The organism is uncultured Thiohalocapsa sp. (genome assembly GCF_913063425.1).
Taxonomy (GTDB): domain Bacteria; phylum Pseudomonadota; class Gammaproteobacteria; order Chromatiales; family Chromatiaceae; genus Thiohalocapsa.
In genome coordinates this window covers 1-99,306 of the sequence record NZ_CAJXYK010000018.1, presented here as the reverse complement: position 1 = coordinate 99,306, position 99,306 = coordinate 1, and the positions used below count along the sequence as shown (strand labels likewise).

Sequence of the window (99,306 nt, the reverse complement as noted above, 5' to 3'; positions counted from 1 at the left end):
CGCGGGCATGGCCGCGTCGACCAGGTCCGGCGGACCGCCCACCCCGGCGCGGCGCTGGTCCAAGGCTTTGCGCGCCTCGGCGCTGGCCCTGGCGCGGGCGATGGCGTCGTCGGCATCGTCGAAATAGTGGCGGGCGAAGGCCTGCTCGATACGCTGGTTGAGGCGGGCGCGGCGGGCCGAGCTGCGCTGCTGGCGGGTGATGCTGAGCAGCTCCCGGGTCAGCTCGTAGTGCAGCCGGTCCTCACCGCACAGCTCCCGGAGCAGGGCCATCTCCGCGGCGCCGAGGCTCAGGTTGTCGTCCAGCGGGGTGCCGGGGTAGGGCTCCCCGGTAACCTCTTCGTAGATCCCCGGCAGACGATCCTCCAGCTCATGCTTGTCGATGACCCAGATGCGGCGGATCTCTTGTAGCTCTTCGAGCTTAATCAGCTCCAAGTCACGCACTTCGTCCGGCCCATGCTTGCGAATGTGACACTGTGCTTTTAACAGCATTCGCAGCCAATTCTCCCTGGCCTCCTGCACATAGGGGCCTGGTATCGGTCGCCCTCCTTGCATGATCTGCACCGAACCATTCATACGACGAAAATCTCTCAGGTGGCGATCGGTGTCCGGATTCCCGAGGGCATCTTGCCGGCCACCGCGGAAATCGAGGGCATTGCGGAGATCCAGCAGCGGCAGCATCCATTCCTTCTCAACATCATTCTGGATCATCGCGGTCATCGAACGATCCTGTTCCACCATAGTGCATACCCAGCAGCCAAATCGAGAATCCCCGCAGCTCGGCGTTGAGTCGTCCACCACGAGAGGGCATTCTCCATCTTCTGACGCGCCGGCATACATCTGAAGCAGCTCGCGATTGTCGAAACCCCAAATGTTCGCCTCCTGCATTAAGAAGAACCAAACATCATCATTGGTCCAGCTTTCGATTGGCGTGTAGACCCATGAACCCGGCAACTTCGAGTTGGGGCTCAGGCGATCCCTGACCCGCCCGACTTCATGCTTTTGCATCACTGCCGAGCGCTGGGAACTCTCTGCCTTTCGAGTTCCAAGACAAAGGATAGCTTGTCCGTTCTTAGAAACGATCTTCGAGATAAACCTGTTCGACGGCAAAATCTTCAGCCGCTCTGTGCACCAACGGAACTTATGTCTCGGCGCCGGATACCCCCGCCCGATCAGATTCACCCAAAACCGATCTTGTAGCTCCGGCCACAGCATCCGCGGCTCGATGGGCACGCCTTGGACGTGGGCGGCCTCTTTCATGGTGCGAATGGAGCGCTCGACCCAGGCGGAGACGATGGGGTTTTCCACCAGGGTGTCGGTGCTGATGACGTGGATGGGCTTGCGGCGGCGCTCCGTCGGCAGCTCGGCGATGGCGGACCAGACCAGCTGCAGGGTCGCGGTCGAGTCCTTGCCGCCGGAATAGCCGACGATCCACGGGCTGTCATCGGCGCAGTACAGCTCGCGGACCTCCGCCTGGAGCTGCTCGACGGTAGCGCGAAAGCCCCGTTCGGCGAAGGCGGAGGCCCGCGGCTTGCGCGTCGCCGTCTCCGAGGACAGCAGGTCGAGCTGATTGGGCGTGTTGGGGGCGTTCATTGCTGTGGCGTGCTCCGGCTTGCCGGTGAACTGGATACGGTCATCGTTGCCGCGCCGCTGGCGAGTCCGGCCTTTAGGCCGTCGTCGCAGGCTCAGATTCCGACTTGGCTGGCTTTGCCGTGACGCTTGAAGGTCGGGGAGCAAACCGCACCAGCTTGCGGGTGGTCTCGCGCTGACGGCGCAGGATGTCTTGATAGATGGCAGCGGCATCGTGGTTCAGGGATGCGGCATACTCCTCGCGGAGCCTGTGAACCTCGGCCAGGATGGGGTCTTCGTTCATGCTTCACTCCTCCATCAGCTCGATGGGCGTGCAGATAACCGGCGGCTCGAAGCCGTGGTCGCGACAGACGCGCTCGATGTGCGGGCGCATGGCCGCGTTGGCGATATGGCGGCAATTCCAGGTCAGGATGTAGTTCATGCCATTGACCGCCGCCAGCGCGATATGGAAGGCGTCGACGCTCGCGCTCTCGGGCATAGCACCGTCGGCGATGAGGGCGGCTTGCAAAGATGCGGCCTGGGCATCCGTTCGGAGACTCGGCAGCCCGGCGATCAGGTCGAGTCGACGGCGGGCCGCGTCCGGATTGCCCCGCTCCGCCTCTGCGACGACAAACTCTGACACGACCAAGTCGAATGCGCCGCGTCTCTTGTCCCACCATTCGGCGCTGGCGGCCTGGTTCGCCGCTGCCATCAAGTCCCGCGACGGTCTGGCGGTCAGCACGCTGACGAATGATGTCTCGATGTAGACGGTGGGCCTCGCCATGTCGATTAGGCCTCCGCCTCGACAACACGCGCAGGTTTACGCTTCCGCCCGGAGGATTGGGTGGCGTGCTTGGGTGTGCTCCGCTCGCCACCGCGCAGATAGGCGTCCTCCACGCGCTGCTGGTCATCGTCCAGCGGCAGCCCCAGCGCCTGTTTGATGGCGTTGCACACCAAGACGACGTTGTTGTTGCCCTTGACGACGCGCCCGCTGCTGAGTGCACGGCCCTCCCACAGGGCAGCATTCTTGCGCGACCAGTCCATAGCCCCGACCGCCATTAGGTGCGTTCGCCAGGCGTCCGGCTCTGCCTTGATCAGGGCATTGCCGGCCTTCCCGAGGGCCTGCAAGGCGATGCCGTGGGAGTGGATGTAGTCTTCGCGGACCTCGCTGGCAGCCATTTGGCCAGCAATGACGCGGGTCCATTCCGGAATGATGTCCGCCAGCGCCTCCCAGTAGGCGCGCGCGCGGGCGGCGTCGGCGTCCAGGTCGCCGGTTGCGAGCCCGTCGACGAGGTCCGCGCAGGCGTTGTAAAACGCGGAGAGGGTGAACAGCTTGCGCGAGCGCTTGGCAAGCGACGAATGCTCCATGTCGACGACGTCGCGAAAGGCGGCGGAGTGGGCAACCACCAGCCGCGCCAGTCGCGCCTTGTCGTCGCGATGGTCGTAGAGCAGGCCGAGCGATCGGCTCGGCCGGATGGCGTAGCGGTTGAGGTCCGCGAACATCTGCTGGCAGCGCTCCAGACCGATGTCCAAGAAGAAGACGACGGCGATGGTCTCGGAGGCCAGCTCAGGGCGTTGGTTCAGGGCCTCGATGATGGCGGCACGGCGATGTTGGCCGTCGTTGATGACGAAGCGGGCATCCATCGGCACGTGCAGGATGCCCAGGCGGTCCTGCTCAGGGAGCGGCGCGAAGTGCACCTCGGAGTCGATGGAGACGGTGAGCGCGGAGAAGACGTAGTCGTCCGGGTTGTCCAAGATGTAGTCGCTGATTTCCGGGATGCGGGCGCGGTTCAGCACCCGCTGGGCGCGCAGCTCCGGCGGCAGGTCGTCTTCGTCGAACACCGCGATCTGCCGCAGCATCCGCAACGTCCACTGGGCGACGTAGTATTCCCTGCGTGCCTGCACGCCGCGGATGACGGGGAAGCTGAGGGTCGGTTCTGTGTCCATGGGCCTTGCTCAAGCCGCACTGTGCTCGTCGATGTGCCGTGTAGAGATTCGGTGCGCCTAGGGAGCGACGGGCTACCTAAGACAGCCTCTCAAAACAGGGTGTTACGTCTACTCCTGGCCGCTGTTTGTTAAACCCGAGCTCGCTGTTCGTTATTTTTGCATTTCAACGCTACAGTGTAAACGTAAACCCACACCTCAGCCGGAGTCCTCGGAGCCAAACCATGTCGGCCATCTACCTCGACTGCAACGCCACCACGCCGCTGGAGCCTGCGCTCAGCGAGCTGCTGCTGAACCTGACCGCGGAGGAGTACGGCAATGCCGGCAGCCGAACCCACGCCTTCGGGGCACGGGCGAAGCAGGTCGTTGAGCACGCTCGGGATCAGGTCGCCGCGGTGGTCGGCGCCCGCCGCGATGAGGTCATCTTCACCAGCGGCGCGACCGAGAGCAACAACCTCGCCCTGCTCGGGCTGCGCGAGGCGGCGGAGCAGCAGGGCAGGCGCCACCTCATCACCACCGCCATTGAGCACAAGGCGGTGCTGGAGCCGATGGAGCTGCTGGAGGCGGCGGGCTTCGAGGTGACCCGCCTGGCGGTGGATGCCTCAGGGGCGGTGGACCCGGCGGCGCTGCGCGACGCCTTGCGCCCGGACACCTGGCTGGTCTCCATCATGCAGGTCAACAACGAGACTGGTGTGCGCCAGCCGTTGGCGGAGCTGGCGCGGATCTTGGACGGGCACCCGGCCTACCTGCACACCGACGCCGCCCAAGGCTTCGGCAAGGACCTGGACACACTGCGCGACCCGCGGCTCGACCTGATCAGCATCAGCGGTCACAAGCTGTTCGCACCCAAGGGCGTCGGCGCCCTGGTGGTTCGCCGACGAGGTTACGAGCGCCCGCCCCTGCAACCGCTGATGGTCGGCGGCGGCCAGGAGCGCGGCCTACGCCCCGGCACACTCCCGGTGGCCCTGATCGCCGTACTCGGCGCCGCCGCCGAACTGGCCGTTCGCGATCATGCCGAGCGCATCGCCGTGTGCCGCCAGCAGCGCGAGCACGCGTTAGAGGCGCTGATGCCGCTCAACCCGACGCTGATCGGCGATCAGTCGCGGGTCATGGACCACGTGCTGAGCCTTGCCTTCACCGGCCTGGATTCCGAGGCCCTGATGGTCGCCCTGAAAGACCTGGTCGCGATCTCCAACGGCTCGGCCTGCACTTCGAGCAGCTACACACCGAGCCATGTGCTGCGCGCAATGGGCCTCAGCGACGAGGAGGCGAACCGCTGCGTACGCATCAGTTGGTGCCATCTCAGTCCGTCGGTGGACTGGAAGGCGGTGGCGGACCGCATCAAGACCTTGCTTTAGCCACTGATTCAGTCGAAGTCCGCACAAAATCCGAACATGAAATACATCATCTACTCGAACGCGCGCGGCATTGAATTCGAGGAGCAAGTGGATTCGCTCGAAGACCCTGATATTCTGGAATTTATTGAGGACCACCTTGACGACGAGGTTGCGGAAGCATTAGGCGGTGCGCATCATCCCGTTCTGCAAAAAGCTCAAGGCTTTTTCGAGAACACGGAGGAGATCGACGCCGAGTTGTACGCATATGCCAAGTCCTACTTGCAGCATCATCTCGGCGGCAAGGTCTTCGTCAAGAGGATTGAGGACGACGGCACTGTTGTCTCCAGCCAAGCGATCGATATCGCAAGCAAGGCCATCGATCATCGCCAAGATTGCGAGCAAAGCTGCATTGACGTAGGTGCTGCAATCATCGCAATGCTTCGCAACTTTCTGTGCGCGGGGTCGTGGCAATTTGGCTTGCGTCGCCAGGACGGAACCATTCTTACCGACCCGTCGCAGTGGCCGGTGCCGCTGGCAATGGCAGGCAGCGTCACCTGGCATGAGCGATCAGAACCCCTGGAGCCCATGATCTGGTTTGGTCTTCAGGATGAACAACCGATTGAATGCTGGACACTTGATCGGTCAACAGCGCAATTTGAGCAATCCGCCGTTTATGACCATCCTCAGGCCAAAGAAACCCGTCTTGTGGAGCGCTGGAAGCAGTTCTGGTTTTGCCGGTTCTGGGCGCTTGATTGGAACGCGTTGTTTGGGAACGGAGGTGATACGTACATCTTCTGGATGTTTTTCGAATGCGGCATGGAGGAACCGGTCGATGAATTTCTCGCGGTACGGAAGTCTTGCCCCATCGCGCTGCGGGAGGAAGACTCAAGCGAAGCATTGATCCGGAAAATTGAGACTTTCTTCGTCACAAAGCAGAACGACGTGCGTTGAGCAGTATCCTCCTGTCTTTCACTTTTGGGTACTTTGAACGCCATGTCCGCTTGCGCCCGATGAGGCATGCTGGCAGCGCACCGTCGTCGCCGGGTTGACGGCGCGCCTAGACGAGCTGAGCCTGGACGATCTTCTGGAACGGATCGAGCGGTTGTCGCCGGAGCTGCGCCGGCAACTCCTGAACCGATTGCAAGCGTTGGTCTGAAGGGTAGGTATCGGGTTGCGACACCGACACGTGTAAACGGATGGCCAGTGATCATCTGGTATCTAACACATACTTGGCATTCTCAACATAAGACACGGGGACTGGACCATGACCGTTGCAGAGTTGGCATACGAGCAGATCAAGACACTGACCGAGACCCAGGCTCGGGAGGTACTGGATTTCATCGGTTATCTCAAGGAAAAGACCGATCGAGCGGAATGGGATGATCTGATGGGCGCCCAAGCGGCATCGCTCGCCGCCGTCTGGGACAACCCGGAGGATGAGGTGTGGAATGATCTATAGGCGCGGCGACTTGGCCCTGGTGCCTTTTCCGTTCACCGACCTGTCGTCCGCAAAGCGACGGCCGGTATTGCTGTTGGCCGACCCGGATGGCTACGGCGACTTCCTCGCGGGCGCGGTGACCTCACGTCCGCACCACAGCAACGCCATCTCCATCGGCGATCAGGACATCAGTAGCGGTGCGCTCCCCGCGTCGAGTTGGGTGCGTACCGACGCGGATGACCCGCGTCGGGAGGTCCGGGCTGAGCTCACGGCGGCCTGGGAGTCGGTGGGGCGGTTCGATGGCCCGAGGCGCATCGGCGACAGGCGCCATTGGGAGCAACTGGTGCGCGATCGCCCGATGGTGCTCGGGCGGCAGGCCGGGAAAGCTCGGGCCGGTATTGCAAAGCAGGGCCGTGCCTTGGTGCAGGATCGGGGATTTATAGCTCCGATTCATCGATCGCCGCGAGCTTCATCAGGTGCCGGTGCAGACGGATCTTGAGTGCAGATTTGCCGTGAACGGGCACCGAGATCCGCGTGGGGTAGCCCGGCTTCGCATGGATGTGCTGACTGCTGGTTGTGCGCTTGAGTATCCAGCCATGTTCTTCCAGCAACTGGCAAAGGTGCTTGCCGCTGACGGCTTTCATACCGCGATCTCTAGCACTTGACCGTTCTCATTTACCGTTGCGTCGTCGACATCAACGGCGATACAGCCCTCGACGGTATCGTAGAGATTGGCCAGCAGCTCTTCAAAGCTATCGCCTTGCGTCGCGCAACCAGGAATGGCCGGTACCTCGGCCCAATAGCCGCCTTCTTCTGCCTCGTGGACAATGACCTTGAGTTTCATGGATTCACGCGCTGGTGATGGGTGACAACGATCATTGGGATGGGGCGGAATTCTAGTTTGTCCCGGAGCATCTGCGCAGTGCTGCGGGCATGGCTTAACCCCATCAACCGCAAAGGACACAGACTTCCGCAAGTGTACCCGAGGCCAACGAGTGCAGCTCAAACCCCCAACCCCTGGTGTGCCGGGCAAGTCCGTCGGCAACAAGCGCTATCTCCACGTCGATGCGTTGCCGGGGGCAGCGGACGGCCCGGAGGCGGAAGCGCTGCTCGCGGCGGTCGCCAGGGCCGAGGCCCTGGCCGGTGTGCGCCGGGGCGAGCACTTCAACCTGGTCCGCATCGATGCGGATGGCGCGGAGCTGGCGCTGCTGCATTATCCAGGCCTCGTCGGCGAGCCCTTCCCGGCGCTCGCGCAGAGCTGGCGGGTGGACCTGGCCGCCGGCACCCTGAGCCATCGCACCTACGCGGATTCGCTGAACCCGCCCATCCTGCACCGCAAGGAGCTGCTGCTGGCGGCGGATGACCCGCGGCGGGCCGCTTGGGCCGAGCTGACGGCGGCCTGCGAGTCGGTGGGGCTGTTCGACGACCCGCGGCGCATCGGCTATCGGCGCCAGTGGGAGCAACTGGTGCGTGAGCGCGGCTATCGGCTGGTGGACCATGCGCTGGTGCCCATCGGCAACGACGACGCCACTGACGAGGCCGCGGATCGGGAGCAAGAGCCTGCGACCGGTCCGGCCGGCTGGTCGGCGGCGCGGCATCGCACGGCGCTGAGCCGCTACGGCTTCTCGGCCCCGGTGCAAAGCCTGGCCCGCAACGGGCTCCTGGATGGCTCCCACAGCCTGTTCGACTACGGCTGCGGGCGCGGGGACGATCTGCGGGGCTTGCGGGAGAACGGCATCGAGGCGCAGGGCTGGGACCCGTACTTCGCGCCGGACGAGCCGGTGGTGGCCGCGGATATCGTGAATCTCGGCTTCGTCATCAACGTCATCGAGGACTTCGACGAGCGGCTGGAGGCGCTGACCCGCGCCTGGTCGCTGGCGCGCACCCTGATGGTGGTGTCGGTGATGCTGTCGAACCAGAACGATCCGCGCGGCGAGCGCTTTCGCGATGGCGTGATGACCCGGCGCGGCACCTTCCAGAAGTATTACACCCAGGCGGAGATCAAGGCGTTCCTGGAGGAGGTGCTGGACGAGGAGGCGATCCCCATCGCCCCCGGCGTGCATTACATCTTCCGCGACAAGGACGCCGAGCAGCGGCTGCTGGTGAACCGCTACCGCGGCCGGCGCAACCTGCTGCGACTGCCGCCGAGACCGGCTGCCGAGCGCCTGGAACGCCCGAGGCGCGACCGTACGCAGGAGAAGTACCAGGCACATCAGGAGATATTGGAGCGCCTATGGGCGCTACGCCTGGACGCGGGCCGCGACCCGGACAAGACCGAGACCCCGGACCAACTGGCGCTCACCGAGGCCTTCGGCTCCGTGCCGAAGGCGCTGCGCTTCATCGCCGCGCGCAAGGCCGACGAGCTGGGGCAGGGCGCAGTCAAGGCCGCCCTGGAGCGCTCCTTCGATGCGCGGCGCGATGACCTGCTGGTGTACTTCGCGCTGGACCAATTCGGCCGCCGCAAGCCCCACAAGCACCTGGAGCCGGGGCTGAAGCGCGACATCAAGGCCTTCTTCGGCGACTATGCCACCGCCCGCGCCCAGGGCTTGGCGCAGCTGATGCGGATCGCCGACGTCGACGCCATTGAACAGGCCTGCCTCAGGGCCGCGGAGCACGGCCTGGGCTGGCTTGATCAGCGCGATGCCGAGGCCGATGCGCCCGACCGACGGGAGGCACTCGATGGCGAACCTGGCGACGGCGCGCGAGGCGACTCGCGCCCGTACGCACGCTCGCTCACCCTGAGCGCCGCCCTGGTCGAGCGCCTGCCCGCGCTGCTGCGGACCTACATCGGCGCCGCCTCAGCCGCCTACGGCGACACCCAGAACGCCGACCTGCTCAAGATCCACATCACCAGCGGCAAGCTCACCCTCATGCGCTTCGACGACTTCCAGGGCCAGCCGCTGCCGCGGATGCTGGAGCGGGTGAAGATCAAGCTGCGCGAGCAGGATGTCGAGCTCTATGCCTACGGCGGCGACTACCCGGCGCCGTATCTGTACTGGAAGTCCCGCTTCCTCAACGAAGAAGACCCGAGCTACCCGGACCAGCTCGCTTTCGACGAGGCCCTGGACGGCCTTGGCCTGTTCGACCTGTCCGGATTCGGACCATCGCCGGAAGCGCTGGACGCGACCTTGCGCCGGCACCGCTGGACCATCGACGGCTTCAGCCTTCGGCGCGGGCGCTGGACGCCCGCCCTGGATGACCCCTGCGGGCGGTTCCTCAGCTATGGCGACCTGATTGCCTGCGGTGAGACCCAAGCGGCCACCGGCATCGCCAACCTGCCGGAGCAGATCGAGAGCTACGACGCCCTGCTGGCGCTGGCCGAGCAGGTGCTCGACCCCGTGATCGACTGGTTCGGCATGATCCGGCTCAGCTACGGCTTCTGCTCACCGGCGTTGGCCCGCGCCATCCGCGAGCGCCAGGGCGGCCCCATCGATCCGAAGCGGGATCAGCATGCCGCACACGAGCGCAATCGCCTGGGCAACCCCGTCTGCCCGCGCTTGGGGGCCGCGGTGGACTTCTTGATCGAGGACGAGGACATGCTGGAGGTCGCGCGCTGGGTGGCCGCCAACACGCCCTTCGACCGGCTCTATTGCTATGGTGCGGACCGGCCGATCCACGTCAGCCACGGACCAGAGCACAGCCGGCAGATCGTATTGATGCGCAATGGGCCGAACGGGCGGCTGGTGCCGAGGGTGATCGACCTGGAGGCGTTTTTGGCCGATTCGATTACTTTGAAGTGGTTCAAAAACAACTGAAACGGAGGAGCGGTAGCGCGGATAAGCGAAGCGCACCCACCGCAAGCCCGGACGCGGATGCGCTACGCCCAATTGCTGATCAAGGTCCGCCCTACCGTGTTCACTGAGGAGTCACCGGTAACCCAGCGGCGTCCTTCTCGGCTCACCGTCCTGCCGCGCACAATGTCGTGATGGGAGAAACCGTGTCGTGGCGTTGGGGCGAGGGGCCATAACCGATCCAGACTGAGGCATCCACAAGCGTCATCAATCAGTCCGCATGGCGCCCAGAGCGCCGTTCCATGGGGAGCGAGGAAGAAGCCGGCTCACCGCCGCGCCTGATGGTGTCCGCCAACCCGGGTCGCATACCGCCGCAGCCTTTGGCGGCTCCCGGCCGAACTCCGCGCGACGCCGAGTGAAACTCGGCGCCCCCAGGCGATGGCTCCCTGCCGCGAGGCCCTCACCCTTCGGCCCTGCGGGCGCCAGGCGCCCCTGCGCGTCTGCATCGTCTCAACCCCCCCAAGCGAGCGCGCCATTGCGCCCGTCACAGCACCCCCTGGGGGCGCCGAGCTCCACTCGGCGCGAGCTGGCGCGCTTTCTAAGGATAAGCCGCGCCTGAGCGACCGCGCCTGTTTGATACGTCGTAACCGCTCTAATTCGTGGCGTCGTTCGGACACGGTTCTCCTGACCATCCACGCATTCTTCTACGGTCGTAACCCCCTCTAATTCGGGGCGTCGTTCGGACGCAGCACTGCGACAAGGCTGCTTTCGGCAAGCAGTCGTAACCCCCTCTAATTCGGGGCGTCGTTCGGACCACTGACGGACGCACGGATGCGGGACGTGCCAGAGTCGTAACCCCCTCTAATTCGGGGCGTCGTTCGGACCCTGCAACAGTGATCTACCTCGCGTGGAATGAGCGTCGTAACCCCCTCTAATTCGGGGCGTCGTTCGGACCGGCGTTTCTTGACATGGTGTCATTCGAGGTTTGTCGTAACCCCCTCTAATTCGGGGCGTCGTTCGGACATCGTAATTGGGTACGACACGGACGGCAAGATGACGTCGTAACCCCCTCTAATTCGGGGCGTCGTTCGGACTCTGCATTGCGTACCTGTGTGCAGGTGAGGTGCGTCGTAACCCCCTCTAATTCGGGGCGTCGTTCGGACCCGAGCAGATGTTGCACGCGCTATTCTTCGCGAGTCGTAACCCCCTCTAATTCGGGGCGTCGTTCGGACAAATCGCCGAAGGTGAGGTATGGTGCGTAACAAGGTCGTAACCCCCTCTAATTCGGGGCGTCGTTCGGACAGGACCGCCGACCGAGATGAACCTCCTCGAGGTGTCGTAACCCCCTCTAATTCGGGGCGTCGTTCGGACGGAAGACGTGGCGATGGCCATCAATAACCGTCGTCGTAACCCCCTCTAATTCGGGGCGTCGTTCGGACGGCACCTCTGGCCGCGCTTCATATCACGGCGTGGTCGTAACCCCCTCTAATTCGGGGCGTCGTTCGGACTGGAGATCGGTGCTGCCTACGGGTTCCGATTCATGTCGTAACCCCCTCTAATTCGGGGCGTCGTTCGGACCCGGTGACACCGAGCAGATGCCGAAGAACTCCGGGTCGTAACCCCCTCTAATTCGGGGCGTCGTTCGGACACGACAACGCTACACAATAGCCGCCTGAGACTTGTCGTAACCCCCTCTAATTCGGGGCGTCGTTCGGACGCTGGTGATCTCGTGATGTTCGCCGGCCTTAGCGCGTCGTAACCCCCTCTAATTCGGGGCGTCGTTCGGACTGGAGCAGGAGAAAGATGTTCTTGCTCGCGAGGTCGTAACCCCCTCTAATTCGGGGCGTCGTTCGGACCAACCGGCCGACCAACTACCTCAAAATTCACTTGTCGTAACCCCCTCTAATTCGGGGCGTCGTTCGGACCAACCATTAGGACACTTGCACCATGACCAACGGGTCGTAACCCCCTCTAATTCGGGGCGTCGTTCGGACCAGTATTTACCGCAAAGGTCGTTCTACATGTGGAGTCGTAACCCCCTCTAATTCGGGGCGTCGTTCGGACGTGCGGAGACGTCAAGATACGTCTTCCGCGCCGTCGTAACCCCCTCTAATTCGGGGCGTCGTTCGGACGCTTCGATGTGTCTCGCTCCACCGCATGGTGGGGTCGTAACCCCCTCTAATTCGGGGCGTCGTTCGGACACTGTAAATTTTGCCAGAAGAATGCTCCTCACAAGTCGTAACCCCCTCTAATTCGGGGCGTCGTTCGGACTACGAAAGCCGTCAATCTGGTTCGGCACAGTCTTGTCGTAACCCCCTCTAATTCGGGGCGTCGTTCGGACACGCCGTCAGGATTTTTGAAGTATATTCTGCCCAAGTCGTAACCCCCTCTAATTCGGGGCGTCGTTCGGACCCAACTGCGCCAAACACAAGCTGCGATTGCGCGTGTCGTAACCCCCTCTAATTCGGGGCGTCGTTCGGACCACGGGAGACCCGTCATGCCCATCCACGACCACATGTCGTAACCCCCTCTAATTCGGGGCGTCGTTCGGACAAAACACCCTGATCATGTACATCGGAATTCCTGGGTCGTAACCCCCTCTAATTCGGGGCGTCGTTCGGACCTGGAGGGTGGAGCAAAATCATCGTCATGCAAGAGTCGTAACCCCCTCTAATTCGGGGCGTCGTTCGGACGTTATTTCATAAAAAGGAAAAAGTTGTGCTGAAGTCGTAACCCCCTCTAATTCGGGGCGTCGTTCGGACCCTGTTCCTTCGGGATTCGTCTCGCCGATCAATGGCTTGGGGTGTCTCATTTTCGACACGGTTTGGGTGCCGCAGAGTTAGCTTGCAGGGTGGCGATTTTGACTGCACAAATGGACAGTGGATCAGGCCCGCCGCGGGTGCTGTGTTGTCGGCGCCGGGCTTTGCCGTGCGGGGATGGCGCTGGGCGGTCGCTCACCGGTTGTTTCGGCGTCCGCGTCGGTAAAGATCAGCGCGTTTCTGCTGTTTCGGGCGGCGGTTGTTCGGCGCACGCGCATTGCGGTTGCCTGCGTCTTGCTGGGTTTGGGGGTGTTGGCGGTCGGTCTGGCCCTGCTTGCCGTTGCCGTCTTTATGGGGCGGTCCGGAGCCGGGTGTGCCGGCGCTGTCCGGCTCGTCTCCGGACGGCGCCGGTGCCCGCAGCGTCGGCAGGGGGCGGTCGGGCAAGACCGGATGCATGCACTGCGGCGCGCTGGCCTGGTCGTTGTGCACGAACCATTGGTAGGTCTTGTGCTCGGAGTATCTGAGGGATTGGTCATTCTTCGAGTTGGGCGCCGACACGTCATAGGCCGGGAGCTGCTGCGCAAGCAGCGGGTAGAGCACCCATGTGTCCGTGAGCAGGGCGCCTGGGTTGCCGATGTGGCGGAGCTGGCGCAGGGTTTCGGCGTCGATGAGGCGCCCGTGGGGGTCGGTCAGGGGGTCGGCGGGCAGGATGTCGGCGAGGGGGCGCCAGCCGCCCTGTTGCGGCGGCTGGAGGCCCGGATGCAGCCGCGCCGGCAAGTCGGGCGGGCGCGCCGGTTCCTCGCAGTACCAGCGGCGGCCGTCGCGGCAGGCATCAGTGCCATAGCGCTCGCCATGGTCGGTGAGCATGACGGCGGCGATGTCCACCGCGGCGGCGCCGAGCCCGAGGGGCTTGCCGAGCCCGAGGCCATGGCGGAAGCCCTGACCAGGGGCGAGCGCGGTGCAGAGCAGCGTCAGCTCGTCGTCGCGCAGGTTATCGAATTCCACCCGGAACCAGAGCTCAGCGCCCGCCTTCATGGGCCGGCAGATGATCTTTTGCTTGGCAGTAGTTTTCTTGTTCCCGGTGTCGCGGGAGCGCCAGAACTCGGCATGGGTCTGCGCCTTGGGGTGCGGCACGTAGCGCTTGCGCCCGTTGATGCGATGGTGCTGCGGATGCAGATCGCGCTTGTGCACGGGCTTGCCCGGCTTGTTCCTGGGGTGAAAGTAGAGCATGGGGCTCGGCGGCTTCGGCGTGGAGAGGATGCGCAGGACGTGATCCTCCTGATAGCAGGGCACGGCGCCAGGCGTGGGAGCCAGGGCGTCATAGAAGCGCACGCGGGAGGCCAAGGCCGCGGCCTGCTCGCCCTGCTTTTCCGCCTCGACAACGCCGAAGAGGGCTTCTGCGGGTGTGAGGCCGGTGCGCTCGGCATTGGGGCTGCCCCAGGGCAGCAGGTCCTGCCCCGCGCCCGGGGCATCCGCGTCGGTGCCGGGCGGGTCGGTGACGAAGTCGAACAGCGTGCCGGGGACCTCCTGTCGCCAGACCTTGGAGAAGCTGAGCTCGGCGACCTCCGCGCCGTCGGCGGTGGTGGCGAACCAGACGCTCCAGCCGTCGTTGCCGGGCGACGGCGGCCGCCAAGCGTTCGGCTTGGTGTGGTCCGCGTGCTTCTGTGCGTGCTCGCGCACCTGCCACGGCGCGCTCTGCTTGTGGACCTCCTTCTTGCGCACGCGCTCCACCCAAAGGCGCGAGAGGCGTTGCATGGCGGCGAGCTGAACCCGGGGGGCTTGGCCGTTGCCTGGATGCGGCGTGACCCGCCAGTCATCGCCGCACCCGTACAGCTTGCCCTTGTGCCAGCTTGGATCATCGCCCGCGGATTGAGCTTGCACCTCGTCGTAGTCCTTGCGCACCGAGTAATACCTGTCTTCCAGCACCCGCAGCGCGGACTGGCTGATGGCCTCGGCGATGCTGGCGATCATGCCGCGCAGGCTGTTGCCGGGGATGGCGCGCTCGCAGCCGCGCATGTAGGGCTCGGCGCGCTTGGACTCGTTCTTGCCGCCGTGCTGGCGGGCACCGACAAAGGCCGGCGTCTTCAGCTCAAGCCGGCAGTCGATGTGGCCGCTGTGGTGGCCCGTGAGCCAGAGGTCGTGCCGGGTGGGCACGGGGGCGCCGCCGTCGGTGTCTTGGCTGCGCGCGGCGTCCCAGGCCAGGGTCCGCACGGGTGCGCCGTTCACCAGGCCCGTCGCGGGCAGGAAGACGTAGGGTGGGTGGAAGAACTTGCCGCGTGGGGGTGTCTCAGCGGCCGGGAGCGACCCGGGGGTGATCGGCTCGAGGTCTGATACTGCGGCGGCCGGCGGCGCGTCTGTGCCCGGCGCTGTCTCGGTGTCGGACGTCGCTGGCGCAGGAGCCTTGGGTGCGGGCGCCGGGTCGGTCTGCGCGGCAGCGGCCGTGTCCAGTGCCGCCTGCGGCGGCAGGGCGTCCAGCGTCTCGTGCAGCGCCCGGCAGAGGGCGGCGAGCCAGTCTGTCGGGTCCGCAGGCGCTGCACCGGCCGCGACCCACAGTGCTTCGGGGGACTGCGCCAACCGCAGCGTGCCATAGCCCTTGGCCTTGCCCCAGCCGACGCGCAGCTCGCCGTCGGCGGCGTCCTGGGCCAGCAGCCAGAGCAGGCCCTTCCACCAGTCGCCGGCGGGCGGCGGGCCTTCCAGGTGGCGCAGCCGGTGCGTCTCCAGCAGCACCTCGGTGCTGTAGCTGCCGTCGCTGCGGGCCTTGGCGCGGAACAGCGCGCCCTCGCCGTGACTACCCTTGACGGCGCCGCTGAAGCGGTCAATGGCGATAAAGCGCTGGTCGTGCTCAGCGGTGTCACCGTTGTCCACGGCGTCCGCGAGCCAGAGGGCGCCGCGACGGCTCTCGCTGCCGAACAGGCGTTGCGCGAGGCGCTGCGCCGCCTGTCGCGCAGGACCCGGTGCGGCGTCGAAATGCCGGTGCGCCATCGTGGCAAGGATACGCTCAGCGCGGGCGCGCAGGGCGCCCACCAGGCTCTTGCCGGGGATAATGGCCGTGCCGTCCGGGCGGCGGCTGTGCTCCAGCTGCGGCGGATGCTCCTTGTCTTCGTCCTCAGCGGCAGCGGACTTGGCAGCGGCCCCGGCCTCCGCCGCGGCAGCCGGCTGTTGCGCATTGGTCTGCCGGTCGGGCTTGCGCCGGTAGCCGGGCTCGTTCACCAGCACGGGGCCATCGGCGAGGATCTGGAGCGACAGGCGCAGCGGACGCGGGTCCGTGTCCGGCGCGACGGCGGTGGCAGCGCCCGGGTCCAGGTCTGCAAGGCGGCGGAAGGGCAGCTCAGCGCCATCCGCCGTCAGCCAGTCGGCGAGGCCCGCGGGGGTGATCACTTGCACGTCCTCCGCGCCTTCGTCCCAGCGCACCCGCCCCCAGCCCTTGCCGGCCTTGCTGCCGATGGCGGCGGCGAGGGTGCCGTCCAGGCGTCGCAGCAGGCCGAGCAGTTTTTGCAGCTGCTCGCGGGTGAGGCCGTCCGCTTCCAGCTCCACGCGGAAGGCGCTGCCGGCGGGCACGATCTCGTGGCTGTAGAGCAAGCGGTGGCTCGCGGTGCCGGTGCGGGCGTCGATGGCGATGCCCTGGACGGCGGCGGTGTGGCGAGCCGCGCACCAGAAGGGCGGTGGCTCCGCCCCAGTGGACGCCGCCGGCAGGGTGCAGAGGGGGGCGTCGCAGCAGCGCAGCCTGCCGGCGAAGCCGCCGACATCCGGGTCGGCGCCCCTGGTGCCTGCGCCGGGCTCGGGAGCGGCCTCGACGTAGCCGAACAGGCACCGCACCAGCGGGTCCAGTGGCCGCGCGCCCGGCTGGTCCAGGTCGGGCAGGTCCAGCAGCCGGCGCAGGGCGCCGCGCAGGGTGCTGCCGGGGATGTAGGGCAGCTCCGCGGGGTCGGCGCCGTTGTCACGGCGCGCCCCAGCATCCCCTTCGTTGTCGTCATCGTTGTCATGACCGCACGCGCTGACGCAATCGCCCGCAGCAGCGTCGCGGCGATCATAGCCGCTGGCTGCGCCGTCGCCGCAGTCGCCGGCATCCTCCCTGCCGGAACCGTCCGCGTGCCCAGCAGAGCCATCGACGCTCCCAGCCAACTCCACGCCCTCATCGGTGCGGGCAGCATCCGCATTGGGGGGCGAGCCCAGGTAGCCACGGGCGACGCCGTGGTAGGTTGAGGGGCGGGACTCGGCGGCGTCTTCGCCGGCGGCCTTGGGCTGCTTCAGCGCCGGCGGCTCGCGATGCGCGGGCAGGCCGGCGTCGGTGCGCGCCTGCCAGGACTGGGGCTCACCGCCGTCGCCGATGTGCAGCTGGCTGACGCACAGCAGGCGCCCGCGGATGCGCACGCGGGGGTAGGCTTCGGCGGCGTCGCCGCACGGGCTCGCTTGCGCTGGAGGGACTTCGGTGGCGTCGGTCATGGCTGCTCCGTCTCTGCAAAGACACCAGTGGCCGGTGGCGGCGCGTCCAGGTGCAGGCTGCTGTTCAGGGCCACCTCGCCGCAGCCGTTCTCGCGCAGCCAGGGGTTCTGGCGCCACGCGGGCGGCGCCGCCTGCGCACCGCCGAGCAGCGGCAGCCCGCGGGGTGGAATGCCGCGGTCGAGCCACTCCGCCAGGCATTGCCGGGCCTGCGCGTGCCGGCCGGCGGCGGCCTGGAGCACGAACACGCTGCCGGGCTCGGTGAGGAGCACGGGCTGGTAGGGCTCGGCGCGGCGGCGCGCGTCGTGCCACCAGTAGTTGCCGCCGCCGAAGGCCTCGGTGGCGAAATGGTCCTGAAGCGCCAGGCTGCCGCCGGAGAGGTCATGAAAGGCTGCGGCATAGGCTTGGGCCAGGGCCGCCCCGCCGTTGACGCACGGGATGGCCAGCCCGCGCGGCAGCAGCAGGGCCCGGGATTGCAGGCTCAGCACGCAGCGGCCGTCGTCCAGCAGCAACCGGTCGTGCACGCCGGTGCCGCGCAGGCGCCAGGGCGCCGCCGCCGCCTCCACGGCGGCGAAGACCCTGGTCTTGCCGAGGGGGCCGAGGCCGGGCTTCAGCAGCGACTCCAGCAGGTCCAGCAGGGGCACGCGATCCGCGGCGGCGACATCGGGGATGCTCAGGTTGGCGAGCCAGAGGCAGCCGTCCGGCACCACGGTTTCCATAGAGAAGAGCAGGCCGCCGTCGGCGGCGCGGTTGAAGCGCACGGTGCCGCGCTCGGGGTCGATGGCGTTGCGCACCACCAGCGCCCGCTCGGGCGGTGGGTCCGGCCAGCCGCAGCGGCTCCGGGCACGGCGCCGCTCGGGCGCCTTCCAGTCGGGGGCGAAGCGCGGCGCCGGGTCCTGCTTCAGCGCGCTTGCCGGGTGCAGGGCGAAGTCCGCCAACTGTGCGTGGCTGGTCGCGCCCACCACGGCGAGGCTCGCCGGGACGGCCAGTGGGCGCTGCTCGCCTTGCGCGGGCAGGGCCTGGGTGATGCGCATGCTGTCGAAGTAGCGCGCGCGCAGCCGGCCCGCCGGCCACACCGCCGCCAGCGCGGCCTTGAGTGCGGCGCCGGGGATGGCGTCGGCGCTGCGGAAACGGTTGCCGAGGCTGCCCTTGGGCCCCGGCAGCGGAAAGCAGAACGGCGCCTCCGGCAGCAGCTTGAGGCCGACGGCAAAGGGGGCGCTGGCGGCCCCCTCCGGCACAGCGCGCAGCGCGGCCGGGAGGATGCTCGGTGCCGCCGGGCGGCCCGCGGCCGGGGCGGGTGTATGGGCGCAGGCGACCGCCACCTGCGCCCCGAGCACCCGGCCGAAGCCGACGCCCTTGTGCGCCCCCACCGCCGGCAGCCAGGCGAAGCCCTTCTCCAGCAGGCGGCGGAGCCGGCGGAGATGGTCGGCATCGACCTCCCGGTGGGCGTCCGTCGTTGCGCCGGCGGCGGCATCGGCATCGGCATCGGCGGGCAGGCGCAGCTCCACCCAGCCCGTAAAGCGCACGCGCTGCCCGGGGGCGAACAGGCTCTCGATGAGCACCAGCCCGCCGCCGGTGACGGCGCCGGTGTCCGGCTCCACACGGATGCGGTGGCGGAAGCCCGCGCGGGCGTCGGCGGGGTCGGCGATGAAGTGCTCCGCGAAGCGCAGTGGGGCGCGCGGCAGGCGATAGGCGTCCGGCTCCTTGTCGGGCTTCAGCGCGCTCTCGACGTCGCCGCCCAGGTACTGTTGCACCAGGCTCGGCGCCACGCCGATGTCGCCCCAGGCGTGGCGCAGCATGCCGCGCAGCAGCGTGCCCGGCAGGGCGGGCCGGCCGTGGCGGTCGCGCAGCGCCAGGGCGTCGATGCCGAGGCCGCCGGTGGCGACGGCGCGGCTCAGCACCGGCCCCTGCACGTCCAGTGTGACGGTGAAGCGGTGACGGGTCATGCGCCGCCTTCCGCGCGTGCGGGCCGGCGCGGGCCGAGGTAGTCCCAGAGCTCCGCCAGGTGCACCCAGCGCCAGGCATCCGTCTGCCGCTCCTGCGGGAAGAGCCGCTTGAGCGTGGCCGTGAGCTGTGTCAGGTCGCGCTCGGCGTCGTCGCCGGCGGCGGCGACGCGGCGCTCCAGGTCCGCCATCAGCGCTCCGGCGGCGTCGGCCGGCGCCGCGCAGTCGTCGCCGCGGGCGATGCGCAGGGCGCCCTCGTGCAGGGGGCCGTGGGGGATGCGACCGGCGTCGCGCAGCCGGGCCAGCTCGGCGATGCAGGCGGCGGCCTCGGGCAGCGGCGACAGGGGGCGGCGCTCGCTGCTCAGGTGGCGATAGCGGCGCCTGAAATAGGTCGCCGGCGGCTCGGCGGGGAAGTCGATGGACTCCAGGATCAGGTATTCGAACAGGTTGTGGTCACGGCCGCCGTGCGGGGCCGCCTTGACGCCCTGCTCGGCGAGGTCGCGGGCGAGCTGGGTCATGCGGTCGATGGGGGTCTTGCGGTCGCAGAAGATGAGCGCACCGGCATGGGTGAGGTGTTTGGGAGGCGGGGGCTTGCCGGAGGGCGCGCACGCCTGCGGGTCCTGCCAGGTCCAGTCGGCCATGGCGCGGTAGGTGCAGAACAGGGCGTCGAGCCCGAGCCAGGCGGGCACCACGAACAGCAGCTCGTCGCCGCCCCAGAGCAGCAGCTCGAAGCGCAGGCGCGGCTCCGTGTCGGGCTGGTCCGGGGGCCGGTAGAAGGCGTCGTCATTGCCGGCCAGGTGATTCAGCAGCCGGCGCAGCAGCAGTTTGCGTGCCGCGCGGAGCTGGTCGTCGAACGCCTTCAGCGACGCCCGGCTGTGGCAGCCGGCTTGCAGCTTGCCGAAATCATTGCCGTCGAAGTAGAGCACCGCGAGCTTGTGCTGGAGCCGACGGTCGTGGAAGCGACCGGCGAGGGTCTCGAAATCCTCGGTGTACTGGAGGTCGAGCCCGGTGGTGTCGTTGAGAAAGCCCTGTTTCTGCTCCCGACCATAGGCATAGCGGTGGTGCACGGAGGCGCTGAGCCAGGCCGAGCGCGCATCGCCGTCGGCGCCCGGCTTGCGCGGCTGCTCGACGGCGGCCGGGCGCAGGTCGTCCCAGGCGCAGGGGCATGGGCCGGGCTCGGCGACCAGCACCGGCGTCGGCTGGCGGAGCTGGCGCAGGCGCTGCCGGGCGATGAGCCGCTCCCGGGCCTTGCGGAAATCGGCGGGGTCGTCGCCCAAGGGCTCGCTGTCGACGACGCAGTTGTGGTGGGGGTAATGGCTGCCGAGCTGTTCGGCGACGCTGTCCACCACGCGTGCCGCGAGGGCCGCCCGGCCGGCGGGCAGCGCAAAGCGGTAAAGGCCGACGGAGGCGCCGAGGGAGATGGACTCCAGCGCCACGTCGAGGGGGCCGGCGTCGCTGTCGATGCGGACCGGGAGGGGCCGGGTGCCGGCGGGGTCGCGCAGTTGCACGGCGTGCAGCGCAAGCAGGCCGCCGCCGCGGATAACGCTCAGCTGGTCGGTGTCGGCCAGCACCTGGTCCAGGTTAATGGCCTCGATGCGCAGCAGATGTGCCGTCATGGGCAGGTCTCCTCAGCGGCGCCGGCGGCCGCGGTGACGGTCGGCGTGGCCGGGGCGCTTCACCAGCCAGACAATGACGGCAAAAGCGAGCACGCCGGCTGCGGCGACGAAGTTCCAGTTGGCCCGCAGGAAAGCCCCCAGCTCCAGGGCGCGGAGCTTGGTACGCACCAGGTGGTAGGTCTCGAGGGCGTTCAGGGTGTCCGCGGTGTGGGCTGGGATCTGAAGCAGGGCGAGCAGCAGCGCCGCGAGGGCGAGCGGTGGTCCCCAGCGGCCGAGCGCCGTGGCGAGCCGCGTCTGGTGGTGGGATTCGTCGTCCCGCACGCGGTCGCGGAGCTGGCCGATGCTGTCGTGGGAGCGCTCGATCTTGTCCTTTACCAGCTCGTATTTCGCGTCGAGCCCGAAGGCGCGGGTCATGAGCCGGTGGGTCTCCAGGCCCTGGGTCTGGGCCGTGACGGTGCGGAACCAGTGGTCGTTGGTGAAGCGGATGAAGCGCTGCTGGAAGCCGGCGAGCTGGGCCGCGACTGCGTCCAGCGGCTCGGGCTCGGTGACGGGCGCCGGCTCCAGCCCGCCCAGGTTGTGGGTGATGCGGGTGATGCAGCGGTCCAGCCAGGTGAGCGTCAGGTCGTGGCAGAGCACCAGCAGGAGCAGGCGGCCGTGGATGTCGGGTACGTGTAGCCGGGCCACGGGGCCTGCGAAGTAGTCGCCGACGCCGAGCGCCGCCTGTGAGTATTGGGTGGAGCCGTAGAGGCTGCCGAGCCCGGCCCAGCGCCGATTGACGCATGCGGCGAGCTGCGCGCGCGTGAAGTCGCGGTCGTAGGCATAGCCACCCTGGGAGGCGACGCCGTCCGCGGCTTGGTCCACGAACAACGCCAGGCTGAACAGCCGCTCCAGGGCGTCGCGTGCGGCAGGGTCTGCGGACGGCGGTGGTCCGGCAAGGGCGTAGGCGACGTTCACCACCATGCGGTCGTCGCGGATCTGAAGGAGGCGCCTGTGCTGCTCCGAGGACGGGGACGAGAAGTCCCAGCCCGTGAGCCGGGTCAGCAGGTGCAGCAGTACCGGCGACAGGGCCTCGCGATGGAATTCGGGGTCGGCGTCGCCGAGCCGCAGACGCACGCGCTGGATCTTCTTCTCCAGACCCTGCTGGGCGAAGGCTGGGCGCAGCAGGCGTGCGCCTTTGGTGAAGGTGAGCCAGCGCTCGGCCTGGAGCCGCTCCGGGTTCGGCGCGCGGCAGGTCTGGTGGTCCTGGTCGAGGGTGTCCCAGCCTTGCCCCGGCGCCGACACCGGCGCGGACCGCCAGCCGAGCAGCGGATGCCACCAGTCCGCACCGGTGCCGGCGAAGCAGCGGGCCTGCCGGGCCTCGGCATCCGCAAAGCCCACCCGCACGGCGAGCACATGCAGGCCGTTGGTGTAGCCGAACAGAGAGATGTCCTGCACGGCGGCGGTGATCTCGTCGATGCCGTGGTGCGGTGCTGCGCGCGGGTCGGCGTCGAACAAGACCTTCAGCTCGGCGCCCCGGACCGCATCCTGCGGCAGGCGCCAGTGGCGGATGCCGTCGTGGTGGGACTGGTCGCCGTGGTCGGCCTCCGCGCGGGCTTCGTCGGCGGTGTCGAAGACCCGGGCCTGAAGCGCCGGCAGAAAATAGAGGATGGCCTGGGCCTCGGCGAGCTGCTCGCCCGTGACGCCATCCGGCACGACCTTCTCGTGCGGTGCGAATTGCAGCCGCGACAGCCGGCACGCGAGCGCGCGGTGGTTATCGCTGTGGTCCGCCGCATCGATGACGTCCCGCAGCCGCATCGCCGCCTGCGCGCCGCCGGCGATGCGGTGCCGCTCGATCGGTGCCGGCGGTGTCAGGCTCGCCGGTGGGGACTGCTCGGGGCGCAGCAGCTCGTCGTCGAGATACAGGTCCAGCGGCAGGTAGAAGGTACAGCTGTACTCCCGCAGCGGGCGGCCGGTGACCAGCACCACCTGCAGCAGGCGCGAGATCAGGGCGTCCACCTGTGCGGCGTCGGTGCCGGCGGCGGGCTGCGCCCACAGCCGAACGCGGTGGCGGCCAGCGGTCAGGCAGAGGTCGAAGGCCGGGCTCAGCGCCGGGTCGGCGAGCAGCCGGGCGAGCCAAGGCAGATGCTCGCGACCGCCGAGATATTCGATGGCGCCGGTGTTGGCGGGGCCCGCCTCGCCGCCGCGCTGGTGCAGCAGCAGCACGGGCCGCAGTTGCACGGGCTGGTGGCGGCACTGCGCCCACGCATAGTCGCCCGGGTTCGCGGCGGCCGGGCAGTTGTCGGTGTGCTGTCCCGTGTCGCCGAGTGTATCCGTGGGGAGCTGGAGCAGGCGGATCAGCTCGGCAACGTCGGGCTTGCTCAATGGGGCCGGGGACGCGGCTTCGATGACCGCGAGGGTGAGGTCATCCAGCTCATGGCGTATGACGAGCGGGCCGTCGGCGGCGATGATTTGGCGGTGCGGCCGGGTCGGCGCGAGCCGCATCGCGGCATGCGGGGCGACACCCTTGGCCGAGAGCCCGGCCCAGCCATCGCGTTGCCAGGCCTCGATGTGGAGGGCGTCGGCGAGCTGATCGGCCTGCGGGTCTGCCCTGGCCCAGCCCACCAGCTGCTCCAGTAAGGTGTCACCGGGCAGGGCGGCGATCTCTTGCGCGCTCGCATCGCCGCCGTAGACCCGGTTGCCCGCGCGCTCGGCGGCATAGCCCGCGTCCCGCAGCCGGGCGAGGGCCGCGGTGCAGCGCAGTGCTGCGATCAGGATGCGTGCGGCCTTGGGGTGCTGCCCGGCGAGCGCCAGGGCTTGTTGCGGCGGCAGGGCGTCGCCGGGCTCCAGGTCCGGGTATCCGTCCCGGCTCAGGTCCGGGATTGTGAGGCCGGGCTCATGGAAAGCCTCGCCCACTGCGTCTCGGATTGCGTCCCGTGTCTCCCGCGGGGCCAGCAGCAACATGTGTCCCATGTGCGTCTCCCGTGTCTCCGTTCGGCGCACCGGCGGCGCCTTGGCGGCTCGCCCCGGCGTCTGCATCCGGGCACGACAGGGCTAGGTTACTCCGCCGCAATACGGTATGCACCAAGGCCGAAGCTGGTGTTCTTGCCGATGTGCAGGTACTGGCCGAGCCAGATGAGCGGCCACAGGTCCGCCAGTGCGCCATTCGGCAGCCGGAACCGGCCCATGAGGCCGCCGAGCTTCATGTGCTGCTGTTGGCGTGAGGACCAGCGGGTCCAGTCGTGCCAGGTGAGCGCGGTGGTTGCGGGCGGCAGGGCGCGGATTCGCTCACGCTGGGCGTCCCAGAGCCTGCCTGGCTGTCCCTGACCGAACTGGGCCTCCAAGCGCTCCAGACGCCGGCAGAGGTGATACAGAAATTCGGCGGCGGTGAAGTCCGCCGGCGTCACCCAGTCGCCCCGGCGCTTGATGCGCAGCGGTGTCAGCAGCGCGATGTCGGCGGCGGCGGGGGGCTCCGGGATGGGTACGGCGGCGGGCTCCAGCAGCGTGCAGTCGTCGGCACCGGGGTGCCAGATGGGCCGCCAGGCATCGGTGCCGAGCGCGGTCTCCTGCGCCACCTGCGTGAGCACGAAGCGCCCGCGCCCGCGGCCGATGCCAAGCGCGCCGGCGCGCTGGAAGGCATAGATCCAGTAGGGCAGCCAGTCGATGCTGTCGCCGATGATGGTGAGGCACAGTGCAAGGGGCTCTCCCGGCGCCAGGGTCCGGTCGCCCGGCGGCGGCGTCAGCACGAAGGGCGGGCTGTTGTCCGCGTAGCGCGGCTCGGCGGGGTCGGTACGCGCGCCCTGCTCGAAGAAGCGATAGAAGGCGCAGAAGCCGGTGATGAGACAGCCCTCGCAGGTGGGCTGTCGCGGCACGCAGACGCTTTGGCGCAGCGCCGTCGCCAGTACACCGCGCCACATGGAGCCGGTGTAGGGCGGCAGCTCGACGGCGGTGGTGGCGGTGACGCTGAAGCGAAACCGCGCCACGGGTGGAAAGTAGAGGTCGTCCATCCCTGCCTCGTGTTGGGGTCGTGCTGCTCAGGGGCCGGGACGCTATTGAACACGCCGCAAGGGCCGCTTGGCGAGCCCGATTCGACCCCTGTCTGCGCGCCTGACGGGACGGCGGACCTTCACACCGGCGCACAGAACGGCGGATCGGTCCATGTGGTGCCCGTGAACGATGGGAGTGATCTACGGTGTCGCCCTGTTCGTCGTGTGGATGCCCCGCGGCGCAGCGGGCGACCAGTCTCAACTCATTTCAGCTCGTAAGGCAGCAGCTCATGAGCAAAAAGCTTGGTCGCAGCGCTACCGAAAAGGGCGCTGACGGCAACACCGACTGGGACGGACTTCGCCCCCAGCCAGAGTCGGCCGTCCTGCTCACCGAAGACGCCCCGGAGACGTCTCCGGAAGACTGGGCGGACGCGCTGGCTCATCAGGGCTTGCCGGTGCCGACACCCAAGACACAGCTCGCGCTCGGCGTCGATGACGACGTTCTGGCCTTGATCGTAACTTCGACCACCCGGGCGGCTGACTGCGTAGTCAGGCCATCCTGGCCTGACACAATCAGGGCTGGAAGCCCTGACTACGCAGGTGCGCTCACGTTCGGATGGAATCCTGATCGAGGCCGACGTTCTGACGTGGCTCGAGGCCCAAGGCGCCGGGTACCAAACCCGGACGGACGCGGTGTTGCGGGCATTTCGCGATGCGCATGTGCGCAGCACCAGAAACCAACAACAGCGACATCTGCGCCGCCGGGCAGCCCGGCTGTTGGCAAGGCAATCGCCGCTTAAAGCCTTCGCTCAATGTCCAGCGTCAGCTGTAAATGGCAAACGGCTTGAGGGAGACCACCCAGATCTCCTGGGCGGCGTCTTCTTCGCCGATGCGCTGCTTCTGCCAGTTGAGGGGGGTGCCCATGACGTAGGCGGTCATGGCCGATTCCATGGCGTATTGGTCACGCCAGCTTTCTGCAATGCGCTCGGCGCGCAGGTTGACCTCGATGTGCAGGGCCTCGGGGAAGGCGGGGGTGGCGGGGCAGAACAGGGACAGGCGCACCATGCCGGGTGATGGGCGCTCAACGGTGAAGGTGGCGTGGATGACGGCGCGGCCGCCGCCGCGCAGCCGCTCCATCTGCTTGCCGGTCTCTTCGCGGGCGATGCGCTGGCGGGTGCGGCGGACGACGGGCTCCGCGGCCGGGGCCTTGGGGTGCTTGGCACGCAGCCAGCGCACCAATCCGCCCATTCCGGCTCGTTGACCACCTTGACGGCGACGCAGGTGTCGCCGTCCTTGACGTAGACCTCGCAGGGGAGCTGCTCCGGCTCCGGGATGCCGTTCTGCCGGGCGCCTGCTCGCGCTCAGCCGCTGCGGCCCTGGCCTGCCGGGTCCGACCCGAGCAGGTCCATCTCCGGGTGCTCCTGGCGGATGCGCTGCTCGACATCCCCGCGCCGGTCCTCGTCCACAGCCGCGGCGACCATCAGCTCGCCGCGGCGCATGGCCTGCCGTTGGGCGTTCATCGGCGATGCCTTGCGACGCTCGTGCAGCAGCGACCAGCCGCCGGCGATAACGGCGCCGATACCGGCCAGCAGCAGCACCTCGACCGTGCCCGGCGTCTTGAAGAGCACGGGCCACAGGAAGGGCAGCGCCACGGCGCCCACCACGGCGCCGGGCAGGAAGGCCATGAAGGCGTTGCGCCAGTGGGTCCCTTCCACCGGCAGGCCGCCCGGGAGCTGCTTGCCGTAGGCGTGCAGCTGCCCGGGCTCGAAGCCCTGGCCGAGGAGCTCGTCGATAAGCCGGCGGCCCGCGGTGGGCTCGCCGGCGCGGATGTACAGGGTTGTGGACATGTTGGTCTCCCGTGTGGGCTGTGGCTTGGGGTTGCGTGCGGACCCTTGGCGGATCCGCTCTGCCTGGCGATGAAGCAAAGGTCGCGCCGGACATGCGTCAGGCGCGGCGCGCGGCCGGCAGGGGCTCACTGCGCGGCGCCGGCCGTGGCGGGCGGGATGCGCAGGTCGGGCGCTGCGGCGGGCGGGGCCTGCCCGGTGTGCGCTGCCGCGGGGCCGTCGCGCTCGGCCTCACAGGGTTTCGCGGACCGCCTCGGCGACGCCGGTGAAGGGGAGCTTCCAGAGCGCCGCGGGCCGGGGCAGGTCCGCCGCGGCGCCGTTCGCGTCCGCCGGTGGCGTGCGCGCGTCCAGCAGTGGGCGCCAGCGCTCGGCCTCGTCCGGTGCGAGGATCAGCATGAGCATGGTCTCGCCCTGGGTCAGGCGCGTCTGCATGTCGTCGATGCAGGACTCGGGGATGCCCATGCGGTGAATGGCGACGGCGAGCTGCTGCCCGGCACCGGCGCCGGCCATCACCGCAGCGCCGGCGCCGGCACCCACGGCGGCGCCGGTGAGGGAGCCCACCAGGGGCCCCGCGGCCACCATCGGGCCCACGCCCGGCAGCACGAACATCCCCGCGGCGCCGCTCAGGAGCCCGAAGATGCCGCCCCAGAAGGCACCCAGCCCGCCCCAGCCGCGCATGCGCTCCCCGGTGCCGGCGTAGTAGATGCCGAGTGGGTCGTCGCCGCTGGCATCGGCGCGCCCGAGCACCGAGATGCGGTCCATGGGTGCCTCGTTGCGCATGAGCAGGTCCAGGCGGCGGTGGGCGGCCTCGGCGTCGGCGTAGAAGGCCACCAGTGCGACGCGGGTGGTGTCGGCGTCGGCTGCGGCGTCGGCGCAGGCCTGATCGTCTGCGGCGCTGGGCGCGGTGGTGGTGTCGTCGTTCATGGTGCTGCTGGGCCTCCGTGGACGCAGTTGCTCATTCGTTACTCCTCCCAAGCAAGGCTGACGCCAGGGCAGCTGGGGCGGACAGGCGCAGACCGACCCGGTGATGCGCTGCACGGGCGCGGCGCGTCAAGGGCGCCGTTGGAACGGCCGATCTAGGGCCGCGCAGAGCCATGGATCTGCGCCGCCGGCGGGTGGATTTGCCGCAGCCGCGGGGCAAAGCACCCGGCGTGGCCAAGCTTCCGGTGGCTGCGCTGAGGGCGGCTGCAGGTCAGACGCCCTTGCCGCCACCGCGTTGGCTCGGGCTGTGCACGCCACCCTGGAACTCATCCGGACTCAGCAGGCCGGAGCCATCGGCGTCCAGCGTGTCGAAGCGCCCGTCCAACCGGGGCAGGACCTGGGCTTCCTGTTGCGAGAGGCTGCCGTCGCCGTTGGTGTCCAGCGCGGCGTAACAGGCCATGGTGGCGGTGGCGCCCTGGGCCGCGGCGGCGTCGAAGCGGCAATCCTCTGGCACTGCGTTGGGCCCTGCGGCCAGCAGTGCGGCGGGCAGCAGTGCGGCGGCGGGCAGGCTCAACTTGGCTAAGGATGTCTTGCGCATGGGATGTCCCTGTGGCTGGTCGTGGGTGACTGGTGGTGGGTGGCGCCGCGAGGACCGGCGGGGTGCCCTCGGCTGTGCCCGTGGCTGCGGCTCGCCGGGAGTCTGCAAAGCGCGTGCAAGGCGTGTTTCTGCCGGGACTGCGGCGTGCCTCGGCGATCCTGCCGCGCGTTCAATGGCGCAGGCCGTTGCCGCACCCGCGCGGGCTGCGGCGGCTGCTCAGGCGCGGCTGGTCCGGCATTTGCTGGAAATGCCCATAACGATGACCACGAGCCACCAGCATGACCACGCAGCACGACCGCAGCCGCAAGGCCCACGACCAAGCGCCCGCCCAAGAGCACCCCGAGCAGGGTGCCGGGCCGGATGCGCCGCCGGACACTGAAGCAGCCGCTGACACGGCAGACGCGCCGCAAGCAGCCCCCGGCGCGCCCACTGCGCCGGCGGAGCAGCACCGGGAGGCGCTACCCGAGACCCTCGAGTGCGCCGAATGCCGGGTGCAGATCCCCGCGGACGAGGCCCTCGCCGCCGAGGGGCAGGACTACATCGTCTATTTCTGCTCGCCGGAATGCCACGCCGCCTGGGAGCAGGCGCATCGCACGGACGCGGCCGACCGCGGCAGCGCCGGTCCGTAAGCCTCGGCGCAGGCCAGATCCAGGCCCGGCCGATCACCACGCGGATGATGCAACCGGGCGGTGGCAGGCACGTGCCCTGCGCCAACACCGCCCGTCGGGCGCCGGGGCTGGCCTTGAGCCTCTCCCGCCTCAATTGCTGTGTCGGCGCGCGACTGTCGCGGCGCCGACCACGGCCGCCCGCGTGTCAACGCGTCGAGCTCGGCGTCAGGGTGCAGATGGCGGCAGGGTCGTCCAGCAGCAGCACCAGGCTCTCGGACACGAAGAGCTTGAGGTGCACGCCGTCGTTGGCTGAGAAGCCCACCCGCAGGTCCTGCCCGACGGTGAGCGTCCCCGCGCGGGTGTCCACGAGCACACCGCCGTCCACCGGGGCCTTGTACAGCCCCGCTTCGCAGAGGCGGCGCAGGTGGTCCACCTGCAGCATGTCGCTGCCCTCCAGACGCCGGAACAGCGCGTTGTAGCGCGCCGGGGCCAGCGCCAGGGCGTAGGGGCCGCCGAAGCCGTTGGCGTCCAGGCGGTTCACGGCTTCGAGCACATCGCCCAGCGCACGGGACAGGTCGCTCCAGTCGCCGCAGGGGGCCTCGGCGCGGCCTTCCACGGTGGTGAGTCCATCCAGGCCGAGCTGCGGCACGCCGTGGTAGATCATCCGCTCTTCGCGCCGGGCGACGGCCTCGGCGGCGTCTTCCACGGGCCGCAGGTCCAGCGGCAGGGAGAGCTGGCGGTGACCTTCCACACGCCGCACGCTGAGCGCGCAGGGCTGCTGCAGCATCGGCACCGGCAGCGCGCGACTGCCGACGGTGGCTGCCAGCTCCGCGTCGGCGGATGCCGCGTCGGGGTCGGCGATGCGCGCCTCCGGCCCGCTCTCCAGGCTGGTGAGGCCGAGTCCGTAGGGGCCGTCCACCTCCAGGAACCGGCGCGCAGTGAGCCGCTCGGCGGCGGCCTCCAGGGCAGCAGCGTCGATGCGTTCCCAAATACCGTCATCCAAACCGGCGGCATCACGATTCAAGTCCGACATCACGATGACCTCCTAACCGGCTTTCAGGCTGCCCAGCGTCAGGCCCGGCGGCGCCGGTGCTCTGGGCTTCGGTGCCGTCGGGGTTTCGCCGCCGGCATCGGTGGCCGCCTCCTCCGCCTCGGTGATGGGCACCTCGGTGAAGAGGTAGGTGCGCAGGTGCTCATCGAAGCTGTTGTCGTTGCGACGCAGCCATTCCAGCACCATGGCCGCGTGCTCGATCTCCTCGCGCATGTTGTGCAGCAGGACGTCCCGCAGAGCGGTGTCGTCGCAGGCGTCGGCGCGCTGGCGGTACCAGTCCACCGCTTCCAGCTCCTCCTGCAGGGACGTGAGCGCCCGGTGCAGGTCGAGCGTCTCACCGCTCAGGTCGGTGCGGGCCTCGTGCAGGGTCTTGGATGCGCCTGGCATGGACTTGCCTCCTCCGGGGTCGGGTGTACGACAGATTGCTTCCAGCCCTGGAGCAAAGGCGATGCCAGCGTGGGCGCATCAGGCGCATCGGTCGCTTGCGGCCTCGCACATGGGGCGCCTGCGGCCCCATCTGAGCTGCGGACGCCGAGGAGTGTGCGCCCATGCACTCGGACCAGGCCGCTCGCCCCGGGGCATATACCCCGGCGCGCGGGGCATTGGCACCGGGCTGTGCGCAAGCTCGGCGAGCAGCGGCGCACTGCGGCGCCGGCCGTCTCCCTGACCAGCAGCGCCGGGACGGGGCCGGAGGCAGTCGCCCCGGAGACAGATGCCCCGGAGACAGTCGCCCCGGTGTCGGGCGGCTTGGTCCGGGGCTTGCTGACGCTTGTTTGGAATTCACACGCGCTGCGGGTGCGCCGCTGGGGCTCGATCCCCTGCTGATCTGCGCTGGTCCCGCTCGCGCTGCACGCTACCCAACAGGAGGTCGCCACATGTCCACCAGCCCACTCGCCCGACTCCACAACCACGGCCAGTGCTTCTGGCTGGACAGCCTGTCGCGCCGGATGCTCGACGACGGCAGCCTGGCTCGCCGTATTCGCGAGCAGGGGCTCTCGGGGGTGACGTCCAACCCGGCCATCTTCGCCAAGGCCATGCTCGGCGACACCACCGCGGACCGCGCCGCCTATGACGAGCGCATCCGCGTCGCCCGCCAGACCACCAGCCCGGGCGATGCGGAGATCGATGCCGCCGCCATTTACGAGCGCCTGGCGGTGGATGACGTGCGTGACGCCTGCGACCTGTTCCTGCCGCGCTGGGAAGAGAGCATGACGGACGGCGTGGGCGTGGACGGCTGCGTGAGCCTGGAGGTCTCGCCGCACCTCGCGCACGATACCGCGGGCACCATCGCCGAGGCGCGCCGCCTGTGGGATGCTGTGGGCCGGCCGAACCTGCTCATCAAGGTGCCGGGCACGCCCCAGGGCATCCCGGCCATCGAGGCCCTGCTCGCCGACGGCATCAATGTGAACATCACCCTGTTGTTCGGCCTGGAGGCGTACGAGGCGACGGTACAGGCCCACCTGCGCGCGCTGGAGCGGCGCCTGCGCGACGGTCGGGACGTGCGCGGCGTGGGCTCGGTGGCGAGCTTCTTCCTGAGCCGCATCGACACGGCCGTGGACGCACGCCTGCGCCGCCGCGCCCATCCGGAGGTGGCCGAGGACATCCGCACCGAGGCCCAGGCGCTGCTGGGCCAGACCGCCGTCGCCGCGGCCCGCCTCGCCTACCGGCGCTTCCGCGAGGTGCTCGCCAGCGAGCGCTGGGCGCACCTCGCCGAGCACGGCGCCCAGCCGCAGCGCCTGCTCTGGGCCAGTACAGGCACCAAGGACCCGAGCCTGCCGGACGTGCACTATGTCGAGCCGCTCATCGGTCCCTACACCGTCTCCACCATGCCGGCGGCCACCGCCGATGCCTTCGACGATCACGGCCGCGTCGCCGCCACCCTGTCCGACACCGCGCCCGAGGCCCAGGCGATCCTGGAGCAGGCGGAGCGGGTGCTGGGTATCACCTTCGATTCCGTCGCCGACGAGCTGGTGGGCGAGGGCGTGCAGAAGTTCAACGCGCCCTACGAGCGCCTGCTGGCGGGCCTCGCCGAGCGCGCCCGCCAGCTCAAGGCCGTGGATGACGCCGCACCCCTCGCCGACATCGCCGCGCGGCTGCGCGCCCGGGTGCTGCGTATGACCACCGCCGCCGGCTCCGGTCACGCCACCTCCAGCCTGTCCTGCGCGGACCTGGTGGCGGCGCTTTTCTTCCACGAGATGCGCTGGGACCCACAGCGGCCCTGGGCCGGTCCGGAGCCGGCGCGGGACCAGGACCGGTTCCTGCTCTCCAAGGGGCATGCGGCGCCCATCCTGTGGGCGGTGCTGCACGAGGCCGGCGCCATCAGCGAAGACCCGCTGCACCTGCGTCGGCTCGACAGCGACCTGGAGGGCCATCCGACACCCGCCAACCCCTGGGTGCCGGTGGCGACGGGCTCCCTGGGCCAGGGCCTCGCCGCGGTGAACGGCATGGCGCTCGCGGATCGCCTGGACGGCATCGACGCCCGGCTGTTCTGCCTGCTCGGCGACGGTGAATGCTCCGAGGGCAGTGTCTGGGAGGCCGCCCAGTTCGCCGCCGACCATGCCCTGGAGCGGGTGGTGGCCATCGTGGACATGAACGGCCTGGAGCAGAGCGGCCCCGCGCCCTACGGGCATGACAGCGCCGTGCTGGCGGCGCGGTTCAGCGCCTTCGGCTGGCGCACCATGGAGATCGACGGCCATGATCCGGCGGACATCCTGGCGGCGCTCGCCGCCACCCGCGAGCCCGGGCCGACGGCCATCGTCGCACGCACCGTCAAGGGCAAAGGCGTCTCCTTCCTGGAGGGCGCGGAGGGCTGGCACGGCAAGGCGCTCGGCACGGATCAGCTCGCCGATGCGCTGAAGGAGATCGACCCGCCCGAGGGCCAGGCGGCGGTGGAGCCCCGCCGCGTGCCCGCCCGGGTGCCGCAGGCCGGGGAGACCATGCGCATCGGTGGTCAGTCCGAGGTGGGTGCAGAGGGGCCGCAGGCAGCGTTGCAGCTCGATCTACCCTGGTCCATCGGCGATGAGGTCGCCACCCGCAGCGCCTTCGGCGAGGCCCTGGCGCAGCTCGGCGTGGGGCACCCCGACCTGGTGGTGCTGGATGGCGATGTGAAGAACTCCACCAAGACCGAGGCCTTCGCCGAGCGCTTTCCGGCGCGCTTCGTGGAGGGGCAGATCGCCGAGCAGAACCTGTTCGGTGCGGCCCTCGGGCTCGCCGCCGGCGGCAAGTGGCCCTGTGTCGCCACCTTCGCCGCCTTCATCACCCGCGCCTACGACATGATCCGCATGGCCGTGCACTCCCACGGCCCGCGCATGCTCATCTGCGGCAGCCACGCCGGGGTGTCCATCGGCGAGGACGGCGCCTCGCAGATGGGGCTCGAGGACCTCGCCATGTTCCGCGCCCTGGATGCGGCCACTGTGGTCTATCCCTGCGATGCCGTGAGCGCCGCGCGCCTGACGGCAGCGGCGGCCGACCACGACGGCATCCTGTACATGCGCACCACCCGCGGCAAGACGCCTGTCATCTACCCGCCGGACGAGCCGTTCGCCATCGGCAGCAGCAAGACACTGCTGGCCTCGGACGAGGACGAGCTCACGCTGGTGGCCGCAGGCATCACGGTGCACACGGCGCTGGCGGCCGCCAGGCGGCTGCGTGAGCAGGGGCTCGCCACCCGCGTCATCGACGCCTACAGCGTGAAGCCCCTGGACGTGCCGGCGCTCAAGGCCGCCATCGAAGCCACGGGCACGCTGCTGGTGGTGGAGGACCACAACCGCGACGGCGGGCTCGGCGACGCCGTGGCCGCGCAGGTGGGCCGCCTCGGGCGGGTGTTCCGGCTCGGTGTGACCGGCGAGCCGCACTCCGGTACCCCGGACGAGCTCCTGGAGCGCCACCGCCTCTCCGGTGAGCAGATCGAGCGTGAGGCCCGGGCCATCGCGGCCTGAGACTGCGGGCCACCGCGGCGGTGGGCCGCGACTCCCGCGGCTCAGCTGCCTGCCTTTGGGCCAGCGGCTGCGGTCGCGACGGCGCTGCCCGCCCGGGCGCGGGCTGCGCCGATGGCCTGGGCGGCGTTGACGAGCCCGATATGGCTGAAGGCTTGCGGGAAATTGCCGAGCAGCTCGCCGCTGTCGGGGTCCAGCTGCTCGGACAAGAGGCCGAGATCGTTGGCGCAGCCGGCGGCGCGCTCGAACAGGCGCTCGGCGTGGTCGATTTGCCCGGACATGGCCCGTGCCTGGGCGAGCCAGAAGGTGCAGATCAGAAACGGGCCCTCGCCGCCGGGCAGGCCGTCGTCCATGCGGTAGCGGTAGACGAAGCCGGCGGCGTCCGTGAGCCGGTCCTCCACTGCATCGAGCGTCGCCAGCACGCGGCGGTCGTCCGCGGGCAGAAAGCCCACCACGGGCAGCAGCAGCGTGGCGGCGTCAAGCTCCGCATTGCCGAAGGCCTGGGTGAAGGCGCCCGCGTGCTCGCTCCAGCCGCGGGTCAGGATGGCCTGACGGATGGCGGCGCGTGTGTCCCGCCAGCGCGCCAGCCGCTGCTCGTCTGCGCCCTGCGGGAAGAGCACCGGTGCCAGGTCGAGGGCCCGGTCCAGCGCCGCCCAGCACATGAGCTTGGAGTGCAGGTAGTGCCGGGGCTCGGCGCGCATCTCCCAAATGCCCTGGTCCGGCTCCTGCCAGCGCGTGGCGGCGGCGTCGGCGATCTCGGCGAGGAAGCGCCGCGCGCTGGCGGAGAGCCGCGTGAGCTGGTCGCGCAGGCGGTGCGCTGCGAGCAGTACATTGCCGTAGCCGTCGAGCTGGCGCTGGGACCAGGCGGCGTTGCCGACCCGCACCGGCCGGCTCGCCCGCCAGCCGGCGAGCCAGGGCAGCTCGCGCTCGGCGAGGTCGTGCTCGCCTTCGATACCGAAGACGCACTGCAGCTCGCCGTGCTCGCGCACCTGAATCAGCGCGGTGGCGGCGAGAAAATCGAAGAAGCGATGGGCCTCCTCGGGGCAGGCCGCCACCCAGAGCGCATCCAGGGTGAGGCTCGCATCGCGCACCCAGCTATAGCGGTAGTCCCAGTTGCGGCTGCCGCCGATGCAGGTGGCAAGCGAGGTGGTGGGGGCGGCGACCATGGCGCCCGTGGGCTGATAGCCAAGGCCCTGCAGCACCCGGCCGCTGTGGCGCACCAGCTCGCGCCAGGGGCCCTCGTACTGCTGGTGTACGTCGGACCAGGCCTGCCAGGCGGTGAGGGTGCGCCGCAGGGCCTCGCCGATGGCCTCGGGCGCCAGGGGCGGCGGGCTGCCGGCGGTGAGCGGGCCGTGCTGCAGCGCGACGCGCAGCCGCTCGCCCGCCCGCAGCCGCACCCGGGCTGTTGCGGCGCAATCCGTCAGCGACCACTCCAGCGTGCCCGAGAGGCGCAGAATGCCGGCACCACCCCGGGTGACGAGTCCGCCCGGGGCCGGCTCCAGCAGTGGGCGGATCAGGCCGTATTCCGGCCGCGGCCGATAGTCCAGGTCCACCACCACCTCGCCGTTGGTACAGCGCAGCTCGCGCAGGAGCATGTGCGGTGCACCACGGCCCAGCGCTTCGGACTGCGGTGGCTGGTCTTCGGCAGCGTCGTTGCCGGTGGCCAGCGCGTCCCGCAGCACGGCGTCACCGCCGCTGCAGTGAAAATGCGTCTCCAGCACCAGGGATTGCGGGAGGTATTTGCGCTGGCTGGCGGCGATGTCCAGCGGGGTGACGGCGAAGTGGCCGCCGTCCGGGTCCAGCACCCGCGCCAGCTGGGCCGGTGCATCGAAGCGCGGCAGGCAGAGCCAGTCCACGCTGCCGTGCCTGTGCACCAGCGCGGCGCCGTGGCGGTCGGAGAGCAGTGCATAGTCGGCGATGGCGTGCTCGCTCATGTGCGGCTCCCCGGGGCTGTTGCGGTGGGTTTCTCGGCGGCAGCGATCTGCCCGCTGCGGCGGCATGGGTTGGGCGTGGGTGTCTGCATTGGTGAATGCCTACAGTAGGGGTGTGAGCAGGCGGGACGCGTGAATCTTGGCCCAGTCCACCCGGCCGTCCGGTTTCAGGTCCGCATGGGTGAGCTCGCGCGCGTGTTTGAGGTCATCGGCGAATTGGGCATCGAGGCATTGCGCGATGCTCTCGTCGCGGATGACCAGCGCCACCTCGTCGTTGAGCTTCATGGAGCGGTTGTCGAGATTAAAGGTGCCGACGGTGGCCCAGCAGCCGTCGGCGACGAAGGTCTTGGCATGCATCATCGCCGGCTGGTAGGCGTAGATATGCACCCCGGCGTCGATGAGCCGGCCATACAGGGCGCGGCCCGCGTGCCAGACCAGCGGCTGGTCGGTGTTGGCGCCGGGGATCAGGATGTGTACCTCCACACCGCGGTCTGCGGCGTTCATGAGCAGCCAGCGCATGTCCCGTGTAGGCGCGAAATAGGCGCTCGCGATGTGGATGCGCTCCCGGGCCGAGGTGATGGCCAGAAAGAAGAAGCGCTCGGCATTGGTGGTGCCGAGCGACGGCGAGCAGGTCATGATGCCCGCCGCCTGGGGCGTCTTCGGCGGCGGTGATTCCGAGTAGGGGGTGATGGCATCACCCACCAGCAGATCGCCGGTGGCTTCGGCCCAGTTGGTGGAGAAAGCCACCTGGAGCTGCATCGCGGCGACGCCCTCCACGCGCACATTGGTGTCGCGCCACTGCCCGGGGCTGTGACCGTCACCCTGCCATTCGTCGGCGATGCCGAAGCCGCCGGTGAAGCCGATGCGCCCGTCCACCACCACGGCACGCATGTGCATGCGCTGTTGGTACTTGTAGAGCTCCTTGAAGCGCAGGGGCCGATAGGTGGCCACATTGGCGCCGGCGGCGGTGAGCCGCTCGCGGTAATCGCGGGAGATGCGACTGCCGCCAACGGCGTCCAGCAGCAGCAGGACTTTGACACCCGCCTGGGCGCGCTCGCTCAGCACGCGCAGCAGCGCGTCCGCCACGGCGCCGGGGTGGAACTCGTAGACATGCACGCAGATGACGTGCTCGGCGCTCGCGAGTGCTCCCCAGAGCCGCGGGAAGGTCGCCTCGCCGTTGAACAGCACCTCGATGCGGTTGCCGCCGACGATCTGCGTGGTGGTCAGCAGCCCGAGGTAGATGTTGAAGCGCTCCCCACGGGCGTCCAGAGTGTGCTCCTCGATGCCAAGGGGGCGCACCCGCCGAATGGCGGTGGTGCGGGTCAGATAGGCGCCGAGCATGCCGAGCAAGGCCGCGAGCAGGGCGTAGCCAAGAAAATCGAGCATCAGATCTCCCCTGCGCTGTACGGGTTTGTGCTGAGGTCCGGATTCGGTGTAACTTCCACCCTCCGGCTGCCGGTTGCCGCGCGCATCGACCGGGCAATCCGCAGCCCGGCAATCTGCTGCCCAGCGATCTGCTGCCCAGCGATCTGCTGCCCAGCGATCCGCAGCCAGCGATCCGCAGCCAGCGATCCGCAGCCAGCGATCCGCAGCCAGCGATCCGCAGCCAGCGATCCGCAGCACACGCCACTTCCCCGACCACCGCTGACGCACGACCGCCCCGCCAGCATCATGCGACGCGCCGCCCTGTGCCTTGTTCCGGCCCTTTTTGCGGGCTTCTCCTCGTCGCCGCTGCGGCGTCCATTCCGATGCCGGCCCCGGTTGCGGCTGCGGCCCAGGCGGCTGTCGGCTCCCCTGGTGGCATGTCTGCTGTGCTGGCAAGTCGCCGCCGCGGCCGACACTGGTCTCGAAGACTTCGGGTTTCGTATCGCCATGCAGGAGAAGTCCGCCGCGACCTTCTACGTCAGCGGTGACATCCACGGCTACGGGCCGGTGGAGCTGATGGTGGACACCGGGTCCGGCTACATGACCATCAACGAGCACACCCTTGCGGCGCTGCGCCAGCGCGACGCTGCCCGGTATGTGAAACAACTGCGCGGGGTGCTTGCCGATGGGTCCGAGATCGAGGTTCCGGTCTACGCCATCGCCCGCCTGCGCATCGGCGCCCGCTGCTGGCTCACGGACGTGGAAGCGGCGGTGTTTCCGGGTGATTCCCGCCAGATTCTGGGCTTGAGTGCGCTCCGCCGTGCCGCGCCTTTCATCTTCTCGGTGGACCCGCCTGCGCTGATTTTGAGCCGCTGCGCGGACACGGACGAGGTGGCGGGGGACGGCCCCGCCGGCGACCTGCTGCACAGCGGGGACCAGCCGGGGTGATGGAGCCGATGCTCCCGGGGCCCACCGGCGGCGACTCGGCATCGCGAGCAAGCTCAGCGCCCCGCCCCGCTTCCCGTGGTATCACTGGATGTGGTGGCCCGCTCGCGCTGTCGCTCGGGGTCCTGCTGCTCCCCCGGTAGCCGGTCCGCCACCTCCGCGCCCCGCTCGCCCCGTGGTCGGGGCGCACCCACGGTGCTGTCGCGGGCGGTCTGGCGCTCGGTCTCGGCGTTGACCACCGCGCCGATGATCACCGCCGCCGCGGACAGGTAGAGCCAGAGCAACAGCACGATGACAGCGCCGAGAGAGCCGTAGGTGGCGTTATAGGCGCCGAAGTTGGCCACGTACACCGAGAACAGGGCGGAGGCGCCGAGCCACAGGATCCCCGCCAACAGGGACCCGACGGGCAGCCAGCGCCAGCGGGCGGCGCGCCGCGAGGGTCCGTAGCGATACAGCACCGCCAGCGCCGTCAGGCCCACCAGGGCCAGCAGGGGCCAGCGCAGCCAGGCCGCCAGCACCTCCGGCACGGTGCCGAGGCTCACCAGGTTGATGATGATGGGCACGGCGACGGTGGCGACGATGGCCGCTGCCACCACCAGCACCAGAAACAGCGTGAGCCCGAAGGCCATCAGATTCAGGCCGAAGAAGCTTCGGTCCTCCGGCTCGTCGTAGGCGATGTTGAGCGCGATGATCAGCGCCCGGGTGCCGCGGGTCGCACCCCAAAGCGACAGGAGCACCGCACCTGCAAGGCCGAAGCCGAGGGCCTCCGAGCCCGTATCCGACGCAGCCTCGATCCGCGTGGCGATGAGCTGGTGCACCGGAGCCGGCAGCACGCCCTGCAGCGCATCGAACTGCGCCTGGATCTGCGTAGGATCGAAGATCAGGTCATAGGTCGTCACCAGGGCGGCGATGGCCGGGAACAGCCCGAGCAGGCTGTAGAAGCCGACTCCGGCCGCCACCAGGCCCAGGTTCTCCTGCATGAAGCGGCGCAGCACACGCCGCAGGATCTGCCACCAGCCCCGGCCCGGCATGACCATGGGCGAGATGGCATCCCGGCCGGGCGCGAAGCCGCCGGCGGTGTCGCCAGTGTGGGCGGGAGTGCCTGCTTGCATGGGATCTCCTCCTCGCGGACGTTGTGGGCTTACGGCGCCATGACGCCGAGGGCCTGGCGGACGGCGAGCCGCCGTGCCGCCTTCAGCAGCGATTGGAGCGCCCGGTTGTGGGTGACGGGCCGGCGTGCTGCCGGCGCCGCGTCGCGGCGGCTCTGGGGAGCGAGCATGCCGAGGGTGAGGCCGGCGTCGAAGGTCAGGATGAGCGTCTCCTGGCTGGTCAGGCGATCATGGATCAGTGCCGCGGTGTGGCGGCGCTGGCGGACCGCATCGCGGCGACAGGCGGCGAGCCTCAGGACAGCGCGGCGCACGTCGCGGCGATGCGCGGCCAGGGAGGGGCGGAGTGCGCGCAGCAGCATGTTCGGACTCTCCTCCGGCGGGATGCTGGGATGGACGGCCGGGGCTCGCGTGGCGCGGCCTCAGGGGGCATCAGCACCCACTGACCTGCGTGGCGCCAAGGCCATGCGCAGCGCCGGGAAGGTCAGATGGCGGGTGAGCATGCCCGTCAATGCGATGCAGATGCCGGCGGCGAGCAGGTTGGCGGCGGCGAGAAGGCCCAAGGCCAGCGGCCAGCCCAGGGCGTTCGCCAGCAGCACGCCGGCGGCGAGCATCGCGAGCAGCCAGGCGCTGCCGACGGCAATCGCCGCCAGCGCCCCGAGCAAGGCGATGCGCAGCGCCGCGGCCAGCGCGAGGCGGGCCTCAGCGCTGGCGAGATCGGCGACGGCGGCGGTGGTGGCGCGCCAGCTGGCGGCGAGGTCCGTGATGGCGTCGCCGAGCCGGGCTGCGCGCACGGACTCATCGTCGCCGGTGGGCGGCGCTGCCTGTGCGGCATCATCGGCAGCATGATTGGCAGTCACCGACATGGCGTCAGCGCCGCAGCATCGAGGAAAGGATGATCCCTGCCCCGAAGGCGAGTCCCACCGCAGCCCAGGGGTGGTCGTCTACGTAGTCTTCCACCACGTTCGCGGCCTCATTGCCCTTGGCACGCACTTGCCGGCCGGTGCTGCGCACCCGCTCCTGCATGCCGGCGGCGCTTTCTCGCATGTTCTGCTCGGCACCGCCGGCCTGCTCGGCAACGCGGTCGAGTGCCTCGTGGAGGGCCTTGACCACACGCTCGGTCTCGGTGGTCTCGGTGTGATTGCTCTTGTCTGCCATGGCTGTGTCTCCTGCATCTTTGGCCGTTCTGCTGGCGCGGCGATGGCCGACGGCGGCATGGACCGGGGCTCGCCGACGCGCGTGACTCCATCCCTTGTGAAGCAAGAAGCGGTCCTGCCGGTACTGCCGCGGCTGCGGCGCGCTGCCGGCGCCTCAGCCGCGGCGCCCCCGGGCCGGGCACTGGTCGAAATGCGCCGCTCGGGGGGATTTGCCCCGCTGCACGCCGTCACTGCACCTGGAACGGCTTGCCACGGGCCACGTTCTCCGCCGCGAAGCGCCAGTTCACGAGCTTCCAGAAGGCGTCGACATAGGCCTGCTTGCGGTTGCGGTAGTCCACGTAATAGGCGTGCTCCCACATGTCGCAGGTGAGGATGGGCAGCAGGCCGTCGCGCAACGGGTTGCCGGCGTTGCTGCGGCTCTCGATGACGAGCTTGCCGCTCGGGTCCAACGCGAGCCACACCCAGCCGGACCCGAACAAGGTGGTCAGGGCCTTGGAGAACTGCTCGCGCAGCGCATCGGTGGTGCCGAAATCCCGGCCGATCCGGGTGGCCAGCTCGCCCTCCGGGTTGCCGCCGCCGTCGGGGCTCAGGCAGTGCCAGTAGAACGCGTGATTCCAGGCCTGGGCACCGTTGTTGAAGATGCCGCCGTCGGCTTCGACGATGATGTTGGTGAGGGGCTTGTCGGCGAAGTCGGTGCCCTCGATGAGGTTGTTCAGCTTGTCCACATAGGTGGCGTGGTGCTTGCCGTGATGGAGCCCGAGGGTCTCCGCGGAGATGTGCGGCGCGAGCGCGTCTTCCGCGTACGGGAGATCGGGTAGGCGGTGCTGGGACATGGGTCCTCCTGTCGATGGCGTGTGGTGGCGGTTGGTGGTGTGGTGCACCGGCACGGGCGGCATAGGACGTACCGGCGCGGCACCAGGGTGGTCTGGGGAGGCCGGGTCAGCGGGTCAGCGCTCATACACCAGCTGGTCCGGATCTATGCCGAGGCTCAGCAGCCCATCGTTGATGCTTTGGACGAACGGGTCCGGCCCGCAGACGTAGCAATGGCCCTCGCGGTCGGCGATGTTGGCGTCGAGGAAGGCGGTGTCGATGCGTCGGCCCTGCCGCCCGGCGTCGTCCTCGCGGGTGAAGGTGAGCACCAAGTCGTCGCCGAGATAGTGGGAAAGCTCCTTGGCGCAGATCACGTCCCGCTCGCCCTTGTTGGACAGCAACAACCGGTGGCCCGCCAGGGCCTCGTCCTTCGCCAGTCGCCGCAGCATGGCGAGGAAGGGGGTCAGGCCGGTGCCGGCGGCGATGAAGGTGCCCGGACCCTGATAGGTGATGGTGCCGAAGGGGTCGCTCAGCAGCAGCGCCGCGCCGGGCTCCAGCGCGTGCAGGGCCTCGGTGACGCCGTCCTCCTCCGGGTAGCGCTTGACGGTCAGCTCCAGGATGCGGTCCTCCAGCAGGGAGGTGGGCGTGAAGGGTCTCCCCTGGTCGCGCCATGCGTCCTGGTCGATGGCGAGCTCCAGGCCCTGTCCCGGCTGCCAGCTGAGACCGTCCGGACGCGTCAGCAGCAGGCGCTGCACGTCGTGGGTAACGAACTGGCGCATGAGCAGTGTGGCTTGGTGGGCCATGGGAACCTCCGGGGCGCTGCGGTGACGCGGGGCGGTGTATCCCCGCCCGGCGTTGCCGTCTGTTGTTGCTGCGTACCCCGCTGCGAGCAATGCGGGTGCCAGGTGCCGGTGGCTTGCGCAGACCGCGTCGCAGTCGGTGGTCCGGCGCAGGACAGGGTGAAGGGGGCGACGGTCGCGGCGGTGGAGTGCGCCGGCGCACCTGCTTCCCAAACAGCCTGCTTGCTGCAACGGCAAGGGGTCCTATGCCCCGAGCGCGGTGGAGATGCCCCGCAGCCGTCGGGTGGTCCGCTGCTGTGCTGTGCTGTGCTGTGCTGTGCTTGGCTTGGCTTGGCTTGGCTTGGCTTGGCTTGGCTGGGCGATGGGCCTTGCCTTCGGGTGGCAGCGCGCCGCGGTCAGATGGCGGTGTCGGTGGGCCGGTGGCGAGCTACTGGCGGGCCAGTGACGGGCCGCTGGTGTGACGGTTGCATGACGCAGTGCAAAGCCCTGTAGAGCCGACGGGGAGCAACGTCAATTGGAGTCACGCCATGATCCAGCGAGATGAAAAACGCCCGAACGCCCTGGACAGCAAGGGGTTCCTCACCGACCCGGCGCTCTGGGACGCACACCTCGCCCAGCGTACGGCCCGCAGCCTGGGCATCGGCGAGCTGGCCGTTGCGCACTGGCGGATTATCGAGCGCCTGCGCACGAACTGGCTGGAGGCGGGGGATCTGCCGTTGCAGCGACACCTGTGTCGGGAGCTCGACCTGACCGCGGGCTGCATCGACAAGCTCTTCGGCGGTCTCATCGAGGCCTGGAAGGTCGCGGGGCTGCCGGACCCCGGCGAGGAGGCGCGCGTTTACATGGAGAACATGGAAACCGACGACACGACGACGGAGTGAGCAATGACGGAACCCGACTATGCCCGCCGCCTGCGGCCCATTCCCGGCTGGCGGACACTGCCATGGTGGCGCAAGGCCCGCCTCTGCTGCGCCCAGCCCACCTTCGCTTACAGCCTGCTGTTCGGCCTGGTCGGGGCCGGCTTCCTGCTGGCGGCGCCGGTGCTCGATCCGGATCTCGCCGTGGTGGGAGGGATTCTCCTCGCCGTGGCCGTGCTCATGTTCGCCACCTTCTGGCTTCTCGCCTATCGTGCCTTTGGTCGCCATCGGCGGTCAGGCGGCGATGCAGGAGACGGGTCTCGATGATGTCTGCGGGTGGCTGTGGCCGGGAGATCGGCCGGCGCTGATGTGGACCTCTGGTGTGGACCTATGGGGCAGTCGCGCCGGCCGGCGGGAAGCGCTCCCGCGACAGCGCAGCGGGCTCAAGCGTCGCGCCGCGCTTCCCTGCGCGGCTGTTGGGGCTTGGCGGTGTCCGTACCCCGGGTGCGGGGCATTTTCAGCGGGATTGCGGTTCTGACGGCGGCAGGGTCGGTCCCTTGGCCTCGAAAGCGGAGAACTCGGCCCGATCGATGACGTTGTTGCGGTTCTGATCCGCTTGCCAGAACTCATCCAACAGCCCCTTGCGGCCGCCGGCCTCGCCCTTGGACAGGACGCCATCGCGGTTGATGTCCAGCTCATCGAAATCCGGTGCCCCGATCTCGGGTCCCAACGGCGGTGCCGTCGGGCCCGGCTCCGTCTGCGGCATCGCTGGGAGCACCTCGGGGGTCGCGCCCTCATAGACCTGGAATTCGTCGAACTCCTCGCGATCGATGCGGCCGTCGCCGTTCGTGTCGAAGCGATCCCACTGACCGGCCAGCGGCGAGCGGCCCTGCACCTCGCCTGGGGTCAGCGTGCCGCTGTTGTCGATATCCATATCCGGAAAGTCGGCGGGCTCGTAGTAGACGGCATCGCCTCGCTCGGCGTTCGCGGCCAGGGGCATTGCCAGCGCGGTCGCCACGGCGGCGGCCAGGGCTGCGCGGCGCATGGGGGTTTGCTTGGTGCGCGTTTGCATCGTCGGTTCCTCCGGTTGGAGGACCGGATCATCAGCCCCGCCTTCAAGGAACGGGCCTGAGTCCGGTCCGGTGGTCGGCTCGGTGGCTGGCCCGCCTGCGCACGGCGCCGGCCTGCCGGGGCTTTGCATCAGCGCTGCGTGGCCCGGCTGCCGGTGGTCCCGCGCACGCACCCGGCCACCGCTCTCTTACGACCTGAAGCAAGGCCCACGCCAGCCTCAGCGAAGCTTCGCCGTCCGCGCCGACGCTCGACAAGCATCACCTTCCCCTGTAGCGTTACCGCCACGACCTTCAAGCCGAGGGTGTCTGCACGCGCGCCGATGCCGAGCGGCTTCCGGCACTGGCCGCGCAAGCGCGTCCCGAGCCTCGCTGCCTGCCGCGCCGACGCCCGGGGCGCGCTCGGCAGACTTGGGTAGACTGCTCGCGAAGCCCCATCACCCATTGCTCCACAGCCCTTTCTGCCTGCGATCCAGCGTCGATGATCAGAGCCCACTCCCAGCGCATCCTGCAGCCGTACTCCGCGCAGGTACAGATCGCGGAATCCGAGCAGGCGCGCGCGTTGTCCATCGATGGTGACCTGTGGGAGTTCCAGTTCATCTATGCCAACGCGCGCAGCGCACGGGGCAACAGCGGTCCGCAGCAGGGCCGCTTCACCAGGGCGGCGCACATCAGGCACCGCGATCTCGCGCGCGTCATCGACAACCCGGTGACGGATGAAGGCCAGGTCGATCAGCGCATCCTCGACCTCGCGCGCTTCCTGCTTGGGGCGCGGCTCCCGTTCGAGGCCGCCGATCGCTACGAATACTGGCTGCTCGATCCCGCCGACGATTCGCCGCTGGCCCTGATTTTCTCCTGCGTCGATGCCTCAGAGATGGCGTCGTTCCCGAAGCTCACCGACTGGGCCGCGCTCCCCGCCGCCGTCATGCCCATCGACACGACGGAGGCCGAGCGCAGCAGAGCCTATGGCCCCGTGAACTATCGCCTGGAGCGCTGTGTCGCCGAGCGTGCCGGCGGCAAGCCGAGGGCGCAGTGGTTTACGCGGCGGTACCATGAGGCGGAGGAATTCCCGCCGTTCCTGGTGCGCGAGGACTGGGACAACGATGAGCACCGGGAGCTTTGTCAGCGCTATCTGCATCGCCAGGCCCCGCGTCTGCTGATGCTGCACGGCGTGGGTCTCGAAGACCGGCGGCGCATGGAGCTGGCGGCAAAGGCGAATGCGCTCGATGTCGCACGCTTTTATCCGCTGTACCCGGAGATCGCCGATCACGAGGTGGTGGACAAGATCCGGGTCGAGGCCCGGCTGCGCATGGCGGCTGGGGAGAGGGCGTATTCAATGGGTCGCCGGGATGGCGTTCTGTACCAGTGATGCAAGCCGCGCATGACCGTTCCGTCCAACGCCCGACGACCTGTCTGCAACCGCTGTCAAGCTTAACCCACAGTCGCAACGCCGTGATATGAGCGAGCCGGATCACAGCTTCGATCCGCCGAGCATCCAGGAATCCCTCGCGATGCTTGAGCGATACCTGCCACCCGAGGATATCCTTCCGGTGACAAGTGTGCTGCGGGAGTTATCGGAGCGGCCGGACGACGATGCCTTGCTGGCACGGCTGGCAGAGGCTGTGGACAGCCGCGGCATTCTACAGGGCGCAGTATTGACCTATGCGCCGGTGATTGCCGGCTTGCTGTCAGATGACCCCTTCGCCGACGACGCTTAGACCAAGCCGCACAGCCCAGCTGCCACACGCCTTGCTCGCGACGAGTTGAGAGTGGTGGGACGCGCAGTTTCCGCCCGCGCGCAGCAGGTTTGAGCTGGGCGCGCTTCAGAGCCCCGGGCGCTGGTCGCGCATCTGCGAAGCGTCTGGTCTGAGGGCGCGTCTCGCCGGACCCCATCCCGCTGGGCCGCTGCCGACCGTCGGCCACTTACCACCTCAAAGCACCTGAGTCAAGTCGGTTGCCCGGCGCATGCTGCCCCGTGGGAGGCCGCCGGGGACTCGCGCGGCCCCGGGGAAAACCCTTAGTCCGGCAACCGGTTATGCGGCGTCGGCAGGGTGGGGACGCCATTAGCAACGGTTATGATCCCCGAAAAATGTATAAGTCGCCGAATATCAGCTTCGGTGCATATACTGTGGGGCCGTTGTCGCCGGGAGGCGCCAAAGCACCGCCGATTTCTCAGTCGAACGGTTGGACACCCGTTCCATCGGCCCGGCCGATCGGCCCGACGCGAGGGCGGATCGGAACTCGTTTCCTTGAGATAGTCGAGGACAACATCGCAAAGTGGAGTCGTTAGCCAATGATCACAACTAACCCTTTCGAGGTTCTGTCCGCGAACCTTCCGCTTGAGCCGGGGGTCATGCAGGCGTACGTCGTCCTGATGGTCCTTCTGGTCATCGGCGGCACCCTGCTCGACGTCGTTCACAAGAAGAGCGCGAAGTACTTCTTCGAAAAGGGACAGTCGCTCAAGAAGCTCGCCAGGCGCGAAGTCGGCGGCGGCGAGAAGGTCGGCATCGCCGTGAGCACCCTGACGAACGAGGTGCTGACCTCGAGCGAGTTCGAGAACCGCGATCGTCGCATCTCGCACCTCTTCACGATGTACGGCTTCATCTTCTTCGTGGTCACCACGGCCATCCTGATCTTCGGTCTGCCGGCCGCTGAAGGCGGCAGCGGCGGCCTGTCGGCGCTGCTCTGGCACGCCGGCGCCCTGTCCATGTGCTTTGGGGGTTACTGGTTCTGGTTCAAGATCCGTGCCGATGTCCGCTCCGAGGGCAACGAGTGGTACAACGTCCATCAGTCCGACCTGTTCGTCGTGTCCCTGCTGCTGATGGCGACCTTCGCGCTGATCTGGTCGATCCTGCAGGCGGTCACGGGTGCCACCTCCATGCTGAGCATCCTCGCCTTCGTGGTGTTCATCGCCGCGGCCACTACGCTCTTCAGCACCATCCTGTGGTCGAAGTTCGCGCACATGTTCTTCAAGCCGGCGGCCGCCTTCCAGAAGAAGATCGCCGTGGCGGACGGCTCGCGCGACAAGCTGCCGGAGATTCCGGACCTCGCCAGTGCTGAGTGCAAGGAGCGTTACCCGGACATTCCGGAGTACATGGGCGACAATCCCCCTTACATGGGCCTGGGTATCAAGCGCGAAGCGCCGAATCACTATTGAGCCTGAGTCGTTGACGCAGGTCGGAAAGAGGAAACCAATATGCCAACATTCGTCTATATGACTCGCTGTGACGGTTGCGGCCAGTGTGTCGATATCTGCCCGTCGGATATCATGCACATCGACCCGAAGGTCCGCCGCGCGTACAACATCGAGCCGAACATGTGCTGGGAGTGCTACTCCTGCGTGAAGGCCTGTCCGCACAATGCCATCGACGTGCGCGGCTATGCCGATTTCGCTCCGCTGGGACATTCCGTGCGGGTGCGTCGCGACGAAGAGAAGGGTGTGGTCGCCTGGCGCATCATCTTCCGCAACGGCGAGAAGGACATGAACCTGCTGGCGCCCATCACGACCAAGCCGTGGGGCAAGCACATTCCGCAGCTCGCAGACGCGCCGCCGCCAAGCCAGGAAATGCGCGAGAGTCAGTACTTGTACAACGAGCCGAAATACATTCGCTTCGATGACGGCGGCCTGCACACGCTCGATGCGGCCGGGCTCACACTGAAAACAGGGGTGTACGAATAATGGGCTACAAGACAATCGTTGAGGACGGTATCGACATCCTGGTGTGCGGTGCAGGCCTGGGTGGAACAGGTGCGGCGTTCGAGGCCCGCTACTGGGGCAAGGACAAGAAAATCGTGGTCGCTGAGAAGGCGAACATCGACCGCTCGGGTGCTGTTGCCCAGGGTCTCTACGCCATCAACTGCTACATGGGCACCCGGTTCGGCGAAAACAACCCGGAGGACCATGTGCGTTATGCGCGCATCGATCTGATGGGAATGGTCCGCGAGGACCTGCTGTTCGATATGGCCCGGCATGTGGACTCCACCGTGCACCAGTTCGAGGAGTGGGGCCTGCCGTTGATGCGCAACCCGAAGACCGGCGCGTACCAGCGCGAGGGGCGCTGGCAGATCATGATTCACGGCGAGTCCTACAAGCCCATCGTGGCGGAGGCCGCCAAGAAGTCTGCCGACAAGGTCTTCAACCGTGTCTGCGTGACCCACCTGCTGATGGACGAATCCAAAGACAACCGCGTCGCCGGTGCCGTCGGGTTCAATGTCCGCACCGGCAACTATCACGTCTTCAAGTCGAAGGCGGTGGTCGTCGCCGCCGGTGGCGCGTCCAACATCTTCAAGCCCCGCTCCGTTGGTGAGGGTGCAGGGCGTGTGTGGTACGCCCCCTGGTCGTCCGGCTCCGCTTACGGCCTGCTGATCGGTGCCGGTGCCAAGATGACCCAGATGGAGAACCGCATCGTCCTCGCCCGATTCAAGGACGGCTATGGTCCCGTCGGTGCCTACTTCCTCCACCTGAAGACCTACACCCAGAACGGCCTGGGTGAAGAGTACGAGTCCAAGTGGTTCCCCGACCTGGAGAAGATGGTCGGCAAGCGCTATCTGGATGTGGAGGCGTCGCACCGCACGCATCGCCCGATCCCCACCTGCCTGCGTAACCATGCCTTTATCAATGAGGTGAACGCCGGTCGCGGCCCGATCCATATGGTGACCATGGAGGCGTTCCAGGATCCGCATCTCGAAGAGATCGGCTGGCACAACTTCCTGGGCATGACCGTGGGCCAGGCCGTGCTGTGGGCGGCGACCGACGTGAACCCCAAGTACGAGAACCCGGAGCTGACCACGTCCGAGCCCTATGTGATGGGCTCCCACGCCACCGGCTGCGGCGCCTGGTGCTCGGGGCCGGAAGACGTGTCTCCGCCCGACTACTTCTGGGGCTACAACCGTATGACCACGGTGGAAGGCCTGTTCGGTGCCGGCGACGCGGTGGGCGGCACGCCGCACGCGTTCTCGTCCGGCTCCTTCACCGAAGGCCGTCTCGCGGCCAAGGCCGCCTGCCAGTACATCGACGACGGTAAGGCCGAGGGGATTCGGGTCTCCGACGAGCAGATCAACCGCCGCAAGGAAGAGATCTACAAGCCGATGGAGCATTACAAGATCTATCGGAACGAGATCACCGCTGGCTCGGTCAACCCGAACTACATCAATCCGCGCCAGGGCCTGGACCGTCTGCAGAAGCTGATGGACGAGTATTGCGGCGGTGTGACGGTCAATTACATGACCAACGAGAAGCTCCTGCACATCGGCCTGAAGAAGCTCAAGCTGCTGGAGGAGGACCTCGAGAAGGTCGCGGCCGAGAACATCCACGAGCTGCTGCGGGCCTGGGAGCTGAAGCATCGTCACCTCACGTCCGAGGCGGTCATGCATCACACCCTGTTCCGCAAGGAGACGCGCTGGCCCGGTTACTACTACCGGGGTGATGCGATGAAGGTGGACGACGAGAACTGGCACGTGCTGACGGTGTCCCGCCGCGACCCCGAGACCGGCGAGTACACGATGGAGAAGGCGCCCTGCTACCATCTGGTGGAGGACAAGCCGGAGGCGGCCGCCGCCTAAGCGCTGCCTGAGGAAGGGGCCCCGAGCCGGGGCCCCAACAACCCTTCGCGGTAACTACGATGACGCAAGCGGGATGCGGCCCTGTGGAAATTTCGCTGGGCTGTCTGCAAGCCATGGGAAGACGTCTGTTGCGCGGATCTCGCGGCGCACCCCTGAGCGCTGCCGGGTGGGTCCGTGCGGACATGAGCTGAAGACGCTTGAAGATGGCGATGTAAAATGAATATCAATGACCTCTCAGACGAAGAAATACTCGAAATCGCACATCAGCTCTGGGACGAGCTGATCCAGTACTCCAATAAGGGCCAGTACGGTAAGTTTATTCGCAAATTCTCGTATGAGCTGCTGCTTGGCCTGAACGAAGTCGAGCTTGGTAAGCAGTTTGCGCACAGCGAACTGTCGCGGAACCTGGTGGAAGAGCGGGATTTCCTCGGACTCATTCGGCGCGGCGAGCACGTGACGGCGCTCTACCGCGTGCGCAGCAAGGCCAAAGAGGGGGAGTGGCTGGGGCGAATGGTGCTCGGCTACGAGAAGGGAGAAGTTCGTATCTTCGCGGCATCCATCTTCTAGCATCATGACAGACACGATCACGCACAATAAGTACGTCGAGCTCAAGTACAGAGTGGTCGATACGAAGTCCGGACAGGTCCTGACCGCCGTGGACTTCCCGTTGGGCTATGTCCACGGCGTCAACGACGTTCTCTCTTCCCAGGTCATGATGGAGCTGGAGGGTAAAGCGGCGGGCGAGACGATGTCCGTCGAGCTCGACTGCAACAAGCTGTTCGGACCCCGGGACGAATCCCTCGTGATTACGGACTATATCGAGAATGTTCCGGAGGAGTATCGCGAGGTCGGCACGACCATCGTGATGGAGAACGAGCAGGGCAAGACGCGAACCTTTCTGGTCACGCGCATGGACGAGAAGACGCTGACCATCGATGGTAACAATCCGTTGTGCGGTCGGCAGGTCGTATTCGAGCTGGAGGTGCTGACCGTCCGCGACGCAACAGAAGCGGAGATCGCGGCCGGTGGGCCGGTGGAGAAACGGCCCGATCTGAAGGGCGTCAAGCCGGTGCCGCTTTAACAGCTCACGAGTAGTGACGCGGGCACAGCTTCCAGCAAGGGTAGAGACTGATGCGGCTGAACCTGGATACCACGGTGTTCGAAGAGCAGCAGGCGCTGCTGGTGCGTGAGCTGGTACAGAGCATCAGAGTCAAGCTTCAGGAGGTTGGCTTGGCCGGCAGCCAGCTTGAAGACACGACGGCGGGCATCGCTTTCAGTGTTGCCAGCATGCTGGATGACACCGCCGCGATCGAAGTCGATGGCACGGAGGTGCACCCATACCTGACGTTCCGCACCGCGGACGATGCCTTGACGCACTGCGGCGAGAACTCGTACATGCATGAGTTCGTCTACGAGGTTCTCCGGCAGTTGGATCAGGAATCAAAGGAATGATGAGCCTCGCACCCTGCGCGGTTGCATCAGTGAGCCGGATGCGCCGTCTTGACATCGCGGAGCGGACATTCGGCATCCGCTGATTACATGGGGCGCATGTGTGAGTTGATGACCCTAGCGGAGCCGCCGGCCCTGACGGGCGTGCTCCATTCACCCGAGAATGGCTTGTGCAGAGAAGGTGACTTATGAGCCAGCAACCCAAGAGCAGACCGAAGGTGCCTGAAGGCAAGGCGCGGTTCTACAAGACCAAGCAGATGGAGCCCAACGAGAAGGGTTTCGTTGGATATCAAACCATTTGGGATACGCTCCAGAAAGAGGTCGAGTACAAAACGCCGAAGCGTCCGTGACACGCCTGGTGGCCCCGGGCTCGCGCCCCGGGCCGCCGCGCCGGTCCGCCCAGCTGCCGGCATCCTGCGGCATGCCCCTGCGCTGACCGGGGATGCGCTTTACGGGCTCTGTCAGATGCCCTCAGTGGGCAGGCAGCGCGGCGCGATCTCGAGCAGCGCACGTGGACCACAAAGTCCCACGGGGCTGACCGCACCGCCGACCCAGGCGGCGCTCGCACTCACTCTTCGGGTCGGTCCTCCACTCTGCCGCCGTACGCTTGCTCTTCAGGCGTGGCCTCGCGCACCAGCAGGATGCGAACCTGGTAGATCACCTCTCTGCCTGCGAGCGGGTTGTTGCCGTCGAAGGTGATGGTATCGCCCTCGATCTTGGTCACCAGGAAGCTCTTCATTTGACCGAGATTGTTCTCCATCAGGATCTGGCTGCCCAGCTGGCGGTACTCGCGCGGCACCACTGCGAGCTTTTCGGTGATGACGAGTGATTCGTCGCGGGGACCATAGACTTCGTTGCAGTCCACGAGCAGGTCGACGCGCTCGCCCTGCTGTTTGCCTTCCAGCTCCCGGGTGATCATCGGCGCCAGTATCTCGTTCACGCCGTGAACATAGTTGAGGGGGCGGGAGACTTCCGTCAGGACATCGCCGGTCTTGCTGTCGCGGACGAGGTAGGTGAGCTCGACATACTTGCCGTCTGCAATGGTGTTCGGATCGGTTGCGGTCATGGAGTCTCCGTCAGGAATGAGGATCAGGACTGGTATCAGCGCGTCGAGATGGCTCACTGCGCTGGTGGTCAGGGAGCAGTCGGGGGCCTTCATGCAGTCTGTGCCGCCCGCTCGCCCTCGGGGTGGGCGCCGCACGCGTCGGGCTGCGGGCGAACATCGGGCGCGCGCCGCACGGCTCAGCAGGTTCTCTCCCGTTGCGAGAGCGGTGCTTGTGCCCAATCTCCGCGGTCATATCCAACGGCAGTCGTCTGTGCCGGCGTGATGTCCAGGCCGTATGTGAGTCCAGTTTTACCAGTAGGTGATGCCCTGTGTCGACGCATGTACTCAAGATCGAAATCGATGCCATCTCCGACCTCGCGTTGGAGGTGACGCAGTCCGTCCTCGCGCAGAGCGAGGAAGCGGAGTCGATCATGGAGGACCCCTCCGGGCCTCTGGCCCTGGCACGGGCATTGTCCGACTGCTTTCAGATCGCGGGCGCTCTGGAGCAGGAAGCCGCCCGGTTGGAGCAGGATCAGCTCGACGAGTTCTGCGCCTACGGGCTGGACTTAATGGATCGCCTGGCGTTTCTGGTGCGTAAGCTGGAGATCATGGACAAGCAGGATGTGGTCGCTCGCATGTTTGCGTCCATGGGGGTCTGGGTCGCACGCCGGGGTGCGACCATCGACAATCTGGCGGGCACCGCTGACGGCTTCGGTCGGATCGTCAATGCCACCAGCGCGACGGAGGGTTTGCGGGACCTGTGTGAGCGCATGGACGAGGTGATCGAGGCGGCCTCGTTGCGATTGCAGCTCGACGAGGACCGCGGTGACGCCTGGCGGCCCTGGCGTGTCATCAACCTGAACGCAGGCGTGGCCGCGACCCGGTCGCTCGACCCAGAGCTGATGGAGCGGACGTTCGCCAAGATGGAGCGGCGGCTGCCCGCAGATATGCCGGGCTTCCTCGCCGACGGCATGCGGCAAGCCGCATTTCAGAACGTGCCGGAGGCGGTTCGGGATGTGTTGCGCAGGCACATGGAAAAGTGGCCCGCCGGCGCTCCGCACTGAGGTCCAGCGCCATGGCCAGGGAAACGCCGAGGTCGTCGGTATGTCCCGGGCGGGGCAGGACGCTCCGCCGTGTTCGGCAGCCTGAGGTGCTTAACATGAAGAAGCCCGGACAACCGCGTTGTCGGGCTCCGTTCGATTCTTGAGCAGGATGCCCGAGCAGTCGGCGTCTCTTCAGGGCGTTAGTGCCGCACCGGCAATGCCCATGTACAGCAGCACGGCCAGAATGACGGCGACGACCGGACCGTGGAACGTGAGGAGCGTGCCCCAAAGGGTTGCCCGTGCCCAATGCCCGAACGTCAATGCCTCCGTGCGCATGGAGAAGCGCGCCGGACGCGCCTCGCGTGGCACATCCGGGTCGATGAGTGCGTTGTACAGGTCGCGGAACAGCCGCTCCTGCGCAAGGAAATAACCATCGAGGCCCCAAAAGGTCAGCGCCGGCAACAGGCCGATGGCCACCATCAGGACATGGGCCTCCTTGACATTCAGCGCGAGCACCGCGGCGACCAGGGTCACCGACCATCCCTTCAGCACAAAGGAGTTGCCGGCGAGTCGGTTGATGACCCCCTGCACCAATTCCAGGTGGGTTTCGTCAATCGGGTGGCTTTGGCTCGTGACCTCGGGCATGTCGTTCGCTTCCGGTATGGCTCCATGACGCGCCGGTGCGGCTTGGCCGCCGTGAGGCCGTTCGTTTACTCAGCCGTGTCGGGCTGATGGTCGGTCACCACCAGCAGGATCTCGTTACGCCGCAGCGGGCCGGGTGTCAGCGGATCATTGTAGTAGGCGTAAATGGGCTCCGAGCCTGCGCCGAGGCCTTGTGCAGCAACCCAGTCCAGCAGGCGCTTGCGCTGTGCGGCGGTGTGGGCGTCGGTGGTGCGTCCGCTGAAGCGTACGGCGGCCACGCGCCGCGGCGGCAGCTCCGTGAGCCGAACCTCGGCATTGGCCGGCGCCGGCAGGCCGGCGGCGACGGCGTCTTTGGGCATGATGAACCCGACGCTCCATTCCCCGGCCCCGGCCCCGGCCGCGGACGCCGCGCTCGGGGTTGCTGCGTCCGACTGTTGGATGACCGGTGCCGTCATGGCGATCTTATCGCCGCTGCGCTCCTTGGCGAAGATGTAACGGGCGAGCGGTCCAAAGCCTGCGCCGAGCGCCTCTTTGCGGTCTCCGCGCCGGCGTACCTCGGCGACGGTGAGCTTTGGGTAGTCCCGCAGCTCGAAGTCCCCGTCCTGCCGCACCAGCGTGTAATCCGGCTGCTCGACGTTCTGCACGACGTAGACGAACACCAACAGCGCGGCCACCGCGAGCACGATGCCGGCGGCGATGATGACAGCAATGACTTTCAGCATCTGACTTGCCCTCGGTGGCAGACCCCGCCGCGGCGTTCGCGCCCGCCATCACGGCGCAGGCGCGGTGCCCGCATCCAGCAGCTCCAGCATCCGCTGAAGGTCCTGCCAGCCCTTCGCCTTCTGCTCGGGTGAGCGCAGGTAATAGGACGGGTGGTAGGTCACGAGCAGCGGGGTCCCGGTTGGCCCGTATCGATGCAGCCGACCACGCAGCCGGCCGAGGGACTCCGTGGTGTCCAGCAGGTTGCAGGACGGCACCCGCCCCAGACAGACGATGAGCCGCGGCTGCACCAGCGCGATCTGCCGCTGCAGATAGGCCCGGCAGGCGGCGGCTTCATCCGGGCTCGGATCGCGGTTGTTCGGCGGCCGGCACTTGACGACGTTGGCGATGTAGACCTGCTCGCGCCTGAAGCCCGCGGCGGCAAGCATCCGGTTCAGGAGCTGCCCGGCACGACCGACGAAGGGCTCGCCCTTGCGGTCTTCGTCGGCGCCTGGCCCCTCGCCGACGAACATCACCGTTGCATTGCGATCACCGACGCCGAAGACGGTGTTGGTGCGTCGCTCGCAGAGCCCGCAGGCACGGCAGCCCGCCACCGCCGCCTCCAACTCCGGCCAGTCCATGGCGGCGACGGCATCGTCCTGGGGAGCCTCCGGCGCCGGCGCGGCGCCGTCGTCATCGCTCGGTAGGCCGGCGAGGTCGGCGTCCGTCCAAGGCGGCGGCTCGTCGCCGGCGGGCTGTGGTGCCGTCTGCGGTGCCGTGGCCGCAGCCTGGCTTGCCGGCCCGGTGGTCTCGGGTGCAGCTGCCGGCGGCGTCGTTGCGGGCGCGCTTGCCGCCGATACGGGGTCTTCCGGCGCTGGGCCTGGCGCCGGCGCTGCATCGGCGCCCGTCGCCACCTCGCGCGTCGCCGATACCAGGTCGGACGCTGTGCGCCGCAGCCGCCAGACGTCGATGCCCATGGCATTCAGGTATGCAATTCGCCTGGCTTCGTTCATGGTATGCCAAAGGGCCTGGAGCTTCACCGAGCAGGCAGGTTAAGTATACCGTCCCCATTTTTATGGCGGTGATCATAGCGCACCGGCCGGGCGCCGCTCCCGCACCGCGTACGCCGGGCTAGACATCCCCCAGCTGTGGATGCGCCCGGGCGCGCGGCTCGGTGATCTTGTTGATGGCGTTGAGGTACGCCTTGGCGGAGGCGATAACGATATCCGTGTCGGCGCCGGCACCATTGACCACGCGCCCGCCCTGTTCCAGCCGGACCGTCACCTCGCCCTGGGCGTCCGTACCGCTGGTGATGGCATTCACCGAGTAGAGCTTCAAGGTGGTGCCGGAGGCGACGATGGACTCGATGGCGCGAAAGGTGGCGTCCACCGGGCCGCTGCCGAGGGCGCTGCCGCGGCGCTCGGCGCCGTCCACGCTCAGCACCACCTGTGCCTGGGGCGTCTCGCCGGTCTCCGAGCAGACGCGCAGCGAGAGCAGCTTGATGCGCTCGTTGGCAGCGTCCTGGGTGGCCACCGTCACCAGGGCCTGGAGGTCTTCGTCGAAGATCTCGTGCTTCTTGTCCGCGAGGTCTTTGAAGCGGCTGAAGGCGGCGTTCAGCTCTTCCTCGCTGTCGAAGCCGATGCCGAGCTCCTTCAGGCGCACACGGAACGCGTTGCGGCCCGAGTGCTTGCCGAGCACCATGCGGTTGTGGGTCCAGCCCACGTCCTGGGCGCGCATGATCTCGTAGGTCTCGCGGTGCTTGAGGACGCCGTCCTGGTGGATGCCGGACTCGTGCGCGAAGGCGTTGGCGCCGACGATGGCCTTGTTGGGCTGCACCGGAAAGCCGGTGATGCCGGACACCAGCCGCGAGCAGTTCATGATCTGCGTGCTGTCGAGCCGTGTGTCGCAACCGAACAGGTCCTGGCGGGTGCGCACGGCCATGACCACCTCTTCCAGCGCCGCGTTGCCGGCACGCTCCCCCAGGCCGTTGATGGTGCACTCCACCTGGCGGGCGCCGTTGCGCACGGCCGCCAGCGAGTTGGCCACCGCAAGCCCGAGGTCGTTGTGGCAGTGCACGGAGAACACCGCCTTGTCGGCGTTCGGAATGCGCTCGCGCAGCTGTGCGATCAGGCTGCCGAACTGGTGCGGCATGGCGTAGCCGACGGTGTCCGGGATGTTCAGGGTGCCGGCGCCGGCATCGATCACCGCCTCCAGCACCCGGCACAGGAAGTCGATGTCGGAGCGCCCGGCGTCTTCCGGCGAGAACTCCACGTCGTCGGTGTACTTGCGTGCCAGGCGCACGGCGCGCACCGCCTGCTCCACCACCTGATCCGGCGTCATGTGGAGCTTCTTCTCCATGTGGATGGGGCTGGTGGCGATGAAGGTGTGGATGCGCCCGCGTGCAGCCCCCGCCAGGGCCTCGCCGGCGCAGACGATATCCTTGTCCAGCGCCCGCGCAAGGCCGCAGACGGTGCTGTCCTGGATGTTCTCGGCGACGGCCTTGACGGCGTCGAAGTCGCCATGGCTTGCGATGGGAAAGCCGGCCTCGATCACATCCACCCGCAGCTTCTCCAGCGCCTTGGCGATGCGCAGCTTCTCATCCTTGGTCATGGACGCGCCCGGGCTCTGCTCGCCGTCGCGCAGCGTGGTGTCGAAGATGATGAGTTGATCGGTGGTGCTCATGCGTATCCTGCCTTCGGCTCAAGCAACGGCGTTGAGGGCGGCTGCGCGCCGTCCGGGATCAACGGGCATTCTGGCATGTTCGACGCCGTATGCCATCCTTGCCGGCCAGCGCCGCCACCGGCACCGGTTCGCTCAGCTCCGGGTGAGCGTTTGGCGCGCGCGGGCGTGCTGTACTGCGCTGCAGTGGGTGGGCATCCACACGGCGCCTGCTTTCGCAAGCAGGTCCGCGCAGGCAGGACGCCTGCGGCGCACGGGCGGGTGGCGCTGTTGCGGGTGGTGGCGGTGAGGGTGGAGATGGCGGGAGGCCGGGCTACTCCGGACTCTCTCCGAGGGTCTGGTAGTACTGCTTGATGTCCTCGCCGATGGTCGCGGTGATCTGGTAGAAGACCTCGTGCGGGATGCGCACCGGGTTGTCGTCCGCCCGGTCGGTCTGGGCGCAGGTCTCGGCGATCAGCCGGTACAGATAATTCAGCACGAAGCGCGGCTGGCGCAGCCGATCAAGCGCCGTGAGTATCTCCCGCGTCGGCATCGCCTCGTCGAACAGGTTGTTCAGCGGGTATGGCTGGCTCGGATCGGCCCGACAGATGCGCAGTCGATCCGACATCATGTCGTAGAGCTGTTTGTCACCCCAGCGAAACGGATAGATGATTTTCTGCTTGTCGAAGCGGGCCTCGTTCGCTTTCTCCGAGCCCGCCCTGCGCACCACTTCGTAGAGCTGGCGCGGCAGCAGCATCTTGAAGCTCAGATTCGGATGCAACTGCAGGATGCGGTTATTCCACAGCGGCCAGACGAAGGCCTCCATGCGCTCGCGGTCGCCATTGATCAGCGAGGGCTCATCGATCTTGTCCATCACCACCACGATCTGCTGATAGCCGAGGCTCAGCGCGACATCGATGAGCTTGGTGACGAACAAACGCCGAACGTCCTCGTTATCGCGCCAGCCGCGGCGCTTGATGTCCTGGTCATGCAGAAAATCGAGTGGAACCCGGCGCAGCGCCCGCTTCACATCTTTTGAATTGCGTGGTCGCACCACGATCTCCCGCGCGGCAGCGCGGGCGACCCCCGCGTAGAAGGACTGGCGCAACAGCGGGACGATGCCGAGCGTCAACAGGCCGACGACATTGGCCTTGACGCCACGTCCCATGCGCCCGAACATGCTTCGCGGCAGGAGTTGATCGCCGAGGTCATCCATGATGCGGTTGTACCGGTCCGGTGGCCCGCTGAGGTAGAAGGCCATCAGCAGCATCAGGTCATGTCGCTGATGGGTTTGCAGCTGCTCCAGGGTGATGTGTCCGGCGTCGAGCTCGGCCAGCAGCGCCTCCATACCGCAGACCAGAATGGCGTCGAGATGCTGGGCGAGACCGAACTCCTTGAGCGTAATCGCCGTCTCGCGCTTGCGGTCCTGATCGCCCCGGCGCTTGAAAGCATCCAGAAAGCTGTTGAAGTCGTCGTATTTGATGAGCAGGATGCGCTCGGCATGCTCGCGATTGAAGTGTGCGATGTTCTTCTCGAGCGCGAGACGCAGGGCGGACTTGCCGCTGCCCTTGACGCCGAAGATCATCGAGGTGCCGCGGCCCGGAGGCTCGCCGAAGAACTTGTCCCACGCCTGATGGTTGAAGGCGTAGCCTGCCTCGTTGACGAGATCCTCGAACACCTTGTCGTTCTGCGCCTCCTCCTCGATGAAAGGATTGCGCTGAAGCCCATGCGACTTCAGGAATTGCGACATCGTGATGGACATGGAAAGAATACCTGTTCGACGTCCAGGCCGATCATGGCTGCGGTGCAAACGAGGGTCAGCTCGCCCGTCACGGTCCAGCCCGCGGCAGTCACGCGAGCGCGCGCCGCGGACGGTTACCGGCAGTGCGGCGAGGACATGATCAGAGCTTTGCCGAATGCTCCATGATCACGAAAGACATGACGGCGAAGGAGATTATCAACACCAGCACGCGCGGCAACAGCGAGCGGGTCGCGAATCCGTGCAGCCTCTGCTTGAGCTCGCAGATGAAGCCGCCTTCGCGGGCTTCTCGCATCTGGCAAACCCGCAATGCAAAGCGCGCGAGGAGTCTACGCGTCAGCTCGAAGGCAGCATGCAGAAAAACAACAAGTGCCAGTAGGAAGACCAGGCCCCAAGCCCAGCTCTCAAGGTGCAACATGATACTCCGGAAGGCGTGAGGGGTTCGGTGGAAGGGGGGCTCAACCCTGAGGGTGCTGCGGCTATCGTGCCACAGTGTCGGCAGGCTGTCTTGCCGATTCCGTACCGCCGGGGGGGCACGGGTCGGAGGCGGCCTGCGTCCGGTTGGTCACCCATCCTGCCACCGAATCTCCACCAGGGGTACCTCCCAGGCGTCGCAGCGCAGGGTTGCGACATATGGGGGCTCGGTTTGGCTGCGCTCGCGGCGCAGCATGGCGACGATGCGGATGGCCTCGATGCGGTCGGTGTCGGGCAGCCAGCGGCTTGCGGCGCGTTTGGAGAGGCGGGCGACCGGGTGGCCTGCGGACGTCGTGAGCAGGACCTGGCCGGTGCCGGGCCGGCTTGCGTTGGCTGTCATCGAATGGCTCGCGGGGGGCGCGCCGGAGGCCGGCACCCCCAGGGCGTGCCAATGGAGTGCGTCGCCTGTGTGCAGGGCGGCGAGGTGGCGGTGGATGGGGGCGTCCGGCGGCTGGCGGCCGGCGTAGCCCAGGTCCAGGTCGGCGGGGGTGAGCTGGGTGCAGCGGCGGGCGATGACCTCGGGCGACGGCGGCTCCAGGGTCGGCGCTTCCCGCAGCAGCCAGTCGCCAACGGCGCGCTGCGGTTGCTCGGACGCCCCGCTGGCGGTCGCGTCCAGCAGCGGCAGATGGGGGTGGCCGGAGCCTGCGACCTCCAGCAGCGTCAGGGTCTCCCGGGCGCGGGTCATGCCGACGTAGAAGGTGCGGCGCTCGTCTTCCAGCTGTGCGCTGCTGCTGCCGCGATGCCAGCCACCGTCGGCGATCAGTACATGGGAAAACTCCAGGCCCTTGGCGGCGTGCAGGGTGCTGAGCAGCACGCCGTCGCCCCCATGCTGCTGCCCGCGCCGCTCGCGGCGCTGCTCGGCGAGGCTCTCCCAGCAAAACTCCGCGATGTCGGCGGCGGGGACGGCTGGGCCGCAAGCGTCCGGGGCTTCGCCCGTTGACGCCGGATCGGCGGCTTCGGCCCCGCTGTCTGCGGCATCGGTCTTGGTCGCCGCCGCAGCGCCGCCCAGCTCGGCACGCCAATCGGCAATCAGCCCAGTGAGCAGGTCGCGCCAGGGCCCCGGTCGTTCGGGCAGCAGCCCTTCCAGCTGTGCCGGCGTCAGCGGCGCCTGCCCGTGCGCCTGCCCGTGCGCCTGCCCGTGTGCCTGCCCGTGCGCCTTCAGGGCGGCCAGGAAGGCGTGGACCTCGCGGATGCGATGCAGGCCCGGCAGGTCGGCGCTGACGCGCACCGGGATGCCGGCGTGCTCGCAGAGCGCCCGCACCGGCGCCAGCACCTCGTGCCGGCGGGCGAGGATGGCGAAGTCCTGCCAGCTGCCGCCGCCGAGCCGGTGCAGCGCCTGCATGCGTGCGACGATGGCCGCGGCCTGCCGGCCCGGGTCAGGCACCCGCAGCACCAGCACCCGGCCGCGGGCGTGCCGGTCCAGCGCGGCCCAGCGCCCGCCGGCGGGGGCCTGCGCCCGGCCGCGGTCGATGCGGATGGGGTGGTCCAGCTTCATGCGCTCGCGGTTGTGGGCGATGAGCGCGTTGGCGGCTTGGACGATGTGCGCGCTGCTGCGGTAGTTCTCCACCAGATAGTGCAGCTCGGCGTCGTAGTCCTGCCGGAATCTGTGGATGTACTCCACGCTGGCGCCGCGGAAGGCGTAGATGTTCTGGTCGTCGTCGCCCACCGCGAGCAGCGTGAGGCGGGCGTCATCGCGGTCGCGGTCCAGCGTGCGGCCGGCGATGGCGCTCACCAGTCGGTACTGCAGGGCATCGATGTCCTGGTACTCGTCCACCAGGATGTGCCGATAGCCGGCGAGCAGGCGCTCCCGGGTCGTGTCGGAGGCGAGGCCCGGCAGCGCCGTGCGTCCCTCCAGCAGCTCCACCGCCTCTGTGAGTACCCCTTCGAAGTCCGGGGTATTGTCGGCACCGTCGGCGGCGCGCTCGCCCGGGGCAGGATGCCCCGGCATTTCCGGCGCCCCCAAGGCGCCGGAAATGGAGGCGCTCGGAAACCGCGTTGTCGGGCGCCGTGCCGCTGGCGGCCAGGACGGCCGATCAGCGGCCTCTGCGTAGCTGTGACCGGTCAGCCGCATCGCGAAGCCGTGGTAGGTCTGCACCGTGACGCGCCGGGCGTCGTCGCCCACCAGGTCCGTGAGCCGCCGGCGCAGCTCCAGCGCCGCCGCGCGGTTGAAGCAGAGCACCAGGATGCGGTGCGCCGGCACCCGCAGCGCCCGCAGCAGGTAGGCGCATCGGTGCACGATGACCCGGGTCTTGCCGGCGCCGGGGCCCGCCAGCACCAGGCGGTTGCGGTCCTCGGGTGCGGCGACGATCTCGGTCTGCGCCGGGTTGCGCAGGGCATCGACGATGCGCGCGAAGGACTCCGCGGTGGTGGCGCGGGTGAGCATCTCACGCTGGTCGCCGAAGAAGCGGCGCACGAAGGCCTCCTTGCCCAGCGAGAAGTAGCCCGCCACCAGGCCCAGCGCCTGGCGGATCTGCTCGGCGCCGAGCCGCGCGTAGCGGTCCATCACGTGGATCTGGAACACCCGCTCGCCGTAGTGCTGCGCCAGCGGCTGGTACTGGGCCTTGGTGTAGCGCCGGCCCTTGGCTTCCGGCAGCACACGCACGGTCATCGCGGAGCGGAACACCGCGAGCCCGCCGTGCAGGATGATGGCGCCGTGCTCGTGCAGGAACATGAGCCCGCGGTCCACGGCGGCGAGCGGGTCGCGCACCTCGCCGGCGAGCACCAGGTCGTTCGCGATGGCGCGGGTCAGCTCGTCGGTGCCGAAGCGCAGCAGCAGGTCGGCGCCTGCCGGGGCGTCCGCCGGCAGCCTGGCGAGCAGGGTGTTCAGGATCAGCTGCGCCACGGCGCGGCGGCGCTCGGCGGTGCGCGTCAGGGTCGGCCAGTCCCGGTGCAGGCGCACGCGGTAGTGGTCGCGGTCGAGCTGGCGCAGGTCCAGGCTGCCGCGGGCGCCGGCCAGGCCGCGCCCGTCCAGGGACAGGCCCTTGAGCAGGGCGCGCAGGGTCTCGGGGTTGCTGTCGCCTTGGCCCTGGTCCAGCAGATGCTGGTTCAGCCGGCGCAGGGACAGGTGCAGCCAGTCCCCGGGGTCCGTGTCCGGTTGCTGCTCGCGCAGGGCCTCCAGCATGGCGCGCTCCAGCGACACGATGCGCTGGAGGATGGCCTGGGAGCTGTCCCGGACCTTATGGCGGACGAAGGCCGTGAGCTGCGGCCCCGCGTCCACCAGCCCGGCGCGGGCCATGTCGTGCAGGGTGCGCAGCACCCGCTGCGCCGCCGTCTGGCCGCGGTCCCAGTCGGCGCCGGGCTCTTCCCGGCAGGCGGGCAGCAGCGCCAGCTCGTCCGTGGTGAAGCTGTCGTCCGGCTCGGCGTTCAGCAGCACCTCCAGGATGGCGAGCCAGCGCGTGCGCTGCGCCGCAGACAGGTGCAGCCCGGCGATCATCCGCTCCGCGGTGGCCAGGTCCGGGACCGCGGGGCGGCCCTGGAAGACGCCGGTGCGGTTCTCGTCGCGCTGCACCAGCCCGGCGCGCTCCAGCCAGGAGATGGCGATGCGCACGCGGGTGTCGGCGTCGCGCGCCTCGGGGTCGAAGCCCACGCGCAGCGCCTCGTCGCGCAGCAGCTCGCCGGCGGTGACCACCACGTCGCCGTCGCGGTTCGGCCTGGCGCGCCTGAGCCCCCGCAGGATCTCGGCAATGTCCCGTTGGGTGAGCTCCGACATGGCCTCCATGCCGAACTGGGCCTCGATGTCCTGTTGGTCGTACAGCAGCACGCAGAGCGCCGGCTCGCGGTCGCGCCCGGCGCGGCCGGCCTCCTGGATGTAGTTCTCCAGCGAGGCCGGGATGTCGGCGTGGATGACCAGGCGGACGTCCTCCTTGTCCACCCCCATGCCGAAGGCGTTGGTGGCGCAGATGACCGTCAGCTCGCCGCTGACGAAGGCGTCCTGGATGCGCTTCTTCTGCGGTGCGTCGAGGCCCGCGTGGAAGGCCTCCACCGCCCAGCCCTCGCGTTGCAGCCGCTCCGCCAGCTCTTCGGTGCGCCGGCGCCGGGACGCGTAGACGATGGCGGCGCCGCCCAGGTCGTCCGCTCGCGCTGTCGGCTTGCCCAGGTGCTCGGTGAGGATGGCATGGATGCGGGCGTCCTTCTCGTGCTTGCCGGCGAGCTGGACCTCGAAGGCCAGGTTGTCCCGCTCGACGCCGCCCTCGAACAGGGCCAGTTGCAGCCCCAGCTCGTCGCGAAAGTGCGCGAGGATCTCGTGGGTGACGTCCTGCTTGGCGGTGGCCGTGAAGCAGGCCACCGGCGGGGTGGGCAGCCGCTGGCGCTCCGCCAGGGTGCGGATGAAGCGGCTGGCGTAGAGATAATCCGGGCGGAAGTCGTGGCCCCACTTGGACAGGCAGTGCGCCTCGTCGAACACCCAGCAGCCGATCTCCCGGCTCGCCAGCATGTCCGCCACCGAGCGGTTGCGCAGCTGCTCCGGCGACAGGTACAGGATGGCGATGTCGCCCAGGCGCACCCGCTCCATCACGTCGCCGCGCTCGGGCGGGGTCAGCAGGCCGTGCAGGGCCGCGGCGTTGGTGGCGCCGGTCTTGCGGACCAGGTTGTCCACCTGATCCTTCATCAGCGCCTGAAGCGGCGAGATCACCACCGTCAGCGTGCCGCGGCGCGTATAGCGCACCAGCGCCGGCAGCTGGAAGCAGAGCGACTTGCCGCCACCGGTGGGCAGGATGGCGAGCAGCGGGTGCCCGGCGATGCCGTCCGTCACCACCGCCTGTTGCAGGCTCGCGCCGTCCACGCTGGCCGGCTGCGGACGGAAGGCGTCGAAAGCGAACCAGCGCCTCAGGCTCAGCTCGGGGTCGTGGGCCTCGCGGCACCAGGCGCAGTCCGGCTCGCCGCAGGGCACCTCGCGCAGCGCCGTCAGCAGGCTTGCGGTGGCCGGGAAGCGCTGCCGCACCCAGGGCGGCAGCACCGAGTTGCCGCCGGCCACGGTGAGCCAGGCGGCGGCATAGGCGAGCACCGGGCGCAGCCGGATGTCCGCGATGTGGTCCAGGATCAGCCGGGGTGCGGCCGTGGTGCAGGCGCGGCCGGCCCAGCGCGCGAGCAGGGTGTCGCGCACCTGCTGCACCGAGGCCAGCGGCGCCCCGAGCAGCCGGAACACGGCCGCGAGGCCGTCGCCCCCCGTGGGGTTGTCGTCCAGCAGCGTCGCGCCCTGGAAGCAGAAGCGGTAGACCGCCAGCAGGTCCGCCTCGCTCGCATCGGCCGCCAGGCGCCGGACGAATTCCCCGCCCTGCTCGCGCAGCACCTGTGCCGCCAGCCGGCAGTCCGCCACCGGGTCGGCGAGGCTGTCGCGCACCAGCTTGTAGTCCTTCACCAGCCGGTGATAAGGGTTTTGCGGGAAGGCCAGCGGCGAGAGGTAGAGCGTGTCGACGATGGGCCGCCGGAGCAGCGCCAGGGCCGGGGCCAGCGCCCGCAGCGTCGGCAGGTCGTGCCCCAGCAGGTTGTGCCCGATGACCGTCTCCGCGTCGCCGGCAAACGCCGTCAGCTCCGCCAGCGCGCGGCTGAGGTCGAACCGGCCCTCGCGCCGGAAGGCCCGCTCGCCGCCCTGTCCGTCCCGCCCGTCGGCGACGAGCGCGCCGATCTTGTGCACGGCGCCGTCCGCCCCGGTTTCCAGATCCAGCAGCAACGCCTGATCGACGAGGGCATCGATCGGCGCGAAGGTCCCGGCGGGTTCGCGCGCGTCTCCCATGGCTCAGGCCGCGGCAGAGGCGGCGGTGACACGCCGGCGATGGTGTTGGAGGATTTCCCGGGCCATAGGCGCACCATCCTAGCCCGCTTCTGGCTTTGTCTGCCGTATCGGGCAGTCTGCTGGCCTGGGGTTACACCAGCGACAGCAGCGTGCAGGCCCCTGGTGGTTGGGGCAGCGGCTTTGCGCAATCCGATACGACCATGCGGAGCACGAACGGCTTCGTGACAGCTGCCGCGCTGCGCTAGAGTATCGGGATAGATTCGTTACCGCATTGCTGTCAACAGCCGTTCTGTGGGATTGCCAGGATGTCCGTCGAAGAAATCAAGGCCAAGCTGCAAGCCGAGCTGCCCGAGCTGCTGCGGCAGGATGCGGGCTTTCGTGCGTGGCTGGAAGACCTCATTCGCAGCACGGCGGTCAGCGTCGAGAGCTTCGACGCCCGCTTCGACCGGGTCCTGAGGGAGTTTGCGGCCGAGCGGGAGGAACAGGCACGCAAGTGGGACGAGCAGAAGCGGGCCGACCAGGAACGCCAGGAAGCGCAGAACCGCAAGTGGGACGAGCAGAAGCGGGCCGACCAGGAACGCCAGGAAGCGCACAACCGCAAGTGGGACGAGCAGAAACGGGCCGACCAGGAACGCTGGGAAGAGCAGAACCGCAAGTGGCACGAGCAGCACCGCGCCGACCAGGAACGCTGGGAAGAGCAGAACCGCAAGTGGCACGAGCAGCACCGCGCCGACCAGGAACGCCAGGAAGAGCAGAACCGCAAGTGGCACGAGCAGCACCAACTCAACATGAAGACGCTGGAGGAGATCCGGAAAAGCCGCGTCCGCCAAGAGCAGGTGATCGGGGCGCTCGGCGCACGCTGGGGTCTCGCCTCAGAGGCCAGCTTCCGTGCTGCGCTGAAGGGCATTCTGGAGGAGTCCTTCGGTGTCGAGGTGATCAACGTCAACGAATTCGACGACGAGGGGACCGTCTTCGGCGTGCCGGATCAGGTCGAGATCGACATCATCGTGCGCAACGGCGAGCTGATCCTCTGCGAGCTGAAGTCGTCCATGTCGAAAGCGGACATCTACACCTTCGAGCGCAAGGTCCAGTACTACCAGCGTCGCCACGGCCGCACCGCCAGCCGCAAAATCGTCATCTCGCCGATGGTCCGGCCAGAGGCGCGGCCGGTGGCGGAGCGCCTGGGCATCGAGGTCTTCGGCTCCGCCGACGAGGTACCCGTGTCCTAGCCTCCGGGGGCGCACGCAGCCGTCGAGCCTTCACCCGCAAGGCCCGGCACCAGGCGCGTCACTCCAACGCCCCGCTCGTAGTCGTTGTCGGAGCCCAAGCCGCCGCGATTGCGCGGAAAACCAGGGACCTACCACGTTTTTTGATCGCCACGGCGCTCCAGCGTCGCGACGCATCCGGCGCCGCTCCAGCGGCGCGTGGCTGAGCGCGGGGTCGGCGGGGGTCGGGCGTCCTCGGCCACGGGCCGCTGGAGCGTGTAGAGCGGCGCCGCGGTTCTCGCGGTGGGGCTTGGCCAGCTGGTTCTGCACGTGCTTGCGCACCGTCGACGGGTGCTGCATCGCAGTGCGGGGATCATCCCAAAGAAAAGCGAGCCGACGCGGGACGCCAGCCCGGGTTAGCATCGCCGCCTGCAAGCTGATCGAAACAACCGCCCCGCGCACAGGTGCTTGCGCTGGGCCGCCAGACCACCGGAGACCCGCGATGCCTGTCTCGTTACTTGCCGCATGGCTGATGGCCGTCCAGCTCATGCTGCTCGCGCCGAGCGCTGTGACCGCCGCCGAAGTCGCCCCCATCGAGATCGACATGCCGCTGCATAAGGTCTCCGAGCACGTCTACTACGTGCGCGGGGTGCCGGGCATTGCCACCGACAATAAGGGCTTCATCTCCAACGCGGCCGCCATCGTCACCGACGACGGCATTGCCGTGGTGGACGCGCTCGGCTCGCCCTCGCTCGCCAAGCGCTTCATCGAGGAGATCCGCAGGGTCTCGGATGCGCCCATCAAGACCGTCATCGTCACCCACTACCACGCCGACCACATCTACGGTCTGCAGGTGTTCCAGGACCTGGGCGCCCGGATCATCGCCCCCGGCGGCTTCCAGGACTATCTGAGCTCGCCGGCGGCCGAGGAGCGGCTGACGGAGCGGCGCTTCTCGCTCGACCCCTGGGTCAATGACGACACCCGGCTGGTGCGCCCGGACGTGGTGATCGTGGAGCAGACCGAGCTCGGCCTGGGCGATGTGACCCTCGATATCCGCTATCTCGGCCCGGCCCATTCCGACGGCGACCTCGCCGTGCTGGTGCAGCCTGACAACGTGCTGATCTCCGGCGACATCATCTTCGAGGGCCGTGTGCCCTTCACCGGCAGTGCCGACACCAAGCGCTGGTTGGAAGTGCTGGAATCCCTGGACGACACCGGCATCAAGGCGCTGATCCCGGGCCACGGGCCGGCGGCCAGCGAGCCCGCGGCGGCCGTCTCCCGCACGCTGGACTATCTCAAGTACACGCGCGAGCAGATGGCGGCGGCGGTGGACGAGATGATGCCCTTTGCCGAGGCCTACGAGGCCGCGGACTGGTCACGCTTCCAGAAGCTGCCGGCCTTCGATGCCGCGCACCGGCGCAACGCCTACGGCATCTATTTGTCGCTGGAGCAGGAGATGCTGGGGGAGTGATCCCGAGTGCGAGCCAGCCCGCGTCAGAACAGCGACCGCAAGTCCAGCTCCGTCTCCGGCAGGGCGCTGATGCCCACGCGCGAGAGGTCGTGCACGCGGAACCGGGTGGTGTAGGCCCCGTCCTCGGGGTCGCGATAGACGTCCAGGTGCCTGCCCACGATGTCCACCAGCCAAACCTCGGCCACGGCGAAGCGGGCGTAGAGCGGCAGCTTGCGGTCGCGGTCGTGGGCCAGGGTGCGGTCCGCCACCTCGACGACGACGAGGATGTCCTGCGGTCCGGGGTGGGCCTGCTCGTAGAAGTCTTCGCGCCAGCGCAGCAGGGCAAGGTCTGGTTGCGGGGCGGAGAAATCGCCAAGCAACACGGGATCCTGGGCGGAGACGATGGCCGCGTCGCCGACTGCCCGGGAGAAGAGCCGAACAAAGCGCTTGACCCGGCTGGCGTGGGCGGGACCGATGGGCGGCATGTCGAAAAGCTCTCCGTCGATCAGCTCGATCCGCGCCTCGGGATCCAACACGCCGGTCTCGCCCATGCGGAAGTACTCACACACGGAGATCCGGTGGCGCTCGGGGAATTGGACGGCGACGCTGGACATGGCAGTGAATCCGATGCTCGGCTCCGGGCAGGATAGCCGAAGCGCGGGCTCAGAACCGCACCCGCACCCGATAGGTCAGCACCGTCTCGCCCTCCGCGGGCACGGTGAGCTTCCAGACCGCGGTGTTGGCGTTGCCGACGGCGTGCGGGGCGCTCTCCTCCAGCATCTTCCAGTCGCCCGGGATGCGTTCCTGCACGGTCACGGGCTGGGGCTCGGGCTTGGCGTTGCGGATGCGGATCTCGTAGGCGCTGTCGAATTCGTACTGCCAGGGGCCGGTGCCGGAGCGCTTGTCGAAGGCGGTCTGCTTGCGCTCTGCCGTCACGTCGAAGGACTCGCCGAGCTTGAGGCGCACGGTCTCGTTCTTCGGCGTGTGGTCGATGCGGTCCTCGCCGACGAACTGGGCGTTGCCGGCGGCATCGCGCTTGTAGATGCGCACCGTGCCCGCCGGCAGGGGCATGCCGAGGTTGGAGGTCTCGTCGTTGGTGAGCTCCAGGAACACGCTCACGTCCATCTCCTCGGTCAACCGGCCGCGGGCACCGCGGTAGCTGCCCGGGTTGCCGCGGACCAGGAGCTCCTTGCCGACGGTCACGCCCGGGGCGTCGAGCAGCGACACCTGCTTGGTCTGGTTGTCCGCGATGGTGGTCGGTCGCTGGAGGGTGTAGAGGTGATACTCGAACAGGCTCTCCTCGCGCATCGGCGGCGCGGCGGCGGCGCGCGGCATGGCCTCCATCATCATCATGTCCGCCTGCGGCTCGTCGGCGATGTTGACCTCGCCGGCCACCAGCTGGAGCTTGGCATCGCGGTACGCCGTGCCGCTCTGGTTGGTGAGTGTGACCCAGCCGGTAAGATCCAGGCTCGTCTCATCCGGTGCCAGCTCGCCGACGTAGTCCGCCTCCCAGCTGAGACCACCGCTGAGGTACGACAGCTCCAGCTCCCGCTCGCCGGCGGCGGCATTGTCCAGCGCCAGCACCAGGGTCGGACGGTCGCGCAGGTTGGGCGGGATGTCGCGGTAGACGATGCGCCCGGGCAGCACGCCGTTGCGGCTCGCCTCGATGCGCTGCTCGGCACCGCTGCCGATGCGCAGCACCACGCCGTCGCTGGCGGCAAGCACGGTGGCGGTCTCTTCGGTCTCCTCGCCGGTGGTGGGGTGGGTGCGCACCACGCCCACCTCGCGGCCGACGTACTTCTCCAGCAGCTTGTCCGGGGTGAGCAGGTCGAAATCGAAGTTCTGCTCCAGCACCGTCACACCCGCCGCACCGGCGGTGTCGCGCAGCAGGGCCGTCTCCGGGCGGATGCGGGCGCTCACATCGCGAAAGGCCAGGTCCAGGCGGCCCGCGGGCAAGGTGAGCCGGCGGCGGTCCTTGATGAGTGCCAGATCCTGGTTGTAGATGGTCACGGCGACGGCCGTCTGCTCCGCGAGCGTGCTGCGCTGCTCCGGCACGCCGGCGGCGAGATCGGCCCCGACCTCGCCCGCATCCTTGCGCCCGGACTCTGACTCTGCCGTGCCCGCCATGGACGCGGGGGGATAGACGGGCGGTTGGGGCGGCGGCGCTTGCGGCGGTTGGGCCATGGTCGTCTCCGTGCCGATGAGGGTCAGGGCCGCGAGCAGCGCGGCGCGGATGCCGAGGCGTGTATGCATGGGTCACCTGTCGGTGGGCGCCGGACCCTGCCGGGACCGGCGAAAACGGTCAGCGCGAGCAGTGTAAACCAGCGTCCTGCGCCAGGCGCGAGCGCACTGCAGGGATGTGTGGACAGGATCGCATCGAGATGGCGCCGACGCAGCGGCGGCGGCGGTGAAGACTGCCGGCGGGTCCCCGCCGAAACAGCCGGCCGCGCTCAACCCCTGTGCGCACTGCCTGTTTCCCACTAGCCATCACCGTCTTCCGGATCGGCTTGTCCATCAGGAGAAAGCGCAGTCAGAGGTCCGCAAAATGATGAAAGTGATTCCGCGGTTCATTTTCCCTTTGACCGGGGTCAGGTTGTTGCTCCAGAGCGAGTAGCATTGTGGCCTCCATTATGCTTCCGACCACGCGTTTTCCAGCCCTTGGCGGGCTCGTCTCCCGCAGGGATGGTGACGCGCTGCATACGCGATGAATGCCGCCGGCCGTTCTATCAACGCCTGCTGCAGGCCGGTCGGCTCTGCTGCTGGGGAGCTGTCGATGTGCTCGGCCAAGCCGGCTGGGCAAGGGACACTGTCAATCCATTTAGGTTTCGGAGAATCTGATGAGTGAGCTGAGGGTCGTGGAAGAACCGTTTAAGAACAGCGCGGGCATCACTGGTGACGGAGACACTCGACGCGGTTGGCGCCGATTGCTTCTGTCGCTGCTCATTGGCGTACTGCTGGTGGCGGTCAGCGTGCCGCTGTGGCTATGGCTCGACTACCGCCAGAACAACGTCGTGTCGAGCAATGCGTGGGTGCGCGGGCGCATTGCGTACATGGGTGTCCCCGTGGAAGGCGTCGTTGCCGATGTCCTGGTGATGGACGGTGAGCCTGTGCGGAACGGCCAGGTGATCGCGCGCCTTTGGGACCGCGACCTTCAGGCCCAGCTGGCGTCCGCGCATGCGCGGCTGGAACAGGCCGGTCGGGAGCTCGAAGTGGAGCGCCTGGCCATTGCGCAGGAGCGGCGGCGCTTGCAGAGCGTGGCGGCCAAGGCGAGCGCACAGCTCGCAGCGGCAGAAGCCCGGGCCGATAACGCCAAGGAGCGCCACGAAGTCCTGGCCTCGCTGGCAGACGCGGGTGCGACCTCGCGCGAAGGCATTCGGGAAGCCGCAACCGAGCGCCGCGCCGCCGCCGCTGAGTGGGAAGCCGCCAAGGCGGCGCATCACTCCGCCATGGTGGATCAGGAGGGCCTGAGTGTCCGGGAGTCCGGTATTGCTGTCTTCGAGTCGCGGATGGCCTCGGCGCGCGCCGAGGTCGCGGAGCGGCAGGCGGCGCTGGAAAAACGCCTGATCCGCGCCCCGGAGAACGGGCGCGTGGTGCGGCGACTCGCGGAGCCCGGCACGTCCTTGGATTTGGGCGACCCAGTCCTGTCGCTCTGGCTCGGTGATGGCGTCTGGATCGAAGCCTGGGTCGACGAGGCCGATCTGTCGGATGTCAAGGTCGGCAGCACGGCGAGCGTCACCGTCAAATCCTTGCCGGGCCGGGTCCTGACCGGTGTGGTGGAGGCCGTGAGTGCCGCGCCCGACTTCACGGTGCCCGAGTCCGATATTCCTCAGCCCTTTCACGCGCGGATGCGCAATACGCCCGTGTTTCTGGTCCGCATCGCCATGGATGATGCAGCAGCGCATCTGGTGCCGGGGCTCTCCGCGGTGGTCGGCATCAGGATTGCCGACGAGCGGTTGCCACAGCTGGCGTCCGCGTCAGCGAAGCGCACCGTTTCGCAGTAATGAATGTGTCCAACAGCAGCCGTGCCGGGCAGCACCGGCACGGCACGCGGGGGCGCGGTGTGCGCTTTCGTGCATTACCGGCGAGTGTGCTCGCCGGGGATGGCGGGGCGGCGTGCCCCGGCCGGCACATGCCGTTCCATCTGCATTGGCCTGAGGGAGCGCCGGCGAATGGCGCCAAGCGTGATTTACGCAGTGCTCCCGCTAGGGAAGATCTTGCAATCGATTTACACGGGGTATATGCGTTATGAGCACAGGCTACATTTCTCTGGTGGGTGATGATCAGGCCGGCGCCGGCCGGGAATCCCCGGGTATCGGCATTTCGGAAGCAGGGGCGTCCCTGTTACGCATCAAGCGCCCACCGCAGCCGGATGCTGCCGGTCTCGCCGGCCGCGGCGCCACGGTCTTCTGGCGCCCGAAGGGCAATCTCACGCAGCTTCAGATCACGCTGCTCGTGCTGCTGGTGATGCTGCCGTTCGCTGTGGTATCGCTGCGCATCCTGGCGCTGCCGGGCTTCATCGCAACGGGAACGCCGCTGGACACGGTTCGCGTCCTTGGCGCCTCGCTCACCGACGTCCTGTCGCTCGGCAATGCGCACGAGGAGATGCAAAGGCCCATTTTCAGTCTGCTTTTCATCCCCGCTTGCGCGCTCTTGGCGGTGCTCGCACGGCTGACCCTGGGTATTCGTGTGCTCGGCATTCGCGCCATTCTGATTGCGCTGAGCTTCTATATTGCCGGCATCGTGCCCAGCCTGGTACTCATATTTTTGACCTTCGGCCTCATTGCCTTGGCGCGACCGCGTTTGAAGCGCATGGGGCTGCCCTACTTCGCCCGCGTGTCGACGATTCTGGGTCTGGTGGCGGGGCTCATGGTGGTCGCGCTGATCGCCGGCCCCTGGCTCAAGCAGGAGACCATGTGGAGCGTGGCCTTCTTCCCGGTGGTCGTGCTGGCACTGCTGGCGGAGGGCGTTGCGCGCACGGCGGACCGCGAGGGGCTTCAGGCGGCGCAATGGCGCTTGTTCACCACTATCACGCTCGCCCTGGTCATGGCGGCCATCGGCTATCTGCCGGTGGTCACGGCGTTGCTGCTCGAGTTTCCGGAGCTCGTGCTGGCGCAGATCGCAGCGATCCTGCTGATCGCGGAGTTTCTGGACCTGCGCCTGCTGCAGGAGTGGGAAGCGAAGCGAAGCGGCTTGGCACTGCCCCGCTTGTTCTCGAACAAGGCTGCATTGAAGGTGGCCGTGGTGCGGAATCGCTCGTTCAGGAATGTCATCGCGCGTCTGGGGCAGCGTTGCCCGGAGAAGTACGGTCGGCGGTCGGTTCAGCGCATCGTCGATGCGCTGCGTGAGGGTGGCCATGAGGTACAGCTGTTCGAGGGGGATATGTCGCTGTTGCCCAGTCTGCGTGAGTACCTGCCTGCGAATTCGCGTACCGGCGAGCCCAGCGGCTTGGTGTTCAATCTCGGCTATGGCATACAGGGCGATGCGCGCTATACGCATGTGCCGGCGATGCTGGAGATGGCGGGGATTGCGTACACGAGTGCCAGTCCCCTGGGGCATGCCCTCGCGCTGGATAAAGTGGTTGCGAAGGTGCTCATGCAGTCGGCGGGTATCCCGACGCCGGCATTTTGTGTCATGGCGGACCCGAAAGACGACACCGGTGGGCTGCGCTATCCGCTCATCGTCAAGCCGCGCCACGAGTCATCGAGCTTCGGGCTGGCGGTGGTCAAGGATCGCAGCGAGCTGGAAGCGGCGGTGAGCAACATCATCACGACGTATAAGCAAGGTGCGCTGGTCGAGGAGTTCATCGAGGGACGGGAGGTCAACGTGGGGTTGATCGGCAATAACCCGGTGGAATGCCTGCCGATTGTGGAAATCGACTTCCACGGTCGAGCGGACACAGCCCTGACCCATGAGGACAAGTTCAAGACCAAGGCGGATGAGCCCGGGAAGATCTGCCCTGCACCGCTTGAAGAAGGGCTTGCGCAGCGTTGCCGCGACATCTCCATCGCCTGTTTCCTCGCCTGTTTCTGCCGCGACTATGCACGGGTCGATATCCGTATCTCGGAGTCGGGCGAGCCTTATGTGCTGGAGATCAATTCCATGGCGACCTTGGGCTGGACCGGGTCCTTCGTCACGGCTGCAAAGACGGCGGGTTATTCCTTTACGGATATCATCTGTCGGATCGTCGAGGTGGCGCGGGAGCGCTACCGGACCGAGGGTGCTTCGCAGCTGCTGGGCTTACCGGCGTCCATCGCCGCCGATCCACGCTTCATTCAGCCGGTGTTCGAGGATGTGGCGCCGCCCATGGCCCTGGCGGCAGGTGAGCGGTGATCCGCCGGGGCCGCTGACAGGGTGGCGGCAGATGGGCGGGCGGACGCTTGGGGTGGCGGCGCCTGGCACTGCCGCAGATCCCTGAGTGTGTGTGGGTCAGTCCATCGCGCCGCCATGGAACCTGACCTCACACATGGACGCGCGCCCTGTCGGCCGGCGCAGGTCGACGATGCGCAGCACTGGGTTGCTGAAGGCGAAGGAGCGGAAACGCGGTCTGATCTCCACGCAGTGGAAGCCTGAGAACAGCCGGGCGTACCGGCCAGCCTTGTCGTAGACCTCCGGCACCTGGTCCTGCATGTTCAGGCCGGCGAAATAGCGCCCGTACATGAAGCTGCTCGCGACATAGAAGTCGGGCTCATGGCCTGGCGCGTCGGCAGCGAGCCCGGAGATGTCGTGCACGGTGGCCCACGCGTCGCGGGTATATGACTCGAACACATAATTGCCCGGATGCTGCTCTACGAAGGCCGCCACGGCTTCCCGCGTGTCTCGGTTCAGGTCATAGAGCAGATTGAGCGAGACATAGCCTGGGTAGCCCAACAGCGTCAGCGCACCCAGACCCAGCAAGAGCTGCTTGTGCGCCGACGCAGCGGCGGCGAGGCGGGAGAGCAGCTTCACGAAGAAGTAGATCAATCCCGGCACCGCCGGGATCACGTAGCGCTGGAAATCCGGAAACGGCTTGGTGGGTGAGAGCTCGACCACGAAATAGGCCACCGCGATGAACAACAGCAGCACACGCTCCAGCCGGTCGAGCTTGTCAAAATTGACCGCGGCCCACAGCGAGGCCGCCACGGCGGCAAGCGCCAGCGGCAGGGTCATGCCTGGGATCAGGCTGTTCACCAGATGGAAGCTGAACAGGTGCTCCAGCGGCCTGATGCTGAGCCCATGCCCGCTCAGCGCATGCTCGCCCTCGAACAAGAAGCCTTTCAGGAAGCCTGCGGGGTCCCAGAGTATTGGGTAATTCACGATCAGGAACACGACGGCCGCGGCTGCGGCGGCATCGAGGCCCAGCCTGACATACGCCCGCGCCGGCCTCGGTGCCACCAGCAACAGCGCCAGCAGATAGACGACGCCGAGCAGCAGTGACTTGTAGTGCGAGGAGAAGGCCAGTCCGGTGGCCAGGCCGAGCAGCAGGGCCAAGTGCTGCGTCGGCTCCGCCAGGAAGCGTGCGAGCGCCAGCAGCGAGAGGTAGCAGAAGAAGGTCAGCAGCAGGTCCTCTTTGAAATAATGCGCATGGATGAGGATGATGGGCGACAGCGCCACGCCCGCGGCCACCGCAAACCCCGCCGCCACCCCGAGACGGGGCCTGGCCAGCAGATACATGAGCAGCACCAGGCCTGCTGCCGCCATGGCGGAGACCGAGCGCCCGAGCCGCGTGACGGCCTGTAGGTCCTCGGCCTGCACGCGCGCGTTGACCAGTCGCGTCGCCTGCAGCAGCAGCAAGGGATGCTTGAAATCCTGGACGAAGTCCGCCGTGAAGCCCGCCTTCTTGGACTCGTCGCTGTGGTAGTACCGGGAGAAGTCATTGCTCGCGACGAAGAGTCCGGCCGCGCACAGCACCAGCGCCACGACGCCGAGCCACTCGACCATGCGCCCGCGGGCAGCAGGGGCTTGCCGCATCGCGCCTTCGCGGCTGGTTGCCTCTGGGGTCTCGGCCAAGGTCTGATACTCCTGAAATCGACGCGGCGCGGCGGCCCGCTGCACGCGCCGGCAGCAACGACGATTATCCCGCAGGACCATGGCTCACACCGGGTGCTTCTGAGCACCGCACGGGCGGGAGACAACAGGGCCCGGCAGGGCGCTGCACTGGCCCGGATCCCGGCCGCCTCTGGGTCGCGTCGCCGCAGCCGCCTATAATCCCGGGCTTTTCTCGGAGCCCCGGTTCCAAGCCCCAGTGCCCAAGCTCGCCGCCGCCATCGCCAAGGTGGGCAGCACGACGCTGCTCTCGCGCGTGCTCGGCTTCGTGCGCGACCTGCTCGTCGCGCGGCTGTTCGGTGCGGATGCCGCCACCGATGCCTTCTTCGTCGCCTTCAAGGTGCCGAATCTGCTGCGGCGGCTGTTTGCGGAGGGCGCCTTCGCGGCGGCGCTGGTGCCCGTGCTGGAAGAGTATCGGCAAGCGCGCCCGGCGGCGGACCTGAAGGACTTCGTGGATCGCGCCGCGGGCAGTCTGGCGCTCGTGCTGTTCGCGCTCACTGCGCTCGGCGTGCTGGCGGCGCCGCTGCTGGTGCTGGCCTTCGCCCCGGGCTTCGCGGCGGATGCCGAGACTTATGTCCTGTCCGCGGCCATGCTGCGGCTGACCCTGCCGTATGCCTTTTTCATCGGGCTGACGGCCTTCGCCGGCAGCATTCTGAACACCTACGAGCGCTTCGGCGTGCCGGCCTTCACGCCGGTGCTGCTGAACCTGGTGCTCATCGCCTGCGCGCTGTGGCTCGCGCCGCGGCTCCATGAGCCCGTCATGGCGTTGGCCTGGGGGGTGCTGCTGGCGGGGCTGGTGCAGCTCGCCTTCCAGCTGCCTTTCCTGGCGCGGCTGGGGCTGCTGCCGCGCCCGCGGCTCGGCTTCCGGCATCCGGGGGTGCGGCGCATCGGCCGGCTCATGGGGCCGGCGCTGTTCGGCGTGTCGGTGGCGCAGCTGGCGCTGCTCATCGACACCCTGCTGGCGTCTTTCCTTGCCACCGGCAGCATCTCCTGGCTCTACTACTCCGACCGGCTGGTGGAGTTTCCGCTCGGCATCCTCGGCGCGGCGCTCGGCACGGTGATTCTGCCCCGGCTGGCGCGCGGCGGCGCATTGGGTGCCGTGTCGGGTGCCGGCGCCGACTTCTCCCGCATCCTGGACTGGGCGCTGCGCTGGGTGCTGCTGCTGGGCGTGCCGGCGAGCCTCGGCCTGATGCTGCTGGCGGGGCCGGTGCTGGCGACGCTGTTTCTGTCCGGCAGCTTCGGCGCGGGCGATGTCGCCATGTCGCGGCAGAGCCTGGTGGCCTATGCGGTCGGCCTCACGGGCTTCATGGCCGTGAAGGCCCTGGTGCCCGGCTATTACGGCCGCCAGGACGTACGCACGCCGGTGCGCATCGCGCTGCTGGCCATGGTCGTGAACCTGGTGCTGAGCCTGGTGCTGATGTTCCCCTTCGGCCACGCCGGGCTCGCCGCGGCGACATCCCTTGCGGCGCTGCTGAACGGCGGGCTGCTGCTGGCCGTGCTGGTGCGCGCCGGCGTCTACCGGCCGGCACCGGGCTGGCCGGCGCTGCTGCTGCGGGCGCTGGCGGCAAACCTGGTTATGGCGCTTGGGCTCTGGTGGCTCGCGGGGCCGACGGCGGGCTGGCTGACCGCGGATGGCCTCGGGCGGGTGCTGCGCCTTGCCCTGGTCATCGCCGCCGGCGCCGCCGCTTACGGTGCGACGCTGCTGCTGCTCGGGGTGCGGGCGCGGGATTTGCGTGAGCCGCCGGAGGCGGGCGGCGCATGATCATGCAGTGGCCGGCGGCGCGGGCGGTCTATAATCCGCGGCTTGATTCCGCCACAGACCCCAGCCCGAGCAACCGAGCGCGATGAGACTGATCCGGGGCCTGCACAATCTGCGCGCGCAAGACCGCGGCTGTGTCGCCACCATCGGCAACTTCGACGGCGTGCACCTGGGCCATCGCGCCGTGTTCCGCCGCCTGCTCCAGCGCGGCCAGGCCCTTGGCCTGCCGGCGACCGTGATCACCTTCGAGCCCCAGCCGATGGAGTACTTCCAGCCGGACGCGGCGCCGGCGAGGCTCACCCGGCTGCGCGAGAAGCTCGCCGCCATCCGCGCCGACGGCATCCACCGGGTGATGCTCCTGGAGTTCGGCCCCCGGCTCGCGGCCATGCCGGCGGACGCCTTCATCGAGCAGCTCCTGGTGCAGGGCCTCGGTGTGCGCTTCCTGCTGGTGGGGGACGACTTCCGCTTCGGGCGCAACCGCGGCGGCGACTTCCGGCTGCTCCAGGCCGCCGGTGCCCAGCGCGGCTTCGAGGTGGAGAACCTGCACACCATCACCCATGGCGAGGAGCGCATCAGCAGCACCCGGGTGCGCGAGGCCCTGGCCCGCGGCGAGCTGGATCAGGCCCGCCACCTGCTGGGCCGTCATTACGCCATGCGCGGGCGGGTGGCCCATGGCGACAAGCGCGGGCGCAGCATCGGCTTCCCGACCGCCAATCTGCCGCTGCACCGGCGGGTGAGCCCGCTCTCCGGCGTCTATGCCGTGACGGTGCGGGACCTCGACGGCAGTCGGCTGCCGGCGGCGCGGCCCGCCGCCTGGGCCGAGCCGTGGCCGGCGCTCTGGCCCGCGGTGGCCAATGTCGGGCACAGACCCACCGTGGATGGCCGGGACACGCGGCTTGAGGTGCACCTGCTCGATTTCGACGGCGACCTCTACGGGGCCCACCTGGAGGTGGCATTTCGGCTCAAGCTGCGGGCTGAGCAGCGCTTCGCGTCGTTCGAGGCGCTGAAGACGCAGATCGCTCGGGATGCCGCAGCGGCGCGCGCTTACCTCGGCATCGGCTGAGTGCTGTGCCGGCTCAGCCCCGCTCGCCGCTCTCCGCGCCGTCGGGCGGGTCGCCGTCATCCTTGCGTGAGGCCTCGTCGGACTCAAGGCCCGCCGCGCGCAGGAAGGTCTTATGGGCATCCACCCACAGCTCCATGTTGCGCTGGGTCATGCGGTTGATCGCGTCGAAGGGGGTCTCGCCCCAGGTCTCCGTCAGCTGCTTCTGCTGCTCGGCGAAGGCGTCCAGGGAGTGCTCCAGATAGCGTGCGAACACGCCCTGGAGGGTGCCGCCGTAGAAGCGGATGATCTGCGCCAGCATGTTCGCGGAGAAGAGCGGCTCGCCGCCCGCCTCCTCCTCCAGCATGATCTGCAGGAGGATGGAGCGGGTCAGGTCCGCGTCGTTGGCCGTGTCCAGCACCCGGAAGGGGACGCCCCGCATCACCAGATCCCGCACATCGGCGATGGTGATGTAACGGCTGAGCTCGGTGTCGTAGAGACGCCGGTTCGGGTACTTCTTGATGATGCGCTCGGTGGGCATGGCGGGCGGGGGACAGCGGGATGGTCCCCCCAGTCTAACCTACGTGCGACGGGGTTGAGCCGGCGGGGATCAACGGCGACGGCTCGGCATGATCGGATCGCCGCCGCGGGCCGGCTCTGCTCCCCGCCGCGGGGCCGCCTCAGCCCCGCTCCACCGCCAGTGCCACGCCCTGACCACCGCCGATGCAAAGCGTCGCGAGGCCCTTCTTGGCGTCGCGCTTCTGCATCTCGTGCAGCAGGGTCACCAGCACCCGGGCGCCGGAGGCGCCGATGGGATGGCCGATGGAGATGGCGCCGCCGTTGACGTTCACCTTGTCGGCGTCCCAGCCCATGTCCTTGTTGACGGACAGGGCCTGGGCGGCGAAGGCCTCGTTGGCCTCGATCAGGTCCAGGTCGGCGACGCTCCAGCCGGCCCTCTCCAGGCACTTGGTGGAGGCGGGGATGGGGCCGGTGCCCATGATGGCCGGGTCCACGCCGGCGGTGGCGAAGGCCTTGATGCGCGCAAGCGGCGTCAGGCCCAGCGCCTGCGCCTTGGCCTCGCTCATGACCACCACGGCGGCGGCGCCGTCGTTGATGCCCGACGCGTTGCCGGCGGTGACCGTGCCTGCCTTGTCGAAGGCCGGGCGCAGCTTGGCGAGCTTGTCCGCAGTGACGCCGGCGCGGGGGAACTCGTCCTTGTCGAAGATCACCGGGTCACCCTTGCGCTGCGGGATTTCCACCGGGACGATCTCGTCATCGAAGCGTCCCGCAGCCTGGGCGGCCTCGGTCTTCTGCTGGGAGTCGGCCGCGAAGGCGTCCTGAAGGTCGCGGGAGAAATCGTACTTCTTTGCGATATTCTCTGCGGTGACACCCATGTGGCAGTTGTTGAAGGCGTCCCAGAGACCATCGACGATCATGCTGTCGGTCATCTTCCAGTCGCCCATGCGCTTGCCATCCCGTGAGCCGGGCAGGACGTGCGCGGATTGGCTCATGCTCTCCTGGCCGCCGGCGATGACCACCTCGGCGTCGCCGCACAGGACGGCCTGCATGGCAAGATGCACAGCGCGCAGTCCGCTGCCGCAGACCTGGTTGATGGTCATGGCCGGCACGCTGTGCGGCAGGCCCGCGTGCAGGGTGGTCTGGCGCGCCGCGTTTTGGCCGACGCCTGCGGTGAGCACCTGGCCCAGGATGACCTCGTCGATCTGCTCGGGCTTGAGGCCGGTGCGCTCCAGCAGCGCCTTGACGACGACGCTCCCGAGCGCCGTGGCGGGCAGCGACGCGAGGCTGCCACCGAAGCTTCCGACGGGGGTACGTGCTGCGGCGACGATGACGGCGGTTTGGGACATAAGACCGATCTCCTCGGGTTTGGTGGAATGGGTCTGATCTGGGCGGGCGAGCGCCTGCCGGCCGAAGGCCGCGGGCCCGGGTGGGAAGCCTACTACGTCCGCTGTCCGGATGCCCTCGGTGCATGGGCGGGAGCTCGGGCCAGGCAACCATGCAGCATCTGTGGAACGGGGCGTGCGGCCGGTGTCGAAAGCGGTCCGGGCATCCGCCGCGGCGGGATACCGGCCGGCTGCCAGCCTTGCGGCCCCCGGGGCGCCTGCGCGCGCAAGTCTAAGGCGTTTTGTTGCAGTGCACAAATTTCCGTGCTAGCGTGACTTCAATACCACTGAGAGGAGGGCGGCAGCGACCGCAAAAAGCATGGCAGACAACACCCTGTTCGGCGATAACTGGCTCAAGCTCCAGCAGCAGTATTGGGAAGGCCTCACGGACATGAGCCGCAAGGCCATGGGCCTCGAGGCCCCGAAACAGAATCCCTGGGAAGCGGCCATGGACCAGTGGTGGCGGGCCGTCTCGCCCGCCGCGAGCGACCCCTCCAGGCAGTTCATGGACCGGCTCATGGACCAGGGCAAGGCCTACTTCGCCACCGTGGAGCGCTTCACCCGCGGCCTCGCCGGCGCCGACGCCACGGGCAACGGCTGGGATGCCCTGAACAAGACCTTCGACGACATGCAGCGCGCCTTCACCGATGCGCTCCAGGGCAATTTCGGCATGCCCGGCAGCGACCCGGGCGGCGCAGCCGAGGACGCCATGCACCGCATGCTGGGCTTCTGGGAAATGCCGCTCGACAACTGGCAGCGCATGATGTCGTCGCTCTCGCCGATGATGCCGGGCGACATGCTCCGCAACATGCCGCATGAGCAGGTCAAGGAGAGCTTCGACCGTATGCTCTCCGCCCCCGGTCTCGGCTACACCCGCGAAGAGCAGGCGCAGTATCAGGATCTGACGCGCCGCTCGCTGGACTACCAGCGGGCCTTCCAGGAGTACATGGCCTTCTTCGCCAAGCTCGGTGTCCAGGCGGTGCAGGAACTGCGGGAGCTGGTGCAGTCGCGGGCCGAGGAAGGCAAGCCAATCGGCTCCGCCCGCGAGCTCTACGACAGCTGGGTGGCCTGCTGCGAGACGGCCTACGCGGAGCAGGTCAGCACGCCGGAATATGCCCGCATCCACGGCCGCCTCGTGAACGCCCAGATGGCGCTCAAGAAGCGCATGTCCCTGATGGTGGACGAGACCCTGGGGGCTTTGAACATGCCCACCCGCAGCGAGCTGCGCACGCTCCAGGACCGCATGCAGGAGACCCGCCGCGAGAACAAGCGCCTGCGTCGCGAGCTCGATGGCATTCGCCGCCAGATCGGCGAGCGTCCGGCGATCGCCGCCTCGGCTGCGGCACCCGCGGCACCCAAGAAGAAGGCCGTTGCGCGGAAGAAGACGGCCGTAAAAACAGGGCCGGGCTGAGGACTGAGCGCTGAGCGCTGGGGCTACCGCCCCTCCCCCTCGTCACTCCCTATCAAAGCACCACCGCTGAGGACACCGCCCCCATGTTTCCAATCGACATTCGCCCTGACAAGCTTGGCGACGAGATGCTCGACTACAGCCGCAAGCTGGGTCAGGGCATGGAGAACCTGATCAATGCCGGCGAGATCGACACCGGCGTCACACCCAAAGACGCCGTCTACCACGACGATAAGCTCACTCTCTATCGCTATCGCCGCCCGTCAGACGTGGCGCAGCAGAAGGTGCCCCTGCTGGTGGTCTACGCGCTGGTGAACCGCCCCTACATGACCGACATCCAGGAGAACCGCTCCACCATCAAGGGTCTGCTCGGCACCGGTCAGGACGTCTACCTCATCGACTGGGGCTACCCGGACCAGGCCGACCGCTCCCTGACCCTGGACGACTACATCAACGGCTACCTCGACGGCTGCGTGGACCACATCTGCGACAAGCACGGCCTGGACAGGATCAACATCCTGGGTATCTGCCAGGGCGGCACCTTCAGCCTCATGTATACGGCGCTGCATCCGAGCAAGGTGCAGAACCTCGTGACCATGGTCACGCCGGTGGACTTCAAGACCCCGGATAACCTGCTCTCCAGCTGGGTGCAGAACATCGACGTCGACCTGGCCGTGGACACCATGGGCAATGTGCCGGGGGAGCTCCTGAACTGGACCTTCCTGAGCCTCAAGCCCTTCAGCCTCACGGGGCAGAAATACGTCAACATGGTCGACCTGCTGGACGACCCGGACAAGGTCAAGAACTTCCTGCGCATGGAGAAGTGGATCTTCGACAGCCCGGACCAGGCGGGTGAGACCTTCCGGCAGTTCATCAAGGACTACTATCAGAACAACGCCTTCATGGAAGGCACCGCCCGCGTCGGCGACCGGCCGGTGGATCTCAAGCAGATCACCTGCCCGGTCCTGAACATCTTTGCGCAGCAGGACCACCTGGTGCCGCCGGCGTCGTCCAAGGCCCTGAACGGCATGACCGGCTCCGAGGACTACACCGAGCTCGCCTTCCCCGGCGGGCACATCGGCATCTATGTGAGCGGCAAGGCGCAGAAAGAGGTCACCCCCGCCATCGGCAACTGGCTCAACGAGCGCAGCTGAGCCGCCGGCGCGTCAGGGACGGCGCGTGGCCCTGGCCCCAAGCCACGGCCGCGCACCCTGCCGCGCGCCGACCTGCGCCGCAGAGGAGAATGGGTGATTACCTCATCCATCAACAAGTGAAACATTGACTGTCCGCTAAGGCATGGACTTTCCTCCCGACGACTCATCCCCCGCCCGCTCCAGCCCGTCCGCTGGATTCGACATCTCAGCGCCACGCGTTTGACCAGGCCACTGCGCTTCGGCGAGCGTTGCCCACAATGGTTTTCCGCTCTGCACCTCAACTGGAGTCACAGTGATGTCCAATCCAAAGCAAGCCCTCGCCGCCGTGGCGGCCCTCTGCGCCGTGCTCGGCAGCGCCACCGCCGTCGCCGCCGACCAGCCCGTCGCTGAGCTCGCCGCGCTCAAAGGGACGGTTCTCGTGGAGCAGGGTGACGGGTATGTCGCCGTGGATGCGGGCACGCCGCTGCATGCCTCCGCCCGGCTGTTCGTGCTGGAAGAGAGCCAGGCCACCCTCACCTTTGCCGACGGCTGCCGGGAGGAAATCCAGGGCCCCAGCCTGCGGACCCTGATGGCCGATGACACCTGCCGGACACCCGCCGCCACGGATCTGGAGACGGCGGCGGCCGACGCCGCAGCAAGCCCCGATGCGATGCTGCTGACGCGGGCGGCGACCGCCCAGGGTGTCGATCAGGCCGGCCTCATCGGCCTCGGCGTCGCGGCCGCGGCGGGCTTCACCTGGGCCGCCACGAATGATGACGCCGACCGCAGTCCGCGCCCCATCAGCCCGCAGTAACGTGCTTGGGGTACTGGCCGGGCGCGGGTGAAGCGCCTGACGCCGGAGCCCATGCCGCCGCAACCGCCGTGCCCCGCTGGAGCGTCGCTCCCGCCGCGGCGGCTGCGGCCCTGATTTTGCTGCTGCGCAGCGCGGTCCTCAACCCCGGCCTGCTTGCTTAACAGGCTCTTCCCCCTCCAGCTTTTCCTCAGGCTCACGGCCCCCGCCGCTGCGTCAGATCGCTCACCCCGCCAGCGCTTCTTCCCGGCCTGCCAGCGCGGCGCCATGGCGTACGGCCACCAGCTCTGCGGCAATGGACACGGCGATTTCCGCCGGGCGCCGGCCCCCCAGGGGCAGGCCCACCGGGCCGCGCAGCCGCAGCGCCTGGGCAGGCGTCACGCCAAGGTCCTCGAGCCGCTGTCGGCGTGCCGCCTGGGTACGCTGCGAGCCCAGGGCGCCCACGTAGAAGGCCTCGCCGCCCAGGGCTTCCATCAGTGCCATCTCATCGAGCTTCGGGTCGTGGGTCAGGGTGACCACGGCGCTGCGGGGATCGTCTGCGAGATCGCGCACGCAGTCATCCGGCATGCGGGGGTCGAGCTCCGCGCCCAGGCCCGCCAGCTCCGCCAGCCGCTCCCGACGCGGGTCGCAGACGATGACCCGGTACCCCAGCGCCCGCGCCATGGGCACGAGATGGCGGGTGATGTGCACGGCGCCGATGACGACCAGCCGCAGACAGGGCCCGAAGGTGCGCTCCGCCGTGCTGCCGTCGAAGTGGAAGATGGCATCGTCAGCGCCCGTCGACGCGGCAAGGTGCAGGCTGGCCTCGCCCGTGGTAAGACAGAGCCGGCGGCGCAGGCTGGCGCGGGCGATGACCCGCTCCTCCAGCAGCCGCCACGGGGCCGGGTCCTCGATGCGCTCCACCAGCAGATCGAGCCGGCCGCCGCAGGGGATGCCGAAGCGCAGCGCCTCGTCGCTGTCCACGCCATAGCTGATGAGCCGCGGCAGGGGCGCGGCGTCGAATTCGCCGTCCCGGACCCGCCGCAGCAGGTCCGCCTCCACGCAGCCGCCGGACACCGAGCCGGTCTCGCGGCCGTCCGCGTCCAGCAGCAGCAGCGAGCCCGGCGGACGCGGCGAGGCGCCCCAGGTGGCGGCGACGGTGAAGAGCCACCCCGGGCGCTCGCCGAGCGCGACGATGGCCGCGAGCAGCCGCTCGTCGTCGCTCACGGGCTCCGCCGCGGTCTGTGGGAGCGGGTGCGAGGAAGGGTCGGTCACGATCGATCTGCCTGCGGCGCGGGCCGCTGCGGCGGCGCCGCTTCGAGGCGGATGGGCAGGCTGCGCACCGGTGTGCCGGTGGCGGCGAGCACGGCGTTGCAGACGGCGGGTGCGATGGGCGGCAGGCCCGGCTCGCCGACGCCGCCCGGCGCCGCGTTGGACGGCAGGATGTGCACACTGATCTCCGGCATGTCGCTCATGCGCAGCAGCGGAAAGTCGTCGAAGTTGCCCTGCTGCACGCGCCCCTGGGACACGGTGATGGCGCTCTTCAGCGTGGCCGTGAGCCCGAAGGCGATGCAGCTCTCCATCTGGGCGATGACGATGTCCGGGTTGACGACAAGCCCGCAGTCGACGGCACAGACCACGCGGTGCACACGCACCTGGCCGGCACTGACGGAGACCTCCGCCACCTGCGCCACATAGCTGCCGTAGGACGCGGCCACGGCGATGCCGCGGTGGCGCCCGGCGCCGCTCGGGGTGTCCCAGCCGGCGCGCTCGGCGGCGAGGTTCAGCACGCCCAGGTGGCGCGGTGCGTCGGCGAGGAGGCCGCGGCGCAGGGCGAGCGGGTCCTGACCGCCGGCGGCGGCGAGCTCGTCGAGGAAACACTCCGTGACCCAGGTGTTCTGGGAGCTGCCGACGGCGCGCCAGAAGCCCACCGGCACCGGTGTGTGCTCAAGGCTGCAGGCGAGCGCAATGTTCGCAATGCTGTAGGGCAGATTCACGGCGCCTTCCACGGCGGTGCGGTCAATGCCGTCGGCGACGGCCGCCGGGCGCACCCGTGCAAGGATGGACGGGCAGACGATGTGATGCTTCCACAGCACCGGCATGCCGTCCAGGTCCAATCCGCCGCGCAGCCGGTGCAGCCCCGCCGGGCGGTAGAAGTCGTGGCGGATGTCGTCCTCGCGGGTCCAGATCACCTGTACCGGCCGGCCGAGCGCCTTGGACAGGCTCACGGCATCGCGCACGAAGTCCTGCTCGCCGCGGCGCCCGAAGCCGCCGCCGAGGAAGGTGGTGTGCACGCGCACCTGCTGCGCCGAAAGACCGGTGATGGCCATGGCCGTGTGCTGACAACGGCTCTGCGCCTGGGTGGGCACATAGATGTCGCAGCCGTCGGCGCGCACATCCGCGGTGCAGTTCATGGGCTCCATGCAGGCGTGGGCCTGGAAGGGCACCTCGTAGACGGCCTCCAGGGTGCGGGCGGCTGCGGACCAGGCGGCGTCCGGGTCGCCCTCGCGGCGCACGCTCACACCGCTGTCGGCGAAGCGGCGCTCGAATTGCGCCCGAATGCCGGCGCTGGAGGTCTCGGCATGCGGGCCCAGGTCCCATTGCACCCGCAGCGCGCGGCGCCCGGCGAGCGCGGCATGGGTATCCGCCGCCACCACGGCGACGCCGGCGGCCACCGCCAGCACCCGCTTGACGCCTGGTATGGCTTCGGCAGCTGCGGCATCGAAGGACTGGACCTTGCCGCCCGGCACCGGACAGCGCTCGATGCTCGCCACCACCATGTCGGTCAGGCGCACATCGATGCCGAAGCGCGCGCGGCCGGTGACCTTGTCCGGGGCGTCCAGGCGCGGTGCCGGCGTGCCGATGAGGGTCCAGGCTTCCGGCGCCTTCAGGGACACGCTGACCGGCGGCGGCATCCGGGCCGCGGCGCCTGCGAGCTCGCCGTAGCCGAGGCGGCGGTCGCCGCCGGGATGGATGACCTCGCCGCGGTGGACGCTGCAGGCGTCGGCCTCGACCCCCCAGCGCGCGGCGGCGGCCTGCACCAGCAGCCGGCGCGTGAGGGCGCCCGCCGCGCGCAGCTTGGTCCAGGCGTCGCGCACCGAGGTGCTGCCGCCGGTGGCCTGGCGACCCAGCAGACGGTTGGCGTACGCCGGCGCCACCGGCGCGAAGCGCACCCTGATCTGGTCCAGCCCCAGGTCCAGCTCCTCGGCGAGCAGCATGGGCAGGGCCGTCATCACCCCCTGGCCCATCTCGGAGCGGGCGACGATGAAGGCGATGTCGCCGTCCGGCTCGATGCGGATCCAGGCGTTGGGTGCGAAGGGCGTCTTGTGTCCGGGCCGCGGCCCGGCGCCGGGGGTGGCCTCTGCGCGGGTCTCCAGGGGCAGGTGCAGGCCCAGCAGCAGGCCGCCGCCGGCGGCGGTCCCGAGCAGGAATGCGCGCCGGTCGAGCCGCAGCCGCCGCGCCACCTCAGGTCGCCTCCAGCGTCGGGCTGGCGGCCCGGTGAATGGCGCGCCGCACGCGGTTGTAGGTGCCGCAGCGGCAGAGCACCCGATCCATTGCGGCGGTAATCTGTGCATCGGTCGGGCGTGGATGCCGCGCGAGCAGCGCCGCCGCGGCCATGATCTGACCGGGTTGGCAGTAGCCGCACTGCGGCACCTGCTCGCTGATCCAGGCGCTGCGCAGGGCGAGCGCGATATCGTCGTTCAGCCCCTCGATGGTGGTGACGGACTTGCCTGCGGCGGCGCTCAGCGATGTCATACAGGCGTTCACCGGGTCGCCGTCCAGGTGCACGATGCAGGCACCGCAGCTGCCGATGCCGCAGCCGAATTTGGTCCCGGTGAGCCCCAGGCGATCCCGCAGTGCCCACAGCAGCGGCGTATCGCCGGGCAGGTCCAGCTCCCGGCGCGCTTGGTTCACGGTGAGGTCGATCATGCTGTCTCCGCGGTTGGCTGCCGCTGCGGGCTCCGCCGGGGTCTGCTGCCGTGCCGCCGCAACGGCGCAGGTCGCCGGCGCGCGCGCCGGCGGGGCGGGCATCGGCGTGGCGCGTGTAAGGCCGGCTCCGGCCGGCGCCCGGAACCGGGAGCATTGCAGATATCCCGTGGGCAGAAAAGTGACCGGCCGCAGCAGAATGCCGGCGGACGGTCACAGGCTGCGTCGGCGTGCCCGCGCAGCAGGCCGGCCCGGCCCGCAGCATGGCTGCGCCAGCCCAATACGCCCGGCGGAGTGTGCCCCGAGCATGGTTGGCGGAATCCGCTTGCAGGTCAGCCGCGGGAGGGCGCAGGATCGGAGCCGGGACCGGTCGCGCGGTCAGCTGCCGCCGCTCCCGGGGCGACGCCGAAGCAGCGGCGCTGCCCTAATGATTGCACTGCTCCAGCTTCTCCCTTGCCCCCGGAAGGACCGAGATGAGAAAGGTCGAGATCAGCACCACCGGGGCGAGTACGATCAGCACCAGCGCCAGGAACAGCACAATGGGCTGCAGCGGTCCCACCGCCGGCACCACATGCGCGGCGGCGAGGAACAGCAGCACGGCGGCGGCGAAGAACAGGGCGGAGATGACGACGCCCTCGCGCATGGTCTTGCAGCCGAGAATCAACAGACGATGGGTCATGGCAGGTCCTCCGCTCCGGGGCACCTCGGGGAACGCGCTTTGGTGGTTTTCTTGGTCCGATGTTAGGCCAGATCTTAGTCTGGGTGGGTATTATCCGCCAATCCCGCGGGCGCCGGCATTGGTGCAGCTTAGGGTCTGCGCCCGCGGCGGCGCCGTCGCCTGGGTCCGGCTCGGCGTCTGCTGAGCGGGCGGTCGCAGCCCCGTGCCCGACGCCGGCCTGATCCCGGTGGCTCTGGTGCTGCTCGCGTCGGCCTTCGTGCACGGCGTGTTCGGCTTCGGGTTCCCGATGCTCGCGACACCGCTGCTCGCGCTCGGCATGGACCTGCGTGCCGCGGTGCAGCTGACCCTGCTGCCCACCATCGCCACCAACCTCGGCAGCATCGCCGGCGAGCGCGGCCGCGGCGAGGCGCTGCGGCGCTTCTGGCCGATTCCCGTCTTCACCGCCGTCGGCAGCTTCGCCGGCACCCAGGTGCTGCTCGCGGTGGACCCGGAGCCCTTTCGCCTGCTGTTGGGGCTGGTGCTGGTGGCCTACCTGCTGACCGAGCGTCTGCACGGCGGCAGCCGGGAGCGGCGGGTGCCGGGCTGGGGGCTCGCGCTGCTCGGGCTCGGCATGGGGCTCATGGCCGGCGTCGTGAACATCTTCGCGCCCATCGTCATCGTCTTCGCGCTCTACACACGGATGCCGGCACAGCTGATGGTGGCGGCCTTCAACCTGAGCTTCGTCACCAGCAAGAGCGGGCAGCTGCTGGGCTTTGCCTGGCGCGATGCCCTGGACCCGGGGCTGATGCTCCAGAGCCTCTGGGCGCTGCCGGGGGTGCTGCTGGCGCTGTGGCTCGGCATTCGGCTGCGCCGGCGCATCCGCCCCGAGCACTATCGCCGCCTGCTGCGGCTCGGTCTCTGGGGGCTCGCGGCGGCGCTGGTGCTGGACGTGCTGCTGCCCGATCTGCTCACGCGCGCCTGATCGGGGCCGGCGTCGGCCGCCGGGCGTGCCGGCTGCAAGCCGGCGGCCCCAGTGCGGGCCGGCCCGCCGTGCAGGCGGCCTGTCTGGAGATCCCTCTCGGCGTCAGCCCCCGTCGCGGGTCATCTGCTCCAGCCGGCCCTGCGCGAGGCGGCCTTCGGTGGTGTCCGGGAAGCGCTCCACCACCGCCTCCAGCATGCTGCGCGCCTGCGTCAGCTCCTGCTGGTCGTGGTAGATATAGCCGAGCTTGAGCATGGCGCTCGGCAGCTTTGGGCTGCCGGTGTAGTCGCTGACGAGGCGGTTGAAGTGGGTCAGGGCCGCGGGATAGTCCTTGGTGACATAGCCGATCTCGCCGAGCCAGTAGACGCCGTTGTCCGCAAACTGCCCGTCCGGATAGCGCACCAGCATGGCGGCGAATTCCTGCTGGGCGGCGTCGTAGTCGCGCTCCTTCAGCAGCTCGAAGGCGCGCCGGTAGGCGTCGCGCTCGCCGCCCTCCAGGGTCTCCGGGGAGGGCAGCGCCAGGGTACCGCCGGCATCGCCGCCACCACCGAGGGCGCCGACGCCGGTCTTGGGCGGCGGGGCCACGGGTACGCCGGCATCCGCGTCGGTGCCCTCCGCGGCCTGCTCCCCGGCCGGATCGGTCGTCTGATCTGCAACCTGTCCCGCCTCCGGCGCCGCCTCACCGGTTCCGGCGTCCGTGCCCCCTGCCGCTGTGTCTTCGGCTGCGGCGGCGCCGTCCGCGCCCGCCTGCTCCGCGCGCATGCGCTCGGCGTAGGAGTCGCCGAGCTGCGGCAGCCCCGGGCGCACCTGACGCAGGTGGTATTGGTGCAGCTCCACCTGGCCGCGCAGCTCCTGCACCTCCTGCTGGAGCTGCTGGAGCTGGAGCACGAAGTCCGACAGGCTCTTGTCGTTCAGCATGCGCTCCAGGCGCTCCAGGCGTTGGGCCAGCTCGGCATTGGAGAGGGCCTCGGTGCCGGTGCCGGCGGCGGCCGCGGGCGCCAGCAGCTGGTCCCGGCGCACCTGCGCGGTGGCGCTGAGGGTGGTGCCCGCGAGTACGGCGGCCAGCAGCAGCACAGAGAGCGCCCGGGGCGTACCGGGCGCGGTGGAGCGGGGGCGGCAGCAGGTCATGTCAGTACACCAATTCCACGCGGCGGTTCAGGGACCAGGCGCGCTCGGAGCTGCCGGGCTCCGCGGGGCGCTCCTCGCCGTAGCTCAGGCGTGCGAGCCGGTCCGCCGGGACCCCCTCGGCGACGAGAAAGCGCTGTACGGCGTCCGCGCGACGGTCGCCCAGGGCCAGGTTGTAGCCGCGGGTGCCGCGCTCGTCCGTGTGGCCCTCCAGGGTCACCCGCACACCTGGGGTGTTGTAGATGTAGCCCGCATGGGTGCGCAGCAGCGCCACGCCTTCCGGGCGGATCTCGGCGGTGTCGTAGTCGAAGTAGACGACCTTGTTGTATAGGGGGCTGTTCGGGTCATCCAGCGGGGATACGGGCGCCACCGGCTCCGGTGGTGCCGGCGGGACTTCAGCGACGACCTCAGGCTGCTGCGTCATCGCATCCAGCTCTGCGGCGCTCGGCGGCGTCGGCTGCGGCGGTGGCGGCTGTGTGGCACAGCCCGTGAGAGCGGCCGCTGCGAGCACGAGCGCGGCGACGGTGCGAGGACACGGGTACACGGTGGTCTCCTGCTGAAGGGGGCGGGCCGGGTCAGGACGGCTCGGCCGGCGGCGGCCGAGGGGGCCGCATGAAGTCCGCGTGCCCGGGTGCGGCCGACTGAGCTCTGCATACCCGGGGAGGGCCGGCTGCGGCTGTTGCGGGACGGGGTGCACGGGAGCGCGGGTGCGGCGCTGCGGCCCGATCATGTCGGGCTGCGCTAGCGGGCCAACGGTGACCAGGCGGGCTCGCGGACCTCGCCCGCATCCCGCGAGAGCCTGTGGCTCGCGCCCGAGGACAGCGGTGTTGCCGCCAGCACGCCGCGGCCGTTGTTCTGGGTGGCGTAAATTATCATGTTGCCGTTGGGGGCGAAACTCGGGGATTCGTCCAGGCTGCCGTTGCTGACCCAGCGCCGGGCGCCGCCCTGGGCATCTGTCATCACCACCCGGAAGCGCCCGCCCTCGCGCGTCACCATCACCAGCCACCTGCCGTCCGGCGAGTAGGACGCCGCGGCGTTGTAGTCGCCCTGGAAGGTCACCCGCTGCGCCGGCCCGCCGGTGGCCGCCACCCGGTAGATCTGCGGCTTGCCGCCGCGGTCCGATGTGAAGACCAGGTGGTCGCCCGCCGGCGACCAGGCAGGCTCGGTGTCGATGGCGTAGTGGTCCGTGAGCCGGGTGAGCTGACGGGTGCTCAAATCCAGCACATAGACGTCCGGGTTGCCGTCCTTGGACAGGCTCATGGCGAGCCGCCGCCCGTCCGGCGAGAAGGCCGGGGAGCCGTTGATGCCCTGGTAGCTGGCCACGCGCTCGCGCCGGCCGCTGGCGAGGTCCTGCACATAAATGGCCGACTGCCGCCCTTCGAAGGAGACATAGGCCAGCCGCCGCCCGTCCGGCGACCAGGCCGGCGCCAGGATGGGCTCCGCCGAGTCGACGATGGTCTGTGCGTTGAAGCCGTCGGCGTCCGCCACGCGCAGGGCCACCCGGCCGCGGTGCCCGCGGGAGGTGACATAGGCGATGCGCGTGGCGAAGATGCCGGGCTCGCCGGTGAGGTCCTCGTAGATGGCATCGGCAATGCGATGCGCCGCATTGCGCAGGCCCTTGGTGGTGGAGGTCACGGTGTCCGCGAGCAGGGTCTTGCCGCTGAAGACGTCCATCAGCGCGTAGCGGATGTCGTAGCCGCCGGTGGCCCGGGGCGTGACCTCGCCCACCACCAGACTGTTCATGGCGAGCAGCTGCCACTCGCGCATGTCCACGTCCTGCTCGCGGTGCGGGGTCATCAGCATTTCGCGGCGCGGCATGGGCTTGAACTTGCCGCTGCGCGCGAGGTCTGCGGCGACCACCGCGGCGATGTCCACGTCGGGCTTGGCGCCGTCGACGTTGCCGAAGGGCACGACGGCGATGGGCTGCGCGCCCTCGACGCCGCCGGTGATCTCGATGGTGAGCTTGGCCTGGGCTTCGGCCGCGAGCAGTGCCGCGGCGAGCAGGACCGACATGAGCAGGGCTTTCACTGGCATGGCTGGGTGGTCACGGAACGAATCGGAAATTGAAGTCCTGGAACAGGTCCTCGAACTCCGCGCCGTCGGGCACCGGCAGCGGTGAGGCCTTGTACACCGCGGAGATCACGGACTGATCGAAGGCGCCGTGGCCGCTGCTGCGCACCACCTTGACGCTGCCCGGGATCACCTGCCCGCCCGGCTCCAGGCGCAGGTTGACCACGGTCTCGATGCCGCGGGGGCTGCCCGCGGGCCGCACCCAGAAGCTCTTGATGCGGCTTTGGATGGCCGGCACCCAGCGGTTTGCGATCTGCTTGCGGGCGGCGGCGGCCTGCGCCGCCGCCAGCGCGTCCCCGCTGCGGCGCTGCCCGGCCTGTTGTGCGGCTTCCCGCTCGGCCGGGGGTGCGCTGGCCCGTTCGGTGCGCGCGGCGCCGCCCAGCTCCGCTTCCATTTCGGCTGCCAGCGCTGCCTGCAGCTCGCGCTCGCGGCGGGCGATCTCCTGTGCCTCGCGTCTGGCCTGCTCCTCGGCCCGACGCCGGGCCTCGCGCTCCGCCTGTAGGGCGGCCTCGGCCTCGCGGCGGGCGCGTGCTTCCGCCTCCCGCCGGGCGCGCTCCTCCGCCTCGCGCTGGGCCGCCAGCTCCGCGGCGCGGCGCTCGGCCTCCTGGCGCTCGCGCTCGGCGCGGGCGGCGGCCTCGGCCTCGGCGGCCTGACGCCGGGCCTCCTGCTCGGCGCGGCGGCGCGCCTCCTCTTCGGCGCGGCGGGCGGCCTCCGCGGCGACCTTGCGGCGGATCTCTTCCTCGGCCTGCCGGCGGGCCTCGGCTTCGGCCTGGCGTTGGCGCTCGCGCTCAAGCTCAGCCTGGCGCTCGCGCTCAAGCTCGGCCTGGCGTGCGCGCTCAAGCTCGGCCTGGCGTGCGCGCTCAAGCTCGGCCTGACGCTCCCGCTCCCGCTCAAGTTGGCGCGCCTGCTCTGCCGCCCGCGCCATGGCGGCCTGCCGCTCGGCCTCCGCCGCCGCCTCGGTATCCGGCGGCTCAGGTGCCGGTGTCGGCGTCGGTGGGGGCTCCTCTGTCGGCACCGTGGGCGGCTGGGGCGCCGGCGCCTGGGCGGCCGCGGCGCGCAGGGCGTCCATGCGCTGCTCGATGTCCGGTGTCAGGCGCATCTGCGCCTGCACCATGTTGTCGAAGCCGCCCACCTCCTGGTTGCGCACCAGCCAGTCGATGCCGAAGAGCATGATCGCGATCAGGCTCAGGTGCAGCAGGATCGACCACAGGAAGGCCTTCGGATACTGGGTCCAGATCTGCCACATGGCGCCGGGTCAGCCCGGGCCGGCGGACGCGCCCGCACCCGGCGGCGGCTGGGTCACCAGCCCGACGCTCGGGGCGCCCGCCGCCTGTGCCGCCACCATGGCGTCCACCACCAGGCCGTAGTCGATGGACTGGTCCGCGCGCACCATGATGGGCGTCGTCGGTGCCGCGTCCAGCACGTCCACCAGGCGCTCGAACAGCAGCTGCTGGTCCACGGGCAGCAGCTCGTTGTCGCCCAGGTCCAGATAGGTGTCGCCGAACTGGTCGATGTGGATCACCACCGGCAGTGCGCCCTCGCCCAGCTGCGGCTCCGCGGCCGCCTGCGGCAGGTCCACCTTGACCCCCTGCGTGATGAGCGGGGCCGTAACCATGAAGATCACCAGCAGCACCAGCATCACGTCGATGTAGGGGACGACGTTGATCTCTGCCATGGGCTTGCGGCGCTCGCGGCGCTCTTTGCGCTTCATGCCGCCTGCCCCGCGGCGCCCGTGGCGGTGGTGCCGCGGCCCTGGCGCTGAAGCAGCGTGGAGAACTCCTCCATGAACTCTTCGTAGCGGTTGTTGAGCCGCTCCACCTGGTTGGAATAGCGGTTGTAGGCCACCACGGCGGGAATGGCCGCGAACAGGCCGATGGCCGTAGCCACCAGCGCCTCTGAGATGCCGGGGGCCACCAGGGCGAGGGTCGCCTGCTGGACGTTACCCAGGGCGTGGAAGGCGTGCATGATGCCCCAGACGGTGCCGAACAGCCCGATGTAGGGGCTGACGGAGCCGACGGTGGCGAGGAAGGGCAGGTTGTTCTCCAGCCGGTCCATCTCCCGGCTCAGGGCCACGCGCATGGAGCGCTCGGCGCCCATGATGACGGCCATGGTGTCGTCCGGGTCGTTCTTGCGCAGGCGGGCGTACTCGCGGAAGCCGTTGCGGAAGATGGCGGCGAGGCCGGTGAGCCCCCGCTGCTCCTCCTGGCCCAGCTCCCGGTACAGGGCGCTCAGGTCGCCGCCGGACCAGAAGCGGCCTTCGAAGTCGTCGGCGGCGTCCCGGGCGCGCTTCAGCACCCGCGAGCGATCAAAAATGGCCGCCCAGGACAGCACGGAGGCGAGCACCAGCACCAGCAGCACGAGCTGCACCATCAGGCTCGCCTGAAGCACCAGATCCAGCAGTGACAGCTCAGCGCCCATGGGCGGCGTTCTCCGACAGAATAGCGGTCATGATGTCCTCGGGGATGCGGGCCGGGCGCAGGCGCTCGGCGTCCACGCAGGCAATGTTCACGGCGGCCCGGCAGCAGGGCTGTCCGTCGTCCGCGCGCAGCACCTGCTGCGCGAAGTCCAGGCTGGCGCGGCCATGCCCGGTGACTGCGCTTTCCACCCGCAGCAGGTCATCGAACCGCGCCGGGTGCAGAAAGGCGATGTCCATGCGCCGCACGGCGAAGAGTACGCCGTGCTCGGCGCGCACGCGGTGCTGCTCGAAGCCCAGCGCGCGCAGCCACTCGGTGCGCGCGCGCTCCATGAAATGCAGATAGCGGGCGTGATACACAACGCCGCCGGCGTCGGTGTCCTCGAAGTACACCCGCACCTCGAGCCGGGCATGGTGCAGCTGGCCTGGGTCCGTTGCCATGTGCTGGAAATCACTTCAGATAAACGCCGGCATGATAGCGCAACCCCGTTGGGTGGGCAGCGCCCGCCGCGCCGCCCCAGCAGGTGCCGCCGCGGATCATCGGCGCTTTTCGGACAATGCATCCAACGTCGGTCGGGTCAGCCCGCAAGGCGTAACCCGACAGCAAGATGCAGGGATCGACGTAGGTCGGGTCAGCCCGCCAGGGCGTAACCCGACAACAAGGTGGTGGGACCAACGTAGTCGGCTCAGCCCACTGGCGCGTAACCCGACACCCCGACAACACCGGTTATCAGAGACGCGAACAACATCGGCTCAGGCGGTCCCTCACCCCACCAACCCTGACCGCCCAAGGTGGCCGCTTCGCGCAAGGACCCGGAGACGCGCTCCGTCTCGCTTGCACTACAGCGCCCGCGGTGCTGAGATTCGCGCCCTGTCCATGCCCCATGTGGCCAGCCGTCGTTTCACCCATCTGCCCGTTGCCCGCAACTCGTGACTCAGCGCCGCACGCCGATGCACCTGTCGAGCCGCTCCGCCCGCAGCCGCTGCTCCGTCCCCCGGCTGCCCTGTCTGCTGGCGGCACTGCTGGGGCTCGCGGCCGGCGCCGCCGTCGCGGCGCCGCCGCCGGACCCGCTCAGGCTCGCAGACGCCCTCGGCTTCGCCGACGACCACCCGCGGGTGCAGCTCGGCGCCGATGCGGTGCTGCCGCCCCGGTCGCAACCGCTGTTCCTAGGTTGCCACACCCTGGCCTTCGACAACGCCCGACCCGGGGATGCGGCCCGCGATGTCGCCTGGAGCCCGCTGCTGCCGGCGGTGGACGCACAACGGCTCGCCATCATGCAGCGCTTCTTCGACGTGCTGCTCGCGGACCTGAGCTATATGCGCGACAACGAGGCCATGGCGGTGGCCTATATCCAGTTCGACCGGGCGGAGAACCGGCGCGAGCTGGGGCAGACCTCGGCGCTTACGGTGGCGGAGCTGGAGGCGGCCTACCAGCTGATCCGCCGCCGCCGCGCCGCGAGCGACGCCGCCCGGCGGGTGACGCGCTCCCTGCTGGCGCAGGCGCTGGGCACGCCCGAGGACCTGCCGAAGAACCTGGTGGACCCGCCCCCCGCCGCAGACCTGCCGCCGCAGGAGCTGGACGCCGTGGTGGCCGCCGCGCTCAGCGACAACCCGCGCGTGCAGGCGCTGCGCGATGGCACGGACCCTGCTCAAGACGCCCTGGTGGCCATGGCCGTCCGCCAGGAGGCGCTGGAGCTGCTGGAGCGCCAGGCGCTCCTCGACGTCGCCGCCGAGCAGACCCGGGTCGAGGCCGACTGGCGCGACCTCAAGCTGGACCAAAGCCGCACCATGTACGAGATGGAAGTGACCGCAGACCTCGGCTACTCCATGAGCCGACAGACCAAGGCCCGCCGCGACCGCATGGCCGTGGACCTGTGCCGCACCCTGACCCAGGCGCAGCTCGACGCCCTCCAGGGCAAGCCCGTCACGGCCCTTGGCCCGGGCGCTGACAGTGCCGGCACGGAGCAGGGCGGATGAGCGGGCGGCACCGGAACAGGCAGGCCACCCGCGCCGCGCTGGTGCTGCTCTTGTGTCTCGCCGCGTCGGGCGCGGCGGGGGCCGAGCTGAGCGGGCGGCTGGAGTGGGTGGACCGGGTGGAGATGCGCGCGGTGGCCAACGGCGTCGTCGACAAAGTCTTCGTCACCACCGGACAGCATGTGGAGGCCGACGAGCTGCTGCTGCGCATGGACCAGCGCGAGTCCAAAGCCAAGCTGCTGGAGGCCAAGGCCCGGCTCGCCCGCAGCGCGGTGGCCGTGGACGACGCCCAGCGCGAGCTCGACCGCGCGCAGGAGCTGTTCGACCGCGGCCTCATCGCCATGGAGGAGCTGAAGGACGCGGAGCTCGGCCACGCCGCCGCCCTCGCCGCGCAGGAATCGGAGCGCGCCGCCGTGGCCGCCGCTGAAGTCATGCTGGAGCGCACGGAGCTGCGGGCGCCCTTCGCCGGCATCGTCGTGGAGCGCAACGCCTACGACGGCGCCGTCATCTACACCAGTCTGCAGCAGGCCCCGCTGGTGGCCGTGGCACCCACCGACCGCATGCTCGCCCGCGCGCTGGTGACCTCCGAGGTGCTGCGCCGCTACCGCCCGGGGCAGTCCGCCGGCGTCATCGTCCGCGGCGAGCGCCGGGGGGCGGAGGTCTACAGCCTTGGTGTGGAGGCCGTGCGCATCGACCCCGGCGGCGCCGTCTACGAGCTGGATGTCATCTTCGACGCCCGTCCCGACGAGATCCTGCGGCCCTCCGAGCTCGTGCAGGTGGTGCTGCCCTGACGGCGAGCGGCCCGGCCCCGCGCCGGCCGTCAGGGTGGTGAGCCGTCCCCCGTAGGCCGGGTCAGCGAAGCGCGACCCGACAGCATGCAGGCGTACCCCATCGACCGTCGAATTACGCTGGCGCCAACCCGACCGACCCAGCCAACCGCCCGGCTCGCAACGCAGTGTCGGCGTGCGCCTTAGGACAGACCTTGATCAGAAGTTGGGCGCAGCGCATCCGCCATCCGAGCCCGCAAACCATGACAAGCGGACGATAAAGACAGACGAGCGGCCAAAAATTTCAAGCGAACGTTTGAATTTCGCGGAACAAATCCCCGGCACCGCAGTCTGATAAGTCAGGCGCTGATCGGCGCGGGTCCGTCGGGCTTTCCCCCTCCCGGCGGATCATTTCCCGAGTCAACGGGAAACGTTACCCCGGTGGCTTCCCCCGAGCACCGGGGTTTCTTTTGCCCGCTCCCTGCGATGCCGAATTCCCATACACTGCGTGCCATCGCCCGCAGTCATCGGAGCCTCCGGCATGCAGCGCCCGCCCGATTCCCAGCTCATGAGCCTGCCCCACCCGGTGCGGGTGGACGCCGCCGTCGGCCGCCCCATGGAGGACGTGGTGCTCCACAACGACGACCTGCGCGAGCGGCTCGGCCCGCACCTGGCCTCGGACGAGGTCTCCACCGAGTGGATCATCAACAACGTCCCCGGCATGCTGGAGCTCACCATGGCCAGCGTCGGCACCCCGGCCGGCCTCAACGCGGGCCTGGTGATGCTGATGCTCGCCCGCGGGCGCCTGCGCGCCCAGGGCGATCCCATGCTCCAGGTGGCCGAGTCCCTGCATGCCCAGCTCGCGGCGACGGACCTCGGCAGCGGCCTGCCGGCGGGCTTCTTCCGCTCGCCCTATCCCATGGTCTACATCGAGCTGGCGCGCCCGTCCGGCCTGCAGATCTTCAACCGCGCCTCCGGCCTGCACGAGGTGGAGGGCGCCTACATCGGCAGCTACCGCATCCCGCCGCACAGCGAGCAGCACAAGGGCGCCGGCCGCGTCGAGCACCTGGGGCTCGACATCGCCCGCGAGACGCGCGTCATGGAGCTCACCATCACCGGCTCACCGGTGGGCAAGGACAACCCGCTCGACGACGCCTCCGTGGACATCTCGCTCTTCATCCAGGACGACGACGCCTGCCTGGAGACCCTGCTGGAGCGCCACATCGCCTACTACCGCTCCAGCGCTGTCAACGCCCAGCCCGGCTTCCAGATCCCGGAGCAGACGGAAACGGACCTGGCTGCCGCCGTGATTCGCCAGCTCGCCAAGGTGCTGCTGTACCTGAACCTGCCCGATGTCGAGCAGGCCCCGCTGCCGGAGCGCAGCAGGCTGGAGCAGCGCCTGCGCGGCCTCGGCCCCAAGAAGGCCGCCCGCATCAAGCGCCGCATGGCCACCGCCTACGACCGCATCGTCATCGGCCCCAGCCTGCGCACCAACCTCGACGCCGACCCCGCGCAGGAGCCGCCCCAGGACCCAACCCAGAACGGCACCGCCCGCAGCGTCCGCCCCCACTGGCGCCGCGGCCACTTCCGCCGCATCCGCTACGGCGAGCAGCTGAGCGAAAGCCGCCTCGGCTGGATCAGACCCGTGCTGGTGAACCGCGAAGACGCCTTCGGAACCGTCAAGGCCAAGCCCTACCTGATGCGCTGAGCCGATCAGCGCAGACCGGCCGCACCAACCCCGTGCCGCCGAAGCCCCGACTTCCAGTCCGCCACCCGGGGCCGCCGAGCTCCACTCGGCCACCTGGGAGCGCCGAGTTCCACTCGGCCACCTGGGAGCGCCGAGTTCCACTCGGCCACCTGGGAGCGCCGAGTTCCACTCGGCCACCTGGGAGC

Annotated in this window: 82 protein-coding genes, 1 pseudogene and 1 CRISPR repeat array; of the genes and pseudogenes, 33 read left to right on the top strand and 50 right to left on the bottom strand. The window is 68.8% G+C overall.

What is annotated here, in order from left to right; genetic code table 11:
* The 4 genes from dndC to dndB form a co-directional block, all read right to left on the bottom strand.
* The coding region (gene dndC / locus QZ607_RS11995) for a DNA phosphorothioation system sulfurtransferase DndC (RefSeq protein ID WP_295882875.1) at nucleotides 1-1,590 on the bottom strand (1,590 nt) is incomplete at its 3' end.
* A gap of 73 nt (nucleotides 1,591-1,663) precedes the next feature.
* Entirely contained in the window at nucleotides 1,664-1,870 is a 207-nt protein-coding gene (locus tag QZ607_RS11990; protein ID WP_295882874.1) for a hypothetical protein, read from the bottom strand.
* Between the two features lie 3 nt (nucleotides 1,871-1,873).
* Nucleotides 1,874-2,350, bottom strand: a complete 477-nt coding sequence (locus tag QZ607_RS11985) for a type II toxin-antitoxin system VapC family toxin (protein ID WP_295882873.1) — start codon at nucleotides 2,348-2,350, stop codon at nucleotides 1,874-1,876.
* Between the two features lie 5 nt (nucleotides 2,351-2,355).
* A complete protein-coding gene (dndB, locus tag QZ607_RS11980) occupies nucleotides 2,356-3,513 on the bottom strand; it encodes a DNA sulfur modification protein DndB (RefSeq protein WP_295882872.1) in 1,158 nt (385 codons plus the stop codon).
* A 221-nt stretch (nucleotides 3,514-3,734) separates the two neighbouring features.
* On the opposite strand from dndB, the gene dndA reads away from it, so the two are divergent.
* The 3 genes from dndA to QZ607_RS11965 all read left to right on the top strand — a co-directional run bounded on the left by dndA (nucleotide 3,735) and on the right by QZ607_RS11965 (nucleotide 6,306).
* Nucleotides 3,735-4,868, top strand: coding sequence for a cysteine desulfurase DndA (gene dndA / locus QZ607_RS11975; protein WP_295882871.1), 1,134 nt, complete (start codon nucleotides 3,735-3,737; stop codon nucleotides 4,866-4,868).
* Nucleotides 4,869-4,904: 36 nt separating this feature from the next.
* The gene (locus tag QZ607_RS11970) at nucleotides 4,905-5,798 is read left to right on the top strand and encodes a hypothetical protein (RefSeq protein ID WP_295882870.1); all 894 of its coding nucleotides are present in this window, start codon (nucleotides 4,905-4,907) and stop codon (nucleotides 5,796-5,798) included.
* 313 nt (nucleotides 5,799-6,111) lie between these two features.
* Nucleotides 6,112-6,306, top strand: a complete 195-nt coding sequence (locus QZ607_RS11965; RefSeq protein WP_295882869.1) for a hypothetical protein — start codon at nucleotides 6,112-6,114, stop codon at nucleotides 6,304-6,306.
* 416 nt (nucleotides 6,307-6,722) lie between these two features.
* Here the strand turns inward: QZ607_RS11965 and QZ607_RS11960 are convergent, their stop codons facing one another.
* The gene (locus QZ607_RS11960) at nucleotides 6,723-6,929 is read right to left on the bottom strand and encodes a type II toxin-antitoxin system HicA family toxin (protein ID WP_295882868.1); all 207 of its coding nucleotides are present in this window, start codon (nucleotides 6,927-6,929) and stop codon (nucleotides 6,723-6,725) included.
* Complete coding sequence (locus QZ607_RS11955) at nucleotides 6,926-7,129, bottom strand: type II toxin-antitoxin system HicB family antitoxin (RefSeq protein ID WP_295882867.1); 204 nt, start codon at nucleotides 7,127-7,129, stop codon at nucleotides 6,926-6,928. The genes QZ607_RS11960 and QZ607_RS11955 overlap by 4 nt, the downstream gene beginning before the upstream one ends.
* Nucleotides 7,130-7,280: 151 nt before the next feature.
* Between QZ607_RS11955 and QZ607_RS11950 the strand changes: the two genes are divergently transcribed.
* Nucleotides 7,281-10,040: a DNA phosphorothioation-associated putative methyltransferase gene (locus QZ607_RS11950; protein ID WP_295882866.1), complete on the top strand. Its 2,760-nt coding sequence runs from the start codon at nucleotides 7,281-7,283 to the stop codon at nucleotides 10,038-10,040.
* A 615-nt stretch (nucleotides 10,041-10,655) separates the two neighbouring features.
* Nucleotides 10,656-12,778: direct repeats of the CRISPR family, unit length 36 nt; unit sequence GTCGTAACCCCCTCTAATTCGGGGCGTCGTTCGGAC.
* 192 nt (nucleotides 12,779-12,970) lie between these two features.
* On the opposite strand, the gene QZ607_RS11945 is transcribed toward QZ607_RS11950, so the two are convergent.
* From QZ607_RS11945 to cas6, 5 genes are all read right to left on the bottom strand, one after another.
* Nucleotides 12,971-17,218: an RAMP superfamily CRISPR-associated protein gene (locus tag QZ607_RS11945; RefSeq protein ID WP_295882865.1), complete on the bottom strand. Its 4,248-nt coding sequence runs from the start codon at nucleotides 17,216-17,218 to the stop codon at nucleotides 12,971-12,973.
* Entirely contained in the window at nucleotides 17,215-19,161 is a 1,947-nt protein-coding gene (locus QZ607_RS11940; protein ID WP_295882864.1) for a hypothetical protein, read from the bottom strand. The genes QZ607_RS11945 and QZ607_RS11940 overlap by 4 nt, the downstream gene beginning before the upstream one ends.
* Nucleotides 19,158-20,774, bottom strand: coding sequence for a hypothetical protein (locus tag QZ607_RS11935; protein ID WP_295882863.1), 1,617 nt, complete (start codon nucleotides 20,772-20,774; stop codon nucleotides 19,158-19,160). The genes QZ607_RS11940 and QZ607_RS11935 overlap by 4 nt, the downstream gene beginning before the upstream one ends.
* Before the next feature lie 12 nt (nucleotides 20,775-20,786).
* Nucleotides 20,787-23,723, bottom strand: coding sequence for a hypothetical protein (locus tag QZ607_RS11930; protein WP_295882862.1), 2,937 nt, complete (start codon nucleotides 23,721-23,723; stop codon nucleotides 20,787-20,789).
* Between the two features lie 86 nt (nucleotides 23,724-23,809).
* Entirely contained in the window at nucleotides 23,810-24,757 is a 948-nt protein-coding gene (gene cas6 / locus QZ607_RS11925) for a CRISPR system precrRNA processing endoribonuclease RAMP protein Cas6 (protein WP_295882861.1), read from the bottom strand.
* A 579-nt stretch (nucleotides 24,758-25,336) separates the two neighbouring features.
* On the opposite strand from cas6, the pseudogene QZ607_RS25845 reads away from it, so the two are divergent.
* Nucleotides 25,337-25,432: pseudogene (locus QZ607_RS25845) on the top strand (hypothetical protein); the annotation flags it as partial.
* A gap of 126 nt (nucleotides 25,433-25,558) precedes the next feature.
* Here QZ607_RS25845 and QZ607_RS11920 read toward each other — a convergent pair.
* The 4 genes from QZ607_RS11920 to QZ607_RS11905 all read right to left on the bottom strand — a co-directional run bounded on the left by QZ607_RS11920 (nucleotide 25,559) and on the right by QZ607_RS11905 (nucleotide 28,099).
* Nucleotides 25,559-25,984 carry a hypothetical protein gene (locus tag QZ607_RS11920; protein ID WP_295882859.1) on the bottom strand — a complete coding sequence of 142 codons (426 nt, stop codon included), beginning with the start codon at nucleotides 25,982-25,984 and terminating at the stop codon, nucleotides 25,559-25,561.
* 113 nt (nucleotides 25,985-26,097) lie between these two features.
* On the bottom strand, nucleotides 26,098-26,583 hold the full coding sequence (locus tag QZ607_RS11915) for a hypothetical protein (RefSeq protein ID WP_295882858.1): 486 nt from the start codon (nucleotides 26,581-26,583) through the stop codon (nucleotides 26,098-26,100).
* A gap of 228 nt (nucleotides 26,584-26,811) precedes the next feature.
* Nucleotides 26,812-27,504, bottom strand: coding sequence for a hypothetical protein (locus QZ607_RS11910; protein WP_295882857.1), 693 nt, complete (start codon nucleotides 27,502-27,504; stop codon nucleotides 26,812-26,814).
* 268 nt (nucleotides 27,505-27,772) lie between these two features.
* Nucleotides 27,773-28,099, bottom strand: a complete 327-nt coding sequence (locus QZ607_RS11905) for a hypothetical protein (protein WP_295882856.1) — start codon at nucleotides 28,097-28,099, stop codon at nucleotides 27,773-27,775.
* A 278-nt stretch (nucleotides 28,100-28,377) separates the two neighbouring features.
* Between QZ607_RS11905 and QZ607_RS11900 the strand changes: the two genes are divergently transcribed.
* Nucleotides 28,378-28,728: a DUF3330 domain-containing protein gene (locus QZ607_RS11900; RefSeq protein WP_295882855.1), complete on the top strand. Its 351-nt coding sequence runs from the start codon at nucleotides 28,378-28,380 to the stop codon at nucleotides 28,726-28,728.
* A 184-nt stretch (nucleotides 28,729-28,912) separates the two neighbouring features.
* Here the strand turns inward: QZ607_RS11900 and QZ607_RS11895 are convergent, their stop codons facing one another.
* Nucleotides 28,913-29,740 (bottom strand): family 1 encapsulin nanocompartment shell protein, encoded by an 828-nt coding sequence (locus tag QZ607_RS11895; protein ID WP_295882854.1) that lies wholly within the window; start codon nucleotides 29,738-29,740, stop codon nucleotides 28,913-28,915.
* 12 nt (nucleotides 29,741-29,752) lie between these two features.
* Entirely contained in the window at nucleotides 29,753-30,145 is a 393-nt protein-coding gene (locus tag QZ607_RS11890) for a ferritin-like domain-containing protein (RefSeq protein ID WP_295882853.1), read from the bottom strand.
* Nucleotides 30,146-30,633: 488 nt separating this feature from the next.
* On the opposite strand from QZ607_RS11890, the gene QZ607_RS11885 reads away from it, so the two are divergent.
* Nucleotides 30,634-33,696, top strand: a complete 3,063-nt coding sequence (locus tag QZ607_RS11885) for a transketolase (protein WP_295882852.1) — start codon at nucleotides 30,634-30,636, stop codon at nucleotides 33,694-33,696.
* A gap of 41 nt (nucleotides 33,697-33,737) precedes the next feature.
* Here QZ607_RS11885 and QZ607_RS11880 read toward each other — a convergent pair whose 3' ends face one another.
* Together QZ607_RS11880 and QZ607_RS11875 are read right to left on the bottom strand one after the other, a co-directional pair.
* On the bottom strand, nucleotides 33,738-35,627 hold the full coding sequence (locus tag QZ607_RS11880) for a glycoside hydrolase family 15 protein (protein ID WP_295882851.1): 1,890 nt from the start codon (nucleotides 35,625-35,627) through the stop codon (nucleotides 33,738-33,740).
* A gap of 99 nt (nucleotides 35,628-35,726) precedes the next feature.
* Nucleotides 35,727-37,010, bottom strand: a complete 1,284-nt coding sequence (locus QZ607_RS11875) for a phosphatidylserine/phosphatidylglycerophosphate/cardiolipin synthase family protein (protein WP_295882850.1) — start codon at nucleotides 37,008-37,010, stop codon at nucleotides 35,727-35,729.
* Between the two features lie 411 nt (nucleotides 37,011-37,421).
* Between QZ607_RS11875 and QZ607_RS11870 the strand changes: the two genes are divergently transcribed.
* On the top strand, nucleotides 37,422-37,937 hold the full coding sequence (locus tag QZ607_RS11870; RefSeq protein ID WP_295882849.1) for a retropepsin-like aspartic protease: 516 nt from the start codon (nucleotides 37,422-37,424) through the stop codon (nucleotides 37,935-37,937).
* A gap of 53 nt (nucleotides 37,938-37,990) precedes the next feature.
* Here QZ607_RS11870 and QZ607_RS11865 read toward each other — a convergent pair whose 3' ends face one another.
* From QZ607_RS11865 to QZ607_RS11840, 6 genes are all read right to left on the bottom strand, one after another.
* Complete coding sequence (locus tag QZ607_RS11865; protein WP_295882848.1) at nucleotides 37,991-39,046, bottom strand: YihY/virulence factor BrkB family protein; 1,056 nt, start codon at nucleotides 39,044-39,046, stop codon at nucleotides 37,991-37,993.
* Between the two features lie 29 nt (nucleotides 39,047-39,075).
* The gene (locus QZ607_RS11860) at nucleotides 39,076-39,402 is read right to left on the bottom strand and encodes a hypothetical protein (protein WP_295882847.1); all 327 of its coding nucleotides are present in this window, start codon (nucleotides 39,400-39,402) and stop codon (nucleotides 39,076-39,078) included.
* Between the two features lie 60 nt (nucleotides 39,403-39,462).
* Nucleotides 39,463-39,906 carry a hypothetical protein gene (locus tag QZ607_RS11855; protein WP_295882846.1) on the bottom strand — a complete coding sequence of 148 codons (444 nt, stop codon included), beginning with the start codon at nucleotides 39,904-39,906 and terminating at the stop codon, nucleotides 39,463-39,465.
* Nucleotides 39,907-39,910: 4 nt separating this feature from the next.
* Complete coding sequence (locus QZ607_RS11850; protein WP_295882845.1) at nucleotides 39,911-40,198, bottom strand: hypothetical protein; 288 nt, start codon at nucleotides 40,196-40,198, stop codon at nucleotides 39,911-39,913.
* Nucleotides 40,199-40,424: 226 nt separating this feature from the next.
* Nucleotides 40,425-41,030, bottom strand: coding sequence for a superoxide dismutase (locus QZ607_RS11845; protein WP_295882844.1), 606 nt, complete (start codon nucleotides 41,028-41,030; stop codon nucleotides 40,425-40,427).
* Between the two features lie 114 nt (nucleotides 41,031-41,144).
* Nucleotides 41,145-41,810, bottom strand: coding sequence for an FAD-binding oxidoreductase (locus QZ607_RS11840; RefSeq protein WP_295882843.1), 666 nt, complete (start codon nucleotides 41,808-41,810; stop codon nucleotides 41,145-41,147).
* A 524-nt stretch (nucleotides 41,811-42,334) separates the two neighbouring features.
* On the opposite strand from QZ607_RS11840, the gene QZ607_RS11835 reads away from it, so the two are divergent.
* Entirely contained in the window at nucleotides 42,335-42,688 is a 354-nt protein-coding gene (locus QZ607_RS11835) for a TusE/DsrC/DsvC family sulfur relay protein (RefSeq protein WP_295882842.1), read from the top strand.
* A 3-nt stretch (nucleotides 42,689-42,691) separates the two neighbouring features.
* Entirely contained in the window at nucleotides 42,692-42,991 is a 300-nt protein-coding gene (locus QZ607_RS11830) for a hypothetical protein (protein ID WP_295882841.1), read from the top strand.
* 190 nt (nucleotides 42,992-43,181) lie between these two features.
* Here the strand turns inward: QZ607_RS11830 and QZ607_RS11825 are convergent, their stop codons facing one another.
* Nucleotides 43,182-43,736: a hypothetical protein gene (locus QZ607_RS11825; RefSeq protein WP_295882840.1), complete on the bottom strand. Its 555-nt coding sequence runs from the start codon at nucleotides 43,734-43,736 to the stop codon at nucleotides 43,182-43,184.
* Nucleotides 43,737-44,212: 476 nt separating this feature from the next.
* Between QZ607_RS11825 and QZ607_RS11820 the strand changes: the two genes are divergently transcribed.
* From QZ607_RS11820 to QZ607_RS11780, 9 genes are all read left to right on the top strand, one after another.
* Nucleotides 44,213-45,100, top strand: coding sequence for a hypothetical protein (locus tag QZ607_RS11820; protein WP_295882839.1), 888 nt, complete (start codon nucleotides 44,213-44,215; stop codon nucleotides 45,098-45,100).
* An 88-nt stretch (nucleotides 45,101-45,188) separates the two neighbouring features.
* Nucleotides 45,189-45,449, top strand: coding sequence for a hypothetical protein (locus tag QZ607_RS11815; RefSeq protein WP_295882838.1), 261 nt, complete (start codon nucleotides 45,189-45,191; stop codon nucleotides 45,447-45,449).
* Between the two features lie 575 nt (nucleotides 45,450-46,024).
* Nucleotides 46,025-46,888, top strand: coding sequence for an adenylyl-sulfate reductase (locus QZ607_RS11810; protein ID WP_295882837.1), 864 nt, complete (start codon nucleotides 46,025-46,027; stop codon nucleotides 46,886-46,888).
* A gap of 39 nt (nucleotides 46,889-46,927) precedes the next feature.
* Nucleotides 46,928-47,410, top strand: coding sequence for an adenylyl-sulfate reductase subunit beta (aprB, locus tag QZ607_RS11805; RefSeq protein ID WP_295882836.1), 483 nt, complete (start codon nucleotides 46,928-46,930; stop codon nucleotides 47,408-47,410).
* Entirely contained in the window at nucleotides 47,410-49,293 is a 1,884-nt protein-coding gene (gene aprA / locus QZ607_RS11800; RefSeq protein ID WP_295882834.1) for an adenylyl-sulfate reductase subunit alpha, read from the top strand. The genes aprB and aprA overlap by 1 nt, the downstream gene beginning before the upstream one ends.
* Nucleotides 49,294-49,509: 216 nt before the next feature.
* The gene (locus tag QZ607_RS11795) at nucleotides 49,510-49,860 is read left to right on the top strand and encodes a hypothetical protein (RefSeq protein ID WP_295882833.1); all 351 of its coding nucleotides are present in this window, start codon (nucleotides 49,510-49,512) and stop codon (nucleotides 49,858-49,860) included.
* A gap of 4 nt (nucleotides 49,861-49,864) precedes the next feature.
* On the top strand, nucleotides 49,865-50,374 hold the full coding sequence (locus QZ607_RS11790) for a peptidylprolyl isomerase (protein ID WP_295882832.1): 510 nt from the start codon (nucleotides 49,865-49,867) through the stop codon (nucleotides 50,372-50,374).
* A gap of 50 nt (nucleotides 50,375-50,424) precedes the next feature.
* On the top strand, nucleotides 50,425-50,745 hold the full coding sequence (locus QZ607_RS11785) for a hypothetical protein (protein WP_295882831.1): 321 nt from the start codon (nucleotides 50,425-50,427) through the stop codon (nucleotides 50,743-50,745).
* A 185-nt stretch (nucleotides 50,746-50,930) separates the two neighbouring features.
* Nucleotides 50,931-51,092 carry a hypothetical protein gene (locus QZ607_RS11780; protein ID WP_295882830.1) on the top strand — a complete coding sequence of 54 codons (162 nt, stop codon included), beginning with the start codon at nucleotides 50,931-50,933 and terminating at the stop codon, nucleotides 51,090-51,092.
* Nucleotides 51,093-51,310: 218 nt separating this feature from the next.
* Here QZ607_RS11780 and QZ607_RS11775 read toward each other — a convergent pair whose 3' ends face one another.
* Nucleotides 51,311-51,808 (bottom strand): peptidylprolyl isomerase, encoded by a 498-nt coding sequence (locus QZ607_RS11775; protein WP_295882877.1) that lies wholly within the window; start codon nucleotides 51,806-51,808, stop codon nucleotides 51,311-51,313.
* 365 nt (nucleotides 51,809-52,173) lie between these two features.
* On the opposite strand from QZ607_RS11775, the gene QZ607_RS11770 reads away from it, so the two are divergent.
* Nucleotides 52,174-52,851 (top strand): hypothetical protein, encoded by a 678-nt coding sequence (locus tag QZ607_RS11770; RefSeq protein ID WP_295882829.1) that lies wholly within the window; start codon nucleotides 52,174-52,176, stop codon nucleotides 52,849-52,851.
* A gap of 171 nt (nucleotides 52,852-53,022) precedes the next feature.
* Here QZ607_RS11770 and QZ607_RS11765 read toward each other — a convergent pair whose 3' ends face one another.
* The 7 genes from QZ607_RS11765 to QZ607_RS11735 form a co-directional block, all read right to left on the bottom strand.
* Nucleotides 53,023-53,475 carry a hypothetical protein gene (locus tag QZ607_RS11765; RefSeq protein ID WP_295882827.1) on the bottom strand — a complete coding sequence of 151 codons (453 nt, stop codon included), beginning with the start codon at nucleotides 53,473-53,475 and terminating at the stop codon, nucleotides 53,023-53,025.
* Nucleotides 53,476-53,540: 65 nt separating this feature from the next.
* Complete coding sequence (locus QZ607_RS11760; protein WP_367268183.1) at nucleotides 53,541-54,194, bottom strand: heme-binding protein; 654 nt, start codon at nucleotides 54,192-54,194, stop codon at nucleotides 53,541-53,543.
* Nucleotides 54,195-54,242: 48 nt separating this feature from the next.
* Nucleotides 54,243-55,184, bottom strand: a complete 942-nt coding sequence (locus QZ607_RS11755) for a uracil-DNA glycosylase (RefSeq protein ID WP_295882826.1) — start codon at nucleotides 55,182-55,184, stop codon at nucleotides 54,243-54,245.
* A gap of 118 nt (nucleotides 55,185-55,302) precedes the next feature.
* Nucleotides 55,303-56,853, bottom strand: coding sequence for a 2-isopropylmalate synthase (locus QZ607_RS11750; RefSeq protein WP_295882825.1), 1,551 nt, complete (start codon nucleotides 56,851-56,853; stop codon nucleotides 55,303-55,305).
* A gap of 310 nt (nucleotides 56,854-57,163) precedes the next feature.
* The gene (locus tag QZ607_RS11745; RefSeq protein ID WP_295882824.1) at nucleotides 57,164-58,591 is read right to left on the bottom strand and encodes a hypothetical protein; all 1,428 of its coding nucleotides are present in this window, start codon (nucleotides 58,589-58,591) and stop codon (nucleotides 57,164-57,166) included.
* Between the two features lie 139 nt (nucleotides 58,592-58,730).
* Nucleotides 58,731-59,003 carry a hypothetical protein gene (locus QZ607_RS11740; protein ID WP_295882823.1) on the bottom strand — a complete coding sequence of 91 codons (273 nt, stop codon included), beginning with the start codon at nucleotides 59,001-59,003 and terminating at the stop codon, nucleotides 58,731-58,733.
* Between the two features lie 150 nt (nucleotides 59,004-59,153).
* Nucleotides 59,154-64,793, bottom strand: a complete 5,640-nt coding sequence (locus QZ607_RS11735; protein ID WP_295882822.1) for a RecQ family ATP-dependent DNA helicase — start codon at nucleotides 64,791-64,793, stop codon at nucleotides 59,154-59,156.
* Nucleotides 64,794-65,098: 305 nt separating this feature from the next.
* On the opposite strand from QZ607_RS11735, the gene QZ607_RS11730 reads away from it, so the two are divergent.
* Both QZ607_RS11730 and QZ607_RS11725 read left to right on the top strand, forming a co-directional pair.
* The gene (locus QZ607_RS11730) at nucleotides 65,099-66,022 is read left to right on the top strand and encodes a DUF3782 domain-containing protein (protein ID WP_295882821.1); all 924 of its coding nucleotides are present in this window, start codon (nucleotides 65,099-65,101) and stop codon (nucleotides 66,020-66,022) included.
* 478 nt (nucleotides 66,023-66,500) lie between these two features.
* Entirely contained in the window at nucleotides 66,501-67,469 is a 969-nt protein-coding gene (locus tag QZ607_RS11725) for an MBL fold metallo-hydrolase (protein ID WP_295882820.1), read from the top strand.
* 23 nt (nucleotides 67,470-67,492) lie between these two features.
* Here QZ607_RS11725 and QZ607_RS11720 read toward each other — a convergent pair whose 3' ends face one another.
* Together QZ607_RS11720 and QZ607_RS11715 are read right to left on the bottom strand one after the other, a co-directional pair.
* Nucleotides 67,493-68,062, bottom strand: coding sequence for a Uma2 family endonuclease (locus QZ607_RS11720; protein ID WP_295882819.1), 570 nt, complete (start codon nucleotides 68,060-68,062; stop codon nucleotides 67,493-67,495).
* 49 nt (nucleotides 68,063-68,111) lie between these two features.
* A complete protein-coding gene (locus tag QZ607_RS11715) occupies nucleotides 68,112-69,701 on the bottom strand; it encodes a DUF4139 domain-containing protein (RefSeq protein WP_295882818.1) in 1,590 nt (529 codons plus the stop codon).
* Between the two features lie 584 nt (nucleotides 69,702-70,285).
* On the opposite strand from QZ607_RS11715, the gene QZ607_RS11710 reads away from it, so the two are divergent.
* Together QZ607_RS11710 and QZ607_RS11705 are read left to right on the top strand one after the other, a co-directional pair.
* A complete protein-coding gene (locus tag QZ607_RS11710) occupies nucleotides 70,286-71,449 on the top strand; it encodes an HlyD family efflux transporter periplasmic adaptor subunit (protein WP_295882817.1) in 1,164 nt (387 codons plus the stop codon).
* A 244-nt stretch (nucleotides 71,450-71,693) separates the two neighbouring features.
* Nucleotides 71,694-73,778, top strand: a complete 2,085-nt coding sequence (locus tag QZ607_RS11705; protein WP_295882816.1) for a 7TM domain-containing protein — start codon at nucleotides 71,694-71,696, stop codon at nucleotides 73,776-73,778.
* 96 nt (nucleotides 73,779-73,874) lie between these two features.
* Here QZ607_RS11705 and QZ607_RS11700 read toward each other — a convergent pair whose 3' ends face one another.
* Nucleotides 73,875-75,434, bottom strand: a complete 1,560-nt coding sequence (locus QZ607_RS11700; protein WP_295882815.1) for a glycosyltransferase family 39 protein — start codon at nucleotides 75,432-75,434, stop codon at nucleotides 73,875-73,877.
* A 235-nt stretch (nucleotides 75,435-75,669) separates the two neighbouring features.
* Between QZ607_RS11700 and murJ the strand changes: the two genes are divergently transcribed.
* Together murJ and ribF are read left to right on the top strand one after the other, a co-directional pair.
* Nucleotides 75,670-77,232, top strand: a complete 1,563-nt coding sequence (gene murJ / locus QZ607_RS11695) for a murein biosynthesis integral membrane protein MurJ (protein ID WP_295882814.1) — start codon at nucleotides 75,670-75,672, stop codon at nucleotides 77,230-77,232.
* Nucleotides 77,233-77,314: 82 nt separating this feature from the next.
* Complete coding sequence (gene ribF, locus QZ607_RS11690) at nucleotides 77,315-78,292, top strand: bifunctional riboflavin kinase/FAD synthetase (protein ID WP_295882813.1); 978 nt, start codon at nucleotides 77,315-77,317, stop codon at nucleotides 78,290-78,292.
* Nucleotides 78,293-78,305: 13 nt separating this feature from the next.
* Here ribF and phaR read toward each other — a convergent pair whose 3' ends face one another.
* Together phaR and QZ607_RS11680 are read right to left on the bottom strand one after the other, a co-directional pair.
* On the bottom strand, nucleotides 78,306-78,809 hold the full coding sequence (gene phaR / locus QZ607_RS11685) for a polyhydroxyalkanoate synthesis repressor PhaR (RefSeq protein WP_295882812.1): 504 nt from the start codon (nucleotides 78,807-78,809) through the stop codon (nucleotides 78,306-78,308).
* 139 nt (nucleotides 78,810-78,948) lie between these two features.
* Entirely contained in the window at nucleotides 78,949-80,133 is a 1,185-nt protein-coding gene (locus QZ607_RS11680) for an acetyl-CoA C-acetyltransferase (RefSeq protein WP_295882811.1), read from the bottom strand.
* A 355-nt stretch (nucleotides 80,134-80,488) separates the two neighbouring features.
* Between QZ607_RS11680 and phaE the strand changes: the two genes are divergently transcribed.
* The 3 genes from phaE to QZ607_RS11665 all read left to right on the top strand — a co-directional run bounded on the left by phaE (nucleotide 80,489) and on the right by QZ607_RS11665 (nucleotide 83,524).
* Nucleotides 80,489-81,580 (top strand): class III poly(R)-hydroxyalkanoic acid synthase subunit PhaE, encoded by a 1,092-nt coding sequence (phaE, locus tag QZ607_RS11675; RefSeq protein ID WP_295882810.1) that lies wholly within the window; start codon nucleotides 80,489-80,491, stop codon nucleotides 81,578-81,580.
* 83 nt (nucleotides 81,581-81,663) lie between these two features.
* Nucleotides 81,664-82,731: a class III poly(R)-hydroxyalkanoic acid synthase subunit PhaC gene (locus QZ607_RS11670; protein WP_295882809.1), complete on the top strand. Its 1,068-nt coding sequence runs from the start codon at nucleotides 81,664-81,666 to the stop codon at nucleotides 82,729-82,731.
* A 295-nt stretch (nucleotides 82,732-83,026) separates the two neighbouring features.
* Nucleotides 83,027-83,524, top strand: a complete 498-nt coding sequence (locus tag QZ607_RS11665) for a hypothetical protein (RefSeq protein WP_295882808.1) — start codon at nucleotides 83,027-83,029, stop codon at nucleotides 83,522-83,524.
* A 222-nt stretch (nucleotides 83,525-83,746) separates the two neighbouring features.
* Here QZ607_RS11665 and QZ607_RS11660 read toward each other — a convergent pair whose 3' ends face one another.
* From QZ607_RS11660 to QZ607_RS11645, 4 genes are all read right to left on the bottom strand, one after another.
* The gene (locus QZ607_RS11660) at nucleotides 83,747-84,775 is read right to left on the bottom strand and encodes an XdhC family protein (RefSeq protein ID WP_295882807.1); all 1,029 of its coding nucleotides are present in this window, start codon (nucleotides 84,773-84,775) and stop codon (nucleotides 83,747-83,749) included.
* Nucleotides 84,772-86,964, bottom strand: a complete 2,193-nt coding sequence (locus QZ607_RS11655) for a xanthine dehydrogenase family protein molybdopterin-binding subunit (protein WP_295882806.1) — start codon at nucleotides 86,962-86,964, stop codon at nucleotides 84,772-84,774. Before QZ607_RS11655 ends, QZ607_RS11660 begins: the two co-directional genes overlap by 4 nt.
* A 1-nt stretch (nucleotide 86,965) precedes the next feature.
* Nucleotides 86,966-87,430, bottom strand: a complete 465-nt coding sequence (locus QZ607_RS11650) for a (2Fe-2S)-binding protein (protein WP_295882804.1) — start codon at nucleotides 87,428-87,430, stop codon at nucleotides 86,966-86,968.
* Nucleotides 87,431-87,851: 421 nt separating this feature from the next.
* On the bottom strand, nucleotides 87,852-88,106 hold the full coding sequence (locus QZ607_RS11645) for a hypothetical protein (RefSeq protein ID WP_295882803.1): 255 nt from the start codon (nucleotides 88,104-88,106) through the stop codon (nucleotides 87,852-87,854).
* Nucleotides 88,107-88,308: 202 nt separating this feature from the next.
* On the opposite strand from QZ607_RS11645, the gene QZ607_RS11640 reads away from it, so the two are divergent.
* Nucleotides 88,309-89,067, top strand: a complete 759-nt coding sequence (locus QZ607_RS11640) for a sulfite exporter TauE/SafE family protein (RefSeq protein ID WP_295882801.1) — start codon at nucleotides 88,309-88,311, stop codon at nucleotides 89,065-89,067.
* A 102-nt stretch (nucleotides 89,068-89,169) separates the two neighbouring features.
* Here QZ607_RS11640 and ybgF read toward each other — a convergent pair whose 3' ends face one another.
* The 7 genes from ybgF to ybgC all read right to left on the bottom strand — a co-directional run bounded on the left by ybgF (nucleotide 89,170) and on the right by ybgC (nucleotide 95,113).
* A complete protein-coding gene (gene ybgF, locus QZ607_RS11635; RefSeq protein ID WP_295882799.1) occupies nucleotides 89,170-90,192 on the bottom strand; it encodes a tol-pal system protein YbgF in 1,023 nt (340 codons plus the stop codon).
* A gap of 1 nt (nucleotide 90,193) precedes the next feature.
* On the bottom strand, nucleotides 90,194-90,733 hold the full coding sequence (gene pal, locus QZ607_RS11630; RefSeq protein WP_295882798.1) for a peptidoglycan-associated lipoprotein Pal: 540 nt from the start codon (nucleotides 90,731-90,733) through the stop codon (nucleotides 90,194-90,196).
* Between the two features lie 197 nt (nucleotides 90,734-90,930).
* On the bottom strand, nucleotides 90,931-92,223 hold the full coding sequence (gene tolB, locus QZ607_RS11625) for a Tol-Pal system beta propeller repeat protein TolB (protein WP_295882797.1): 1,293 nt from the start codon (nucleotides 92,221-92,223) through the stop codon (nucleotides 90,931-90,933).
* A gap of 10 nt (nucleotides 92,224-92,233) precedes the next feature.
* Nucleotides 92,234-93,505, bottom strand: coding sequence for a cell envelope integrity protein TolA (tolA, locus tag QZ607_RS11620; protein ID WP_295882796.1), 1,272 nt, complete (start codon nucleotides 93,503-93,505; stop codon nucleotides 92,234-92,236).
* A 9-nt stretch (nucleotides 93,506-93,514) separates the two neighbouring features.
* A complete protein-coding gene (gene tolR, locus QZ607_RS11615) occupies nucleotides 93,515-93,970 on the bottom strand; it encodes a protein TolR (RefSeq protein ID WP_295882795.1) in 456 nt (151 codons plus the stop codon).
* Complete coding sequence (gene tolQ / locus QZ607_RS11610; RefSeq protein ID WP_295882794.1) at nucleotides 93,967-94,677, bottom strand: protein TolQ; 711 nt, start codon at nucleotides 94,675-94,677, stop codon at nucleotides 93,967-93,969. The genes tolR and tolQ overlap by 4 nt, the downstream gene beginning before the upstream one ends.
* Entirely contained in the window at nucleotides 94,667-95,113 is a 447-nt protein-coding gene (gene ybgC, locus QZ607_RS11605; RefSeq protein WP_295882793.1) for a tol-pal system-associated acyl-CoA thioesterase, read from the bottom strand. Before ybgC ends, tolQ begins: the two co-directional genes overlap by 11 nt.
* Nucleotides 95,114-95,623: 510 nt before the next feature.
* Between ybgC and QZ607_RS11600 the strand changes: the two genes are divergently transcribed.
* The 3 genes from QZ607_RS11600 to QZ607_RS11590 all read left to right on the top strand — a co-directional run bounded on the left by QZ607_RS11600 (nucleotide 95,624) and on the right by QZ607_RS11590 (nucleotide 99,121).
* A complete protein-coding gene (locus QZ607_RS11600; protein ID WP_295882792.1) occupies nucleotides 95,624-96,649 on the top strand; it encodes a TolC family protein in 1,026 nt (341 codons plus the stop codon).
* On the top strand, nucleotides 96,646-97,437 hold the full coding sequence (locus tag QZ607_RS11595) for an efflux RND transporter periplasmic adaptor subunit (protein WP_295882791.1): 792 nt from the start codon (nucleotides 96,646-96,648) through the stop codon (nucleotides 97,435-97,437). Before QZ607_RS11600 ends, QZ607_RS11595 begins: the two co-directional genes overlap by 4 nt.
* A gap of 517 nt (nucleotides 97,438-97,954) precedes the next feature.
* Entirely contained in the window at nucleotides 97,955-99,121 is a 1,167-nt protein-coding gene (locus tag QZ607_RS11590) for a hypothetical protein (protein WP_295882789.1), read from the top strand.
* Nucleotides 99,122-99,306 lie beyond the last annotated feature (185 nt).

Bases quoted from the DNA above. Each gene is read 5' to 3' on its own strand.
- QZ607_RS11990 (WP_295882874.1), bottom strand. From the start codon at position 1,870: ATGAACGAAGACCCCATCCTGGCCGAGGTTCACAGGCTCCGCGAGGAG.
- QZ607_RS11985 (WP_295882873.1), bottom strand. From the start codon at position 2,350: ATGGCGAGGCCCACCGTCTACATCGAGACATCATTCGTCAGCGTGCTG.
- dndB (WP_295882872.1), bottom strand. From the start codon at position 3,513: ATGGACACAGAACCGACCCTCAGCTTCCCCGTCATCCGCGGCGTGCAG.
- dndA (WP_295882871.1), top strand. From the start codon at position 3,735: ATGTCGGCCATCTACCTCGACTGCAACGCCACCACGCCGCTGGAGCCT.
- QZ607_RS11970 (WP_295882870.1), top strand. From the start codon at position 4,905: ATGAAATACATCATCTACTCGAACGCGCGCGGCATTGAATTCGAGGAG.
- QZ607_RS11965 (WP_295882869.1), top strand. From the start codon at position 6,112: ATGACCGTTGCAGAGTTGGCATACGAGCAGATCAAGACACTGACCGAG.
- QZ607_RS11960 (WP_295882868.1), bottom strand. From the start codon at position 6,929: ATGAAAGCCGTCAGCGGCAAGCACCTTTGCCAGTTGCTGGAAGAACAT.
- QZ607_RS11955 (WP_295882867.1), bottom strand. From the start codon at position 7,129: ATGAAACTCAAGGTCATTGTCCACGAGGCAGAAGAAGGCGGCTATTGG.
- QZ607_RS11945 (WP_295882865.1), bottom strand. From the start codon at position 17,218: ATGACCGACGCCACCGAAGTCCCTCCAGCGCAAGCGAGCCCGTGCGGC.
- QZ607_RS11940 (WP_295882864.1), bottom strand. From the start codon at position 19,161: ATGACCCGTCACCGCTTCACCGTCACACTGGACGTGCAGGGGCCGGTG.
- QZ607_RS11935 (WP_295882863.1), bottom strand. From the start codon at position 20,774: ATGACGGCACATCTGCTGCGCATCGAGGCCATTAACCTGGACCAGGTG.
- QZ607_RS11930 (WP_295882862.1), bottom strand. From the start codon at position 23,723: ATGGGACACATGTTGCTGCTGGCCCCGCGGGAGACACGGGACGCAATC.
- cas6 (WP_295882861.1), bottom strand. From the start codon at position 24,757: ATGGACGACCTCTACTTTCCACCCGTGGCGCGGTTTCGCTTCAGCGTC.
- QZ607_RS11920 (WP_295882859.1), bottom strand. From the start codon at position 25,984: ATGGGCGGATTGGTGCGCTGGCTGCGTGCCAAGCACCCCAAGGCCCCG.
- QZ607_RS11915 (WP_295882858.1), bottom strand. From the start codon at position 26,583: ATGTCCACAACCCTGTACATCCGCGCCGGCGAGCCCACCGCGGGCCGC.
- QZ607_RS11910 (WP_295882857.1), bottom strand. From the start codon at position 27,504: ATGAACGACGACACCACCACCGCGCCCAGCGCCGCAGACGATCAGGCC.
- QZ607_RS11905 (WP_295882856.1), bottom strand. From the start codon at position 28,099: ATGCGCAAGACATCCTTAGCCAAGTTGAGCCTGCCCGCCGCCGCACTG.
- QZ607_RS11900 (WP_295882855.1), top strand. From the start codon at position 28,378: ATGACCACGCAGCACGACCGCAGCCGCAAGGCCCACGACCAAGCGCCC.
- QZ607_RS11895 (WP_295882854.1), bottom strand. From the start codon at position 29,740: ATGTCGGACTTGAATCGTGATGCCGCCGGTTTGGATGACGGTATTTGG.
- QZ607_RS11890 (WP_295882853.1), bottom strand. From the start codon at position 30,145: ATGCCAGGCGCATCCAAGACCCTGCACGAGGCCCGCACCGACCTGAGC.
- QZ607_RS11885 (WP_295882852.1), top strand. From the start codon at position 30,634: ATGTCCACCAGCCCACTCGCCCGACTCCACAACCACGGCCAGTGCTTC.
- QZ607_RS11880 (WP_295882851.1), bottom strand. From the start codon at position 35,627: ATGAGCGAGCACGCCATCGCCGACTATGCACTGCTCTCCGACCGCCAC.
- QZ607_RS11875 (WP_295882850.1), bottom strand. From the start codon at position 37,010: ATGCTCGATTTTCTTGGCTACGCCCTGCTCGCGGCCTTGCTCGGCATG.
- QZ607_RS11865 (WP_295882848.1), bottom strand. From the start codon at position 39,046: ATGCAAGCAGGCACTCCCGCCCACACTGGCGACACCGCCGGCGGCTTC.
- QZ607_RS11860 (WP_295882847.1), bottom strand. From the start codon at position 39,402: ATGCTGCTGCGCGCACTCCGCCCCTCCCTGGCCGCGCATCGCCGCGAC.
- QZ607_RS11855 (WP_295882846.1), bottom strand. From the start codon at position 39,906: ATGTCGGTGACTGCCAATCATGCTGCCGATGATGCCGCACAGGCAGCG.
- QZ607_RS11850 (WP_295882845.1), bottom strand. From the start codon at position 40,198: ATGGCAGACAAGAGCAATCACACCGAGACCACCGAGACCGAGCGTGTG.
- QZ607_RS11845 (WP_295882844.1), bottom strand. From the start codon at position 41,030: ATGTCCCAGCACCGCCTACCCGATCTCCCGTACGCGGAAGACGCGCTC.
- QZ607_RS11840 (WP_295882843.1), bottom strand. From the start codon at position 41,810: ATGGCCCACCAAGCCACACTGCTCATGCGCCAGTTCGTTACCCACGAC.
- QZ607_RS11835 (WP_295882842.1), top strand. From the start codon at position 42,335: ATGATCCAGCGAGATGAAAAACGCCCGAACGCCCTGGACAGCAAGGGG.
- QZ607_RS11830 (WP_295882841.1), top strand. From the start codon at position 42,692: ATGACGGAACCCGACTATGCCCGCCGCCTGCGGCCCATTCCCGGCTGG.
- QZ607_RS11825 (WP_295882840.1), bottom strand. From the start codon at position 43,736: ATGCAAACGCGCACCAAGCAAACCCCCATGCGCCGCGCAGCCCTGGCC.
- QZ607_RS11820 (WP_295882839.1), top strand. From the start codon at position 44,213: ATGATCAGAGCCCACTCCCAGCGCATCCTGCAGCCGTACTCCGCGCAG.
- QZ607_RS11815 (WP_295882838.1), top strand. From the start codon at position 45,189: ATGAGCGAGCCGGATCACAGCTTCGATCCGCCGAGCATCCAGGAATCC.
- QZ607_RS11810 (WP_295882837.1), top strand. From the start codon at position 46,025: ATGATCACAACTAACCCTTTCGAGGTTCTGTCCGCGAACCTTCCGCTT.
- aprB (WP_295882836.1), top strand. From the start codon at position 46,928: ATGCCAACATTCGTCTATATGACTCGCTGTGACGGTTGCGGCCAGTGT.
- aprA (WP_295882834.1), top strand. From the start codon at position 47,410: ATGGGCTACAAGACAATCGTTGAGGACGGTATCGACATCCTGGTGTGC.
- QZ607_RS11795 (WP_295882833.1), top strand. From the start codon at position 49,510: ATGAATATCAATGACCTCTCAGACGAAGAAATACTCGAAATCGCACAT.
- QZ607_RS11790 (WP_295882832.1), top strand. From the start codon at position 49,865: ATGACAGACACGATCACGCACAATAAGTACGTCGAGCTCAAGTACAGA.
- QZ607_RS11785 (WP_295882831.1), top strand. From the start codon at position 50,425: ATGCGGCTGAACCTGGATACCACGGTGTTCGAAGAGCAGCAGGCGCTG.
- QZ607_RS11780 (WP_295882830.1), top strand. From the start codon at position 50,931: ATGAGCCAGCAACCCAAGAGCAGACCGAAGGTGCCTGAAGGCAAGGCG.
- QZ607_RS11775 (WP_295882877.1), bottom strand. From the start codon at position 51,808: ATGACCGCAACCGATCCGAACACCATTGCAGACGGCAAGTATGTCGAG.
- QZ607_RS11765 (WP_295882827.1), bottom strand. From the start codon at position 53,475: ATGCCCGAGGTCACGAGCCAAAGCCACCCGATTGACGAAACCCACCTG.
- QZ607_RS11760 (WP_367268183.1), bottom strand. From the start codon at position 54,194: ATGCTGAAAGTCATTGCTGTCATCATCGCCGCCGGCATCGTGCTCGCG.
- QZ607_RS11755 (WP_295882826.1), bottom strand. From the start codon at position 55,184: ATGAACGAAGCCAGGCGAATTGCATACCTGAATGCCATGGGCATCGAC.
- QZ607_RS11750 (WP_295882825.1), bottom strand. From the start codon at position 56,853: ATGAGCACCACCGATCAACTCATCATCTTCGACACCACGCTGCGCGAC.
- QZ607_RS11745 (WP_295882824.1), bottom strand. From the start codon at position 58,591: ATGTCCATCACGATGTCGCAATTCCTGAAGTCGCATGGGCTTCAGCGC.
- QZ607_RS11735 (WP_295882822.1), bottom strand. From the start codon at position 64,793: ATGGGAGACGCGCGCGAACCCGCCGGGACCTTCGCGCCGATCGATGCC.
- QZ607_RS11730 (WP_295882821.1), top strand. From the start codon at position 65,099: ATGTCCGTCGAAGAAATCAAGGCCAAGCTGCAAGCCGAGCTGCCCGAG.
- QZ607_RS11725 (WP_295882820.1), top strand. From the start codon at position 66,501: ATGCCTGTCTCGTTACTTGCCGCATGGCTGATGGCCGTCCAGCTCATG.
- QZ607_RS11720 (WP_295882819.1), bottom strand. From the start codon at position 68,062: ATGTCCAGCGTCGCCGTCCAATTCCCCGAGCGCCACCGGATCTCCGTG.
- QZ607_RS11715 (WP_295882818.1), bottom strand. From the start codon at position 69,701: ATGCATACACGCCTCGGCATCCGCGCCGCGCTGCTCGCGGCCCTGACC.
- QZ607_RS11710 (WP_295882817.1), top strand. From the start codon at position 70,286: ATGAGTGAGCTGAGGGTCGTGGAAGAACCGTTTAAGAACAGCGCGGGC.
- QZ607_RS11705 (WP_295882816.1), top strand. From the start codon at position 71,694: ATGAGCACAGGCTACATTTCTCTGGTGGGTGATGATCAGGCCGGCGCC.
- ribF (WP_295882813.1), top strand. From the start codon at position 77,315: ATGAGACTGATCCGGGGCCTGCACAATCTGCGCGCGCAAGACCGCGGC.
- phaR (WP_295882812.1), bottom strand. From the start codon at position 78,809: ATGCCCACCGAGCGCATCATCAAGAAGTACCCGAACCGGCGTCTCTAC.
- QZ607_RS11680 (WP_295882811.1), bottom strand. From the start codon at position 80,133: ATGTCCCAAACCGCCGTCATCGTCGCCGCAGCACGTACCCCCGTCGGA.
- phaE (WP_295882810.1), top strand. From the start codon at position 80,489: ATGGCAGACAACACCCTGTTCGGCGATAACTGGCTCAAGCTCCAGCAG.
- QZ607_RS11670 (WP_295882809.1), top strand. From the start codon at position 81,664: ATGTTTCCAATCGACATTCGCCCTGACAAGCTTGGCGACGAGATGCTC.
- QZ607_RS11665 (WP_295882808.1), top strand. From the start codon at position 83,027: ATGTCCAATCCAAAGCAAGCCCTCGCCGCCGTGGCGGCCCTCTGCGCC.
- QZ607_RS11650 (WP_295882804.1), bottom strand. From the start codon at position 87,430: ATGATCGACCTCACCGTGAACCAAGCGCGCCGGGAGCTGGACCTGCCC.
- QZ607_RS11645 (WP_295882803.1), bottom strand. From the start codon at position 88,106: ATGACCCATCGTCTGTTGATTCTCGGCTGCAAGACCATGCGCGAGGGC.
- ybgF (WP_295882799.1), bottom strand. From the start codon at position 90,192: ATGACCTGCTGCCGCCCCCGCTCCACCGCGCCCGGTACGCCCCGGGCG.
- tolB (WP_295882797.1), bottom strand. From the start codon at position 92,223: ATGCCAGTGAAAGCCCTGCTCATGTCGGTCCTGCTCGCCGCGGCACTG.
- tolA (WP_295882796.1), bottom strand. From the start codon at position 93,505: ATGTGGCAGATCTGGACCCAGTATCCGAAGGCCTTCCTGTGGTCGATC.
- tolR (WP_295882795.1), bottom strand. From the start codon at position 93,970: ATGAAGCGCAAAGAGCGCCGCGAGCGCCGCAAGCCCATGGCAGAGATC.
- tolQ (WP_295882794.1), bottom strand. From the start codon at position 94,677: ATGGGCGCTGAGCTGTCACTGCTGGATCTGGTGCTTCAGGCGAGCCTG.
- ybgC (WP_295882793.1), bottom strand. From the start codon at position 95,113: ATGGCAACGGACCCAGGCCAGCTGCACCATGCCCGGCTCGAGGTGCGG.
- QZ607_RS11600 (WP_295882792.1), top strand. From the start codon at position 95,624: ATGCACCTGTCGAGCCGCTCCGCCCGCAGCCGCTGCTCCGTCCCCCGG.
- QZ607_RS11595 (WP_295882791.1), top strand. From the start codon at position 96,646: ATGAGCGGGCGGCACCGGAACAGGCAGGCCACCCGCGCCGCGCTGGTG.
- QZ607_RS11590 (WP_295882789.1), top strand. From the start codon at position 97,955: ATGCAGCGCCCGCCCGATTCCCAGCTCATGAGCCTGCCCCACCCGGTG.